General features: G+C 67.3%; 111 protein-coding genes, 3 tRNA genes and 3 pseudogenes (2 of these 117 cut by a window edge). 61 read left to right on the forward strand and 56 right to left on the reverse strand.

Translation table 11 applies throughout. The features are described 5' to 3' along the window. From recF to AC5Y2S_RS04350, 8 genes are all read left to right on the forward strand, one after another. A protein-coding gene (recF, locus tag AC5Y2S_RS04315; RefSeq protein ID WP_499954013.1) for a DNA replication/repair protein RecF crosses the window boundary here: on the forward strand, positions 1–1,037 show its 3' portion. It extends 121 nt beyond the left edge of the window; the window shows 1,037 of its 1,158 coding nt (coding positions 122–1,158); its start codon lies off the left edge, out of view; it ends in the stop codon at positions 1,035–1,037. Continuing rightward, positions 1,034–1,597: a DUF721 family protein gene (locus tag AC5Y2S_RS04320; protein WP_499954015.1), complete on the forward strand. Its 564-nt coding sequence runs from the start codon at positions 1,034–1,036 to the stop codon at positions 1,595–1,597. The genes recF and AC5Y2S_RS04320 overlap by 4 nt, the downstream gene beginning before the upstream one ends. A gap of 254 nt (positions 1,598–1,851) precedes the next feature. Beyond that, positions 1,852–3,885, forward strand: a complete 2,034-nt coding sequence (gyrB, locus tag AC5Y2S_RS04325) for a DNA topoisomerase (ATP-hydrolyzing) subunit B (protein WP_499905450.1) — start codon at positions 1,852–1,854, stop codon at positions 3,883–3,885. A 32-nt stretch (positions 3,886–3,917) separates the two neighbouring features. Next, positions 3,918–6,434: a DNA gyrase subunit A gene (gene gyrA / locus AC5Y2S_RS04330; RefSeq protein ID WP_499954017.1), complete on the forward strand. Its 2,517-nt coding sequence runs from the start codon at positions 3,918–3,920 to the stop codon at positions 6,432–6,434. A gap of 190 nt (positions 6,435–6,624) precedes the next feature. Further along, the gene (locus tag AC5Y2S_RS04335) at positions 6,625–7,509 is read left to right on the forward strand and encodes a DUF3566 domain-containing protein (RefSeq protein ID WP_499954019.1); all 885 of its coding nucleotides are present in this window, start codon (positions 6,625–6,627) and stop codon (positions 7,507–7,509) included. 70 nt (positions 7,510–7,579) lie between these two features. Continuing rightward, positions 7,580–7,653, forward strand: a tRNA-Ile gene (locus tag AC5Y2S_RS04340). 151 nt (positions 7,654–7,804) lie between these two features. After that, a tRNA-Ala gene (locus AC5Y2S_RS04345) sits at positions 7,805–7,877 on the forward strand. Between the two features lie 182 nt (positions 7,878–8,059). Continuing rightward, positions 8,060–9,331, forward strand: coding sequence for a PE family protein (locus AC5Y2S_RS04350; RefSeq protein ID WP_499954021.1), 1,272 nt, complete (start codon positions 8,060–8,062; stop codon positions 9,329–9,331). A 17-nt stretch (positions 9,332–9,348) separates the two neighbouring features. Here the strand turns inward: AC5Y2S_RS04350 and AC5Y2S_RS04355 are convergent, their stop codons facing one another. Then, positions 9,349–9,567 carry a hypothetical protein gene (locus AC5Y2S_RS04355; RefSeq protein WP_499954022.1) on the reverse strand — a complete coding sequence of 73 codons (219 nt, stop codon included), beginning with the start codon at positions 9,565–9,567 and terminating at the stop codon, positions 9,349–9,351. A gap of 11 nt (positions 9,568–9,578) precedes the next feature. Further along, on the reverse strand, positions 9,579–10,127 hold the full coding sequence (locus tag AC5Y2S_RS04360; RefSeq protein WP_499954024.1) for a TetR/AcrR family transcriptional regulator: 549 nt from the start codon (positions 10,125–10,127) through the stop codon (positions 9,579–9,581). Between the two features lie 195 nt (positions 10,128–10,322). On the opposite strand from AC5Y2S_RS04360, the gene AC5Y2S_RS04365 reads away from it, so the two are divergent. After that, positions 10,323–11,537: a cytochrome P450 gene (locus AC5Y2S_RS04365; RefSeq protein WP_499954026.1), complete on the forward strand. Its 1,215-nt coding sequence runs from the start codon at positions 10,323–10,325 to the stop codon at positions 11,535–11,537. Here the strand turns inward: AC5Y2S_RS04365 and cwsA are convergent, their stop codons facing one another. Continuing rightward, positions 11,538–11,993: a cell wall synthesis protein CwsA gene (gene cwsA, locus AC5Y2S_RS04370; protein ID WP_499954028.1), complete on the reverse strand. Its 456-nt coding sequence runs from the start codon at positions 11,991–11,993 to the stop codon at positions 11,538–11,540. It lies immediately after the preceding gene. 117 nt (positions 11,994–12,110) lie between these two features. Here cwsA and AC5Y2S_RS04375 point away from each other — a divergent pair, with 117 nt between their 5' ends. Next, the gene (locus AC5Y2S_RS04375; RefSeq protein WP_066941158.1) at positions 12,111–12,659 is read left to right on the forward strand and encodes a peptidylprolyl isomerase; all 549 of its coding nucleotides are present in this window, start codon (positions 12,111–12,113) and stop codon (positions 12,657–12,659) included. Between the two features lie 13 nt (positions 12,660–12,672). Here the strand turns inward: AC5Y2S_RS04375 and AC5Y2S_RS04380 are convergent, their stop codons facing one another. Next, positions 12,673–13,098, reverse strand: coding sequence for a PH domain-containing protein (locus AC5Y2S_RS04380; RefSeq protein WP_499954030.1), 426 nt, complete (start codon positions 13,096–13,098; stop codon positions 12,673–12,675). Positions 13,099–13,253: 155 nt separating this feature from the next. Beyond that, positions 13,254–13,535, reverse strand: a complete 282-nt coding sequence (gene crgA / locus AC5Y2S_RS04385) for a cell division protein CrgA (protein ID WP_066917062.1) — start codon at positions 13,533–13,535, stop codon at positions 13,254–13,256. A gap of 121 nt (positions 13,536–13,656) precedes the next feature. Between crgA and AC5Y2S_RS04390 the strand changes: the two genes are divergently transcribed. Then, entirely contained in the window at positions 13,657–14,400 is a 744-nt protein-coding gene (locus AC5Y2S_RS04390; RefSeq protein ID WP_499954032.1) for a DUF881 domain-containing protein, read from the forward strand. A gap of 21 nt (positions 14,401–14,421) precedes the next feature. After that, complete coding sequence (locus tag AC5Y2S_RS04395) at positions 14,422–15,120, forward strand: aminodeoxychorismate/anthranilate synthase component II (protein WP_499954034.1); 699 nt, start codon at positions 14,422–14,424, stop codon at positions 15,118–15,120. Here AC5Y2S_RS04395 and pknB read toward each other — a convergent pair. The 7 genes from pknB to AC5Y2S_RS04430 form a co-directional block, all read right to left on the reverse strand. Next, entirely contained in the window at positions 15,098–16,972 is a 1,875-nt protein-coding gene (gene pknB, locus AC5Y2S_RS04400) for a Stk1 family PASTA domain-containing Ser/Thr kinase (protein ID WP_499954036.1), read from the reverse strand. The two genes, AC5Y2S_RS04395 and pknB, sit on opposite strands and share 23 nt — an antisense overlap. Further along, a complete protein-coding gene (locus tag AC5Y2S_RS04405; protein ID WP_499954038.1) occupies positions 16,969–18,291 on the reverse strand; it encodes a serine/threonine-protein kinase in 1,323 nt (440 codons plus the stop codon). Before AC5Y2S_RS04405 ends, pknB begins: the two co-directional genes overlap by 4 nt. Next, entirely contained in the window at positions 18,288–19,763 is a 1,476-nt protein-coding gene (gene pbpA / locus AC5Y2S_RS04410; RefSeq protein ID WP_499954040.1) for a D,D-transpeptidase PbpA, read from the reverse strand. Before pbpA ends, AC5Y2S_RS04405 begins: the two co-directional genes overlap by 4 nt. Next, positions 19,760–21,169 carry an FtsW/RodA/SpoVE family cell cycle protein gene (locus AC5Y2S_RS04415; RefSeq protein WP_499954042.1) on the reverse strand — a complete coding sequence of 470 codons (1,410 nt, stop codon included), beginning with the start codon at positions 21,167–21,169 and terminating at the stop codon, positions 19,760–19,762. Before AC5Y2S_RS04415 ends, pbpA begins: the two co-directional genes overlap by 4 nt. Beyond that, positions 21,166–22,674 (reverse strand): PP2C family protein-serine/threonine phosphatase, encoded by a 1,509-nt coding sequence (locus AC5Y2S_RS04420; RefSeq protein WP_499954043.1) that lies wholly within the window; start codon positions 22,672–22,674, stop codon positions 21,166–21,168. The genes AC5Y2S_RS04415 and AC5Y2S_RS04420 overlap by 4 nt, the downstream gene beginning before the upstream one ends. Then, positions 22,671–23,138 carry an FHA domain-containing protein FhaB/FipA gene (locus tag AC5Y2S_RS04425; RefSeq protein ID WP_067007303.1) on the reverse strand — a complete coding sequence of 156 codons (468 nt, stop codon included), beginning with the start codon at positions 23,136–23,138 and terminating at the stop codon, positions 22,671–22,673. Before AC5Y2S_RS04425 ends, AC5Y2S_RS04420 begins: the two co-directional genes overlap by 4 nt. 127 nt (positions 23,139–23,265) lie before the next feature. Beyond that, positions 23,266–24,984: an FHA domain-containing protein gene (locus tag AC5Y2S_RS04430; RefSeq protein WP_499954045.1), complete on the reverse strand. Its 1,719-nt coding sequence runs from the start codon at positions 24,982–24,984 to the stop codon at positions 23,266–23,268. 253 nt (positions 24,985–25,237) lie between these two features. On the opposite strand from AC5Y2S_RS04430, the gene AC5Y2S_RS04435 reads away from it, so the two are divergent. Further along, positions 25,238–25,323, forward strand: a tRNA-Leu gene (locus AC5Y2S_RS04435). Positions 25,324–25,389: 66 nt separating this feature from the next. Here the strand turns inward: AC5Y2S_RS04435 and AC5Y2S_RS04440 are convergent. Continuing rightward, the gene (locus AC5Y2S_RS04440; protein ID WP_499954046.1) at positions 25,390–25,878 is read right to left on the reverse strand and encodes a glutathione peroxidase; all 489 of its coding nucleotides are present in this window, start codon (positions 25,876–25,878) and stop codon (positions 25,390–25,392) included. Between the two features lie 21 nt (positions 25,879–25,899). Next, complete coding sequence (locus tag AC5Y2S_RS04445; RefSeq protein ID WP_499954048.1) at positions 25,900–26,253, reverse strand: VOC family protein; 354 nt, start codon at positions 26,251–26,253, stop codon at positions 25,900–25,902. Between the two features lie 38 nt (positions 26,254–26,291). Here AC5Y2S_RS04445 and AC5Y2S_RS04450 point away from each other — a divergent pair, with 38 nt between their 5' ends. Further along, a complete protein-coding gene (locus AC5Y2S_RS04450; protein WP_499954050.1) occupies positions 26,292–26,561 on the forward strand; it encodes a YdeI/OmpD-associated family protein in 270 nt (89 codons plus the stop codon). Here the strand turns inward: AC5Y2S_RS04450 and AC5Y2S_RS04455 are convergent. From AC5Y2S_RS04455 to AC5Y2S_RS04470, 4 genes are all read right to left on the reverse strand, one after another. Continuing rightward, positions 26,558–26,875 (reverse strand): GNAT family N-acetyltransferase, encoded by a 318-nt coding sequence (locus tag AC5Y2S_RS04455; protein ID WP_499954052.1) that lies wholly within the window; start codon positions 26,873–26,875, stop codon positions 26,558–26,560. The genes AC5Y2S_RS04450 and AC5Y2S_RS04455 overlap by 4 nt on opposite strands. Then, positions 26,872–27,843: a pirin family protein gene (locus AC5Y2S_RS04460; protein ID WP_499954054.1), complete on the reverse strand. Its 972-nt coding sequence runs from the start codon at positions 27,841–27,843 to the stop codon at positions 26,872–26,874. Before AC5Y2S_RS04460 ends, AC5Y2S_RS04455 begins: the two co-directional genes overlap by 4 nt. A gap of 28 nt (positions 27,844–27,871) precedes the next feature. Beyond that, positions 27,872–29,254, reverse strand: a complete 1,383-nt coding sequence (locus AC5Y2S_RS04465) for an acyl-CoA dehydrogenase family protein (RefSeq protein ID WP_499954056.1) — start codon at positions 29,252–29,254, stop codon at positions 27,872–27,874. A 71-nt stretch (positions 29,255–29,325) separates the two neighbouring features. After that, the gene (locus AC5Y2S_RS04470) at positions 29,326–29,742 is read right to left on the reverse strand and encodes a WhiB family transcriptional regulator (RefSeq protein ID WP_499905487.1); all 417 of its coding nucleotides are present in this window, start codon (positions 29,740–29,742) and stop codon (positions 29,326–29,328) included. A gap of 146 nt (positions 29,743–29,888) precedes the next feature. On the opposite strand from AC5Y2S_RS04470, the gene AC5Y2S_RS04475 reads away from it, so the two are divergent. From AC5Y2S_RS04475 to AC5Y2S_RS04500, 6 genes are all read left to right on the forward strand, one after another. Continuing rightward, the gene (locus AC5Y2S_RS04475) at positions 29,889–30,653 is read left to right on the forward strand and encodes a helix-turn-helix domain-containing protein (RefSeq protein WP_499954058.1); all 765 of its coding nucleotides are present in this window, start codon (positions 29,889–29,891) and stop codon (positions 30,651–30,653) included. Next, positions 30,650–31,459 carry a C40 family peptidase gene (locus tag AC5Y2S_RS04480; protein ID WP_499954060.1) on the forward strand — a complete coding sequence of 270 codons (810 nt, stop codon included), beginning with the start codon at positions 30,650–30,652 and terminating at the stop codon, positions 31,457–31,459. Before AC5Y2S_RS04475 ends, AC5Y2S_RS04480 begins: the two co-directional genes overlap by 4 nt. 18 nt (positions 31,460–31,477) lie before the next feature. Then, positions 31,478–31,840: a DUF4226 domain-containing protein gene (locus AC5Y2S_RS04485; protein ID WP_499954062.1), complete on the forward strand. Its 363-nt coding sequence runs from the start codon at positions 31,478–31,480 to the stop codon at positions 31,838–31,840. Positions 31,841–31,943: 103 nt separating this feature from the next. Next, a complete protein-coding gene (locus AC5Y2S_RS04490) occupies positions 31,944–33,332 on the forward strand; it encodes a DUF4226 domain-containing protein (RefSeq protein WP_499954064.1) in 1,389 nt (462 codons plus the stop codon). A gap of 52 nt (positions 33,333–33,384) precedes the next feature. Beyond that, the gene (locus AC5Y2S_RS04495; protein ID WP_499905497.1) at positions 33,385–33,702 is read left to right on the forward strand and encodes an ESX-1 secretion-associated protein; all 318 of its coding nucleotides are present in this window, start codon (positions 33,385–33,387) and stop codon (positions 33,700–33,702) included. Beyond that, positions 33,699–34,010 carry a DUF2694 family protein gene (locus AC5Y2S_RS04500; protein ID WP_067007347.1) on the forward strand — a complete coding sequence of 104 codons (312 nt, stop codon included), beginning with the start codon at positions 33,699–33,701 and terminating at the stop codon, positions 34,008–34,010. The genes AC5Y2S_RS04495 and AC5Y2S_RS04500 overlap by 4 nt, the downstream gene beginning before the upstream one ends. Positions 34,011–34,032: 22 nt before the next feature. Here the strand turns inward: AC5Y2S_RS04500 and AC5Y2S_RS04505 are convergent, their stop codons facing one another. After that, a complete protein-coding gene (locus AC5Y2S_RS04505) occupies positions 34,033–34,176 on the reverse strand; it encodes a hypothetical protein (RefSeq protein WP_169924623.1) in 144 nt (47 codons plus the stop codon). 82 nt (positions 34,177–34,258) lie between these two features. Between AC5Y2S_RS04505 and AC5Y2S_RS04510 the strand changes: the two genes are divergently transcribed. Continuing rightward, positions 34,259–35,494, forward strand: a complete 1,236-nt coding sequence (locus AC5Y2S_RS04510) for a DUF5631 domain-containing protein (protein WP_499954066.1) — start codon at positions 34,259–34,261, stop codon at positions 35,492–35,494. Between the two features lie 4 nt (positions 35,495–35,498). Here the strand turns inward: AC5Y2S_RS04510 and AC5Y2S_RS04515 are convergent, their stop codons facing one another. Together AC5Y2S_RS04515 and AC5Y2S_RS04520 are read right to left on the reverse strand one after the other, a co-directional pair. Then, positions 35,499–36,254, reverse strand: a complete 756-nt coding sequence (locus tag AC5Y2S_RS04515; protein WP_499954378.1) for a TIGR03084 family metal-binding protein — start codon at positions 36,252–36,254, stop codon at positions 35,499–35,501. A 27-nt stretch (positions 36,255–36,281) separates the two neighbouring features. Next, entirely contained in the window at positions 36,282–37,574 is a 1,293-nt protein-coding gene (locus AC5Y2S_RS04520) for an MFS transporter (protein WP_499954068.1), read from the reverse strand. Positions 37,575–37,697: 123 nt separating this feature from the next. Between AC5Y2S_RS04520 and AC5Y2S_RS04525 the strand changes: the two genes are divergently transcribed. Beyond that, complete coding sequence (locus AC5Y2S_RS04525; RefSeq protein WP_066941215.1) at positions 37,698–38,300, forward strand: YqgE/AlgH family protein; 603 nt, start codon at positions 37,698–37,700, stop codon at positions 38,298–38,300. Here the strand turns inward: AC5Y2S_RS04525 and AC5Y2S_RS04530 are convergent. The 3 genes from AC5Y2S_RS04530 to AC5Y2S_RS04540 all read right to left on the reverse strand — a co-directional run bounded on the left by AC5Y2S_RS04530 (position 38,297) and on the right by AC5Y2S_RS04540 (position 40,801). Further along, positions 38,297–39,292 (reverse strand): bile acid:sodium symporter family protein, encoded by a 996-nt coding sequence (locus AC5Y2S_RS04530; protein ID WP_499954380.1) that lies wholly within the window; start codon positions 39,290–39,292, stop codon positions 38,297–38,299. The genes AC5Y2S_RS04525 and AC5Y2S_RS04530 overlap by 4 nt on opposite strands. A 25-nt stretch (positions 39,293–39,317) precedes the next feature. After that, entirely contained in the window at positions 39,318–39,659 is a 342-nt protein-coding gene (locus AC5Y2S_RS04535) for a hypothetical protein (RefSeq protein WP_499954070.1), read from the reverse strand. A 68-nt stretch (positions 39,660–39,727) separates the two neighbouring features. Further along, positions 39,728–40,801, reverse strand: a complete 1,074-nt coding sequence (locus tag AC5Y2S_RS04540) for an LpqN/LpqT family lipoprotein (RefSeq protein ID WP_499954072.1) — start codon at positions 40,799–40,801, stop codon at positions 39,728–39,730. 184 nt (positions 40,802–40,985) lie between these two features. Between AC5Y2S_RS04540 and leuS the strand changes: the two genes are divergently transcribed. Continuing rightward, positions 40,986–43,886, forward strand: coding sequence for a leucine--tRNA ligase (gene leuS, locus AC5Y2S_RS04545; RefSeq protein ID WP_499954074.1), 2,901 nt, complete (start codon positions 40,986–40,988; stop codon positions 43,884–43,886). Positions 43,887–43,895: 9 nt separating this feature from the next. Here the strand turns inward: leuS and AC5Y2S_RS04550 are convergent, their stop codons facing one another. The 10 genes from AC5Y2S_RS04550 to AC5Y2S_RS04595 all read right to left on the reverse strand — a co-directional run bounded on the left by AC5Y2S_RS04550 (position 43,896) and on the right by AC5Y2S_RS04595 (position 53,381). Continuing rightward, the gene (locus tag AC5Y2S_RS04550; protein WP_499954076.1) at positions 43,896–44,567 is read right to left on the reverse strand and encodes an SDR family oxidoreductase; all 672 of its coding nucleotides are present in this window, start codon (positions 44,565–44,567) and stop codon (positions 43,896–43,898) included. Positions 44,568–44,625: 58 nt separating this feature from the next. Then, entirely contained in the window at positions 44,626–45,123 is a 498-nt protein-coding gene (locus AC5Y2S_RS04555) for a MarR family winged helix-turn-helix transcriptional regulator (protein ID WP_068111922.1), read from the reverse strand. A 66-nt stretch (positions 45,124–45,189) separates the two neighbouring features. Further along, positions 45,190–45,939 (reverse strand): amino acid ABC transporter ATP-binding protein, encoded by a 750-nt coding sequence (locus AC5Y2S_RS04560; RefSeq protein ID WP_499954078.1) that lies wholly within the window; start codon positions 45,937–45,939, stop codon positions 45,190–45,192. Next, on the reverse strand, positions 45,936–47,741 hold the full coding sequence (locus AC5Y2S_RS04565; RefSeq protein WP_499954080.1) for an ABC transporter substrate-binding protein/permease: 1,806 nt from the start codon (positions 47,739–47,741) through the stop codon (positions 45,936–45,938). The genes AC5Y2S_RS04560 and AC5Y2S_RS04565 overlap by 4 nt, the downstream gene beginning before the upstream one ends. Positions 47,742–47,791: 50 nt before the next feature. Next, positions 47,792–48,532 (reverse strand): GntR family transcriptional regulator, encoded by a 741-nt coding sequence (locus AC5Y2S_RS04570; RefSeq protein WP_499954082.1) that lies wholly within the window; start codon positions 48,530–48,532, stop codon positions 47,792–47,794. 133 nt (positions 48,533–48,665) lie between these two features. Further along, on the reverse strand, positions 48,666–49,460 hold the full coding sequence (locus tag AC5Y2S_RS04575) for an LLM class F420-dependent oxidoreductase (protein WP_499954084.1): 795 nt from the start codon (positions 49,458–49,460) through the stop codon (positions 48,666–48,668). 16 nt (positions 49,461–49,476) lie between these two features. Next, positions 49,477–50,403, reverse strand: a complete 927-nt coding sequence (locus tag AC5Y2S_RS04580; RefSeq protein WP_499954086.1) for an Rv0045c family esterase — start codon at positions 50,401–50,403, stop codon at positions 49,477–49,479. Positions 50,404–50,634: 231 nt separating this feature from the next. After that, complete coding sequence (locus tag AC5Y2S_RS04585) at positions 50,635–51,741, reverse strand: inositol-3-phosphate synthase (protein WP_499878300.1); 1,107 nt, start codon at positions 51,739–51,741, stop codon at positions 50,635–50,637. Positions 51,742–51,808: 67 nt separating this feature from the next. Then, positions 51,809–52,351, reverse strand: coding sequence for a PadR family transcriptional regulator (locus AC5Y2S_RS04590; RefSeq protein ID WP_499905517.1), 543 nt, complete (start codon positions 52,349–52,351; stop codon positions 51,809–51,811). Between the two features lie 148 nt (positions 52,352–52,499). After that, entirely contained in the window at positions 52,500–53,381 is an 882-nt protein-coding gene (locus AC5Y2S_RS04595; RefSeq protein ID WP_499954088.1) for a DUF1707 SHOCT-like domain-containing protein, read from the reverse strand. Between the two features lie 125 nt (positions 53,382–53,506). Here AC5Y2S_RS04595 and AC5Y2S_RS04600 point away from each other — a divergent pair, with 125 nt between their 5' ends. The 12 genes and pseudogenes from AC5Y2S_RS04600 (at position 53,507) to AC5Y2S_RS04655 (ending at position 66,451) form a co-directional block, all read left to right on the forward strand. Beyond that, positions 53,507–53,932, forward strand: coding sequence for a DUF5318 family protein (locus AC5Y2S_RS04600; protein WP_068178901.1), 426 nt, complete (start codon positions 53,507–53,509; stop codon positions 53,930–53,932). Then, positions 53,925–56,522 carry a transglycosylase domain-containing protein gene (locus AC5Y2S_RS04605; RefSeq protein WP_499954090.1) on the forward strand — a complete coding sequence of 866 codons (2,598 nt, stop codon included), beginning with the start codon at positions 53,925–53,927 and terminating at the stop codon, positions 56,520–56,522. The genes AC5Y2S_RS04600 and AC5Y2S_RS04605 overlap by 8 nt, the downstream gene beginning before the upstream one ends. Then, positions 56,519–58,205 (forward strand): annotated as a pseudogene (locus AC5Y2S_RS04610) (glycosyltransferase family 87 protein); the annotation flags it as partial. The gene AC5Y2S_RS04605 and the pseudogene AC5Y2S_RS04610, both read left to right, overlap by 4 nt. Continuing rightward, positions 58,162–58,803, forward strand: a complete 642-nt coding sequence (locus tag AC5Y2S_RS04615; RefSeq protein WP_499954092.1) for a DJ-1/PfpI family protein — start codon at positions 58,162–58,164, stop codon at positions 58,801–58,803. The pseudogene AC5Y2S_RS04610 and the gene AC5Y2S_RS04615, both read left to right, overlap by 44 nt. Positions 58,804–58,930: 127 nt before the next feature. Then, positions 58,931–59,221, forward strand: a complete 291-nt coding sequence (gene rpsF / locus AC5Y2S_RS04620) for a 30S ribosomal protein S6 (protein WP_044509152.1) — start codon at positions 58,931–58,933, stop codon at positions 59,219–59,221. Between the two features lie 98 nt (positions 59,222–59,319). Further along, a complete protein-coding gene (locus AC5Y2S_RS04625) occupies positions 59,320–59,841 on the forward strand; it encodes a single-stranded DNA-binding protein (RefSeq protein ID WP_499954094.1) in 522 nt (173 codons plus the stop codon). 42 nt (positions 59,842–59,883) lie between these two features. Beyond that, on the forward strand, positions 59,884–60,138 hold the full coding sequence (rpsR, locus tag AC5Y2S_RS04630; protein ID WP_499954096.1) for a 30S ribosomal protein S18: 255 nt from the start codon (positions 59,884–59,886) through the stop codon (positions 60,136–60,138). A gap of 33 nt (positions 60,139–60,171) precedes the next feature. Then, complete coding sequence (gene rplI, locus AC5Y2S_RS04635) at positions 60,172–60,630, forward strand: 50S ribosomal protein L9 (protein WP_499954098.1); 459 nt, start codon at positions 60,172–60,174, stop codon at positions 60,628–60,630. A gap of 532 nt (positions 60,631–61,162) precedes the next feature. Beyond that, positions 61,163–64,249, forward strand: coding sequence for a replicative DNA helicase (locus AC5Y2S_RS04640; protein ID WP_499954100.1), 3,087 nt, complete (start codon positions 61,163–61,165; stop codon positions 64,247–64,249). A 279-nt stretch (positions 64,250–64,528) separates the two neighbouring features. After that, positions 64,529–65,827, forward strand: a complete 1,299-nt coding sequence (locus AC5Y2S_RS04645; protein ID WP_499954102.1) for a DUF2786 domain-containing protein — start codon at positions 64,529–64,531, stop codon at positions 65,825–65,827. Between the two features lie 79 nt (positions 65,828–65,906). Then, entirely contained in the window at positions 65,907–66,158 is a 252-nt protein-coding gene (locus tag AC5Y2S_RS04650; RefSeq protein ID WP_499954104.1) for a type II toxin-antitoxin system ParD family antitoxin, read from the forward strand. Next, positions 66,155–66,451, forward strand: a complete 297-nt coding sequence (locus AC5Y2S_RS04655; protein WP_499954106.1) for a type II toxin-antitoxin system RelE/ParE family toxin — start codon at positions 66,155–66,157, stop codon at positions 66,449–66,451. Before AC5Y2S_RS04650 ends, AC5Y2S_RS04655 begins: the two co-directional genes overlap by 4 nt. 296 nt (positions 66,452–66,747) lie before the next feature. On the opposite strand, the gene AC5Y2S_RS04660 is transcribed toward AC5Y2S_RS04655, so the two are convergent. Beyond that, the gene (locus AC5Y2S_RS04660) at positions 66,748–66,963 is read right to left on the reverse strand and encodes a hypothetical protein (RefSeq protein WP_499954108.1); all 216 of its coding nucleotides are present in this window, start codon (positions 66,961–66,963) and stop codon (positions 66,748–66,750) included. Positions 66,964–67,612: 649 nt separating this feature from the next. On the opposite strand from AC5Y2S_RS04660, the gene AC5Y2S_RS04665 reads away from it, so the two are divergent. Next, positions 67,613–67,795, forward strand: a complete 183-nt coding sequence (locus tag AC5Y2S_RS04665; RefSeq protein WP_499954110.1) for a hypothetical protein — start codon at positions 67,613–67,615, stop codon at positions 67,793–67,795. A gap of 337 nt (positions 67,796–68,132) precedes the next feature. Beyond that, complete coding sequence (locus tag AC5Y2S_RS04670) at positions 68,133–68,762, forward strand: TetR/AcrR family transcriptional regulator (protein ID WP_499954112.1); 630 nt, start codon at positions 68,133–68,135, stop codon at positions 68,760–68,762. A gap of 30 nt (positions 68,763–68,792) precedes the next feature. Here the strand turns inward: AC5Y2S_RS04670 and AC5Y2S_RS04675 are convergent, their stop codons facing one another. After that, positions 68,793–69,692 carry an alpha/beta fold hydrolase gene (locus tag AC5Y2S_RS04675; RefSeq protein ID WP_499954382.1) on the reverse strand — a complete coding sequence of 300 codons (900 nt, stop codon included), beginning with the start codon at positions 69,690–69,692 and terminating at the stop codon, positions 68,793–68,795. A gap of 203 nt (positions 69,693–69,895) precedes the next feature. Between AC5Y2S_RS04675 and AC5Y2S_RS04680 the strand changes: the two genes are divergently transcribed. Continuing rightward, positions 69,896–70,324, forward strand: coding sequence for a hypothetical protein (locus AC5Y2S_RS04680; RefSeq protein ID WP_499954114.1), 429 nt, complete (start codon positions 69,896–69,898; stop codon positions 70,322–70,324). A 6-nt stretch (positions 70,325–70,330) separates the two neighbouring features. On the opposite strand, the gene AC5Y2S_RS04685 is transcribed toward AC5Y2S_RS04680, so the two are convergent. Together AC5Y2S_RS04685 and AC5Y2S_RS04690 are read right to left on the reverse strand one after the other, a co-directional pair. Further along, positions 70,331–71,128, reverse strand: coding sequence for a hypothetical protein (locus AC5Y2S_RS04685; RefSeq protein ID WP_499954116.1), 798 nt, complete (start codon positions 71,126–71,128; stop codon positions 70,331–70,333). A gap of 1 nt (position 71,129) precedes the next feature. After that, on the reverse strand, positions 71,130–72,362 hold the full coding sequence (locus AC5Y2S_RS04690; protein ID WP_499954118.1) for an aromatic ring-hydroxylating oxygenase subunit alpha: 1,233 nt from the start codon (positions 72,360–72,362) through the stop codon (positions 71,130–71,132). A 53-nt stretch (positions 72,363–72,415) separates the two neighbouring features. On the opposite strand from AC5Y2S_RS04690, the gene AC5Y2S_RS04695 reads away from it, so the two are divergent. Next, entirely contained in the window at positions 72,416–73,054 is a 639-nt protein-coding gene (locus AC5Y2S_RS04695) for a TetR/AcrR family transcriptional regulator (protein WP_499954120.1), read from the forward strand. Here AC5Y2S_RS04695 and AC5Y2S_RS04700 read toward each other — a convergent pair. Together AC5Y2S_RS04700 and AC5Y2S_RS04705 are read right to left on the reverse strand one after the other, a co-directional pair. Beyond that, a complete protein-coding gene (locus tag AC5Y2S_RS04700; RefSeq protein ID WP_499954122.1) occupies positions 73,035–74,492 on the reverse strand; it encodes a phospholipase D-like domain-containing protein in 1,458 nt (485 codons plus the stop codon). The genes AC5Y2S_RS04695 and AC5Y2S_RS04700 overlap by 20 nt on opposite strands. A gap of 276 nt (positions 74,493–74,768) precedes the next feature. Next, positions 74,769–74,936: a hypothetical protein gene (locus AC5Y2S_RS04705; RefSeq protein ID WP_499954124.1), complete on the reverse strand. Its 168-nt coding sequence runs from the start codon at positions 74,934–74,936 to the stop codon at positions 74,769–74,771. Positions 74,937–75,102: 166 nt separating this feature from the next. Here AC5Y2S_RS04705 and AC5Y2S_RS04710 point away from each other — a divergent pair, with 166 nt between their 5' ends. Further along, on the forward strand, positions 75,103–76,170 hold the full coding sequence (locus AC5Y2S_RS04710; protein ID WP_499954126.1) for a GGDEF domain-containing protein: 1,068 nt from the start codon (positions 75,103–75,105) through the stop codon (positions 76,168–76,170). A 158-nt stretch (positions 76,171–76,328) separates the two neighbouring features. After that, a complete protein-coding gene (gene trhA, locus AC5Y2S_RS04715) occupies positions 76,329–76,988 on the forward strand; it encodes a PAQR family membrane homeostasis protein TrhA (protein ID WP_499954384.1) in 660 nt (219 codons plus the stop codon). 7 nt (positions 76,989–76,995) lie between these two features. On the opposite strand, the gene AC5Y2S_RS04720 is transcribed toward trhA, so the two are convergent. Then, entirely contained in the window at positions 76,996–77,853 is an 858-nt protein-coding gene (locus AC5Y2S_RS04720) for an LLM class F420-dependent oxidoreductase (protein WP_499954128.1), read from the reverse strand. 263 nt (positions 77,854–78,116) lie between these two features. Between AC5Y2S_RS04720 and AC5Y2S_RS04725 the strand changes: the two genes are divergently transcribed. The 5 genes from AC5Y2S_RS04725 (at position 78,117) to AC5Y2S_RS04745 (ending at position 82,170) form a co-directional block, all read left to right on the forward strand. Continuing rightward, positions 78,117–79,094, forward strand: a complete 978-nt coding sequence (locus tag AC5Y2S_RS04725; RefSeq protein ID WP_499954130.1) for a metal-dependent hydrolase — start codon at positions 78,117–78,119, stop codon at positions 79,092–79,094. Further along, on the forward strand, positions 79,091–79,279 hold the full coding sequence (locus AC5Y2S_RS04730) for a ferredoxin (RefSeq protein WP_499905567.1): 189 nt from the start codon (positions 79,091–79,093) through the stop codon (positions 79,277–79,279). Before AC5Y2S_RS04725 ends, AC5Y2S_RS04730 begins: the two co-directional genes overlap by 4 nt. 4 nt (positions 79,280–79,283) lie before the next feature. Further along, entirely contained in the window at positions 79,284–80,492 is a 1,209-nt protein-coding gene (locus tag AC5Y2S_RS04735) for an NAD(P)/FAD-dependent oxidoreductase (protein WP_499954132.1), read from the forward strand. Between the two features lie 123 nt (positions 80,493–80,615). Further along, positions 80,616–81,692 carry a GGDEF domain-containing protein gene (locus tag AC5Y2S_RS04740; RefSeq protein WP_499954134.1) on the forward strand — a complete coding sequence of 359 codons (1,077 nt, stop codon included), beginning with the start codon at positions 80,616–80,618 and terminating at the stop codon, positions 81,690–81,692. Between the two features lie 55 nt (positions 81,693–81,747). After that, positions 81,748–82,170 carry a nitroreductase family deazaflavin-dependent oxidoreductase gene (locus AC5Y2S_RS04745; RefSeq protein ID WP_499954136.1) on the forward strand — a complete coding sequence of 141 codons (423 nt, stop codon included), beginning with the start codon at positions 81,748–81,750 and terminating at the stop codon, positions 82,168–82,170. Between the two features lie 12 nt (positions 82,171–82,182). Here AC5Y2S_RS04745 and AC5Y2S_RS04750 read toward each other — a convergent pair whose 3' ends face one another. Further along, positions 82,183–83,541 carry a WS/DGAT/MGAT family O-acyltransferase gene (locus tag AC5Y2S_RS04750; protein ID WP_499954138.1) on the reverse strand — a complete coding sequence of 453 codons (1,359 nt, stop codon included), beginning with the start codon at positions 83,539–83,541 and terminating at the stop codon, positions 82,183–82,185. A 221-nt stretch (positions 83,542–83,762) separates the two neighbouring features. On the opposite strand from AC5Y2S_RS04750, the gene AC5Y2S_RS04755 reads away from it, so the two are divergent. Both AC5Y2S_RS04755 and AC5Y2S_RS04760 read left to right on the forward strand, forming a co-directional pair. Then, a complete protein-coding gene (locus AC5Y2S_RS04755; RefSeq protein WP_499905574.1) occupies positions 83,763–84,647 on the forward strand; it encodes a cyclopropane mycolic acid synthase family methyltransferase in 885 nt (294 codons plus the stop codon). A 143-nt stretch (positions 84,648–84,790) separates the two neighbouring features. Then, positions 84,791–85,309 (forward strand): hypothetical protein, encoded by a 519-nt coding sequence (locus tag AC5Y2S_RS04760; RefSeq protein WP_499954139.1) that lies wholly within the window; start codon positions 84,791–84,793, stop codon positions 85,307–85,309. 17 nt (positions 85,310–85,326) lie between these two features. Here the strand turns inward: AC5Y2S_RS04760 and AC5Y2S_RS04765 are convergent, their stop codons facing one another. Together AC5Y2S_RS04765 and AC5Y2S_RS04770 are read right to left on the reverse strand one after the other, a co-directional pair. Further along, a complete protein-coding gene (locus AC5Y2S_RS04765) occupies positions 85,327–86,220 on the reverse strand; it encodes an SCO6745 family protein (protein ID WP_499954140.1) in 894 nt (297 codons plus the stop codon). Between the two features lie 2 nt (positions 86,221–86,222). Beyond that, on the reverse strand, positions 86,223–86,798 hold the full coding sequence (locus tag AC5Y2S_RS04770) for a hemerythrin domain-containing protein (RefSeq protein WP_499954141.1): 576 nt from the start codon (positions 86,796–86,798) through the stop codon (positions 86,223–86,225). A gap of 90 nt (positions 86,799–86,888) precedes the next feature. On the opposite strand from AC5Y2S_RS04770, the gene AC5Y2S_RS04775 reads away from it, so the two are divergent. Then, a complete protein-coding gene (locus AC5Y2S_RS04775; protein WP_499954143.1) occupies positions 86,889–87,608 on the forward strand; it encodes an NUDIX hydrolase in 720 nt (239 codons plus the stop codon). A 277-nt stretch (positions 87,609–87,885) separates the two neighbouring features. On the opposite strand, the gene AC5Y2S_RS04780 is transcribed toward AC5Y2S_RS04775, so the two are convergent. Then, on the reverse strand, positions 87,886–88,170 hold the full coding sequence (locus AC5Y2S_RS04780) for a hypothetical protein (protein WP_499954145.1): 285 nt from the start codon (positions 88,168–88,170) through the stop codon (positions 87,886–87,888). Positions 88,171–88,414: 244 nt separating this feature from the next. Here AC5Y2S_RS04780 and AC5Y2S_RS04785 point away from each other — a divergent pair, with 244 nt between their 5' ends. Beyond that, complete coding sequence (locus AC5Y2S_RS04785) at positions 88,415–91,417, forward strand: aminotransferase class I/II-fold pyridoxal phosphate-dependent enzyme (RefSeq protein WP_499954147.1); 3,003 nt, start codon at positions 88,415–88,417, stop codon at positions 91,415–91,417. Positions 91,418–91,419: 2 nt separating this feature from the next. Here the strand turns inward: AC5Y2S_RS04785 and AC5Y2S_RS04790 are convergent, their stop codons facing one another. Further along, positions 91,420–91,989 carry a PadR family transcriptional regulator gene (locus tag AC5Y2S_RS04790; RefSeq protein WP_499954149.1) on the reverse strand — a complete coding sequence of 190 codons (570 nt, stop codon included), beginning with the start codon at positions 91,987–91,989 and terminating at the stop codon, positions 91,420–91,422. Positions 91,990–92,108: 119 nt separating this feature from the next. On the opposite strand from AC5Y2S_RS04790, the gene AC5Y2S_RS04795 reads away from it, so the two are divergent. The 3 genes from AC5Y2S_RS04795 (at position 92,109) to AC5Y2S_RS04805 (ending at position 94,386) form a co-directional block, all read left to right on the forward strand. Then, positions 92,109–92,546, forward strand: coding sequence for a nuclear transport factor 2 family protein (locus AC5Y2S_RS04795; RefSeq protein ID WP_499954151.1), 438 nt, complete (start codon positions 92,109–92,111; stop codon positions 92,544–92,546). A 6-nt stretch (positions 92,547–92,552) separates the two neighbouring features. Next, complete coding sequence (locus tag AC5Y2S_RS04800) at positions 92,553–93,590, forward strand: LLM class F420-dependent oxidoreductase (protein WP_499954153.1); 1,038 nt, start codon at positions 92,553–92,555, stop codon at positions 93,588–93,590. Positions 93,591–93,759: 169 nt separating this feature from the next. Next, positions 93,760–94,386, forward strand: a complete 627-nt coding sequence (locus AC5Y2S_RS04805; protein ID WP_499954155.1) for a hypothetical protein — start codon at positions 93,760–93,762, stop codon at positions 94,384–94,386. A 5-nt stretch (positions 94,387–94,391) separates the two neighbouring features. Here the strand turns inward: AC5Y2S_RS04805 and AC5Y2S_RS04810 are convergent, their stop codons facing one another. Beyond that, positions 94,392–95,588 (reverse strand): MFS transporter, encoded by a 1,197-nt coding sequence (locus AC5Y2S_RS04810; RefSeq protein ID WP_499954386.1) that lies wholly within the window; start codon positions 95,586–95,588, stop codon positions 94,392–94,394. Positions 95,589–95,784: 196 nt separating this feature from the next. On the opposite strand from AC5Y2S_RS04810, the gene AC5Y2S_RS04815 reads away from it, so the two are divergent. Beyond that, positions 95,785–96,066: a hypothetical protein gene (locus tag AC5Y2S_RS04815; protein WP_499905590.1), complete on the forward strand. Its 282-nt coding sequence runs from the start codon at positions 95,785–95,787 to the stop codon at positions 96,064–96,066. A gap of 85 nt (positions 96,067–96,151) precedes the next feature. Here the strand turns inward: AC5Y2S_RS04815 and AC5Y2S_RS04820 are convergent, their stop codons facing one another. The 3 genes from AC5Y2S_RS04820 to AC5Y2S_RS04830 are packed head-to-tail and all read right to left on the reverse strand — an operon-like array spanning position 96,152 to position 99,246. After that, positions 96,152–97,369, reverse strand: coding sequence for a GNAT family N-acetyltransferase (locus AC5Y2S_RS04820; protein WP_499954157.1), 1,218 nt, complete (start codon positions 97,367–97,369; stop codon positions 96,152–96,154). Between the two features lie 26 nt (positions 97,370–97,395). Next, positions 97,396–98,607, reverse strand: coding sequence for an acyl-CoA dehydrogenase family protein (locus AC5Y2S_RS04825; protein WP_499954159.1), 1,212 nt, complete (start codon positions 98,605–98,607; stop codon positions 97,396–97,398). Between the two features lie 27 nt (positions 98,608–98,634). After that, on the reverse strand, positions 98,635–99,246 hold the full coding sequence (locus AC5Y2S_RS04830; RefSeq protein WP_499954161.1) for a TetR/AcrR family transcriptional regulator: 612 nt from the start codon (positions 99,244–99,246) through the stop codon (positions 98,635–98,637). A gap of 348 nt (positions 99,247–99,594) precedes the next feature. Between AC5Y2S_RS04830 and AC5Y2S_RS04835 the strand changes: the two genes are divergently transcribed. The 4 genes and pseudogenes from AC5Y2S_RS04835 to AC5Y2S_RS04850 form a co-directional block, all read left to right on the forward strand. Continuing rightward, entirely contained in the window at positions 99,595–101,181 is a 1,587-nt protein-coding gene (locus AC5Y2S_RS04835) for a SulP family inorganic anion transporter (protein ID WP_499954163.1), read from the forward strand. Between the two features lie 158 nt (positions 101,182–101,339). Further along, on the forward strand, positions 101,340–102,668 hold the full coding sequence (locus AC5Y2S_RS04840; protein WP_499954388.1) for a sensor histidine kinase: 1,329 nt from the start codon (positions 101,340–101,342) through the stop codon (positions 102,666–102,668). A gap of 4 nt (positions 102,669–102,672) precedes the next feature. Next, a complete protein-coding gene (locus AC5Y2S_RS04845) occupies positions 102,673–103,071 on the forward strand; it encodes a VOC family protein (protein WP_499954165.1) in 399 nt (132 codons plus the stop codon). A 91-nt stretch (positions 103,072–103,162) separates the two neighbouring features. Further along, positions 103,163–103,317, forward strand: a pseudogene (locus AC5Y2S_RS04850) (deazaflavin-dependent nitroreductase); the annotation flags it as partial. 28 nt (positions 103,318–103,345) lie between these two features. On the opposite strand, the gene tnpB reads toward AC5Y2S_RS04850, so the two are convergent. Both tnpB and AC5Y2S_RS04860 read right to left on the reverse strand, forming a co-directional pair. Then, complete coding sequence (gene tnpB, locus AC5Y2S_RS04855; RefSeq protein ID WP_499954167.1) at positions 103,346–104,728, reverse strand: IS607 family element RNA-guided endonuclease TnpB; 1,383 nt, start codon at positions 104,726–104,728, stop codon at positions 103,346–103,348. Position 104,729: 1 nt separating this feature from the next. Then, entirely contained in the window at positions 104,730–105,317 is a 588-nt protein-coding gene (locus AC5Y2S_RS04860; RefSeq protein ID WP_499954169.1) for an IS607 family transposase, read from the reverse strand. 73 nt (positions 105,318–105,390) lie between these two features. Here AC5Y2S_RS04860 and AC5Y2S_RS04865 point away from each other — a divergent pair. Continuing rightward, a pseudogene (locus tag AC5Y2S_RS04865) lies at positions 105,391–105,672 on the forward strand (deazaflavin-dependent nitroreductase); the annotation flags it as partial. Here the strand turns inward: AC5Y2S_RS04865 and AC5Y2S_RS04870 are convergent. Together AC5Y2S_RS04870 and AC5Y2S_RS04875 are read right to left on the reverse strand one after the other, a co-directional pair. Next, entirely contained in the window at positions 105,570–108,467 is a 2,898-nt protein-coding gene (locus AC5Y2S_RS04870; RefSeq protein ID WP_499954390.1) for an MMPL/RND family transporter, read from the reverse strand. The pseudogene AC5Y2S_RS04865 and the gene AC5Y2S_RS04870 overlap by 103 nt on opposite strands. After that, positions 108,460–108,837, reverse strand: coding sequence for a hypothetical protein (locus AC5Y2S_RS04875; RefSeq protein ID WP_499954171.1), 378 nt, complete (start codon positions 108,835–108,837; stop codon positions 108,460–108,462). The genes AC5Y2S_RS04870 and AC5Y2S_RS04875 overlap by 8 nt, the downstream gene beginning before the upstream one ends. Before the next feature lie 133 nt (positions 108,838–108,970). Between AC5Y2S_RS04875 and AC5Y2S_RS04880 the strand changes: the two genes are divergently transcribed. Beyond that, entirely contained in the window at positions 108,971–110,179 is a 1,209-nt protein-coding gene (locus AC5Y2S_RS04880; RefSeq protein WP_499954173.1) for a sensor histidine kinase, read from the forward strand. After that, positions 110,176–110,850 (forward strand): response regulator transcription factor, encoded by a 675-nt coding sequence (locus AC5Y2S_RS04885; RefSeq protein WP_499954392.1) that lies wholly within the window; start codon positions 110,176–110,178, stop codon positions 110,848–110,850. The genes AC5Y2S_RS04880 and AC5Y2S_RS04885 overlap by 4 nt, the downstream gene beginning before the upstream one ends. 52 nt (positions 110,851–110,902) lie before the next feature. Here AC5Y2S_RS04885 and AC5Y2S_RS04890 read toward each other — a convergent pair whose 3' ends face one another. Both AC5Y2S_RS04890 and AC5Y2S_RS04895 read right to left on the reverse strand, forming a co-directional pair. Next, positions 110,903–111,283, reverse strand: a complete 381-nt coding sequence (locus AC5Y2S_RS04890) for a hypothetical protein (protein ID WP_231985103.1) — start codon at positions 111,281–111,283, stop codon at positions 110,903–110,905. Positions 111,284–111,348: 65 nt separating this feature from the next. Beyond that, positions 111,349–111,933, reverse strand: the end of a protein-coding gene (locus tag AC5Y2S_RS04895) for an aromatic ring-hydroxylating oxygenase subunit alpha (RefSeq protein WP_499954175.1). 750 nt of this gene lie beyond the right edge of the window; the window shows 585 of its 1,335 coding nt (coding positions 751–1,335); its start codon lies off the right edge, out of view; it ends in the stop codon at positions 111,349–111,351.

Genomic DNA, 111,933 nt, shown 5'->3' on the forward strand with positions numbered 1-111,933 from the left:
AGGCCCTGTGGTATTCGACAACATTGGGTTCACACCGGGTCGGAACTGATGCGCCGTTGATCCGGGCGGGCGCGGACCGCGCGGTGGTTTCGACGATCGTCGTGAACGACGGCCGGGAATGCGCGATCGATCTGGAGATCGCCGCGGGCCGAGCCAACAAGGCGCGGCTGAATCGCTCGCCGGTTCGTAGCACGCGCGAGGTTGTCGGCGTGTTGCACGCGGTGCTCTTCGCGCCCGAAGACTTGGCGTTGGTGCGGGGCGACCCGGCGGATCGGCGGCGCTACCTTGACGATTTGGCCACGGTCCGCCGGCCGGCGGTTGCCGGCATACGCGCCGATTACGACAAGGTCTTGCGGCAACGCACCGCACTGTTGAAATCGCTTTCCGGTGCCCGGTATCGGGGCGACCGCAGCGCCTTGGACACCCTGGACGTGTGGGACAGTCGGCTCGCCGAGCATGGCGCCCAATTGATGTCCGCCCGTATCGATTTGGTCAATGAGCTGGCACCGGAGGTGGAAAAGGCCTACCAGTTGCTGGCACCGGGATCGCGCCCCGCGTCGGTTGCCTATCGGCCGAGCCTCGACGCCCGCGGCCCGGCGGACTTCGAGGGCAGCGACCGCGAATTCCTGGAGGCTGCGTTGCTGGCCGCCTTGTCCGCGCGGCGTGACGCGGAATTGGAGCGCGGAATGTGCCTGGTCGGCCCGCACCGCGACGACTTGGAGCTGAGGCTCGGCGACCAACCCGCCAAAGGCTTTGCCAGTCACGGTGAATCGTGGTCGTTCGCCGTCGCGCTGCGGTTGGCGGCGTACGAGTTGCTGCGCGCGGACGGCGGCGAGCCGGTGCTGTTGCTCGATGACGTGTTCGCCGAACTCGATGCCACCCGTCGCCGGGCCTTGGCGGCGGTGGCCGAGTCAGCCGAGCAGGTTTTGGTCACCGCGGCGGTGCTGGAAGACATTCCGGCGGACTGGGATGCTAGGCGGGTGCATATCGATCTGCGCGACGATGACGCGGGCCGGGTCTCGGCGGTGCGGGCATGACCGACGCGACCGACGCGGACGACAAGAACGAGGTCGACAGACTGGGCGGGCTGACCGGGATCGACCTGGTGCGCCGCACCCTCGAGGAGGCTCGGGCGGCGGCCCGGGCGCAGGGAAAGGACGCCGGGCGCGGGAGGGCGATGCCGTCGGCGCCGCGCCGGGTGGCGGGACAGCGACGCAGCTGGTCGGGTCCGGGTCCGGACGTTCGCGATCCGCAGCCGCTGGGCCGGCTGGCGCGCGACCTCGCGAAAAAACGCGGCTGGTCGGCGCACGTCGCCGAAGGCACGGTGCTGGGACACTGGTCGTCGGTGGTGGGACAGCAGATCGCCGACCATGCCACGCCGACCGCGCTCAACGAGGGTGTGCTCAGCGTGACGGCGGAATCGACGGCGTGGGCCACCCAGCTGCGGATGATCCAGGCGCAACTTTTGGCCAAGATCGCCGCGGCGGTTGGCAACGGTGTGGTGACGTCGCTGAAAATCAGCGGACCCACGGCGCCCTCGTGGCGTAAGGGGCCCCGCCACATCGCCGGGCGGGGGCCGCGGGACACGTACGGCTGAGGCGTTGCGAGACGAAACCGGCCCCCAGTCGGGCGTTTATCCACAGGCGCCTCAGATCCGCCAGAACGAAAGAGACCCCTATCAGGGACGTCGGGACGCGGCGCGAATAAAGAAAACGTGCGCACGGCGCAGTTAGCTGGGTAGAAACGCGCCCAGAGAATGGGTGCCAGGGCCCGATCACGGTAGAGTGGTGGCATGCGTCTGCTGCGGTGACCGGACCGCCCGCATGAAACCCCAAGGAGAGCATTCCGACCGTGGCTGCCCAGAAGAAGAAGGCACAAGACGAATACGGCGCGTCAGCGATCACCGTGCTCGAAGGGCTCGAGGCCGTCCGCAAACGCCCCGGCATGTACATCGGGTCCACCGGTGAGCGGGGTCTGCACCACCTCATCTGGGAGGTGGTCGACAACTCCGTGGACGAGGCGATGGCCGGTTACGCCACCAAGGTCGATGTGCGGCTCCTGGATGACGGCAGCGTGGAGGTTACCGACGACGGGCGCGGCATTCCGGTGGCGATGCACGCCACCGGCGCCCCCACCGTCGACGTGGTGATGACCCAGCTGCACGCCGGCGGCAAGTTCGGCGGCGAGAACAGCGGCTATACCGTCAGCGGTGGGCTGCACGGTGTCGGTGTGTCGGTGGTCAACGCGCTGTCCACCCGGCTGGAAGTCAACATCAAACGCGACGGGCACGAGTGGTTCCAGTACTACGACCGCGCGGTGCCCGGCACCCTCAAACAGGGCGAGGCCACCAAGAAAACGGGAACCACCATCAGGTTCTGGGCGGACCCGGACATCTTCGAAACCCTCGAGTACGACTTCGAGACCGTCGCGCGCCGCCTGCAGGAGATGGCGTTCCTGAATAAGGGTCTGACGATCAACCTCACCGACGAGCGGGTGGAGCAGGACGAGGTCGTCGATGAGGTGGTCAGCGATACGGCCGACGCGCCCAAGTCGGCGCAAGAGAAGGCGGCGGAATCGACCGCGCCGCACAAGGTCAAGCACCGCACCTTCCACTACCCCGGCGGCCTTGTCGACTTCGTCAAGCACATCAACCGCACGAAAAGCCCGATCCAGCAGAGCGTCATCGACTTCGACGGCAAGGGCGCCGGCCATGAGGTCGAAATCGCCATGCAGTGGAACGGCGGCTACTCGGAGTCGGTGCATACGTTCGCCAACACGATCAATACCCACGAGGGCGGCACCCATGAGGAGGGCTTCCGCAGCGCGTTGACGTCGGTGGTGAACAAATACGCCAAAGACAAGAAGCTGCTGAAGGAAAAGGACGCCAACCTCACCGGCGACGACATCCGGGAAGGCCTGGCGGCGGTCATTTCCGTCAAGGTCGCCGAACCGCAGTTCGAGGGTCAGACCAAGACCAAGTTGGGCAACACCGAGGTGAAGTCGTTCGTGCAGAAGGTGTGCAACGAACAACTGACGCACTGGTTCGAAGCGAATCCCTCCGAAGCGAAAACCGTTGTGAACAAAGCGGTGTCGTCGGCGCAGGCGCGCATCGCGGCCCGTAAAGCGCGGGAACTGGTGCGCCGCAAGAGCGCCACCGACCTCGGCGGACTGCCCGGCAAGCTCGCCGACTGCCGCTCCACCGACCCGCGCAAGTCCGAACTCTATGTGGTGGAGGGAGATTCGGCGGGCGGCTCGGCCAAGAGCGGCCGGGACTCGATGTTCCAGGCCATCCTTCCGCTGCGCGGCAAGATCATCAACGTCGAGAAGGCGCGCATCGACCGGGTGCTGAAAAACACCGAGGTTCAGGCGATCATCACCGCGCTTGGCACCGGCATCCACGACGAGTTCGACATCACCAAGCTGCGTTATCACAAGATCGTGTTGATGGCCGACGCCGACGTTGACGGCCAACACATTTCGACGCTGTTGTTGACGTTGTTGTTCCGTTTCATGCGGCCGCTGATCGAGAACGGCCACGTGTTTTTGGCACAGCCGCCGCTGTACAAGTTGAAGTGGCAGCGCAGCGATCCCGAATTCGCCTACTCCGACCGCGAGCGCGACGGCCTGCTCGAGGCCGGGCTGAAAGCTGGCAAGAAGATCAACAAGGAAGACGGCATTCAGCGCTACAAGGGTCTGGGTGAGATGGACGCCAAGGAGTTGTGGGAAACCACGATGGACCCAAACGTGCGGGTGCTGCGCCAGATCACCCTCGATGACGCCGCGGCCGCCGACGAATTGTTCTCCATTCTGATGGGCGAGGACGTCGACGCGCGCCGGAGTTTCATCACCCGCAACGCCAAAGACGTCCGCTTCCTTGATGTCTGATTCGATTTCGCACGAACTAACCCGAGGATCACATGACTGACACCACGCTGCCACCCGGTGGCGAAGCCGGCGACCGGATCGAACCCGTCGACATTCAGCAAGAGATGCAGCGCAGCTACATCGACTACGCGATGAGCGTGATCGTGGGCCGCGCGCTACCGGAAGTGCGCGACGGCCTCAAGCCGGTGCACCGCCGAGTGCTGTACGCGATGTTCGATTCCGGGTTCCGGCCGGACCGCGGACACGCGAAATCCGCACGCTCCGTTGCCGAGACGATGGGCAACTATCACCCGCACGGCGACTCGTCGATCTACGACACCCTGGTGCGGATGGCGCAGCCGTGGTCGCTGCGGTATCCGCTGGTCGACGGACAGGGCAACTTCGGTTCGCCGGGCAACGATCCGCCAGCGGCCATGAGATATACCGAAGCGCGGCTGACCCCGCTCGCGATGGAGATGCTGCGCGAAATCGATGAGGAGACAGTCGATTTCATCCCCAACTATGACGGCCGGGTGCAGGAACCGACGGTGCTGCCCAGCCGGTTCCCCAACCTGCTGGCCAACGGTTCGGGTGGCATCGCGGTCGGCATGGCGACCAACATCCCGCCGCACAACCTGCGCGAGCTCGCCGAGGCGGTGTTCTGGTGCCTGGAGAACCACGAGGCCGACGAGGAAGCGACGCTGGCCGCGTGCATGGAGCGCGTCAAGGGACCCGACTTCCCCACCGCCGGATTGATCGTCGGCAGCCAGGGCATCTCCGACGCGTACAAGACCGGCCGCGGGTCCATCCGGATGCGCGGCGTGGTCGAGGTCGAAGAGGCCAGGGGCCGAACGTCTTTGGTGATCACCGAGTTGCCCTATCAGGTCAACCACGACAACTTCATCACCTCGATCGCCGAGCAGGTCCGCGACGGCAGGCTCGCCGGCATCTCCAACGTCGAGGACCAGGGCAGCGACCGGGTCGGCGTGCGCATCGTCGTCGAGATCAAGCGCGACGCGGTGGCCAAGGTGGTGCTCAACAACCTCTACAAGCACACCCAGCTGCAGACCAGCTTCGGCGCGAACATGCTGTCGATCGTCGACGGGGTGCCGCGCACCCTGCGGCTCGACCAGATGATCCGCCACTACGTCGCGCACCAACTCGACGTCATCGTCCGCCGCACCACCTACCGGCTGCGCAAGGCCAACGAACGCGCCCACATTCTGCGCGGTCTGGTCAAGGCGCTGGACGCGCTCGACGAGGTGATCGCCCTGATCCGCGCGTCGGAGACCGTCGACATCGCCCGCGCCGGCCTGATCGAGCTGCTCGACATCGACGAGATCCAGGCCCAGGCGATCCTGGACATGCAGCTGCGGCGCCTGGCGGCCCTGGAGCGCCAGCGCATCATCGACGACCTGGCCAAGATCGAGGCCGAGATCGCCGACCTGGAAGACATCCTGGCCAAGCCGGAGCGGCAGCGCGGGATCGTGCGCGACGAACTCAAGGAGATCGTCGACAAGTACGGCGACGACCGTCGCACCCGGATCGTGGCGGCCGACGGAGAAGTCAGCGACGAGGACCTGATCGCCCGCGAGGACGTCGTCGTCACGATCACCGAAACGGGTTATGCCAAGCGCACCAAGACCGACCTGTACCGCAGCCAGAAGCGCGGCGGCAAGGGTGTGCAGGGCGCCGGGCTCAAGCAGGACGACATCGTGGCGCACTTTTTCGTGTCCTCGACGCACGACTGGATCCTGTTCTTCACCACGCAGGGCCGGGTGTATCGGGCCAAGGCCTACGAACTGCCTGAGGCCTCCCGCACGGCGCGCGGGCAGCACGTGGCCAACCTGCTGGCCTTCCAGCCGGAGGAGCGCATCGCGCAGGTCATCCAGATCCGCAGCTACGAGGACGCGCCGTATCTGGTGCTGGCCACCCGCAACGGCCTGGTGAAGAAGACGAAGCTCACCGACTTCGACTCCAACCGTTCGGGCGGGATCGTGGCGATCAACCTGCGCGACAGCGACGAGCTGGTCGGCGCGGTGCTGTGTTCGTCCGAGGAGGACCTGCTGCTGGTGTCGGCCAACGGGCAGTCCATCCGGTTTTCGGCGACCGACGAGGCCCTGCGCCCGATGGGCCGTGCCACCTCGGGCGTGCAGGGCATGCGGTTCAACGCCGACGATTACCTGTTGTCGCTGAACGTGGTCCGCGAAGGCACCTACCTCCTGGTCGCCACGTCCGGCGGTTACGCCAAGCGGACCGCGATCGAGGAGTACCCGGTGCAGGGCCGCGGCGGCAAGGGCGTCCTGACGGTGATGTACGACCGTCGGCGCGGCCGGCTGGTCGGCGCGCTGATCGTCGACGAGGACAGCGAGCTCTACGCGATCACCTCCGGAGGGGGCGTGATCCGCACGGCGGCGCGCCAGGTCCGTAAGGCTGGACGGCAGACCAAGGGCGTCCGGCTGATGAACCTGGGCGAGGACAACACGCTGTTGGCCATCGCGCGCAACGCCGAGGAGGCCGCCGACGAGGTCGTCGGGGACGCCGACGAGGGCGAGGACGCTCAGAGCTAGGCAGGTAACGATGCGGGTAAGCGGGGGTCCGCTCAAGCGCCGCGGCAACTAGACTCGGCCCGACGGGCGATGCGGACCCAGCGGAGGTCCTCTCAACGGGCCTCTCGAACGGCGGAGGTGGAGCCGGGCAATAGACTCGGCCCGACCAGACATAATGCGACTGCCACCGCAGAAGATCTAAGGAGTCGGGGTGACCTCACCGAACGAGCCGGGCGCCCCCAAACAGGGCGACGGCCTGAATGGGGACGGCGCGGCCGAGCGTGCCGGTGTGCACCGCGCGGCGCCGGCGCAGACCGGCCGGGCGCCTGATGCCGGTGAGTCGCCACCACGGCCGCGCGCCGCCCGGCCATCCGCCCCGACGCATCGCGAGCCCGAACCACACGCAGAGCCGCGGCCGCCCGCGGCTCCCACCAGTGCCGATGCCCGGCTCAACCGCTTCATCTCCGGCGGGTCCGCGCCCGGGGCCGGCGCACCCCCGCGCGGGAAGCCATACGAGTTCGACCCCGCGCCGCCACGCGGCGACGGCCCGCCCGCCGAGGCCTACGCCAGCGAGTTGCCCGATCTGTCCGGGCCCCTTCCGCGATCGCCGCAGCGCAAGCCCGCCCCGGAGCGCAGCGCGGATACGCCGAGCCTCTCGGTCTCCGCCAGGTCCACGAATGCCGACGCCAACGAAGGCCGCGAAAACCGGGTTCAGGTCTCGCGGCGAACCCGCGGTCCCGTTCGGGCCAGCATGCAGATCCGGCGGATCGATCCCTGGAGCACGCTGAAGGTGTCCCTGCTGCTCTCGGTGGCGCTGTTCTTCGTGTGGATGATCGCGGTGGCGTTCCTGTACCTCGTGCTCGGCGGCATGGGCGTGTGGGCCAAGCTGAACAGCAACGTCGGCGACCTGTTGAACAACACCAGCGGCAGCAGCGGCGAATTGGTATCCAGCGGCACGATCTTCGGCGGCGCGGTGCTGATCGGCTTGGTCAACATCGTCCTGCTGACCGCGATGGCCACCATCGCCGCGTTCGTCTACAACCTGGCGACCGATCTGATCGGCGGCATTGAAGTCACATTGGCGGACCGCGACTAGTGCCGATCACGCGGTTTTGGGGGTCCGGCGACGATTGCGGTAATCTCGTCGCTCGGCCGTACGCGAGTGCGGGCCTGTAGCTCAGGCGGTTAGAGCGCTTCGCTGATAACGAAGAGGTCGGAGGTTCGAGTCCTCCCAGGCCCACAACCATGTGCCCGTCCAGACGTTGCGTAAGGCTTGCATTGCCACTGGCGCTGGTCGCTATAGCGGCGGTGGCGGTGCGGGCACGACGCGGGGTCGAGGTCTGGCACGTGGCCGTGGCCGATCCGGCAGATCAACCATGCAGCCACGATGAGGGGCCTTAGCTCAGTTGGTAGAGCACCGCCTTTGCAAGGCGGGTGTCAGGGGTTCGATTCCCCTAGGCTCCACAACCCACGCGTCGCCGCCGGCGATCACCCGGCCGGCGGTGCGTCTGTCTCGCGCTACGGCGATTGTCCGGAATTTCCAGTGGACTCGTAGGTGCGTGGATACGCTTTGCGTATGCCGGGGGGCTCGACGATCTAGCTGACATGGCCGACCGCCGGGCCGCAGCGTTGATCGGAGGCGGGGAATGTCATTTGTCATCGCAATTCCTGACGAGATTGCTTCAGCCGCAACGGATTTTGCAGAAATCGGTGCCACAGTCAGCGCGGCCAATGCGGCCGCATGGACCCCGACCGCAGAGGTCCTGTCGGCCGGTGCCGATGAGGTGTCGGCCGCGATTGCGTCGCTGTTTGGCGAGTACGGGCAGGCCTATCAGGGCGTCGGCGCCCGGGCGGCGGCGTTGCATGAGCAGTTGGTGCAGGCATTGAGCGCGGGCGCGGCCGCGTATGCCGGCGCCGAGGCGGCCAACGTGTCGCCATTACAGACCGCCGTGCAGGACCTGCTCGACGTGATCAACACTCCCACCGAATTGCTGCTGCAGCGACCGCTGATTGGCAATGGCACCAACGGGGCGCCCGGGACGGGACAGAACGGCGGCGCCGGCGGCATCCTGTGGGGCAATGGCGGCAACGGTGGGTCTGGCGCCGGCGGCCAAAACGGCGGCACCGGCGGGGCCGCGGGCCTCTTCGGCAACGGCGGTGTGGGTGGCGCCGGCGGGACCGTCAACGTGGCAGGAGGCACCGGCGGCACCGGGGGTGCGGGCGGCACCGGTGGCCTCCTTTATGGCAATGGCGGCGCGGGTGGGATCGGTGGGGTAAACGAGTTTGTCAACGGCAACGCCGGCAACGGCGGCATTGGCGGTAACGCGATCGGATTGTTCGGCGCCGGCGGCGGCGGAGGGGCCGGCGGTATATCCAACGATGGCGTTAACCCCGGTGGGGTCGCTGGCAGCGGCGGTAGCGGCGGCCACGGTGGCCTGCTCTTCGGGGTGGGTGGCGACGGCGGCGACGCCGGATTCGGCCGGGTTGGCAACGTGGGCGGTTCAGGCGGAGCCGGCGGATTGCTGTGGGGCGATGGCGGCGACGGTGGTGATGGCTCCCTGGGTCTTGCCGGCGGCGCCGGCGGCAACGCCGGGGTGATCGGAAACGGCGGTGCCGGAGGAACGGGCGGCGGCCTCTTTAGCGCGGCGGGAAGCGGCGGCCCCGGCGGTGCAGGGGGCAGCGGTGGGCTCCTGATCGGCAACGGCGGTCACGGTGGCACCGGCGGGCAGGCGATATTCGGCACTCCTGGCGCTGGGGGCGCGGGCGGCAACGCGGTGGGGCTGTTCGGCAACGGCGGGGACGGCGGCGAAGGCGGCGCGGCGGGTACATTCCCCGGCGGTCCCGGTGGTGCCGGCGGCAACGGCGGGATCATCTTGGGAGCGGCGGGAACCGACGGAGCGACCGGGGCGCATTTATAGGGCGGCAAGAGCGCTGCCTAGAGGTCCGCACCTTCGGCCAAGTAGGTGACTCGGTACCAACGCCCAAAGGGCGTCAGCCGCGTGTCGTAGTCATCGGTGGCGGTCACCGACTCCAAGCGGACGTCCGTCAGATGCGGATTATGAACGCGGACATGGTCTTCGAGCGCCGCCTCCAGCGCGTCGCCAGCGAGATTTGCGTCCGCGAGGGCCCTGCCCTCGTACCTCGTCCAAGTCACGACTCACATCCTTACTGGGTCACCGGGGGGCCGAGGAAGCGTTGAATCAGGGCGCGTTCGGCGGCCGGGTCTTTGACGGGCCAGCACCACAGCGCCAGGAAGATGCGGATCAGCCACTGCGCCGCGAGCGGGTCGTCGTTGTCGGGGCCGAGCATTTCGGCGGCCAAGCTGGTGACGGTGGGTGAGTTGACGACCCATTCGCTGACGGGGTTCGCATGGATCGACTGCATGAGCTGGGCCAGCGGATCCGACCGCAGCCGTTGGAGCGCGATGATCGTCGCGGTCACGACGCGATCGGGGCCCCGAAGGTCCTTGATGGCTTCCCGCGTGGCGTCGACGATGCGGGCGGCTTGGATGGCGACGACGGCATCGCGGATGGCCGTCTTGCCCCCGGCGTGCCGGTAGATCGTCGCTGGCGAGCAATGCACTTTGGCCGCCAAGGCTTCGATCGTGAAGCCCTCGTATCCCTTGCGCGAGATGAGATCGGCGGCCGCGGCGAAAATCCGTTCGGTGGCCGCACCGCGGCGATCGCGTCCCACCAGCCAGTCGTCGCGCGCCATCTACCCATGCTCCAACACATCGCGGCCCGCAGAAATACTTCTCTCACGGTGAGAATTTTCCATGCAGATTTCTCAGGCTAATGCGCTGCTGGCGGAGGGTGGGCGCGGTCAGCCCCGGCCGGCGCCGGGCGCAGGCGCCCCTCAACATCGTCCTGGCCCGTTGACGCCGCAGGTCGCCCCGTCGAGCCTTTACGTATGCCCGTCCTGGACAAACCGATCGAGCTCCTCGGCGCCGAGGCCCTACAAGATCCGTACTCGCTGTATGAGCGCATGCGTGGCGAAGCTCCGGTGCAGCGCATCGGCGAGTCCGTCTTCTACGCCGTATGCGGCTGGGACGCGGTGCAGGAGGCGGTCGAGCGCGTGGACGACTTCTCGTCAAACCTCACCGCCACCCTGGTTTTCCAGGAGGACGGCACCGTTACTCCGTTCGACATGGGGCCGGCGGGAGGCGCCGCCCACGCGCTGGCCACCGCCGACGATCCGGCGCACGCGGCGCATCGCAAGATCCTGTTGCCGCATTTGTCGGCCAAGCGGGTGCGCATCATCGAGGAGTTCGCCGCCGCCACCGCCGACCGGTTGTGGGAGCAGAGCCTCGACAACGGCCAGATCGAATGGATGAGCGCCATCGCCAACCGGCTGCCGATGATGGTGGTCGCCCGGCTGCTGGGGTTGCCGGAGGACGACGTCGACAAACTCATTCGACTCGGCTACGCCACCACCACGCTGCTCGACGGGATCGTCACCTCTGAACAACTCGAAGGGGCGTTCGCGGCTGCGCTGGAACTGTCCGGGTATGTCACGGAACATTTCGAAAAGGCCAGCGACAGCGGTGAATTCGGCCTGATCGCCGACCTGGCGGCACGCTGTGCGTCAGGCGAACTCGACCAATTACCGGCAATGGGCATCATGATGACGCTCTTCAGCGCCGCCGGAGAATCGACGGCGTCGCTGCTGGGCAGCGCCGCGTGGATTCTCGCCGATCGTCCCGCGATCCAGCGGCGGCTCCGCGAAAAGCCGGAGCTGCTAAGCGCTTTCATCGAGGAGACGTTGCGCCTCGAGTCGCCGTTCCGCGGCCATTACCGGCACGTGTGGCGCGACACCACGCTGGCCGGGGTCGAGGTACCGGCCGATTCCCATTTGCTGCTGATGTGGGGAGCGGCCAACCGCGATCCGGCGCACTTCGACGCGCCGAACGAATTCCGCCTCGATCGCGCCGGCGCCAAGGGCCATCTGGCATTCGGCAAGGGCGTGCACTTTTGCGTGGGCGCCGCACTGGCCCGCCTCGAAGCCCAGATCGTCTTGCGCAAACTATTGGAGCGCACCGACTGGATCGACGCGATCGACGTCGGCGACTGGCTGCCCAGCATCCTGGTCCGGCGCCGCAAAAGCCTGCGGTTGGCCGTCAGCTGATTACGGACGCGGCTGCACGTCCACGCTCGGCGGCAGGGGAGACGGCTCCTCGGCGGCACGCATCGAGCGCCGCACGACGCTGAACACGACCGCGCCGCCGGCCACGACCACGACGGCGGCCCCGGCGATCACCCAAGGCCGCGGCCTGCGGCGCCGGGCTCGGCGCGCCTCCTGCAGCGCCTGGGGCAGGCCCGAGACCACCTCTTGGGCGGCGGCCAGCTCTCCCCCGCGAGCGGGAGGTGCCCCCAGCGCGAGTGTCTCTTGGGCCGCGGCGATTTCGCGCGCGAGCCGACCCTCGCGGTAACGGCGACGAAGACCCGAAGCGGTCGACTGCGCGCCGTGGACACTCAGCCCGACGACACCGCGGGTGACATCGACCGGTCCCACCGCCGAGTAGGTCAGCCCGCGGGCCAATCGCTCCCGCGGGGTCAGCCGGGTTTCCGTCTTCGCGCTCATCTGCCGCCCTTCTGTCCGCTCGTGGGATGCCTCATCAGACTTCCATCGATGGGCCACGCCCGGCCCCGTTGTGCGCGCCCGGGGTTTCGGTACCGGGTGCGTGCGAGGCCGCGCGTAATGGCAGACTCTAGCCCCGTGACTAACAGCCCCATTCAGACCGCCACCGCAACGCTGCACACCAACCGCGGAGACATCAAGGTTGCCCTGTTCGGAAACCACGCGCCCAAGACCGTCGCCAACTTCGTCGGCCTGGCACAGGGCACCAAGGAGTACTCCACCCAGAACGCCTCGGGTGGCCCGTCGGGCCCGTTCTACGACGGTGCGGTCTTTCACAGAGTGATCAGGGGCTTCATGATCCAGGGCGGCGACCCGACCGGTACCGGACGCGGTGGTCCGGGCTACAAGTTCGCCGACGAGTTCCACCCCGAGCTGCAGTTCGACAAGCCCTACCTGCTGGCAATGGCGAACGCGGGCCCGGGTACCAACGGTTCGCAGTTCTTCATCACAGTCGCCCAGACGCCGCATTTGAACCGGCGCCACACGATCTTCGGCGAAGTGACCGACCCCGATTCGCAAAAGGTGGTCGACGCGATCGCGACGACCGCCACCGACGGCAACGACCGCCCGACCGAGGCCGTCGTCATCGAGTCGATAACGATCTCCTAAGGGCAGCGCCCGCTCAGCGCCGGTTACCACCCGCGTAGCCGGCGTCCGTCAGCGCGTCGAGCACCTTCAACGGGTCGGTCCCGAGGTCCCAGCGGGACAAGATCACCAGCCCGCCGTTGACCGTTTCGACCTCGAGCAACCGGACGGTGCGCGCGTGACGGCGGAACTCGGTGATCCGGATGATCTTGATATCGGAGTGCCGCAATACCTGCGTCCGGAACCAGCCGCGCAGCGCCAGGCCGCCCGGGATAATTGCCAGCTTCGGGCGCGCACGCCACGTCATGCCCGCAAACAAGATCAACCCCGCCGCGGCAATCCCGGTCAGAATGCGGCCGGGCGGGTCTGTGACCAGGGTCACACAAGCGATAGCCATCAAAACCCCGACGGCCCCGCAACCTGCGATTCCGGCCGCAGGCGGCGCCCATTCTGTTTGCTGCATGGGCCGCCTAACCCCTCCCACCACTGCCAACGCGCTTATCCACAAGCGCTATCAACAGTGGGGATAAATCACACGCGTGTGATTGGTTGGTCTCGACGTTGCTGAGCCAGTTACAGCAACACCCCAAGATGAATTCATTACCTCGATGGGGTTGGTCAGTGCCAGCGCATCGTGAGCAACAACCCGGTGATCATGAAAGCGAACGCGATGGCGTAGTTCCACGGGCCGAGTTGCGCCATCCAGTTCAGAGCGGCCGGCGCCTGGCTTCCGACCGCGGCCAATTGGAACACCATCAGCCAGACCAGCCCGATCAACATGAGGCCGACAAACAGACAAACGAACCACACGCTGGACGGTCCGACCTTCACTTTCACCGGTGTGCGGCTGACCGCGCTGACGGTGAAGTCGTTCTTCTTACGGACCTTCGACTTGGGCATTTGAATACCTCGGCATTACCTGAACAACGGGACGGGATGCGACGATAACGATGGCAGCTGCACGCATAGCTCGGCTACGAGACTAACTCACCTGGCATGGGGACCAGGAAATGGAGACTCGATGATTGACACGCGCCGCTCACCATGGCGCTTCGGGGTCCCGCTGGTGTGCGTGCTGGCCGGGTTGCTGCTCGCCGCCACGCACGGGGTGTCCGGCGGCGCCGAGATCCGCCGCAGCGATGCACCGCGCTTGGTCGACCTGGTGCGCGAGGCGCAGTCGTCGGTCGATCGGCTCCGGGCCCAGCGCGACGAGCTGGCCAACAAGATCGACTCCGCTCACGGCCGGTCGACGGACACCGCGCTCAAGGCGATGCTGCGACGTTCCGCGGAGCTGGCCGGCGAGGCGGGACTGGACCCGGTGCACGGGCCGGGTCTGGTCGTGACCCTCCAGGACGCACAGCGCGACGCCAACGGCCGCTTCCCCCGCGACGCATCACCCGACGACCTGGTCGTGCACCAGCAGGACATCCAGGCCGTCCTGAACGCGTTGTGGAGCGCCGGCGCGGAGGCGATCCAGATGCAAGACCAGCGGATCATCGCGACCTCGGTGCCGCGCTGCGTGGGTAACACGCTGCTGCTCAACGGCCGCACCTACAGCCCGCCCTACACGATCACCGCGATCGGCGACGCGGCGGCCATGCAGGCCGCCCTGGCCGCCGCTCCCCTGGTCACCCTCTATAAGCAGTACGTGGTCCGGTTCGGCCTCGGCTATCGCGAAGAGGTCAAGTCCGACGTGCGGATTGCCGGCCATTCCGAACCGGTCCGGACGCACTTCGCGCAGCCGGCGGGCCCGGTGGGCTACTGAACCGGACGGTACCCTGACACGATGCGGATCCTGGTCGTCGACAACTACGACAGCTTCGTGTTCAACCTGGTGCAGTACCTCGGCCAGCTTGGCGTCGAGGCCGACGTCTGGCGCAACGACGACGCCCGCCTCTCCGACCAGACGGCCGTTGCGGCGCAGTTCGACGGCGTGCTGCTCAGCCCGGGACCGGGTACCCCGGAACGCGCGGGCGCGTCGATCGGCCTGGTTCGCGCGTGCGCCGAGCAGCGCACCCCGCTGCTGGGGGTCTGCCTCGGACATCAGGCGATCGGCGTCGCTTTCGGTGCCACCGTGGACCGCGCGCCGGAGTTGTTGCACGGCAAGACGAGCAACGTATTTCACACCAATGTTGGTGTGCTGCAGGGGCTTCCGGATCCGTTCACGGCGACCCGGTACCACTCGCTGACGATCCTGCCCGAATCGCTGCCCGCGGTGCTGGAGGTGACGGCCCGCACCCGCAGCGGCGTGATCATGGGTGTGCGCCACACCGAGTTGCCGATCCACGGTGTCCAGTTCCATCCGGAGTCGATCCTCACCGAGGGCGGGCACCGCATGCTGGCGAACTGGCTTGGCTACTGCGGCTGGACGCACGACGACATGCTGGTGCGCCGCCTGGAAAACGAGGTTCGGGCCGCGGTCCGGCCCTATTTCCCGGACGCGGAGAACAACCCGCCGGCGGCTACTGGCCGAACTTCAGCGTGATGATCCCGTCCCGATTGCACCCGGCCCCGGCCGGCGGGTTCTGGTAGACGACCCGGTGCGACTGGGCCCCGCCGGCGTCGACGTCGGGCCCCTTGTCCAGCCCCCCCGTCCAGCCCAGCGCGCGCAACCGCGGTTCGGCGTCCGTCCAGAACATGCCGGTCAGGTCGGGCATCAGGAACTGGTTGCCCTTGGACACCTGAATCTCGATGATCGAGTCCACCGGAACCATCTGGCCCTTGGGCGGATTCGTGCCGATCACCTCACCGGCCGGCCGGGGGCTGTCCACCTGCGCCTGGGTGACTTTCGTGAAGCCATAGACCGTCAGGTTCTTCTGCGCGACGTCGACGGTCTGACCGGCGACGTCGGGGACCTGCTTGTTCTCCGGCCCGGAGCCGACGATGACGGTGATCACGTTCGTGATCGCCGACGTCTGGTTGGCCGGCGGGTTGGTCCCGATGACCTTGCCCAGCAGCTCGGGGGTCGACGGGGAGTTCGCCTGCTTGAACTTGCTGAATCCGGCGGACTTCAGCTTGCTGACCGCGTCGCCGTAGCTCAGCGAGGAGACGTCGGGGACCTCGCGCTGCTCGGGGCCGGTGGACACGTTGATGGTGATCTCGTCGCCGGCGCTCACCGACGCGTTGGCGGCGGGGTCGGTGCCGATGACGTGGTCGGGCGGAACCGTCGAGTCGGGCTTCTGCAGGGTGCGCGTCTTGAAGCCCCGGTTTTGCAGTGCGGCAATGGCATCGGCGGACACCTGCCCGCGCATGTCGGGCACCTGGACATCACGGGTGCTGCCACCGAACGTGTTGAAGGCGATGACCACGACGATGGTCAGCACCGCCAGCACGGCGACCGCGACGACCCAGCGGCCGATGGAACCGCCGCGATCGCGGTCGGTGTCGTCGAGGGCCTGGCGCGGCAGCGGGTCGGTGCGCGGCCCGTGACCGGGGCCCGTCGAGGACAGGAACGAGCTGCGCTCGGCGTCGGTGAACACCTTGGGCGCCTCGGGTGGCTCACCGTTGTGCACCCGCACCAAGTCGGCGCGCATCTCCGCCGCCGTCTGATAGCGGTTCTCCGGGTTCTTGGCCAGCGCCTTGAGCACGACCGCGTCAAGGTCGGCGGAGATGCCCTCGTGCCGCTTCGACGGCGGCACCGGATCCTCGCGGACATGCTGGTACGCGACCGCGACGGGTGAGTCACCCGTGAAAGGCGGTTCGCCGGTGAGGATTTCGTAGAGGACGCAGCCTAGCGAATAGACATCCGAGCGGGCGTCGACGGACTCCCCGCGGGCCTGTTCGGGTGACAGATATTGGGCAGTCCCGATCACGGCCGCGGTCTGGGTGACGCTGTTGCCGCTGTCGGCGATGGCACGCGCGATGCCGAAGTCCATCACCTTCACCGCGTTGGTGCTGCTGATCATGATGTTCGCCGGCTTGACGTCGCGGTGGATGATGCCGTTCTGGTGGCTGAAGTTCAGCGCCTGACAGGCGTCGGCGATGATCTCGATGGCGCGCCGGGGCGGCAGCGGGCCGTCGGTGTGCACGATGTCGCGCAGGGTGACGCCGTCGACGTACTCCATCACGATGTAGGGCAGCGGGCCGGTGGGTGTTTCCGCCTCACCGGTGTCGTACACCGCGACGATGGACGGGTGGTTCAGCGCCGCGGCGTTTTGCGCCTCACGCCGGAAGCGCAGGTAGAAACTGGGATCACGGGCCAGATCGGCGCGCAGCACCTTCACCGCGACGTCGCGGTGCAAGCGGACGTCGCGGGCCAGATGAACTTCAGACATGCCCCCGAAACCGAGGATCTCGCCGAGCTCATAACGGTCGGACAGGTGCTGCGGGGTGGTCATTGTGGTGTCTCATCAAGGGCCGGCAATGTGCTGGGTCCAGAGGGGGGAACCCAGTCATGTCCATGCGGCCTGCTCTGAAGTCCAGGATTACCTATGGTCCGGGGATCCGTCCAATCCAGGCGTAGACGCGGCGCGGATCCGCTGGGCGTCTTGCTCGCCGGGGGCGCCGTCGCCGGTGGCGTTCCGGTGTCGGTGACCGTCGGGGGCGCCGGCTGCTGGTTTTCGGTGCGGGAGTTGATGACGATGATCACCGCGATCAAGATGGCCAGCGCCCCCAGCACGCCGGCGGCCCACAGCAGCGCGCGCTGACCCGACGAGAACGTGCGCCGCGCCGGGGGCCGTGAACGCCCGGTCGACGGCCCGGAGCGACGGGGCGCCGCGGCGCGGCTGGGCCCGACGGCGGCGGACCGGGTGTGCGGGCTCGACGGAATGGCGGCCGGCGAGGCGCGGCCGGGGGGCGGTGACTGGCTCGGCCGCGGCGGACGGCGACCGGCCCGGACGGCGGCGACGGCGTCGGCGAACGGTCCCCCGCTGCGGTAGCGCATCTGGGGGTTCTTGACGAGGGTGATCTCGATGAGTTCCCGCACGTTGGGCGGCAGCTCGGCGGGCAGCGGCGGCGGAGGCTCCTTGATGTGCTTCATCGCCACCGTCAGCGCGCCGTCGCCGGTGAACGGGCGCTTGCCCGAAACCACCTCGTAGCCAACGACTCCCAGCGAGTAGACGTCGCTGGCGGGGGTCGCGTCGTGGCCCAGCGCCTGCTCGGGCGCGATGTATTGGGCGGTGCCCATCACCATCCCGGTCTGGGTCACCGGGGCCGCGTCGACCGCCTTGGCGATACCGAAGTCTGTGATCTTCACCTGGCCGGTCGGGGTGATCAAGATGTTGCCCGGCTTGACGTCGCGGTGCACCAGGCCGGCGGCGTGCGCGACCTGAAGGGCGCGGCCGGTCTGCTCGAGCATGTCGAGCGCGTGCCGTAACGACAGCCGTCCGGTGCGTTTGAGAACCGAGTTCAGCGGCTCGCCGTTGACCAGCTCCATCACCAGGTAGGCGGTGCGGCCCTCCCCGTCCAGCTGGCTCTCGCCGTAGTCGTGGACCTGGGCGATTCCGGGGTGATTCAGCATCGCCGTGGTGCGCGCCTCGGCGCGGAACCGTTCGATGAACTCGGGGTCCTGGGAGAACTCCTGCTTGAGTACCTTGACCGCGACGCGCCGGCCCAGCCGGCTGTCGACCGCCTCCCACACCTGGCCCATGCCACCGGTGGCGATGAGGCGCTGCAGGCGGTACCGGCCAGACAGCGTCACACCAACTCGCGGGCTCATGGTCCTCCCTGTAGCGCGGCCTCGATCACCGCCCGGCCGATCGGTGCGGCGAGCGCGCCTCCGGTCGCGGACAGGCGGTCGCCGCCGTTCTCCACCAGCACCGCCACGGCAACCTTCGGCGTCTTCGCGGGCGCGAACGCGATGTACCACGCGTGCGGCGGAGTGTTACGCGGGTCGGTGCCATGCTCAGCGGTACCCGTCTTGGATGCAATCTGCACGCCGGGAATCGCCCCTTTCTGCTGTGCGACCTTCTCGGCGCCGACCATCAGCTCTGTTAGCTTAGCGGCGACCTGCGGCGACACCGCGCGGCGCTGTTGATACGGCGCGGTGGTGCTGATGTTGGAAAGGTCCGGTCCCTTGAGGCTATCGATCAGGTAGGGCTGCATCGTCACCCCGCCGTTCGCGATGGTCGCGGCGATCTCTGCGTTCTCGAGGGGCGTGAGCGCGACGTCCTTCTGGCCGATGCTGGACATCCCGAGCGCGGCGGCGTCGGGAATGATGCCGATGGTGGATTCGGCGACCTGAAGAGGAATGACGCCGGGCGTGGCGTCCAGCCCGAAGGAGTGCGCCATGCTGCGCAGCGCGTCGGCCCCGGTGAGGATGCCCAGCTGGACGAACGCGGTGTTGCAGGACAGCGCGAACGCCTGGCTGAGCGACACGGTCGGCTCGTTGCCGCACGGGGTGCCGCCGTAGTTCTCCAGGGTGGCGGTGCTGCCGGGCAGCGGAATTGACGACGCCGCGGTCAGCTGCTCGGTTTCCGTCGCCCCGGCCTGCAACGCCGCCGCGGTGGTGACGACCTTGAACGTCGAACCCGGTGGGTAGGTCTCGGAGATGGCGCGATTGGTCATCGGGTTCTCGGGGTCGTCACGAAGCCGCTGCCACGCCTGCGATTGCACCTGGGAATCGTGCGACGCCAGCAGGTTGGGGTCATAGGACGGCGAGGACACCATGGCCAGAATCTTGCCGGTGGACGGCTCCAGCGCGACGACGGCGCCCTTGCACGGCCCGCCGCAGCCCTGTTGCATGGCATTCCAACCCGCTTGCTGGACCCGCGGAACGATGGTGGTGTCGACGCTGCCGCCCCGCGGGTCGCGACCGGTGAAGAAGTCGGCCAACCGGCGCCCGAACAGCCGCTCGTCGGACCCGTTCAGCACCGGATCCTCGGTTCGTTCCAGGCCCGTGCTGGAGTAGCGCAGCGAGTAGAAGCCGGTGACGGGCGCGTACACCGCGGGGTCGGGATACACCCGCAGGAAACGGAAGCGGCTGTCGGTGGCCACGGAGTACGCCAGCAGCTGGCTGCCCGCGATGATCTGGCCGCGTTGCCGCGAATACTCGTCGAGCAGCACTCGCTGGTTGCGCGGGTCGGCACGCAGCCCGTCGGCGGCGAAGACCTGCGTCATCGTGGCGTTGAGCAGCAGCAGCACGACCAACGCCATCACGGTCACCGAGATCCGGCGGAGAGAGGCGTTCATACCCGCTCGATCACCTCGGTGCCGGCCGCCGCGATCGGCGACGCGTTGCGGGCGCGGGTACGCAGGGGTCGTCGGGCGCTGTGCGAGATGCGCGCCAGGATCGCCAGCAGGATGTAGTTCGCCAACAGCGACGACCCGCCGTAGGACATCCACGGTGTGGTCAGCCCGGTCAGCGGAATCAGCCGCGTCACGCCGCCGACGACGATGAACAGCTGGATGGCCAGCGTCGACGCCAAACCCGCGGCCAGCAGCTTGCCGAAGCTTTCGCGCGTCGCGATCGCGGTGCGCAGGCCGCGGACGATGACGATCGTGTACAGCATGAGCAGGGCCGCCAGGCCCACGAGTCCGAGCTCCTCGCCGAACGCGGCCATGATGAAGTCCGTCGACGCCGCCGGCACCGTGTCGGGTTGGCCGTTACCCAGCCCGGTGCCGAAGATGCCGCCGGTGGCAAAGCTGAACATCGCCTGCACGAGCTGATAGCCGCTGCCGTCGGGATCGGAGAACGGGTCCCACCACATCTGTACCCGGACGCGGACGTGCGCGAACAGGAAGTACGCGACAACGCTCGCCGCGGCGAAGAGCACCAGTCCGATGACGACCCAACTGAGGCGCTGGGTCGCGAGATAGACCACCACCAGAAACGATGCGTAGAGCAATAGCGAAGTGCCGAGGTCTTTTTCGAAAACCATCACGCCGATCGAGATCACCCAGGCCGCCAGCAGCGGCGCGAGGTCGCGTGGCCGGGGCAGGGTCAGTCCCATGAAATGCTTGCCGACGCTGGTGAACAGACCCCGCTTGGCGATCAGCACCGCCGAGAAGAAGATCAGCAGCAGGATCTTGGAAAACTCGGCTGGCTGAATTGAGAAGCCGGGCAAGCGAATCCAGATCTTGGCGCCGCTCTGTTCGGACAGGGACGCCGGTAGCACCGCGGGAATCGCCAAGAAGATCAGGCCCGCCGCCCCGCAGATGTAGCCGTAGCGGGCGAGCTGCCGATGGTCCTTCAAGAACGTGATCACCAAAGCGAAGGCGGCCACGCCGACCACGGTCCATAGCAGCTGTTGGGTGGCGCTGGGGTGCCGGCGCCCACTCAACTCGTTGTTGACGAGGTCGAGCCGGTGAATCATCACCAGGCCAAGCCCGTTGAGCAGAGCCACAATTGGCAGCAGCAGCGGGTCGGTGTAGGGGGCGAAGCGACGGATGGCCAAGTGCGCGCTGCCGAACATGACCAGGAAGATGAGCCCGTAAGTCACCAGGTTCCAGTGCAGGTCGCGATCCTGGTTTGCCTGGACGATGAGCAGCGCGGCAACGGTGATCAGCCCGGCGAAGCACAACAACAGCAGTTCGGCGTTGCGCCGAGTGGGCAGCGGAGGGGTGACCGCGACCGGCTGGAGTTGTTGTGTGGTCATGCCACCGCCCGGCAGTCGATGCCCGGCTTAGGTGGAGGCGGCGGGAGTGCGGTCACCGTCTGGGAAGTGGTGGGCGACGTGGTCGCGGGCGCGGTGCTGGCGGGGACGCTGGTCGAGGTGGCGCCGGTGGGCGGGGTGCCGCTCGAAGTGGTAGGGGGCGCAGTGGGATTCGGCTCTGTGGTGGTGCCCGTGGTCGTCGGGGCCTGCGGTCCCGGCGGCGAGGTGGCGCGGGGCGGCGGGCAGGGTGGTAGCAGGGAGCCGGCCGACAACTCACGCAACTGTCCGATGGCGTTATCCAGGGTTCCGGCCGGCAAACCGGCCTGAACCTGCGCGCGTTCCGGCGGGCGCAAATCCTGCAGTTGCATGAGGCGGCAGTCCAAATGACCGCCGCTCTGACCGAAACTGATCAACGACAGCTCGTTGCGGGCGTTGAGACAGCCGATCAAATAGGGCTCGTGCAGGGACATGCCCAGCAGCGATCCTTGGATGCCCCGCAGGATCGACACCATGCCGTTGTATTCGGCGACGTAGTAGTTGCTGCGGATGATGGCCCGGCCGATGCCCAGGCCCGCAAGGATCAGCAGCACCATAAGCGTGACGACGATGGCCATCCGTCGTCGTGACCATCGTTGGCGCCGCGCCGGTTCCTCCTGTGCCGGAACGCGTTTGGCGACCTCGTCGCGCGGCCTGATGGCCGACGCGCGCCCGGCGGAGGTGTTCGGCAGGGTGGTCAGCTGGTCGTCGTCACCGGATACCGCGCCGGCCAGAATCGGCTGGGTTTGTCCGTAGTCGTAGTCGACGACGTCGGCGACCACCACGGTGACGTTGTCCGGTCCGCCGCCCCGCAGCGCCAATTCGATCAGGCGGTAAGCACTTTCGGCAACGTCGGGGATCTGCAGTGCCTCGTGGATGGTCTCGTCGCTGACCGGGTCGGACAGTCCGTCGGAGCACAGCAGGTAGCGATCGCCGGCGCGCGCCTCGCGCATGGTCAGCGTGGGCTCGACCTCGTGGCCCGTCAGCGCCCGCATGATCAGCGATCGCTGGGGGTGGCTGTGGGCCTCTTCCCGGGTGATGCGCCCCTCGTCGACCAGGGTTTGCACGAACGTGTCGTCCTTGGTGATCTGGACCAGCTCGCCGTCGCGCATCAGGTAGCCACGCGAGTCGCCGATGTGCACCAGCCCAATCCGGTTGCCGTCAAACAGAATTGCGGTAAGTGTGGTGCCCATCCCCTCGAGGTCGGGTTCCATCTCGACCTGCGCGGCGATCGCCGCATTGCCCGATCGCACCGCGGAGTCGAGCTTGGCCAGCAGGTCGCCGCCGGGCTCGTCGTCATCGAGGTGGGCCAGCGCGGCGATCACCAGCTGCGAGGCCACCTCACCGGCCGCGTGACCGCCCATGCCGTCGGCCAGGGCCAGCAGCCGGGCTCCGGCGTAGACAGAATCTTCGTTGTTGGCGCGTACCAGGCCGCGGTCGCTGCGGGCGGCATATCGCAGGACCAGGCTCACGGGCGCAACTCAATCGCCGTTTTGCCGATCCGAATCGGCGTTCCGATGGGAACCCTTACCGCAGTCGTCACCTTCGCCCTGTCAAGGTAAGTGCCGTTGGTCGATCCTAGATCCTCGACGTACCATTCGGAGCCGCGCTGAGACAGCCGGGCGTGCCGCGTCGAGGCGTAGTCGTCGGTGAGCACCAGGGTGGAGTCGTCAGCGCGGCCGATCAACACCGGCTGCCCGCTCAGAGTGATACGAGCCCCCATCAAGGCCCCCTCGGTCACCACCAGATAGCGTGCGGCGGTGCGGCGCTGGCGTGCGGGCAACAGGGTGCCGCGCAACGCCAAACCGCGACGCACCATGACAGCCCCCGTCGGCGCGTAGATGTCGGTCCGCAGGATCCGCAACACGGACCAGATGAATACCCATAACAACATTAAAAATCCGGCACGCGTCAGCTGCAGTACTAGTCCCTGCATCTGGCGTCCTTTCCGTCCTGGCGCCGCACCCCTCGTCGCGCCCGTGACACCGAGCACATCAGCAACGTCACGATACTTGGGCGGCCGTCGCCGGGGGGCGAAGCACGCAGCTTTGAGCCCGGTGCGTCTAGTGGATGCGAACGATGATCTCCGAGTGGCCCAGACGGATGACGTCGCCGTCGGCCAGCTGCCACTCCTGTACCGGCGCGTTGTTGACGGTGGTGCCGTTCGTCGAGTTGAGGTCGGACAGGAGCGCGACCTGCCCGTCCCAGCGGATCTCCAGGTGGCGCCGCGACACCCCGGTGTCCGGCAACCGGAACTGGGCGTCCTGGCCGCGGCCGATGATGTTGGAGCCCTCGCGCAGCTGGTAGGTCCGGCCGCTGCCGTCGTCGAGCTGCAGGGTCACGGCCGTGCCGGCGGCCCCATAGCCGCCCTGGCCGTAACCGCCGTAGCCCGCGCCCGCCGGCTGCCCGTAGTCCGCCGCGCCGTAGTCGGCCGGCTGGCCGTACTCCGGGGCCTGGCCGTACTCGTAGTCGCGGTGTTGCGTCTCGGGGTATCCGCCGCCCTGCGGTGCATAGCCACCGCCCGGAACGCTCTCGGCGTATTGGGTGTAGTCGCCCGCGCCGTACTCCTGCTGACCGCCGTATCCCCCGCCCTGCTGGTAGCCCTGCTCGTATCCGCCGCCCTGGTCGGGATAGGCCGGGCGCTGCTGCTCGGGCGCGCCCTGCGGGGCCGGCGGCGCATAGCCGCCCTCCTCCGGACGAGCGGGGCCGCGACCGTATTCGCCGTACCCACCTCCGTAGCCCTGCTGGCCACCGCCGGGCTGGCCGCCGCCGGGCGGGCCGTAGCCGCCACCCTGGCGGTAGCCCTGGTCGTAGCCTTGCCCGCCGTAGCCGCCGCCGGGGGCGGGCGGACGCTGCTCGTACGACGGCGGGTAGCCGCCGCCCTGCCCTTGGTCGGGGTAGCCGGCCTGACCTTGGTAGCCGCCCTGCTCGGGGTAGCCCCCCTGCGCGGGGTAGCCGCCCTGCTCGGGGTGGTAGCCACCGCGCTGTTCTTGGTAGCCGCCCTGCTCGGGGTAGCCGCCTGCTGGCGGGTAGCCGCCCTGCTCCGGATAGCCGGCTTGCTCGGGGTAGCCGCCGCGCTGGTCTTGGTAGCCGCCCGGTGGGGGGTAGCCGCCCTGCTCCGGCGGACGGGGCGGCGGGTATCCGCCCTGCGGCGGGTAGCCACCCTGCTCGGGTGGATAGCCACCACGCGGATCGGGTCCGCCCTGCGGCTCCGGGCCGCGCTGCTCGTCCTGCGGGCGCCCATAGCGGTCGTCGTAGTACTCGTCGCCGGGCCGCCCCTGCCCCTGACCACCGCGGTAGCTCGAATTGTCAGTCATTGCTGCTACTCCTCGTTCTGCGCCGAACGCGTGAATTGATTGTGGCCGGGGCGGATGGATGACGGTCGGGCGGGGCTCGACATCAGGATTGACAGCACCGCGGGTGCGGTACTGACCGGTATGCAGGCTCGACGACTGCTCGAACCGGACGACCACATCACCATACGTTTGCCACCCCTGTTCATAGATATAGTCGGCCAAGTACCTCGCGAAAGCGCTCGACGTGGGATTCCGGTCGGCGCCGACCTTCGCAAAGTCGTGCATACCGAGGGTAATGATGTATTCGTTGGGGGCCAAAAGACGATCGCCCTGAAGCGCGCGGACACCGCCCTCGGCTTCCCGGCGCAGTAGCGCTTCAACCTCTTGCGGGACGATCGATCCGCCGAACACGCGGGCGAACGCGTTGTCCACGGTCGCCTCGAGCTTGCGCTCGATGCGTTGCACGAGCCCCCGTTGGCTACTCATGTTTCAGCGCTCGCCCGCTGCTGTCGTGGTGTGTCGCGGGCGCGAGGCAAACGGGCCGCCCGCGTGTTGTATCACCCCCGCATGGTATCGGGACACCGGCAGGCCGCGGCACCGTGGGAATTCCGAGAATCGAATACGTCCAGCTCAGAGCCGTGTGGCGGGGCGGTCGGCAGATGGGAACGACGGCCCGGGACCGCGGCGGCGATTGGGGCGCACGGCTATTAAAGTGATATGGTCCATCGGTTGATTTCCCGGGCGAGTGGCGGAATGGCAGACGCGCTGGCTTCAGGTGCCAGTGTCCTTCGGGACGTGGGGGTTCAAGTCCCCCTTCGCCCACCAAGAGTGGTTAGAGAAAGGTCACGAACTCGAAAGAGGGCGTGACCTTTGCGTTTTGGTCGGCGCCGACTAGCGCGACAGCACGGCCTCGATGGCGTCGAGCACCTCGGGCGCGTCGGGTTCCGTGCGGGGACGGAACCGATTGACGACCTCGCCGTCGGGGGCGAGGAGAAACTTCTCGAAGTTCCACTGAATGTCGCCCGCCGAGCCGTCGGAATCGACGGCCTTGGTCAGCTCGGCGTACAGCGGATGGCGGTCCTCGCCGTTGACGTCGGTCTTGGCGAGCAGGGGGAAGGTCACCCCGTACGTCGTCGAGCAGAACTCCTGGATCTCTTCGGCGCTGCCCGGCTCCTGGCCCATGAACTGGTTGCACGGGACGCCGACCACGGTCAGGCCACGGCCGCGGTAGTCCCGGGCCAGCTTCTCCAACGCGGTGTACTGCGGAGTCAGCCCACACTTGGAGGCTACGTTCACGATTAGCGTTGCGCTGCCGGACAATTCGGCCAGGGTGGTGGGCTTGCCGTCGAGCGTCGTCAGGGCGATGTCGTTGAGGGTCACACCGACGACGCTAACACTCGTTCAGCGGGCCAGCGGGCTGTAGAAGACCAGGCCGTTGCCCTTGTTGTCGTAGACCACGGCGCGCCGCTCGTGGGCGTCGTCATACGGGCCCTTCACGATGCCGCCGCCGCTGGCCTCGACGGCCTTCGCCGCGGCGTCGACGTCGGCGGTCTTGATGCCGACGACCACCTGCCCGGGGATGGGATGGTCGACGGCGGTTGCCAGCGCCAGGGTGACGGCCCCGCCGTCCAGGGCGGCGAAGTGGGCTCCGTCGCGGAACTTCACCGGCATCCCCAGGGTCTCGCTGTAGAACCGAATCGATTCGTCAAGGTCGTCGGTCGACAAGACGATCATCCGCACTTCGTGATCGCTCATGGGTGCCTCCTGTAGCCGGGTCGCCTTACCCTAGCCCCGTGAGCAGCAAGCGAGTACCGGGCGGCGTGGTGCACACGCTGCCGGCAGACCTGCGTGCGGCGCTGAGCGCCAACGCCACCGCGCTGGCGGCCTGGAAGGACATCACCCCGTTGGCGCGCAACGAGTTCATCTGCTGGGTCGAGGACGCCAAACAGGAGGCGACCCGCAAGCGCCGCATTCGCCGAACCCAGGAGGAATTGGAGGAAGGGATGCGCCGGCCGTGCTGCTGGCCCGGCTGCAAGCACCGGGAGCGGACCGGCCGCGCTTAACCCCGCACGTCGGGCGTGACGGGATCGGTGATGTCGTCGTATTCGGGATGCTTCTTGAGCACCGTGACGACCATGGAACACACCGGGACTATGCGCTTGCCGTCGGCCCGCGCGCCCCGCAGCGCTTCCTCGACGAGGATGGTCGCCAGGCCGCGCCCGCCGTATGCGGGGTCGATCTCGGTGTGGTGGAAGACGCGCTGATCGCCGCGGTCGGCGAAGTCGGCCAGGCCGACGGTCTTGCCGTCGACGGCAATGGTGTACCGACCCTCCTCGGCGGTGACGGTGGTTGGTGCGCCGGTCTTGTCGGCGGTCATGTGTTCTCCTTTCCTTGCGGTATCGGTCTGGGCCGCAACCGAGCGCTCGGCAGCGGCGGGGCCGGTAGTCGGGCGACCGAACCCCGGTAGCTGGTGACGGCGCCGAACCGGTCGTCGGCGTCCTGCCAGAGCCGGCGGTAGCCCACGATGTCGTCGTGACTGCGCCCGACGAAGTTCCACCACATCACGAGCTCTTCGGTGAACGGCGTCCCGCCCAGCAGCATCACCCGCGCCGGCCGGTCGCCCGGATTGCGTAGCCGCAACGACGAATTGCCCGCGCTTTGGTATCCGAGGTCGGCGACGGCCAGGGTGGTCTCGCCCATCGCGACGGGCCCGAGATCGCACAGCACGCCGAGTTCGAACGCCGGGTCGACGTCGATGTCCAGTTCCGCGCCGGGCCGCAGATCGATCTGTGCGCCGACGAGTGGGCTGAACGTGTGCACCGGCGACCGGCCACCGGCCAGCTCCCCGAGAAAGACGCGTGCCGTCGCGCCGGGCAGCGCCACGGGCGCGGGCGCATAGTGCGCGAAATCGCGGCCGGTGTCGCGGTCCGATCCCGGGAGCGCCACCCACAGCTGCACCCCATGCAATGCGGCGTTCGAATCGATCGACACCTCGGAATGGCAAATGCCCGCGCCCGCCGTCATCAGATTCAGCTCGCCGGGCCGGACCACGGCATGCACGCCGGCGCTGTCGCGGTGCTCCACTTTCCCGCTGAATAACCAACTGACGGTTTGCAATCCGGTGTGCGGGTGCGGCGGGACGTCCATGCGTGCGCGCACCGGGCCGTAGTGGTCGATGAAACACCACGCCCCGATCAGCGAGCGTTGTCGTTGCGGCAGCGTGCGGTGCACCGGGATCCCTCTCGGCCCGCCCAGCGGAACCTCGCGCGGAGACAGCAGCTCGGCGCCGAGCACCCGTGAGGCGCCGCAGGCGACTTCGGCGGGTGCGGTCTCGAGGTTGCTCACCGGCCCGACGCTACGCCCATTCGGGGCCTCACCGGCCAGGCGGCCGCAGCACCTTCATGGCCAGCCGCATGACGGGTTCGGGGACGCGATCCTGCATGGACAGCGCGGTCTCGGCAGCGCGAGATCGCAGCGGGGTGCCGCGGCCGAAGATCCGGTTCAGCGGTCCCCCGGTCGGTTGGATCACCACATGCAGCGGCGGGGTGCCCACGGCGGCGCCCAGCGCGTTGGAGATGACCATCCGCTGAATCTCGCTGGTGCCCTCAAAGATGGTGTACAGCTTGGCATCCCGATACCATTTTTCCACCGGGTGGTCGGTGATGTAGCCCCAGCCGCCCATCGTCTGGATCGCGCGTTCGGTGGCCTTGACGGCGACCTCGCTGGCGGCGAGTTTCGACATCGAGCCCTCGCCGCGCTCGAAGGGCACCCCGTTGACCGCCATCCAGGAGGCGCGCCAGGTCAACAGCCGGGCGGCGTCGATCTGGGTGGCCAGTTCCGCCAGCGGAAAGGCGATGCCCTGGTTGTCTATGATCGGGCCGCCGAAAGCTTCGCGCTCGGTGGCGTATGCGGTCGCGTACTCCAATGCGGCGCGGGCGATCCCGATCGCCTGCGCGGCCACCATCGGGCGGGTCTGCTCGAAGGTGCCCAGCGTCGCCGAGCCGGACTGTTTTCCGCCGGCCACCACCTCGCGCGCCTTCGCGAGCTTGTGTTCCAGCTTCTCTTCTCCCCCAAGCAAATTGGCTCCCGGCACGCGCACGCCTTCGAACAGCAGCTCGGCGGTGTGGGACGCCCGGCAGCCCAGCTTGTCGAGTTTTCGCACCAACTTCAGCCCCGGCGTCCCGCCCGGAACGACGAACAACGCCTGCCCGCGATGCCCGAGTTCCTCGTCGACGACGGCGTTCACCACGTGCACGTTCGCGATGCCGCCGTTGCCGATCCACATCTTGTGGCCGTCGATGATCCAGTCGTCACCGTCGCGGCGCGCCCGGGTGCGCAGGTTGCGCACGTCGCTGCCGCCCTCGGGTTCGGAGATCGCCAAGGCGGCGAGCTTGATGTCGCCCGGCGTGCCGAAGCACTCGGGCGCCCAATCCAGCATCTGCTCGGGAGACGCGGCCTGGCCGATCGCCGACAGCGCGAGCGCCGGCATGACGATCGCCAAACCGATTCCGGCGCAGCCCCAAAAGAGCTCCTCCATGAACATCGGCAGCGAGATACCCGTCGGGTCACCGATCAGGTCGCGGTAGAACAGCGGGCTGTAGAAACCGCGCTGGGCCGCCTCCTCCAGCACCGGCCACGGAAACTCCTGGCGCTGGTCGTAGTGGAGCGCCACCGGGCGGATGACTTCCTCGGCGAACTCGTGGGTGCGCCGGGCCAGATCGTGTTGTGCGGCCGTCGGTGTCAGGTCGAATGTCATGGATCCGCCTTCGGGTCGGCAGACTCGGTCGTGCCAAGCCCGACTACCCCGTCGGCGGCGTCAGCAAACTGTCACGCGGCCGAACGGGGTCCCACTTGCGCGATCGGCAGGTGCAACACCACCGCCGCGGCGGGCATCGCATCGTGCTCGTGACGCGCGAGCAGGGCCGCGTTCTCGGGCAGCTGCCGCGAGTTGATTTCGCCGGCGGCGATCCGGCGCAGGACGTCGTGCGCCCGGGCCAGCTGTTCGCGCTTCCGGTACTGGCCGCCGGGCAGCTTGACGCCGGCCCAGACGCCGTACTCCTCGCGGTGCGCGATGGCGTGCTGGGCGCAGCGGCGTTGCTGGGCCAGCGGGCAGCGGCGCAGGCACTGGATCCTCGCCTCGGTCGCGGAGCGCTCGTAGGCGCGCGCCTTTGCCGCGCCGTCACCACCGTCGTCGTCGGGGTAGCCGAACCACAATTCCGGGTTGGCTGCGCAGGGGTGTCCCATGGCCGGTCTCCTTGGGTCAGTAATGAAACGTAGGCAAAAGCGTATACACGTTCAGGCGGACTGCGCAAGAGAAACGTGACAAAAACGTATACACGCTGGACCGTCGGGTGCCATGTGTAATATCCGGCCTATGGCCGGAGCCTGCGGTGAGCCGTGAATCGGCCGGTGCCGCGATCCGCGCGTTGCGCGAGTCACGCGACTGGTCGCTGGCAGAACTCGCCGCCGCGACCGGCGTCAGCATCATGGGCCTCAGTTTTCTCGAACGCGGCGCCCGCAAGCCGCACAAAAGCACAGTTCAGAAGGTAGAAAACGGGCTGGGCCTGCCGCCGGGCACCTACTCGCGCCTGCTGGTAGCCGCCGATCCGGACGCCGAGTTGGCCCGGCTGATGGCCGCGCAGCCGGTCGACGCGAGGTCCGCGACGCCCGCCGGCGCGGTGGTCGTCGACCGCCATAGCGACACGGAAGTGCTGGAAGGCTACGCCGAAGCCCAACTCGACGCCCTCAAATCCGTCATCGATCGGCTGCCGGCGACGACATCAAACGAATATGAGACGTATATTCTGTCTGTGATCGCTCAGTGCGTGAAGGCGGAGATGCTGGCGGCCAGTTCGTGGCGCGTGGCGGTCAACGCCGGCGCCGATCCGACGGGGCGGCTCATGGAACACCTGCAGGCACTCGAGGCGACGCGCACCGCCCTGCTGAAGCGGATGCCCGCCAGCCTGAGCGCCCGGTTCGATCGGGCGTGCCTGGCGTCGTCGCTGCCGGAGGCCGTGATCGCGGCCCTGGTCGGCGTCGGCACCGACGACATGTGGGACATCCGCAACCTGGGAGTGATCCCCCCGGGGGCCCTCCCCCGCGTGCGCGCCTTCGTCGAGGCGGTCGAGGCGCCCGGCCGCGAGGAGACACCGTGAACGAAATCGAGGTGTTGAGCCGCGCGCACGGACTGTTCGCCGGCGAAACGCGCCAGCCGACGCTGGACGCCCGCACCGAGCATTACCGCGAAACTTTGATTCGCGCCGCCGACCTGAATCACGTTGTGGCACAAGGCGGTTACCAATTAGCTGCGGAACGCGGCCGGCAACGGCTGCTGTCGGCGGCCCGAGCGGACACCGCGGTCGCCGCCGTCATCGCCGCCGCACACCGGGATCGGGCCCGGGCCGGCGCGCTGACCAAATCCGTCGTCGACGAGGCCCGCGCCGACGCCGCGGTCACCCCGACGACGCCGATGGCCCAGCGCGAGGCGATGCGCCGCAGCGTCGCGCGGCTGCGCGCGCAGCGGGCCCATGTCCTGTCGGCCCACATGAACGCGCGACGGCACTCCTCGTCGCTGCGCGCGTTGCGTTACCGGTTGACGCACCATCGCGGGCCCGGGGCGACGAGCGGCCGCGCGGCGCTCGCGGTGCGTGCGGCGTTGTCGCGGCTGGGGCGCCCGTATGTCTGGGGCGCGACGGGGCCCCACCAGTTCGACTGTTCCGGGTTGGTCCAGTGGTCCTACGCCCAGGCCGGCATTCACCTGGGCCGCACCACCTATCAGCAGATCGACGACGGGATCCCGGTCTCCCGCTCGCAGGTCCGCCCCGGCGATCTCGTCTTCCCCCACGCCGGACACGTGCAGATGGCCATCGGCAACAATCTGGTCGTCGAAGCGCCCTACTCGGGCGCATCGGTGCGCATCAGCCCACTGGGCAGCAACATCGCGATTCGCCGCCCGCTATGACACGAAAAGGTTGAATCGATGTCGGAACCATCCGGACCTTCGATGAGCGCCATCCAGGCGCGGCAGTCGGCGCTGGCCCGCCAGCACGGCACCGCCGCCGACGCCGACCGCGTGCTGACGGAAGTCCTTGCCAGCGCCCATGCCGCGACCCGCGAAAGCCTCAGGCGACTCGACGCCATCGCCGACGAGATCGACCGCGCCGCCACCGGCCGCTCGCACCTTGCCGTCGATACCCCGATGGGCGCGCGCGAATTCCGTCGCTTCCTTGCGGACAAGCAGCGCGAGATCGCGACGGTTATTGCCGATGCTCGCGAATTCGGCCGCGCGAAAAGGGCTGTGCTGGATGGCTTGCGCGCCCAGTACGTCGTCCCTGCGGGCTAGCCCAATCGCGCGTCTATCCGTTCGTGCACAGGCGCGCCGGGGTGAATTGTCGACGGGAACATGCCTGGGTACTGTCGCCCGGCATGGAGGGGCCGCGACACCGATGTCGACGTATGACGACCTGATCAACACGCTCAAATCCGTCCGGGACCGCACGGGCGACCCGAACGCGTGGCAGGCGGGCTTGGCGCCGAACGAGGTGACGGCGGTGATCACCCCCACCACGCGGCCCGAACAACTCGAGGCGATCGTGCGCAAGATCCGCCAACAACATTCGGATATCTTCGGCCCCACGCCCGAATCCGACCGCGAACAGGGCGAGGCCGCCGAAGCCATGGCCGGCGCCGAAGCCGCGCTGGCGCACCAGAATTCGACGAGCTCCCAGCTCGACATGCAGGTGATCACCGCGATCTTGAACGCACACCTGAAGTCCGTCGAGGGCAGGGAAGCCTTGTCGAAGCTGCAGCGAGAGACCGAAGCCGCGGTCCTTACCCGGTCGGATCTCGATACTCCGGCGGGGGCGCGGGATTTTCAGCGATTCCTCATCGGCAAGCTCAAGGACATCCGGGCGGTCGTCCTGAACGCGAGTCTCGACGACACGTCGAAATCGGCGCTGATGGCCGCGTGGACATCGCTCTACGACGCCTCCAAGAACGGCGCCGAGGATCGGCCGCCCGCGGCCGCCGTCCCGGTCGCCGCACCCGCCGACGGCACAACCCAACAGCCGGTCGACGACGTGGAGGCCGGGTGGGATCCCTTGCTGGATCCGGTGTTGACGGACGCCCCCGGCCCACCCCCAGGCGATCCCCCGGTGCCGACCCCGGCTGGGGGCGGCGCGGCTCCGCCGGCACCGGCGGCCCCGGTGCTGCCGCCCATTCCGAGTCTCGGCGCGGGAGCGCTGCCAGGCCTCGGCGGCCTGGGTGGTCTACCGCTGTCGGGCCTGGACGAGGCCGGGCGAACCGACCCCTTGCTGCGTGGCGCGGGCGACGAGCGCTTGGTCGGGTCGCACGATTCGGCAGCGGAGGGTCGCGACGTAGCCGAGGACGCGGCCCACGAAGAGGACGCCTCGGTCGACCAGCCCGATCCGCCCGCGGCGGGCCCGACGACGGTGACGCTGCCCGACGGCGACACGGTGACGGCCGCCAGCCCCCAGTTGGCCGCGGCGATCAAAGCCGCCGTCGGCGGGACGGCCATCGCGGATGCCTTCCACCAGCAGGGAATTACCATCCCGCCGCCCGGAACGACGGTCACCGACCCCATCGACCCGCCGCAAGCGGCACCCGGCGATATCGGCATCCTCACCGATCGCCACGCGCTTGCGCTGGGTCACGAGAAGGCCCTTCTCGACGGGCAGATTCAGCGCATCGCCTCCGTGAACGGGCCGAGCTTTCTAGGCTGGGAGCATCCACCGGCGGCGACCGCGCCCGCTGCCCCGCCGGCTGAGCCGCATACACCCACACCCACCGGGCCGGCGGGCACGTCGACCGCATGAGAATAGTGATCTCGCCGGGCTTACCCGGCGGCGCAGGAAGAGGAGACAACAGATGTCCGAGCCAATCCGTGTGGTGCCCGCGCACTTACGCGAAGCCGCCGCGCATCACCAGGAGACCTCCGACTACTTGCGCACCGTTCCGTCGTCGCACGCGGCTATCCAGGAGAGCCTGGACTCGCTGGGGCCCATCTTCGGTGAACTCCGCGACGCCGGGCGCGATCTGCTCGAGCTCCGACGTCAGTGCTACGAACAGCAAGCCGACGACCACGCCGATATGGCCGAAAAATTGGTCATCTCGGCGACCGCGTGGGAACAGCACGAGCAAGACGCGGCACGAGATTTCGGCGGCCTCATCGACGGCGGTCGATGACGGACGCCAATCCAGCCTTCGACACGGTCCACCCGAGCGGGCACATCCTGGTCCGCTCCTGCCGCGGCGGGTATATGCACAGCGTCGCGCTGAGCGAAGAGGCGATGGAAACCGACGCCGAGACGCTTGCCCAGGGCATCCTGTTGACGGCTGACGTGTCCTGCCTCAAGGCTTTACTCGAAGTCCGCAACGAAATCCTTGCGGCAGGCCATACCCCGTCGATGGAGGTCCCCACCCCGCACGATCTCGATGCGGCCATCGAGAAGCTGTTGGCGCACAAGCTGCGCCGACGTGACGGCGCCCGCTAGGCCGCTCAAACCGCGCGACGCCCTAAAGCAGCCACCTCTTCGCGCTGTCGGGATCGGGTGCGATGTCCGTCGGCGGCTCTATGGGGTTGGGGCCGAACAACTCTCGGGCGCGCGCCAGCAGGGCGCGCACCTCGTCTAGTTGCTGCTGCAGCGCAGAATCAGCCATGTCCCCACGCTACCCAGGCCATCGCAGCTGCACAATTCACTTGCTGAATGGACGCACCCATGGATCCCGGTAGGCTTGGCCAGTGGCGATCTTCGGTCGGATGACGGCGCGCCAGCGCCTCCGGAGAGCTACCCGGGAATCGCTCACGATTCCCGCCTTCAGCTCTCCTGTGGATTGCACCCCATGGGTGACAGGTGGGCTTTGGCCTGCCGAGCTGTCCCCGGCGACCGACGAAACCGGCACTCTCGCAAAGCATCTGAAGGACGACCTGCAGCGGATTACCCGAAGCGCCAACGACGAGTTGCGGACCATAAAGCTGGCGGGAATGGCCGATTTCGCCCGCCAGGCGGAGGAAGCCAGGGTCATCGACGAGGCGCGGGCGCGCGCCGCGCGCCGCGTCGAGTCGACGATTCGGCAGCTGCACGCGGTGCGGGCCGAGGCGCCCGCCGAACGCGAACGCCCGCGGGATGCCGAAAGCCTCAACGGCGCCGATCTGGAGAAGACGCAGATCGTCCCGGCCCTCGCGGACGCGGACGCCCCGGAAGCGAGCGCCGCGGTGGCCGCCGAAGGGGAGACACCCGAAACCGCCGAGGGTCGGCACCGAGCCTCCGGCGACGACGACGGCGAGGCGCCTCCCGCGCCGCCGCCCGAAGCCACGCAGCCCCCGGAAGTTCCAGCGGCCCCGGTCACCGCGGCCGCACGCGAATCCGACGACGAGCGGCTGCGGCGGCTCCTCGCGTTCGTGGTGCATCAGGAGCCGCGCCTGAATTGGGCGGTCGGTGATCGTCACGACGGCACCACCGTGTTGGTCACCGACTTTGCCCACGGCTGGATACCGCCGGGCATCGCGATCCCGCAGGGCGTGCGGTTGCTGGAACCGGAGCGACGCACCGGCAAGGTTTCCGCCCTCCTGGGCGAGACCGAGCAGGCAGTCACCTACGCGCCGGGCGACTCCTTGGGCCGGCTGGACGACTTCGCCGAGACGAAGGCGTCGGCGCAGCCCCGCGAGCTGCCCGCGGTCGACGATCTCGGATGGGAGCTGAGCCAGGCCACACATTGGCGGGACGGATTGCCGCGGATGGTGCACACCTTGGCCAGGGCCGCCGCCGCCGGAACCGGGGTCGTGGAGGAAGAAATCGACTTGCTGCGAGTGCATCTCGACACCGCGCGCTATCAGCTCCTGATTCAGTACCCGGACGTCGATCCCGCGCTCTTCCTCAACTGCTTGTTGCTGGCCGCCACCGAAGCCGCCGCGACCGGAGACCCGGTGGCGGCGAACTATCACCTCGCCTGGTTTCAGAAACTCAGCGCGCCGTAACGGCTTACCGACCCGGGCCGGGCGGGCCGGCGAAGGCCTGCGCGATCCCCAGCCACCGCTGCGCGTCGGGACCGTGCGCCACGATGTCGAGCGCCCCCAACGGGCGACGCTGGGTCACCAGGAAGCAGAAGTCCTCGGCGGAGCCGGTGACGCGCTGGGCGGCGTCTGGCGGACCCCAGGACCAGGTGTCGCCGCCGGGCCCGCGCAGCTCGACGAGGAACGGTTCCGTCGGCGGCGTCAGGTTGTTGACGGCAAACGCGTAATCGCGGGTGCGCACCCCGATGTGCGCGATCGAGCGCAGCCGCTCCGTGGCGGTCCGCTTGACGCCGAGCGCGTCGGCAACGTCGAGTCCGTGCGCCCACGTCTCCATCAACCGGGCGGTGGCCATCGACGCCGCGCTCATCGGTGGCCCGAACCACGGCAGCTTGCGACCGTCGGGCACCGTCAGCAGGGTGTCGTGCAGCCGAGCGCGCGTCGCCCGCCAGTCGGTGAGCAGCTCGGCCGGTGCCAGGGCGGCAAGTTCCTCGGCACCCGCGTCGACGAACCCGGTGGGATCGGCCGAGGCGGCCTCGAGCACGGCGGCGAAGCCGGCCTCGTCGGTGGCCGCGGTCAGCGCGACCCGGTCGGTCCACAACAGGTGCCCGATCTGGTGGGCGATGGTCCAGCCCGGCGCGGGCGTCGGATCGGCCCAGCGGTCCGCCGCAAGCGGCGCCACCAACGCGTCGAGGTCGTCGCTTTCGGCACGCAGGTCGGCCACCATCGGCTCGGCAGCGGTCACGTATGTACCTTAACGACTGTCCGCCGGCAGGCCGCGACGGCCGATGACGGCGTGCATGGCGAGCCCGATCAGGTACAGCACCGAGCCGAACAGCACGAACCCCGGCGCGTGCCCGTCGTCGGGAATCAGCGTCGCGGACACCGTGATCGAGACGATGAACGCCACCCAGAACAGCGCGTCCTGCACCGCGAACACGTGTCCACGAAGCGCGTCGTCGACGTCCATCTGCATCGCGGAGTCGGCGCAGAGCTTGACCACCTGACCGGCCAGGCCGAGGAAAAATCCACACACCACCATCACCGGAAGCCGCAGCCCGGCGCCCGGGATCTGGATCACCGCGGCCGCCACCAGCGCGCCGTTGGCCGTGGCGTAGCGCCCCCAGCGGCGCACCACCGACGGCGTCAACACGTTGGCCAGGAACGCCCCCAGGCCGGCCGCTGCGAAGAACAGCAACGCGATGCCCAGGCCCCCGGTCGCCGGGCGAGGACCGGGCAAATGGTGGACGAGCACCAGCATCACCAGCGAATTGATGCCGATCACCATGCGATGCGCGGCCAGGCCGGACAGGGTGGCCGCGACCGTCGGGCGCTGCAGGACCGTCCGCGCGCCGTGCAGCCAGCCGGTGATCACCGCGTAGACGGCCGATCCGTGGATCGCGCGTTTGGTGTCGTCCGGGCCCAGCACCCGCGAGCCGAACCGCAACGTCAAAAGCAACGCAATCGAAACCGGAATCGCGGTGATGAAGATGATCGCCGAGGCGCCCTCGTCGCCGGCGCCGACGAAAAAGCGGGGCACCAGCATGAAGTTGGCGCCGAGGAACGCCGCGAAGGCACCGGACGCGGTGGCCACCGAGTTCATGGTGACCACCTGCTCCCGCGGTACCACGTGGGGCAGGGACGCCGAGAGCCCGGACGCGACGAACCGGGCCAGGCCGTTGGCGACCAGCGCGCCGATCAGCAGCGGTATGTCGCCGGCCCGCAGCGCCAGGATGGTGCCGATGCAGGCGATGAGGATCAGGCGGCCCACGGTGCCACCGACCAGCACCAGCCGCCGATCCCAGCGGTCCATCAGCGCGCCGGCGAACGGCCCCAGCAGGGAGTAGGGCAAGAACAGCACCGTGAACGCGCGCGCGATGGCCATCGGGTCGGCGGCGCGATCCGGGTTGAACAGCAGCGCCCCGGCCAGGCCGGCCTGGAACAGGCCATCGCCGAACTGGCTCGCTACGCGCACCTGGAGCAGCCGCCAGAAGTTCGGCAAACCACGCACCGACCGCCATAGGTCGACGAATGCGGGTGACTGCATCCGGGATTGAATCACAGAACCGACTTCCGCGGGTGGGGTTGGGCGCCATCGCCAACAGTACAAATATGTATCGGCCGCGCTCGATTGCACCGGCCGACGTTACGAAGGTGCGATGATGGTCTGATGCCGCCAGAAGATCCGGAGGACTACATAGCACCCGCCGCGCAGCGGGTGCGTGCCGGCACTTTGCTGCTGGCCAACACCGATCTTCTCGAGCCGACGTTTCGGCGCAGCGTGATCTATATCGTCGAGCACAACGACGGCGGCACACTGGGTGTCGTGCTCAACCGGTCTAGCGAGACCGCGGTGTACAACGTGCTGCCGCAATGGGCCAAGCTGTCGGCCAAACCCAAGACCATGTTCATCGGCGGGCCGGTCAAGCGTGACGCGGCCCTTTGTCTGGCGGCGCTTCGGATCGGCGCCGACCCGCAGGGCGTGCCGGGCCTGCGGCATGTGGATGGCCGCATAGTGATGGTCGATCTGGACGCCGAGCCGGACCTGATCGCCCCGCTGCTCGAGGGCGTACGGATCTTCGCCGGATACTCCGGCTGGACCATCGGTCAGCTCGAGGGCGAGATCGAGCGCGACGACTGGATTGTGTTGTCCGCGTTGCCATCTGACGTTCTTGCCGGGCCCAGGGCCGATCTGTGGGGGCAGGTGCTGCGCCGGCAGCCGCTGCCGCTGTCCCTGCTTGCCACCCACCCGATCGACGTCAGCCGAAACTAGTACCCCTCCCCTGCCTTGGCGGCCACTTCGGCGTCCCGCCCGAGCCGGCTGGCGATTACCGCACAGACCACCAGCTGGATCTGGTGAAAGATCATCAACGGCAACATGGTCAAACCCACTGTGGCAGCTGGGAAAAGCACCAGCGCCATCGGAAGCCCCGACGCCAGGCTCTTTTTCGACCCGCAGAACAGCAGGACGATCGCGTCACCGCGGTCGAGCCTTGCCAGCCGGCCGATGACGGTGGTGACGCCGAGCACCAGCGCCAGCAGTACGCCGGCGACGACGGTGACCGAGATCAGTCGCCACACGTTCACGCTGACCCAGATCCCCTTGACGACGCCCATCGAGAAGGCGGTGTAGACCACCAGCAGGATGGATCCGCGATCCACCACCTTCAGCGCCGCCGCGTACCGCGCGATGAGCCCGCCGACCCATGGGCGCGCCAGCTGGCCGGCCGCGAACGGCAGCAGCAGCTGGACCATGATGTCGCGGATCGCGGTGGCGTCGACCCGAGGCGCGCCGGTGGTCGTCATCAACAGCACCACCAGCAGGGGCGTCAGCACCACGCCGAGGATGTTGGACAGCGACGCGCTGACGATGGCGGCCGAGACGGGGCCCCGTGCGATCGAGGTGAACGCGATGGACGATTGCACCGTCGACGGGACGAGGCATAGAAACAGCAGGCCGTTGTACAGGTCGATGGTCAGCACCGAGGGCACCAAGGCTCGGGCGGCCAATCCCAGCATCGGGAAGATGACGAACGTCGTGGCAAGCACCAGCAGGTGCAGCCGCCACTGCCGGACACCGCGCCAGGCCTGCTCGGGGGACAACCGGGCGCCGTAGAGGAAGAACAGCAGCGCGATCGCCGCTTTCGCCGCGGCGGACACGGCGTCGGCGGCCTCGCCGTGCGCGGGGAGGAGGGCGGCCAACGCAACGGTCGCCGCCAGGGCCAGCAGGAAGAAATCGATCGGCAGCGCAGACAGCCGTTTCAGCATGACGGCTCGAGCGGTAAGGGCGTCAGCGGCAGGACTGCGTGCAGACGGCGCAGCTGCCGGCGCAGTCGGGCGCCGCGGCTTCACTGCGAAGCGCGAAGCGCGCGCTTTGCCACGACCCGGTGGCAAGCGTCCCCAGGGCGCCGGCGACGCAGATGATCAACACCACCAAAGCCGTGCCGGGGGAGGCGGCCAGCGCCACCACGCCGCCTGCGGCGAACATCACAGCCGCCGCCAACTGGGGCGGGGCCATGGCGCGCAACGCCAGCTGAGTGCCGTTGGCGGTCTGGTTGTTCGAAAGCGACCAGGTCCCGAACCCGGCGGAGGCCACCGCCGCACACAAGCACACCACGCCCGCGATCAACATGGCCTCACAATACGAGTCCGGGCTCCGACTCGCGCGCCGGGCTCCGGCAGCGTTCGCTTCGTGGCTGGTTAACGCCCTTGCAGGAAGGAGAAGTTCGGCAGCGGGGGCAAACCCGGCACCATGGTCAACAAGTTGGGCCGGGGGGCGGCCAGCTGGCTGGGCGGGACGGGCTGCGAGGGAAGCCCGACCGGCGCCGCTCCGACCGGCTGGGGGGGAAGCCCGGCCGGGGCCGCACCGGCTGCTTGCGAGGGAATGCCGACCGGGGCTGCAGCGGTCCCCGGCCCGGGTACGGGGGCGGTGGTTGCGGGCACGGTCACCCGGAAGCCGTTGATGATCGCGTCGGTCGCCGGCGCGTCCGCGACGGCCACCGCGCGGTCGGTGGTCACCGACAGCGACACCAGGTATTTGTCATGTCCAGACGTCGCGATGACGTGGCGGCGTGACGTGTTGAGCAGCATGTCGCCGTCGCGGTAGGTGCCCTCGATGATCGACGATGGGAAGCCGCCGAAGTCGACCATGGAGGCGTTCGTGGTCTGCCACAGGGGCAGTTGCTGACTGTCGACGAAGCCGTGGGTGATGGCCTCTTTAGGATCGAAGTTACCGACCAGCTTGTACACCACCACCTGCGCGTTCGAGGTGTAGATGCTGGTCCCCTGTCGGTCGGCGATCACCGCGAACGCGTCAGGAACGTTGGGATCGGGCACCTGGGTCCAGCGGGTGGGCAGCGGCAGCGTGATGTCGAGCGCCTTGAAGCCCTGGGGTTTTTGCGCCTCGAGCTTGACGCCCTTGGACTGCAGGAAGTCACGCAGCGTGCCCGAGATGCCGGGGGTCTGGGCCGGGGGGAGCGGCGCGCCCGGCGCGACCGCCGCGGGTGCGGGCGACACCGGCGCGACTGCCGGGGTCGGGGCCACCGGATTTGCCGCCGGGGGAGCGGCCAGCAACCGGTTGCCGGGGATCTGTGCGGGGGCGGCCGTGATGTTCTGCGGCGCCGGCGTCACGACGGCGGGGGCGGGCGGCGGCGCGGGCAGCGCGGGCAGTGCGGGATCAGCCGCAGCGGTCGCGCCCGCGAACGCCGTGACGCCGATCGCGCCGGCGGCCAGACCTCCTGCGAATACCCGCAATGTACGGGCGATGTGAATCATCTGCGTCGATCCTTCCCATGGCCCGGGTCCCAGCACCCGTCGTAGAGGCTGACTGTAACCAGAGGTCAAACGCGCTGGATAGCGTCGAAATCGACCTGGGATGAAGCTCTGATCGGCGCGCAACGCAACCGAGACCAACCTGTGGCCCGCCGGCCCGGCCGCGGCTCCCTTATACCCTGTTCAGGTGACCGAATCCCCGACCACCGCGCCCGGAGGCACCCCCGCGGGCGCGCCGGACTCCGATGCGCCGCCGTTTCGCTACACCGCGGCGCTGGCGTGCCGCGTCGAGAGCGCCTGGCAGGAGAACTGGGCGAAGCTCGGCACGTTCAACGTGGCCAACCCCGTCGGTGATCTGGCTCCGACCGACGGACGCCCGCTGCCCGCCGACAAGTTGTTCGTGCAGGACATGTTCCCGTACCCGTCCGGCGACGGACTGCACGTCGGGCACCCGCTCGGCTACATCGCCACCGACGTCTACGCCCGGTATTTCCGGATGACCGGCCATAACGTCCTGCACGCGTTGGGCTTTGACGCGTTCGGGCTGCCCGCCGAGCAGTACGCGGTGCAAACCGGAACCCACCCGCGCACCAGGACCGAGGCCAACGTCGTCAATTTCCGGCGCCAGCTGGGCCGGCTGGGCCTGGGCCACGACAGCCGGCGCAGCTTCTCGACTACCGACACCGAGTTCTACAAGTGGACGCAGTGGATCTTCCTGCAGATCTACAACGCCTGGTTCGACACTGCCGCCAACAAGGCGCGACCGATCGCCGAGTTGATCGCCGAGTTCGATTCCGGCGCAAGGTGTCTCGATGACGGGCGGGACTGGGCCGCGCTGACGGCGGGGGAGCGGGCCGACGTGATCGACGGCCACCGGCTGGTCTACCGGGCCGACTCGATGGTGAACTGGTGCCCGGGACTGGGCACGGTGCTGGCCAACGAAGAGGTCACCTCCGACGGGCGCAGCGACCGCGGCAACTTCCCGGTATTCCGCAAACGGCTGCGGCAGTGGATGATGCGCATCACCGCCTACGCCGACCGGTTGCTCGACGATCTCGATGTGCTGGACTGGCCGGATCAGGTAAAAACAATGCAGCGCAACTGGATTGGCCGCTCGACCGGAGCCCAGGCGCTGTTCTCGGCGATTACCCGCGATGGCTCGGCGGTCGAGATCGAGGTGTTCACCACCCGACCCGACACGTTGTTCGGTGCGACGTACCTGGTGCTGGCGCCCGAGCACGAGCTGGTCGACGAACTGGTCGCCGCCGCGTGGCCCGACGGCACCGACCCCCGGTGGACGTATGGTGCCGCCGCGCCGGCCGAGGCGGTCGCCGCCTACCGCCGCGCGATCGCCGCCAAGTCGGACCTCGAACGCCAGGAGAACAGGGAGAAGACCGGGGTCTTCCTCGGCAGCTACGCGACCAATCCGGTCAACGGAAAGCCCGTGCCGATCTTCGTCGCCGACTACGTGCTGGCCGGCTACGGCACCGGGGCGATCATGGCGGTGCCCGGGCATGACCAGCGCGACTGGGACTTCGCCCACGAGTTGGGCCTGCCGATCGTGGAAGTCATTGCCGGCGGCGACATTTCGCAGGCCGCGCACGCCGGCGACGGTGTGCTGGTCAACTCCGGCTACCTCGACGGCATGGACGTGGCCGCGGCCAAGGAGGCGATCACCGCTCGCCTGGAGGCCGACGGCCGCGGCCGGGCGCGCATCGAATTCAAGCTGCGCGACTGGCTTTTCGCCCGGCAGCGGTACTGGGGTGAGCCGTTCCCCATCGTCTACGACAGCGACGGACGACCGCACGCGCTCGACGAGGCAGCGCTGCCGGTCGAGCTGCCCGACGTGCCGGACTACTCGCCGGTGTTGTTCGACCCGGACGACGCCGACAGTGAGCCGTCGCCGCCCTTGGGCAAGGCGACCGACTGGGTGCACGTCGAGCTCGACCTGGGCGACGGCCTGAGGCCTTACACCCGCGACACCAACGTGATGCCGCAGTGGGCCGGCAGCTCCTGGTACGAGCTGCGCTACACCGACCCGCACAACTCGGAACGCTTCTGCGCCAAGGAGAACGAGGCCTACTGGATGGGCCCGCGCCCGGCCCAGCACGGCCCGGACGATCCCGGCGGGGTCGATCTGTACATCGGGGGGGCCGAACACGCGGTGTTGCACCTGCTGTATGCGCGGTTCTGGCACAAGGTGCTATACGATCTGGGCCACGTCAGCTCGCGCGAGCCGTACCGCCGCCTGATCAACCAGGGCTATATCCAGGCCTTCGCGTACACCGACTCCCGCGGGACGTATGTGCCTGCGGAGCAGGTCGTCGAACGCGGCGGCGGATTCTTCTATCCGGGACCCGACGGCGAGGTCGAGGTCGCCCAGGAATTCGGGAAGATCGGTAAGAGCCTGAAGAATTCGATATCGCCGGACGAGATCTGCGACGAATACGGCGCGGACACGTTGCGGGTGTACGAGATGTCGATGGGTCCATTGGAGGCGTCCCGGCCGTGGGCCACCAAGGACGTCGTCGGCGCGCACCGCTTCCTGCAGCGGGTGTGGCGCTTGGTGGTCGACGAGCACACCGGCGAGGCCCGGGTGGCCGACGACACCGGCCTGGACACCGACACCCTGCGGTCGCTGCACCGCACCATCGCCGGCGTGTCCGAAGACTATGCGGGCCTTCGCAATAACACCGCGGCGGCCAAGCTGATCGAGTACACCAACCACCTCACCAAAGAGCACCGTGGGTTGGTGCCGCGTGCCGCGGTCGAGCCGCTGGTGTTGATGCTGGCGCCGCTGGCGCCGCACATGGCCGAGGAACTCTGGTCGCGGCTGGGTCACACCGCCTCGTTGGCGCACGGGCCCTTCCCCGAGGCCGACCCGACCTACCTCGTCGAGGACACCGTCGAGTACCCGGTGCAGGTGAACGGCAAGGTGCGCGGACGGGTGGTGGTGGCCGCCGACGCCGATGACGACACGCTGAAAGCCGCTGCCATGAGCGACGAGAAGGTGCAGGCGTTCCTGGCCGGCGCCGCCCCGCGAAAGGTGATCGTGGTTCCCGGTCGGCTGGTCAATCTGGTCGTCTAGCTGCGCCGGTCAGTGTTTGCGCGGCCGCAGCACCACTTCGTGGACGTGACCGTCGGGCGGCGTGGCCACGGCATTGGCGACCGTCGCCGCGACCGTTTCGGGCCGCAGGAAGTTCGCCGGGTCGTACTGGTCGCCTTCGAATGCGACGAGTTCCCGTTGCATGGCGCTGTCGGTGCGGCCGGGATAGATCGTGGTCACGCGCAGATCCGGCTCGTCGGCGCGCAGCGAGTCGGCGAAGGCCCGCAACGCGAACTTGCTGGCCGAGTACGAGGCCATGCCCGGTGAAACATTGCGCCCCGCACCGGAGTTGATGAACACCACCTGTCCCCGGGCCCGCCGCAGCGCGGGCAGCAGGGCCAGCGTCAGGTCGACCACCCCGAAGACGTTCACGGCGAAGGTGGCGCGCCACTCGTCGACGTTGGACTCGGCGACGTGGCCGGGGATGGACACCCCCGCGTTGTGCACCAACACGTCGAGTTCGTCGACGATTTCGCAGCTGGCCTCGATCTCGTCGGGGTCGGTCAGATCGAGCGGAAAGGTGGTGGCTCCAAGCCGCTCCGCGACGGCGTCGAGTCGGTCGGAGGACCTGCCCGCCAGCAGCAGGGTGTGGGTGGACGACAGAGCCGCGGCGATCGCGGAACCGATACCGCCGCTCGCGCCGGTGATGAGTGCGGTGGGCATGACCACAGTCTATGGAACTATGCTAGCGCTTACTAATCCCCTTGGGGGGCAGCCACTTTCAGGCCTGCTTGCGCGCCGGAGGCTCCCCGGCGGGAGGCGATTCGCCGCAGCCGAGGCGTTCCAGCGGCGCCAGCGCCCTTGCCAGGGTGTTGAGGTCGGATTCGGGCAGCTGACTGAGCATCGCCGCGAGGGCGGCGTGCCGGTTGGCCAGCGATTCGCCATGCACGGCGCGTCCCCGCGGCGTGATATCGACGAGCACCGCCCGCAGGTCGGAGGGGTCGCGCGAGCGTTTCACCAGCCCGATCTTCTCCAGCCGGCGGATCGCCACCGTCGTGGTCGGGGTGCGCACCCGTTCGTGCGCGGCCAGGTCGGTCATCCGGATGGGGCCCTGATCGAGCAGCGTGATCAGGATGGAAAGCTGCGCCAGCGTCAGGTCGCCGGCCACGACCCCGCTTGGGTCGCCGCGGCGCAGAATCGAAAACAATTTGGACAGCGCGCGGTGCAAACCTTCCGCAAGCTCCGTCACCTCGGGTGCGGTGGATTCGCTGTCCGCCATAAGTCGGCAGTCTAACCCGATATGCGTGGCGTACAAGGGAGCTATTCCGGACCGGTTACCGACATTTCAAAGCACTTGGGACAAGAACCTCTGTAGGCGCTCCGTCTTGGCGGCCGCGAATATCTGCTCCGGCGGCCCGCATTCCAGAACCTTGCCGCGATCCATGAAAACAACGGTGTCGGATGCCGACCGGGCGAAGCCCATTTCGTGGGTGACGACGATCATCGTCATGCCGTCGGCGCCGAGATCGGCGATGAGTTGCAGAATCCCCTTGACCATTTCGGGATCAAGGGCCGAGGTCGCCTCGTCGAAGAACATCACCTGCGGGGCCATGGCCAGCGCGCGGGCGATAGCGACCCGTTGTTGTTGGCCACCGGACAGCATGCCGGGGCGGGCATCGGCCTTGTGCTTCAGGCCAACTCGGTCCAGCTGGGCGAGCGCGAGGTCCCGAGCGGCGTCCGCGGAGAGCCGCCGCAGCTTGCGGGGCGCCAGCGCAACGTTTTTCAAAACGGACAGGTGCGGGAACAGATTGAAGTGCTGGAAGACCATACCGATGCGCTGGCGGAGCTCGTTGGGATCGTCGCGCAACACCGACCGGCCGTCCAGCAGGATGTCGCCGCTGTCGGGCTCGTTCAGCCGATTCAGGGTGCGCAACAGCGTCGACTTGCCGGAACCGGACGGTCCGATGACGGCGACCGTCGTGCCCGCGGGGGCCTCGAGATCGACGCCGCGCAGCACCAGGTTTCCGCCGAGCGTTTGGTGAATGTCTTTGGCCGCCAACGATACTGGCGGGCGTCCCGCGGTGTGGGCCGTCACGTGATCTCCTGGCTCAACGGCGTTGCGAGCACATGGTCGTGGCCTTCGGGCTCACCGGCGGCGCGGCCACGGCGGAGCCGGCCGTCGATGTAGTTCACCAAATGCGTTAACGGGATGGTCAATATCAGGTAGAAGAGACCGGCCGCCACCAACGGCGACAGGCTGCCGGTCTGCGCGTTGAGGTCTCGGCCCACCTGGAATAGCTCACGCTGTTGAGCGACCAGGCCGAGGAAGTACACCAGCGCGGAGGCCTTCAACAACCCGATGGCCTGGTTGACGAGCGCCGGCAGCACCCGCCGGATGCCCTGCGGCACTACCACCAGACGCATCGCGGCCGCATAGCTGAACCCGAGCGCGCGGGAGGCTTCCAGTTGGCCGGGGTCGACGCTTTGAATGCCCGCGCGCAGGATCTCGCCGATGTAGGCGGCGGCCATCAATCCCAACGCGGCGATCCCCAACGGGTATGGATTCTTATGCGTCAGCCCGCCGACCAACGGCCCGATTCCCATCCCGATGATCAGGATGATCACCACTTCGGGAAGACCGCGGAAAATGTCGGTGTAGATCCGCGCCGGCCAGCGCAGCCAGCGTGAATGCGAGATTCCGGCCATTGCCAGCAGCATCCCGAGTACCAGGCCGATGACGAGGGCGCTGTTGGTCAGGATCATCGTGTTGGGCAGCCCGACGGTGAGCAGCACCGGGATCGCCTGCCGGTACAGATCCCAGTCGAGGAACGACTCACGCAACTGGTCTAACGGCGACATCGGCGCGGCGGGGCCCACCGGCTCGCGATGGTGGCGCGCGGCGATCGCGGCGAAGTCCGGCAGGTGCGGGGCCGGGGCCGCTTTGGACCCGGGTTTCCAGCCGGGCGGCATGGTCCGCGGCACCCACTGGCAGTACAGGTTCGCCCAGGTGCCGTCGGCGATGACGGCGTCCAGCCCCGAATTCAGCGCATCGATCAACGGCTGGTTGTCCTTGGCAACCGCAAAGGCCACGAAACTGCCCCGGCTGAAGGTGTTCGCCACGACCACCGCCGGGTCGCTCGGCCGAATTATGGTCGATGCCAGCGTCCCCGGCGCCACCCAGGCATCTAGCTGGCGGGTCTTGAGATTGGCGTACAGGGTGGCGAAGCCGGGAAACTTCACGGGCTGTAGGTGCAAGTGCTCGACGACGTACGACTCCTCGACGGTGCCCTGGACCACGCCGATGCGCTGGCCGGCCGCGAGGTCGCCGAACGCGTGGATCGGCGAGCCGGGCGGGACGACGAGCGAGTAGAAGCCGAAGTCGTAGCCGTTGGTAAACGAAACCGTGCGACGGCGCGCGCCGGTGGCCTTAACCGATGCCGAGCCGACGTCGAAGCGCCGGGAAGCCACCTGGGCGAGCAGCGCGGAGAAGTCCGTGCTGACAAAGCGCACTTGGAGGCCCAGCTTGGCGGCGATGGCGCGCAACAGCTGATTGTCGAAGCCGCTGAAATCGCCGGTGGGATTGATGCAGATGTTGGGCGGGGCGTCCGACAGCGTGCCGACCGTCAGGACGCCCGGTGCCCCCAGCCCCAACGCGCCGGTGTCCACCGAGCCGAGCGGTTGGACGGTGGCCGTGGTCGCCCGGTCGTCGTCGTCCGTGGACGGGTGCTCGGTCAGATCCTTCGGCAATACGCGAGCGCTGTCCAGGCCGGCTGGCGCGCATTGATTCCAGTCGGCGGCGGCGGGTGCGGCCAGTGTCAGGCCGCAGACAATCAGCATTGTCGTGGCCAGTGCGAAGAGCTTTCGGCACATGGGACGCCGGTCCAGGCGCAAACTCATCACGGCTACCGTATCGGCACACTGGGCAACATGGCGCGCCGAAAAGAGATCTACAGCGCGATCGACGGCTCGTCCTCGGCGGCCTCCGCGCCGGCCAGTACCCGAAGCGGGCCCGCAACGACTTGGCCGATATCATCCGGCGCGGAGAACACCCTGCGGCGGAACAGCTCGGTGAGCATGGTCTGCGCCATCAGGTTGGACCGGCCGACGCACGCGGCCCGCGCGCCCTCCGGGTCGCGCCGATGTATTGCGGAGGTCTCGTCTTCGTAGAACGGCAACATGTCGTCGCGGCTGCACTGGTAGGTCATCCAGAAGACGCGGGGGATGAGGTCTTGTGAAGCGCGGATCGTGGCGTGCAGCCGCGGCCCCGCGTATTCGTCGTTGATCGTGCGCCGGTATTCCCCGGTGAGGTCCGAAAAGGCGCGGGATTCCTTAGCGGAGCGAAGCGAGCGCATCAGCGCGTCGAGTTGTCCCAGGATCCGGGGCGTGGGGTTGGTGGCCGCGCGCGCCGAGGCAATGCCGTTGAGCAGGCCGTCGAGTTCGTGGTGTTCGAGGACGGTGGCTTCGTCAAACCGCTCGACGAAGGCGCCCCGGTGATAGCGGGTGGACACGATGCCGTCGTGTTCCAGTTGTACGAGGGCCTCTTGAATCGGCACTCGGCTGACCCCTAGCCCGACCGCAATCTCGTTGCGATCGACGCGGTCGCCGCTGCGAAGTTTCCCCGTCAGAACCAGGTTGAGAATGTGCGAAACAACCTGGTCCTTTTCTTTGACCCCGTATTTTTTTGGCATCCGTTTCTTGAGTGCCTTTCCAACCGGTTCGGTCCACCTAGCGCAGAGAGTTTCTCATGTCTTGGCGCGGCGTTCACCTCTTTGGGGGATGAATCGGAGGCAAAACGGGCAACGAATTTTCAGGCCGTAGCCCTTAACGTCCATCGCGCCACTTGCATAACGCCTCCGCCGCGCTCAGATCGTAATCGGGGCCGTCGCACCCGACGGTCAGCATCGTGACGCCGAGGTTCACCAGCGCCTCGGCGTTGGCGACGAGGCCGCCGCCGTAAACGTCCCCGTTGACCGCGGCAGACCGTTCGATCGCGGCCGGAGCCCGGCCGACGCCGGCGCAGTGCCGCTCCAGCACGGCGGACTTGGCCGGCAGCTCGTCGGCGGAGCTGAAGCTGTGCCAGACATCGGCGTACTCGGCCACCAGCCGCAGGGTCTTGCGTTCACCCCCGCCCCCGATGAGCACGGGGATGTCGCGGGTCGGCGCCGGGTTCAGCTTGGCCAGCCGCTCCTTGATCCGCGGCAGCGCGGCCGCCAGGTCGTCGAGGCGGCTGCCGGCGGTGCCGAATTCGTAGCCGTACTCGTCGTAATCCTTTTGCTTCCAGCCGGAACCGATGCCCAGGACGAGTCGCCCCGCGGATATGTGGTCGACGGTGCGGGCCATGTCGGCCAGCAATTCGGGATTGCGATAGGAGTTGCACGTCACCAGCGCACCGATTTGGATGCGCGACGTCTGTTCGGCCCAGGCCCCGAGCATCGTCCAGCATTCGAAATGCGGTCCGTCGGGATCGCCGTAGAGGGGGAAGAAGTGGTCCCAGTTGAAGGCGATGTCGACGCCGATGTCTTCGCAGCGGCGAACCGCGTCGCGAAGCTGGCCGTACTGCGGGGCGTGCTGCGGCTGCAATTGCACGCCGATACGAACGGGACGGTCGGAAGTCATAGCACCCACCGTAGGCTCAGCTCGCGTCGAGCACCCCGCGCAGGACCTCGATCAGCGCGCGAGGTTGGTCGCTCTGCACCGAATGGCCCGAATTGTCGACGACGTGTGCCGCGCGGAAATTGCTTGCGCGCCTGCCTAATTCGGCCGCGTCCTCGTCGGTGACGAAGCCCGACGAGCCGCCGCGGATCAGGGTGACGGGTGCCGACAGGCCGTCGACGTCGTCCCACAGGCCGGTGAAGTCGGGGAAGACGCGGATGGCGTCGTAGCGCCAGGACCAGTTGCCGTTGTCGAGCCGGCGGGAATTGTGGAACACGCCGCGGCGCAGCGCCTGGACCTCTCGGTGCGGTGCCGCCGCGACGGTCAGGTCCAGCATGGCCTGGAAGCTGGGGAACTCCCGCTCACCGTGCATCAGCGCCACCGTGCCTTGCTGCTCCTTGGTCAGCTCGGAGTGGCGTTGCAACGCCGACGGGGTGACGTCGATCAGGACGAGTTCGTTGACGAGTTCGGGCGCCACCGCGGCCAGCCGGACCGCGGTCAGCCCGCCCAGCGACATGCCGACGACGAGGTCGGCGCTCGCGGCGTGCTCGCGCAGCGCCGGCACCAGGGCGTCGGCGTTCAGCTGCGGGGAGTAGTCGCCGTCCTCGCGCCACGCCGAATGTCCGTGCCCGGGCAGATCGACGGCGAGCGCCGGCTCGCCGAGGCCGACGATCACGGTGTCCCAGGTGTGCGCGTTTTGCCCGCCGCCGTGCAAGAAGACAATCCGCGGAGGACGGTCCAATGAGGGGGCGCCCCAGCGCAGCGCGCTGATCCTGCGTTCCGCGGCGCCCGACTCGACCCGCTTCACGTCGGGCAGTGGACCGGGAACGCCGGCCTGCTCAGCGTTTTCGGAAAGCAGCGAGAACTCCGACAGTTCCGCCAGTCGGTCCTCAGATATCTCGGTCACGATCTAAAGACACTACTTTGGGCCGCCCGGCGTGCGTCCAGGGTCTTGCGCGTGCATTCAGGACTTTGCGCGTGCCGTCAGGTCGCGGATTTCTCGGATTTTCCGCCGTCAGCTCACACCGAAAGCCCTCACTGCACACCGGTCGCCGTCGGCGCACACGTGAACGCCGCCGAAAACCGGTGTGCGGTGAGGTCGCTAACGCGACCCCACCGCACACCGGTGCAAGGAGAGTTACCCCTCGATGATGAACTCTTCGAGCTGCGCCCGCGCGACGTCGTCGGGCAGCTGTTGCGGCGGGCTCTTCATCAGGTAGGCCGACGCCGGCACCACCGGGCCGCCGATGCCGCGGTCCTTGGCGATCTTGGCCGCCCGCACCGCGTCGATGATGACCCCGGCCGAGTTCGGCGAGTCCCACACCTCGAGTTTGTACTCCAGGTTCAGCGGCACGTCGCCGAACGCGCGGCCCTCCAGCCGCACGTATGCCCACTTGCGGTCGTCGAGCCAGCCCACGTGGTCGGACGGCCCGATGTGCACGTCCTTGGTCTTGAACTCGCGCTGCAGGTTCGAGGTGACCGCCTGCGTCTTGGAGATCTTCTTGGACTCCAGCCGCTCGCGCTCCAGCATGTTGAGGAAGTCCATGTTGCCGCCGACGTTGAGCTGCATGGTGCGGTCCAGCTGCACGCCTCGGTCCTCGAACAGCTTGGCCATCACGCGGTGGGTGATGGTGGCGCCGACCTGACTCTTGATGTCGTCGCCGACGATCGGGACGCCCGCGTCCGCAAACTTCTTGGCCCACACCGGGTCCGAGGCGATGAACACCGGCAACGCGTTGACGAACGCCACGCCCGCGTCGATCGCGCACTGCGCGTAGAACTTGTCGGCCTCCTCGGAGCCCACCGGCAGGTAGGACACCAGCACGTCGACGTTGTTCTCCTTGAGCACCTTGACCACGTCGACCGGCTCGGCGTCGGACAGCTCGATGGTGTCGGCGTAGTACTTGCCGATGCCGTCGAGGGTCGGACCGCGTTGCACCGTCACGTTGGTGGGCGGCACGTCGGCGATCTTGATGGTGTTGTTCTCCGACGCGAAGATCGCCTCAGACAGGTCGAACCCGACCTTCTTGGCGTCCACGTCGAACGCGGCCACGAACTTCACGTCGCGGACGTGGTACTGGCCGAACTTCACATGCATCAGGCCGGGCACCGTGTGGGTCTCGTCGGCGTCGAGGTAATACTGCACGCCCTGAACCAGCGACGAGGCACAGTTTCCGACGCCGACGATGGCGACTCGTACCTCTGTCGACGCCTCGGGCGCCCCGAACGGCTTGTGGTCACTCATAGGGCGTTCTCCTAACTTCAATCACTTCTGTCTTAGGTGTTCTCGTTGCCGGTTTCGTGCAGGGGTTTCACGTCTGTTCGGTGAGGCCTGGCATCGCCCGCTCCGCCGCGATGAGCTCGTTGAGCCACTTGACCTCGCGCTCGCTGGACTCGAGCCCGAGCTGGTGCAGTTGGCGGGTGTAGCGGTCGAACGAGTTGCTCGCCCGCGCCACCGCTTCGCGAAGACCTTCGCGGCGCTCCTCCACCTGGCGGCGACGGCCTTCCAGGATGCGCATCCGCGCCTCCGCCGGCGTCCGGTTGAAGAACGCCAGGTGGACCCCGAAGCCGTCGTCGGTGTAGTTGTGCGGGCCGGTGTCCGCTACCAGCTCACCGAAGCGTTGCCGGCCCGCGTCGGTCAGTTGGTAGACCCGACGCGCCCGCCGAACCGGGGTGCCGGCAGGCGCGGCGTCCTCGGCTATCAGCCCTTCGACCTGCATGCGCCGCAGGGCCGGGTATAGCGATCCGTACGAAAACGCCCGGAACGCGCCGAGCAGGCCGGTCAACCGTTTGCGTAGTTCATACCCATGCATGGGCGATTCGATCAGGAGGCCCAGGATGGCGAGCTCAAGCATCGATACACCCCCTCGAGATGGCTAGGTATGGCTGGTTGCTTTGACAGACTTAACGGTCCGACGCCTCGCGTCATCGTATCGTCTCGATATATTTGCCACAACACTACCTGTCGTTGGTGCGCTATTCGTCACAGCACCGAGGTGACCGCTATGACGGCAGATTGACCCGTTTAATCGTGCCGTCACCTGCGAAGACGATGTATCCGCCGCCGTAGTCGCCCGACACGTACACCGACAGCGAGAGTGAACCCGGGGTGGTGGGGTCCGTCGCCGGCTCGATCACCAGATACGTGGTTTTGACGTCGGCCCTCTTCATGCGGAGGCTGTCCGGGGCCCCTCGCACGAGGCCGACGGTGGCCACGATGTCGAACTTGGAGAGGTCGACCGCGACGGGACCGTCGGTGGCGGTCTTCGCCGAGCTGGTCGGGTCTCCCCACCCGCCGCGGTAGTCGTAGGCCAGCATGCGGCGGTCGTCGGCGGGGTCGGGACGGTCGAGCACCGCATACGTCGGGTAGATCACCAGCCGGAATCCCATGGCGTCGCCGAACCGTTTGCGGGTTTGCTCCATCAGGCCGGTGAGCCCGCCGACCGATAACAGCTCCGTGGGCGGAGTCAGCACCACCGGGCCGACACCGTCGGGCTTGGCTCCGGGATCCGTCGTGAAATCCAGCGGCGAGCTGGTGTTGCCGTAGAGGCCCCAGCCGATGCCGACGCCCAGCAGCACCGCCACGACGAAGGCGGCCGCCAGCGCGCCCCACCCGCCGAACGTCGGCAGCTTCCACGACGCGCGGCCCGGCGAGTGCAAACCGGCGCTGTCGGCCTGCAGGTCTTCCACCAAGGCCCGCAGATCGCCGAGGGTGATCGCGTTGGTCGCCGCGCTGACGCGTTCCCGGTGCTCTTGATCGGATATCTCGCCGTCGTTCAGGGCGTTGTCGAGAATCTGGCAGGCGTCCTGCCGGTCGCTGTCCTTGGCGCGGGTCGTCGATGTCGCCGCGCCGCGGAGCGGTGTTATCCCGAGCAATTTCGCCACGCCGATGATCGTAGAAGTCGCGTTCGGATTCGGCACCGCACGCCGACGCACGATCGCCGCGGCTCGAGCCCGCAACGGCCTCGGTTGCGTATCGGCGGTGCGGGGGGCCACGTACTCTGGTCAGCGTGCGACTGCAGCGACAAGTGGTGGACTACGCGCTTCGGCGGCGATCCCTGCTCGCCGAGGTTTATTCGGGCCGCACCGGTGTATCCGAGGTCTGTGATGCCAACCCGTATCTGCTGCGCGCCGCGAAATTTCACGGGAAACAGAGCCAGGTGATGTGCCCTATCTGCCGAAAGGAGCAGCTGACCCTGGTCTCGTGGGTGTTCGGCGACCACCTCGGCGCGGTGTCGGGTTCGGCGCGCACCGCCGAAGAGCTGGTGCTGCTGGCGACCCGCTTCCCGGAGTTTTCCGTCCACGTGGTCGAGGTGTGCCGAACCTGCAGCTGGAACCACCTGGTGAAGTCGTACGTGATGGGTGCGGCCCGGCCCCCCAAAGGCACCGGCGGCACCCGGACGGCGCGCAACGGCGCCCGCACGGCCATTGAGTAACGAAGGGCGCCACGACCAGTCGCCCAGTGACCTGAACGAATCGGCGACTGAGCGCGTGGGCAAGCACGCGAGCACCGACCGGCCGGAAAACCCTGACCCGGACCGGCGCGACCCGCCCCCGGGGGCCGGTCGCCGCCGCCCGGTTCCGCCCGATGACCGGTTGACCACGATCCTGCCGCCCGTCGTCGACGACCGCGCCCTCCGGCGGGCCGACCCGATCCAAGAGGTGAAGGCCGCGCTGGATCGCCCCGCGTCCGCGCCCCTGCAAAGCGACCCGCTCGAAGAGGTCAAGGCCGCGATGGACGGACGGGCGACCGCGAAGCCTCCGCGCCGCGACGAGCCGATGCCCGGGCGCCGCCCACCCGATGGGCCCCCACCCCCGCCGCCGCCCGGGCGGCCCGGTGGGCCCGGCCGACCCGGCGACAGAGCCCCCAGGCCGGGGGTGGACTGGAGCTGGACCCAGCAGATCAACTGGTTGTGGGTGCGACGCGCGGCCTACATTTCCGTGGCGGCGATGGTGCTGCTGCCGATCGTCACCTTCGCCATGGCGTACTTCATTGTCGACGTCCCCAAGCCCGGCAATATCCGCACCAACCAGGTCTCGACCATCCTGGCGAGCGACGGCTCTCAGATCGCCAAAATCATTCCGCCCGAAGGGAACCGGGTCGACGTCAACATCAACCAGGTGCCGGTGCATGTGCGCCAGGCGGTGATCGCGGCCGAAGACCGAAACTTCTATTCCAACCCGGGTATTTCGTTCACCGGGTTCGCGCGCGCGGTCAACAACGACCTGTTCGGCGGCGACCTGCAGGGCGGCTCGACGATCACCCAGCAGTACGTGAAGAACGCGCTCGTCGGTTCGGCGCAGCACGGGTTCAGCGGGCTGATGCGCAAGGCCAAGGAATTGGTCATCGCCACCAAGATGTCGGGGGAGTGGTCCAAAGACGATGTCTTGCAGGCCTATCTGAACATCATCTACTTCGGCCGGGGCGCCTACGGCATTTCGGCCGCGGCCAAGGCCTATTTCGACAAGCCGGTGGACCAGCTCACCCTCTCCGAGGGGGCGCTGTTGGCGGCGCTGATCCGGCGGCCCTCCTCTCTCGACCCGGCCGTCGACCCGAAGGGCGCCGCGGAGCGATGGAACTGGGTGCTCGACGGCATGGTGGAAACCAAGGCGCTGTCACCGAGTGACCGTGCGGCACAGGTATTTCCGGCGACACTGCCGCCCGACCAAGCGCGGGCGCAGAACCAGACCACCGGTCCCAACGGGCTGATCGAGCGCCAGGTGACCAAGGAGCTGATGGAGCTCTTCAACATCGACGAGCAGACCCTGAACACCCAAGGGCTGCAGGTCACCACGACGATCGACCCGAAGGCCCAGCAGGCCGCGGAGAAGGCGGTGTCGAAATACCTTGACGGGCAGGACCCCGACATGCGGTCCGCGGCCGTGTCGGTCGACCCGCACACGGGCGCGATACGCGCGTACTACGGCGGTTCGGACGCCAACGGTTTCGACTTTGCCCAGGCCGGGCTGCAGACCGGATCGTCGTTCAAGGTGTTCGCTCTGGTTGCGGCGCTGCAACAAGGCATCGGCCTGGGCTACCAGGTCGACAGTTCCCCGCTCACCGTCGACGGGATCAAGATCACCAACGTCGACGGCGAGAGCTGTGGGACCTGCAATATCGCCGAGGCGCTGAAGCTTTCGCTCAATACCGCCTATTACCGGCTGATGCTCAAGCTCAAGGGCGGACCGCAGGCCGTCGCCGACGCCGCACACCAGGCGGGCGTCGCGACCAGCTTCCCCGGTGTCGCGCATACGCTGTCGGAGGACGGCAAGGGTGGACCGCCCAACAACGGAATCGTGCTGGGCCAGTACCAAACCCGGCCCATCGACATGGCCTCGGCGTACGCCACGCTGGCCGCGTCCGGCGTCTACCACCGGCCGCACCTGGTGCAAAAGGTCGTCAACGCCGAGGGCCAGGTGCTGTTCGACGCCGGCAATTCGGACAACAACAACGGCGAGAACCGCATCGAGAAGGGCGTCGCCGACAACGTCACCGCCGCGATGGCCCCGATCGCCGGTTACTCGCGCGGCCACAACTTGTCCGGTGGACGGCCGTCGGCCGCCAAAACCGGCACGGTGCAGCTGGGTGACACGCAGGCGAACAAGGATGCCTGGATGGTCGGATACACGCCGTCGCTGTCGACCGCGGTGTGGGTGGGCACCGTGCAGGACAACGTGCCGCTGGTGACGGCCTCGGGCGCAGAGGTGTACGGTTCCGGGCTGCCGTCGGACATTTGGAAGGCGACGATGGACGGCGCCCTGAAGGGTACCCCTAACGAGACCTTCCCCAAGCCGAGCGAGATCGGTGGCTACGCAGGCGTTCCCGCCGCGCCGCCGCCGCCGGCGCCGCCCGCGGTGACCGTCATCCAACCGACCATCGAGGTGGCGCCCGGGATCACCATCCCGGTCGGTCCGCCGACGACGATCACCAACGCGCCGCCGCCGCCCGGAGGCACGCAACCGGGCGGGCCCCAGCCCCCCGGTGTCCCGCCGGGCGGCCCGCAAGCGCCCCCGCCGTCGCCGTGACCGGCGCGCGGCAGCAGGACAAAACCATCGCACCGCGGCCCCTGGCGGCCGACCTCCGCAGCGCAGACAACCGCGATTGCCCCAGCCGCACCGACGTTTTGGGTGCGGCGCTGGCCGATGTCGTCGGGGGGCCGGTGGGCCGGCACGCGCTGATCGGCCGCACGCGGGTGATGACGCCGGTGCGGGTCATGTTCTTGATCGCGCTGGTGTTCCTGGCGCTCGGCTGGTCGACCAAGGCGGCGTGCCTGCAGAGCACCGGCTCCGGGACCGGCGATCAGCGGGTCGCCAATTGGGAGAACCAACGCGCCTATTACGAGTTGTGTTACTCCGACACGGTGCCGCTTTACGGCGCGGAGTTGTTGAGCCAGGGCAAGTTTCCGTACAAGTCGAGTTGGATCGAGACCGACGGCAGCGGCGCGCCGCAAACGCGCTATGACGGCCGGCCCGCGGTGCGCTACATGGAATATCCGGTGCTGACCGGCGTCTACCAGTACGTGTCGATGGCGGTGGCCAAGACCTACACCGCGCTGAGCAAGGTCGCCCCCCTGCCGGTGGTGGCCGAGGTGGTGATGTTCTTCGATATCGCGGCGTTCGGCCTGGCGCTGGCCTGGCTGGCGACCGTATGGGCGACCGCGGGCCTGTCCGGTCGCCGCATCTGGGACGCCGCCCTGGTGGCCGCCTCGCCGTTGGTGATCTTTCAGATATTCACCAACTTCGACGCTCTGGCAACGGCTTTCGCGATGGGTGGGCTGTTGGCGTGGGCGCGCCGCAAACCGGTGTTGGCCGGTGTGCTCATCGGGTTGGGCGCCGCGGCCAAGCTCTATCCGCTGCTGTTTCTGGGCCCGATGCTGGTGCTGGGTGTCCGGACCGGTCGCCTCGGCGCCCTGGCACGCACGGCGGGGACGGCCGTGGCGACCTGGGTGCTGGTGAATCTGCCTGTGCTGGTGCTCTTTCCGCGCGGCTGGTCCGAGTTCTTCCGGCTCAACACGCGACGCGGCGACGACATGGACTCGCTGTACAACGTGGTGAAATCGTTCACCGGCTGGCGCGGATTCGATCCACGGCTCGGATTCTGGCAGCCGCCGACCGTTTTGAACGCGGTCGTCGCGGCGTCGTTCGCGCTGTGTTGTGCCGCGATCGCGTATGTCGCGCTCACCGCCCCGCGACGCCCACGGCTGGCGCAGCTGATCTTTCTGGTGGTGGCGGTCTTCCTGCTGACCAACAAGGTGTGGAGCCCCCAGTTCTCGCTGTGGCTGGTGCCGTTGGCGGTCCTGGCGCTGCCGCATCGCCGAATCCTGCTGGCATGGATGACGATTGACGCGCTGGTATGGGTGCCGCGGATGTACTACCTGTACGGCAACCCGAACCGCGGGCTGCCCGAGCAGTTCTTCACCACGACGGTATTGCTGCGCGACATCGCGGTCGTGGCGCTCTGTGCGCTTGTCCTGCGGCAGATCTACCGGCCCGAGGAGGACCTGGTGCGCTGGGGCGGTCGCGTCGACGATCCATCGGGTGGGACCTTCGATCGCGCCTCCGACGCCCCACCCGGGTGGTTGCCCGACCGGCTGCGTCCGCCGGGGCTGCGGCGCCCGGCGGTGGCGGCGCCCGAAGCTGAAGCCGAGGCGGCGGGAGTGGCGCCGTGACGCTGGTCGCGATTCCGTTGTTCCCGCGGTTCACCGCGCTGGACGCCGTGGGTCCCTACGAAGTGCTGCAGCGCATTCCGTCCATCGACGTGGTGTTCGTGGGGCACCGCCGCGGCGAGGTGCGCACCGAAAACGGCATGCTCGGCGTCGCCTGCGACGCGGCCTTCGACGAAGTCGGCGCCCCCGACGTGGTGGTGGTGCCCGGCGGCATCGGGACCCGCCAGCTGATCCACGACGACGCCATCCGGGCTTGGCTGCGATCGGTGCATCCCAACACCACGTTCACCACCTCGGTGTGCACCGGGGCGCTGTTGCTGGCCGCCGCCGGCCTGCTCGACGGGCTCACCGCGACGACCCATTTCAGCGCTGCGGATTTGTTGAACGAGTTGGGCGCACGCTATGTGGCCAAACGAGTTGTCGAGCACCTGCCGCAGCGAATCATCACCGCCGCCGGGGTGTCCAGCGGTATCGACATGGCCCTGCGGTTGGTCGAGCTGCTCGTCGACCGGGAGGCCGCGCAGGCCGCTCAGCTGTTGATCGAATACGACCCTCAGCCGCCGTTCGATTCCGGGGCGCTCGCCAAGGCCGACGACGCGACGCGGGCCAGGGCGAAGGAATACTCCGAACGCCGCAAGTGAGTCACCTGCCGGACGATTTTTCGGGCGGGCCCCGCGTCCGGTACCCTGGGGCGGTTGCCGACGCAGGCGACCCTCCTGCCGCGGACCGACCGCGGCCGTACAGACCAGAGGAGGTGGTGAGGTTTCCATGCGTCCATACGAAATCATGGTCATTCTTGACCCCACGCTCGACGAACGCACCGTTGCCCCGTCCTTGGAGACGTTCCTCAACGTCGTCCGCAAGGATGGCGGGACCGTCGACAAGGTCGACATCTGGGGCAAGCGCCGCTTGGCCTACGAGATCGCCAAGCACGCCGAGGGCATTTATGTCGTCGTCGACCTGAAGGCCGAGCCGGCGACGGTGTCCGAGCTCGACCGCCAGCTCAGCCTCAACGAGTCGGTGTTGCGCACCAAGGTGATGCGCACCGACAAGCACTGACTGCCGAGTGTCGTCGGAGCTGCGTACGCTCAGCGGGAACACACTGATGTCTATCCCCCGTCCAAAGGCGACGAGCAGGGTGCAACGAGGAGGAACCTGTGGCTGGTGACACCACTATCACCGTTGTCGGCAACCTGACCGCCGACCCCGAACTGCGGTTCACTCCCTCGGGTGCCGCCGTCGCGAACTTCACCGTGGCGTCGACGCCGCGGATCTACGACCGGCAGAGCGGGGAATGGAAGGACGGCGAGGCGCTGTTCCTGCGGTGCAACATCTGGCGGGAGGCTGCCGAGAACGTCGCGGAAAGCCTCACTCGTGGTTCCAGGGTGATCGTCACCGGCCGGCTCAAGCAGCGTTCGTTCGAGACCCGTGAGGGCGAGAAGCGCACCGTCTTCGAGGTCGAGGTCGACGAGATCGGCCCCTCGCTTCGGTACGCCACCGCCAAGGTCAACAAGGCCAGCCGCAGCGGCGGCGGGGGCGGTGGCTTCGGCGGGGGCGGCGGCGCTCGCCCGGCGGCGGCCCCGGCGGCCCAGCCGAGTGGCGGGTCGGGGGACGACCCGTGGGGCAGCGCCCCGGCCTCGGGGTCCTTCGGCGGCGGCGACGACGAGCCACCCTTCTAAATCAAAACTTCAGACCAGCAACAAAAGGAAAGAAAGACAGAGATGGCCAAGTCCACCAAGCGGCGCCCGGCTCCGGAAAAGCCGATCAAGGCGCGCAAATGCGTCTTCTGCTCCAAAAAGGGTCAAGCGATCGACTACAAGGACACCACGCTGTTGCGCACCTACATCAGCGAGCGCGGCAAGATCCGCGCGCGCCGCGTAACCGGGAACTGCGTTCAGCACCAGCGCGACATCGCCATCGCGGTGAAGAACGCGCGCGAGGTGGCCCTGCTGCCCTTCACCTCCTCGACGCGGTAGCCGCCGAGAGCCAACCGAAAGTACGAAAGAACAATGAAGCTGATTCTGACGGCTGACGTCGACCACCTCGGGACCGTCGGCGACGCGGTCGAGGTCAAGGACGGGTACGGCCGCAACTTCCTGCTCCCGCGCGGCTTGGCGATCGTGGCCTCGCGCGGCGCGCAGAAGCAGGCCGACGAGATTCGCCGCGCCCGCGAGACCAAGACCGTGCGCGACCTCGAGCACGCCAACGAGATCAAATCGGCGATCGACGCGCTGGGCCCCGTCACGCTGCCGGTGAAGGCCGCGGGCGACACGGGCAAGCTGTTCGGTTCGGTGACCGCCGGTGCCATCGTCGCGGCCATCAAGAAGGCCGGCGGACCCAACCTCGACAAGCGGGTCGTGCGGCTGCCCAAGACGCACATCAAGGCCGTCGGCACGTATGCGGTCTCGGTGCACCTGCACCCCGAGATCGACGCCGACGTCGCGCTCGACGTCGTGGCGGATAGCTAACTAAGTAGCGTTTGCTCCCTTCCGGAAGGCGGCCGTGCATCGGCCGCCTTCGGGCGTTTGGCGCCTGCGCGCGCTTCGGCGCAGCATTCTGAGGCCGCCGGGTTTGCTCGGCTGGCGAACTCTTTCAGGGGTGCCGCCGAGCACACCTCTTAACCACCTGGTAACTCGGCGAAAATATGGCCGAAAGACAACACGCCCGACGCAGTAACCTGCGACGACACGCCGTAGAGATTCTTGTCCACACCAAACGGGACGAGTTGTACGACCCTTATCAGCAGTGATGTCCCAGTGTCTCGAATTAATCCACAGGTTCTCCACACCCCGCTCAACACAGGTGTCGAAGGATATGCACACACGATGCACAGTGTTATGAACAACGGCCCCTTTAAGTACTGGCCAGCAACGTTTACGGTCGTCCCGGCGCGATGCGATACGGGTTCATCTGGTCGTTGGGTGTCGGCGCCTTGACTTAAGCTCTGAACGCCGGTTCGAATATATGTTCGGGTACTCGTGCTAGGGGAGGTGAGAGTCCGTGGCGGTCGTCGATGACCTCGCGCCAGGCATGGGCTCACCGCCCCCCAACGAAGAGTTTGGTCGTCAGCCGCCGCAGGATCTGGCCGCGGAGCAGTCGGTGCTGGGCGGCATGCTGCTCAGCAAGGACGCCATCGCCGACGTGCTGGAGCGGCTGCGGCCCGGCGACTTCTACCGCCCCGCGCACCAGAACGTCTACGACGCGATCCTGGACCTCTACGGGCGCGGGGAGCCCGCCGACGCGGTGACGGTGGCCGCCGAACTGGACCGGCGCGGCATGCTGCGCCGCATCGGCGGCGCGCCGTATCTGCACACGCTGATCTCGACGGTGCCGACGGCGGCCAATGCGGGCTACTACGCCGGCATCGTCGCGGAGAAGGCGCTGCTGCGCCGGCTGGTGGAGGCCGGGACGCGCGTCGTGCAATACGGCTATGCGGGCGCCGAGGGTGCCGACGTGGCCGAGATAGTCGACCGCGCGCAGGCCGAGATCTACGACGTGGCCGACCGCCGGATGTCCGAGGACTTCGTTCCCCTCGAGGACCTGCTGCAGCCGACGATGGACGAGATCGACGCGATCGCGTCCAGCGGCGGGGTGTCGCGCGGCGTGCTGACCGGTTTCACCGAGCTCGACGAGGTGACCAACGGCCTGCATCCCGGACAGATGATCATCGTGGCGGCCCGACCCGGCGTGGGTAAGGCGCTGGCACTGGATACGCCGCTGCCGACGCCGGCCGGCTGGACCACGATGGGTGACGTCGCGGTCGGCGATGAGTTGCTCGACGCCGACGGGCGGCCGACGCGGGTGGTCGCCGCTACCGAAGTCATGCTGGGACGGCCCTGCTACGAGGTTGAGTTTTCCGACGGGACCGTGATCGTCGCCGACGCCGCGCACCAATGGCCGACAACTCGTGGCATCCGGACATCCGCTCAGTTGCGGTCCGGCTGGGACACGATTGCCGCGGCCGGGGCGACGCCGCGCTGCAGCTCCCTTGGAACTACGACGGCCTTATTGGCTCCAGTACTGCAGATCGACTCGGTGCGCCGCGTGGAGACCGTGCCGGTGCGCTGCGTCCAGGTGGACAACGCCGCGAGCCTGTATCTGGCCGGCCCAGGGATGGTGCCGACGCACAACTCCACGCTGGGTCTGGACTTCATGCGGTCGTGTTCGATCAAGCACCGGCTGGCCAGCGTCATCTTCTCGCTGGAGATGAGCAAGTCCGAGATCGTGATGCGGCTGCTGTCGGCGGAGGCCAAAATCAAGCTGGCCGACATGCGTTCGGGCCGCATGAGCGACGACGACTGGACGCGTCTGGCGCGCCGGATGAGCGAAATCAGCGAGGCGCCACTGTATATCGACGACTCGCCCAACCTGACCATGATGGAGATCCGGGCCAAGGCGCGCCGCCTGCGGCAGAAGGCGGACCTGCGGCTGGTCGTGATCGACTACATGCAGTTGATGACGTCGGGCAAGAAGCACGAGTCGCGCCAGGTGGAAGTCTCCGAATTCTCAAGACACCTCAAGCTTTTGGCGAAAGAGCTCGGGGTTCCGGTGGTGGCGATCAGTCAGCTGAACCGCGGTCCCGAGCAACGCACCGACAAGAAGCCGATGCTGTCCGACCTCCGCGAGTCGGGCTGTCTGACCGCGTCGACGCGGATTCTGCGCGCCGACACGGGCGCCGAGGTCACGTTTGGCGAGCTGATGCGGACGGGCGAGCGTCCGCTGGTGTGGTCGCTGGACGAGCAGCTGCGCATGGTCGCGCGCCCCATGACCAATGTCTTCCCGAGTGGACGCAAGGAGGTGTTCCGGCTCCGGCTGGCCTCGGGCCGGGAGGTCGAGGCCACCGGCAACCACCCGTTCATGAAGCTCGACGGCTGGACTCCGTTGGAGCAGCTCAAGGTCGGCGATCGCATTGCCGCGCCCCGGCGCGTTCCCGAACCAGTCAACACGCAGCGGATGGATGACCGCGAGGTCATGCTGCTCGCCCACATGATCGGCGACGGGTCATGCGTGAAGCGCCAGCCGATGCGCTACGCATCGGTCGACGAGGCGAACCTCGCCGCGGTGACGATCTCGGCCGCGCACTTCGGCGTGAAGGCGGTTCGCGACGACTACCCGGCGGCTCGCGTGACCACGCTGCGGTTGCCGTCGCCGCAGCGACTGGCACGCGGCCGACGTAACCCCATTGCTGCATGGCTCGATGGACTGGGCCTGTTCGGCAAGCGCAGTTACCAAAAGTTCGTGCCGGAGGCCGTATTTCGTGCGCCCAACGATCAGGTGGCGTTGTTCCTGAGGCACCTCTGGGCAACCGACGGCTCCGTTCGATGGGACGCCAAGGTTGGGCAGGCGCGGATTTACTACGCGTCGACCAGTCGACGTCTCGTAGATGATGTCGCCCAGCTGCTGCTCCGCGTTGGCGTCTTCGCGAGGATCAAGCATGCGCCGAAGCTCGGTTACCGTGACTCATGGCACGTACTTATCTATGGGGCCGAGAATCAGCTGCGGTTCGTCAATCACGTCGGCGTCCACGGCGCGAAAGCGGTAGCAGCACAAGACGTGCGGCGTCATCTCGAAACGATCGTGCGGAACACGAACCTGGACACCGTCCCGAAAGACGTGTGGGACCGTGTCCGAGAGGTACTGACCGCCAAGCAGATCACGCACCGGCAGTTCGCGTCGGCGATGGGTAGTCAGTTCTGCGGCTCCACGATGTGGAAGCGCTCGCCGAGTAGGTCCAGGCTGCATCGTGCGGCGATCGTGCTCGATGACCGGGAGATCCACGCGCTTGCAACCACCGACGTCTACTGGGACACGGTCGTCGAGATCACGAGTCTAGGCGAAGAGGACGTCTACGACGGAACCGTAAGCGACACACATAATTTCGTCGCCAATGGCATCGGCGTACACAACTCGCTCGAACAAGATGCCGACGTTGTCATCCTGCTGCACCGGCCGGATGCGTTCGAGCGTGACGACCCGCGCGGGGGAGAGGCGGATTTCATTCTCGCCAAACACCGCAACGGACCGACCAAGACGGTTACAGTCGCGCACCAACTGCACTTGTCGCGTTTCGCCAACATGGCGAGGTGAGCTCAGGCAGCGACGCCGCCAAGCCGACGCACCGGTCACATTGCTTCACTGATTCCGGAGCGACCAGCCCGCGTCATGAACTCGACTGGATCCGTACACGTCCGAGGTGCTATCGCCTATCAAGGCGCTGCGGATCAAGGTCAAGGGGTCATACCGCTCATGCAGGGCGAGCTGAGCAGGTGGCTAGTCATCAGGGTCCGCGCGGCGAAAGTTCCTCATGGAGGGCGCCTGCGGCGCGTCTGTCGCGATGCGTCACACCCTTTCGCAAGAATCCGGTACATGAGCAGACGCAATCGCGAGAAGCGTACGGCCAAACGCCGGAATCGGCACCGGGCGTCCACCGAGCATAAGCGCATCGGCTTCGACCCCGGGCCGGACCGGGTGCTGCTTCTTGAACGCCTCGTCGTGGCGTTGAGTACGGCCGCTTCGTGTTCCGACGAACACGCGCCCCGGCACGCCGGCGAACTGCTCGAGGAGTACCGAGCCGTCCCGCGAGCGCTCGATGTTGCCGCGGACCTTGCCATGAACGAGGCCATCAGAGCGGCATGGGAGCATGGCTGGTTGCCGTCCGATCTGCACGAGATCGCACGCCGCAAGCTCCAGGCAGCCGAGGTCCGCTACCTCGATGAGGCCATCGTGCGTGAGTCTCGCCAGTATTCGGTCGCGACATTGCATCCGAATTGGCGTGCCGATATCGCCGCACTTTCGGCCACCGTCGATGTCCGTGCACAAACGCCACAGATGCGGCGCTGGGCGGTATCCAACGCTGACGACCAGCGCGCGGCGCTGACCGTTGTCCTGAAGCTGTTGAATTTCCTCGGCAGACTTCCCGTGCTAGAAGCGATTCTGCCGCTGCCCGGGGCGCATCGGTACATGCCAACGGTGAGCGGCATCGATGAGAAGGCCCTCGCCAAGGTGCGCGCTCTGCTGGCGAAGGCGGAAGCCACCGAGTTTCCCGACGAGGCGGAGGCCCTTTCGGCCAAGGCTCAAGACCTGATGAGTCGATACTCGCTACAAGAAGCGCTGACGCACCACGACCGCGGCCAGGTGCCGGTGGCGGCTGCGCGCCGGATCTGGATTGAGAACCCCTATGCCGCCGCCAAGACAGCGCTGGTACAAACGGTGAGCCAGGCCAATCGTTGTCGCGCAGTCTGGGCGGAGCGTCTTGGATTCGTTACCGTCGTCGGCTGCGAAACCGATCTCGCTCTCGTCGAGTTGCTCACCACATCGCTGCTCGTCCAAGCCAACAGAGCCATGCTTGGTGCCGGGCGCCGCCAGAGCAGCAATAGGCACGTACGAACTAGGTCATTCCGCCAATCGTTTCTCGTCGCATACGCCCAGCGCATTGGGGAACGTCTCGACAGCGCCAACGCATCAGTCACAGCAGAGGTTAAGCAAGACGGCCGTCTACTTCCCGTGCTGGCGGCCAACAGTCGGGCGGCCGACGAACTTACTGATCGACTGTTCCCCTGGACGACACCTCGCTCGGTATCAGTGTCCGACGCCGCCGGCTGGGGTGCCGGGCGCGCAGCGGCGGACATGGCCCTGCTAGACACGCGGGATGCGATCGCCGGCTAGGGGCGGACGCGGCGTACTTGTCGAACCGGCGTCTAGGCGAGCTCCCTCCGGCGATACCAATAGTTGGTATCCTCCATGTGTGGGTAGAAACACCTCATTCAGCCTGGATGACCATCACCAAGCCTTCATCGAGCAAGAGGTCGCCTCAGGCCGTTACCGGTCGGCCAGCGATGTCGTGCGTTCTGCTCTTCGGTTGCTCGAGGATCGTGAGACCCGGTTGCGCGCACTGCGTCAGGCACTTGTCACTGGCGAACAAAGCGGCGAATCGCGACCATTCGACTTCGATGAGTTCGTTGCCCGCAAGCGAGGCGGAAACCCTCGCCGCCGATGAGCCGGTTTGTACTTTCACCTGCCGCGCGTGCGGACTTGGAAAATATCTGGGAGTACACCTGTGAGCGCTGGGATGACGATCAAGCCGAAGAATACGTGCGTGAATTCCAGCGTGCGATCGACCGGGTCGTGGACAATCCGATGATCGGACGGGCCTGCGACGAAGTCCGACCCGGATACCGGAAGCACGCGGTCGGGTCGCACACGCTCTACTACCGGATCGCCCGCGGCGACGTGATCGATGTGGTGCGCATATTGCACCAACGGATGGATGTCGATCGACACCTCGATTGACGCGAGTAACGAGCTGACACCTCGCGGTGCTTGCGGGCGGCTACGTTGTGGCCCAGGAGTTTTCGTACGATGACATATCTGTGGTCCGTACACGCGAACGGGTGCGATCGTTCCAGTTACCGTCGAGGCCGAATCAAATTTCAAAACCGCGTGGTTATAGGATCCGCCACGAAGATGAGAAAGCGCACCCGCCATTTCGCTGAGAACTTCACAAATGTGCAGCTAGCTATAGCTAGAGGCATCGCAATCCGCCACGGACTTTGGGAACTTACTGCTAATGCGGCGGCAGTCAGCCTTTAGAGGCTGCCGCGTGCGGCGAGCCAGACGCTTGCGAACTGAAGGTGCACGCCGTCGAAGATGAGGCCGCTTTCGGTGTCGCGCAGGCGGCCCAGGGACGACTTCTCCGCAATCGCCACCGCCTGCGTCGGCCGTATCACCCCGGTGAGCGCGAAGGCACCCGCGATCGCGAAAAGCACTTCGCGCCGGCCGAGCCCCTTGTCCGGGCGATCCATCCGCTCGAGATCCCCTTCGCTGAACAACGATCGCCGGGGCCGGAAACCGCGCAGCCAATTTTATCCCGCGGCCGCCCGCCTCGGCGGCTCCGAACATCAACTCGCGGACCTAGTGCACATAGGTCCCGCCGGCACTTTCCGGTCGACATCGGCCTTCTGGATCCGTACCGATGTTGGGATCGGTAGCAGCGGGGGCGGGGTCTGCTTATCCCGTGACCGGTCTATCAGGGCCGAACAATACCGGGAGCACGATCACGTGGTCGTCTGCCGGCGGGGGCGGGCCGAGTCGAATCGAAAGGAGCACGGGCAATGATGCGAATTGCTGGCGGATTGGCTGCGGCAGTGGTGGTGGCCGGTGGTTTAGGTGTGTCGGGTTTGGGCGCGGGTATAGCCCAGGCCGATCCGCTACCGCCACACACGTGGTGTCCAGGTAATTCCATGGTGTACTCGAGTTTCGACCCGTCAACGGGACCAGGGGTTGCCTATCAGTGGGACATGAATGTCTGCCACACGTGGTACTGGGTTAAGAGCGGTGGCAACGTTCCATACAAGGGTCAGCTACCGAGCAGTGTTTGGGACGGACCAAATCCGCCGAATCGTTCGTGCGGCGCCTGCGGCACTTGGTGAGCGGCTGGCTCAACCATCCTTGGTGATTGGGCGACCTGTTCTGGGCACGCCCGCCGATGTCGCCCGCACCATCGGGGATTACGTGGAAGCCGGGGTCAGTTGGGTGCTTCCAGTCGACTACATGCCGCTGATGCTTGCACCCGACGAGCTGCCGTTGGCGCTGGGTCGCAGCATCGAAGTGTGCCGCCTCCTCAAGATGATGTGAACACGTCAACCATAGATTCGGAACAAGATGTCGTTCGGCCCGTCGAGCAGGGAGCGACCGAATATTGTTTGATACCCAAGGGAAGACCGCCAAAGCCGGCCGACTGACGGCCCGTCGTGCATGAGCCTCGCACACCGCCGCAAGTGAAGTGGTTCGCGGCACTCCGTGCCCTGTTCGCCGTGTTCGCTGTCGCAGGGTTCGCGAAACGCCCGAATCGAGGTAGCATGTTCTGAGTCCGGCCGTCTCATATATCTGACGGGCCTGCCCAAGGCTCCAGGATGGCGGTGTCAGCGTTTCCTGGCGCCGTGATTGCGCAACGCATCGAGGAGGTTGTGCAATGCCACCACGCAAGACGATTGCCGATGACTTGACGCCGGCTACCCCGGATTTACCGCGGCGCCGGGGCCGACCGCGGTCCGAGATCGACCTGGATGCCGTCGCCGATGCCGTCGCTGGTCTGTTTCTCGACGGTGGCACGGCGGCGGTCTCGATCGTCAACGCGGCGCAGAGACTTGATGTGTCGCGCGCGACGCTCTACCGAACAGTGTCGACTAAGCAAGACCTGGTCGGAATACTTTTTGAACGCACGACCCGGCTGCAGAGCGAATTGCTCTCGGCGGTGGCCGACGCCGAACTTCCAGTGCGCGACAAACTGATTCGACTGATCGAAGTCCAGGTCGAGGCGGCGGTACACATGCGCGGTTACATGCCGGTGTTCTTCGGCGGCACCGGACTGCCGGCCGATGTGTTCGATCGCTGGCGCTCGTGGAGTCGCGAGTACGAGGCGACGTGGACCCGATGCGTTGAGCAGGCTATCCAAGACGGCGTGCTCGTGAGCTCGGACCCGGCCATGGCGACACGTCTGATCTTGGGCATGTGCATTTGGGTGTCGCGCTGGTACCGGCCGGACCAGGGCATCAGCACTTCGGATATTGCTCGGTCCGTGGTTCGGCTGTTGCTTCCCTAGCCCGGCGTGCAACCGGGTTGAACGCCGCGGTTAGGTGATCGACCAGAATTCAAGCAGGGTGCGCAGCGTCGAGACGAGGGGGAGCGGTTGGTCGAGCATCGGGTGATGGCCGGCCTCGGCCAATTCGACGAACGGCCCGCGCAGCTGCAGCATGGAGCGGATTCGTTCGCCCATGGCGGGCGGCACCAATCCGGCCTCGCAACGCACATAGCCCAAGCGGCAACGCATCTCGGCCATCATGGTCTCCAGCGACTCCTCGTCCGAGGCCGTCGACTCGAGGACCTGATCGCCGAAGATCGCCCGGTCGAACTTCCAAGTCCACCCTCCGCCGGTCTTCCGCACCGACTCGGCCGCAATGTGCTGCCGGACGTAGGGGAGGATCACTTGCTGCGAGGGAACCGCCGTAAAACGTTCCAGGATTTCGTTTTTGGTCCGATACAACCTGTGGGTGCGGTTGCGTAACCGCGCCTCCTCCGGCGAACGCTCCCACAGCGGCGAGTCGATCACAATCATGCTATTGATTTGGTCGCCGCAACTCATCGCCGCCGTCGCCGCGATCCAGCCCCCCATGCTGTGGCCGACGATGGTCGGTCGTCCCGAGGCTCCGGCGACCGTCGACACCTGCATCACTTCGTTTGCCCAGGTTTGCAGGTCGTAGCTGCTGCGCGTGCCACTGTCCCCGTGCCCAGACAGATCCGGCGCGATCACGCGATGCGTGCGGGACAAGAACGGCGCGATGTGGTCCCACCAACCAGAGTGGGCCGCGCCGCCGTGGACGAGCACCACCGTGGGTTGGTCCGCGGCGCCCCAGGCGCGCAGGTGAATGCGGCAACCGTCGACTTCGACGTCACAATGGTCCGGTCGTTGGTTCAGCGCGGCGGTGAACCAAGGCGGTGGTTCCGCCGCCGCCTGGCGCGAGCGGGAAAACAGGCGTCAACCTCCGTGTTCATCTGAAGGCAGCTCCGTGGACGCCCTACTTTAGCCGCAGTTTGTCGCGAGCTGGTGAGGGCCGAAGCCCCGCGACCGCATAAATCGAGTAGCCCACTACTCGTGCCCAGCGGGGTCGGAACCGCCACGCTGTTGATGGAAACCGCGACCGACCAGCGAATTGTGAACCCAGAAAGCCAATTTCTATGATCGCAGCGACTGCCACCCACCGGACGTTCCCCGACTACTGCTGTGACCTCGTCGGTGACGGCGTCTCCATCGACTACTGCCTCACCGCGCCGCCCATCCCCGGTCGGCCACCCTACGTCCTCAGCTATGAACACGGTCAGCGCACGTTCAACTTCGAGCGCGAACAGATCCGTAGTACGTTCGTCGCCGACCTGGGTTGGTGCCTGAGCGTGACGACTCACGAATTCGGCGATTCCGGTTCGGTCACCGCAACGATCCTCTTCCCCACGGTGGTTATCCCCACGGGGGAAGCGGACATCCCGGTGCACACCATGCTGGTCACCACCACCCATGAGATTCCCGCTGTGCCAACGCTGCCCGGCCAGCGCGATCACTACCGGATCACCGCCCTCACCGGTCGCGCCCAAAAGCTGCGGCGCTACTGAGCAGGGCTACCGTCCGCGCGTGAGCTCGGCCAGGGTCTGCGAACGCGCCGTCACCGCCCGAACGGACGCGACGGCGCCGTCGGCGACTCGGGCGATGCCGGCGACGTGCAGCGTGGCGGTCTTTCCGATGTGCGCTTCGGCAGCGGCTCCCAGGCCACCTCGGTACGGACCCCGGATCGTGATGTGGAAGGGAACATCGGCGCCCGCGGAGAAGAGATCGTTGACCACCACCTCGCGGGCATCGAGCACCGCCTGGTACGTCGCCCCGGTGCGCGCGTCGTCGATGTCGTGTGCGGGCGCGGCGGCAAGGCCGGCCCCCTCGAGCCACGCGCGCACGGTGCGCTCGGCAGCGGGATTTGCGGGTACCGGCTCGGTCGTCGTCCACGGATCGAGGTGTGGCGGCATCAATGGGTGCGGGTGGCCGCTCGTCATCTGTGCCTGCATTGCGAAATAATCCTGCTCGACGTAGTTCTCCGTCAGGCGGTGGCCGTTCCACTTGTACAGGCCGATGCCGCGCCAGCAGGCGAGCGCGCGCGCTCTTCCGGTCGGCATGGCCGCGTGCTCACTGAAGTGCATGCACAGCCGATCACCATTGAGCACGAACTCGTGCACCACGATGCCCAAACCCGGTGCGGCGTTGAAGATCTTGCGAACGGCGTCGGCGTAGGTGGTCGAACGGACGAGCGACAAGCCGTTGATGTGGACGACGTAGTCGGGCTCCATGATTTCGGGACACACGGATTGATCATGCGAGTTCGTGTAGTCGATGCAGTACCTGCGCATCAGCGCGACGAACGGATGCACGTCAGTCCTGCACGAACGGCGCGAGCACCTGCGGGACGCGGAGGGATTCGGGAACGGAATCGACGCCGATCGTTCGGTCGATCGCCTCGTGCAGGTAGTAGATGCGCCGTTCCTGATAGCCGAGCCGCAGTGATTCGAGGGTGCCGGCATCGAGCGAACGCTGCTGGCCGGGCAGGACGTCGAGATCCTCGAACAGCACCCGAGACAATGCGGCGATCACCATCGCGTTCGTGTCCCGGTTCGCGTCATGGTCCACGCCCAGCGACGAACACCAGTGGACGTTGTACGCCGACGTCGACGGACCGGTGGGCCAGTTGGTGATCAGGAAGACGAACCCGGTCCCGGCGAACACGATGCTCAGGTTCGGGAACACGTGATAGGAGAACGTTCCGCGGAACGGCAGATCACCGAGGCTGGGGAAAACGCTTGGGAACGGGGACAGCGCCTCGCCGTCGACGCCGTCGCGGTAGGGGACGAGCATGCGGGAGTGGCCGTTCGGTAGCAACTGGATGGCGGTCCCCGATTGTTGCAGCGTTCGGGCCGCCGTCGTCCGGTGCACGTAATTGACGTGGTAGCTCTCGAGATTCGCGTCGACCGGAAGCTTCCAGTTGACCGGGACGTGGCGAACGGTGCGATCCACCAGATGCAGGCGTCCGTCCAGTCCGGCGAAGTCGCTGAGGTCGTCACCGACGGGGGCGAGGAAGTCGGACAACGGCCGTGCGTCCGCGTCAAGGTTGATGAATACCAGCGGACCCCAGGAGGCACACCGCACCTCTGCCAGGGCGTGACAGTCACGGTCGAGGTCGGAGAAGTTCAGCGCCTCCGGGTGCCCGGCCAGCTTTCCGTCCAGCGAGTACGTCCAGGCGTGGAAGGGACAGGTGAGCCGGCGGCCGACATTCCCCTGCGGCTCTTCGACGAGCGCGGCGCCGCGATGGCGGCAGGTGTTGTAGAACGCGCGGACGACGTCGTCCCCGCCGCGAACGAGCATCACCGGGCCGTCGAGCTGGTCGAGCAGCAGGTAATCACCCGCGTTCCGCAGTTGGTCGGCGTGCGCGACGAACAACCACGAGCGGGAAAAGACCGCTGCGGCTTCGAGCTTGGCGAACCCGGGATCCGAATATCGCGCGCCGGGTACGGGCGGAAGCACCGGGAATTCCGGAGGGTACGCGCGCCGCGCCGCTTCCGCCCGCGAACACTCCAATACCGCGTCCATCACGTGAGAGCCGATGCCCATGGTCACCTCGTCTCCGGCCTGCCGCCGACCCCTCCTGTGAGATAGTTTTATGAATGGGCACTCATTTTGCAAGGAAACAGCGGCCGGCCCCGGCGCGCCGATCCCGGGGACGCCCACCCAACTCCGACGGGCAGATCACCACCCGGCGACTGCTCGAGGCGGCCGCGGCGGTATGCGTTGAACGGGGATTCGAAGGCAGCACCCTGCCGCTGATCGCCGAGAGGGCCGGGGTGTCACCGACCGCGGTCTACAACCACTTCCCCAACCGGGAGGAATTGCTGTACGCCGCGGCGGTGCGTGCCCTTGAGCAGATCACCGCCGTCGCGCTGCGGAACGGTCGCGGCGAACGCCCACTGCACGCGATCGCCATGGCTTATCTGCAGCCCGGGATGCGCCAGAACCGCCGACTCATCGCCGAGCTGCACCTCGCCAGCCGCCGCGACGCGCGGTTGGCGTCCCTGATCGGCCAGTGGCATCACGAGTACGCCGACCGATTCGTCGGGGCGCTCTCCGGCACCGATGCGAACCCAAAGGCCACCACCAAAGCCGTCTTTCTGCTACTCCTCGGGCTATGTCACTTCGACGACGTGTCGGCGATCCGGGTGCCGCGCGCGGCGGTCGCCGAACGAATCGAGCGCCTGATTGATGTGCTCGTCCCTGAAGGGCCGACGGTCAGCGGGACAGCTTCGTAATCAACCGCCGCATACTGCCGGTCAGGGAACGCGGAACGTGGTCCGGATCCATCAGGTCGCTCTCGGCCAGCGCATTGTCCTCGCCGGCCACGGTCCGCCCGGTAAACCGCCGCAATGTCTTGCCTTGCCCACGCAGCGTGTCGACGGCCCCCAGGAAGGACCCACCCTGCTTGATCGTCCGCTCGAACTCGTCGACGGAAACGCCCAGATGCTCACACACGAGTTGTTGTCGCACCCCTTCGATCGCTCGCCGGATGTGTTCGTGTGCTTCGGCATTCGGGTCCGCTTCGACGACGAGGTCGCACTCGCTGTCGAAGCCCATCGACCGGTTGTTGAAGTTCGACGAGCCGACGCGCAACAGCCAATCGTCGACGACCAATACCTTCGAATGAATGTAGATCTGCGAGCCGCCGTCGGTCACCGCCCAATAGACGCCCAGGCGCCGGTGTTCGTCTGCCGCCCAGAGCTCTTGGATGAGCCGGTGGCGTGCGCTGTCCATCGTTTCGCGCTCGAGGCGGTTCAGGCCCCGGCGTGGAAGGACGATGACGACCTCCGGACCGTCGTGCTCCTTGAGCCGAGCGGCCAGCGCCTCGATCACCTGTCGGGCCGCCAGGTACTGGTTCTCCAGATAGATGGTGTGACGCGCCGCCGCAATCGCCGCGAGGTTGAGCGCTTCCACCTCGCGAACCTCGTCGCGCTCACCGAATGTGGGCAACGTGCGGGCGATCCCGACCTCGACATCGCGCAAAATCGGCCGCAAGCCGCCGGGCCAGACGGGGCGCGCCGACTCGATCGGGGCCAGCGACTCCTCGGTTGCGTTCCGCCACCTTTCCCGGGCGACCTCGGCGAGGGCGAGCGCTGCGGCGCCGTCCACCGCGGCCGCGACCTCGTGTCGAGGACCGTACCTGCGGCCGAGCGCGCGGCGAAACCGGTTGTTGTGCTTGTGTTCCGGGGTGTCCCAGCGATCCAGGGTGAGGTCGATGCCGCCGCAGAACGCCAGGACGTCGTCGATGATCACGATCTTCTGGTGATGGACGGCGCCGGTCGGCCGGGCCCCGTCGATGGCCAGGCGCAATCGGCTGCTGCTGAGCCGATTCACGACTGACACCGGCGTGACGCCGTACCACAGGCCGTCGAAAACCGGCAGCAGGCGCAGGTTGGATTTCAGCACCTGAATCTCAAGGGCCGGTCGTCGCCAGAGCAGCCAGTACAGAAAGGCGCCCAGCTGGTTGGGGCCGGCGAGCTTCTTTCCTCCTCGTTCGAACGCCGTCCTGGCGTCGAAGTCCCAGCCGATCAACATGATTCGATGGTTGGCGCGCAGCATCGCCGCCTTCACCTGCCGAAAATAGTCTGCGGCGTCGATGATGCAGGCCAGCTGGTCGGCGCGCTCCACCCGCCAGCAGGTCTGGCTGGCGATGGGCAAGGAGTCATCCCGCATACGCGGCCTGTCTACCACATGAGTGCCCGGTCGCCCGGCGACCGTTGCCCGCCTGCGTACGGTGGACCCACGCGTCGCAGCGCGTTCCCACCTCCGCTGTGTCGTCGAGGGCGACTACGCGCGAATCGACACCGTTGTCATCGCGCACCGAAACCAAGACGACAGGCTCGTCAGCGAAGTCTTGCGGTTGGCCGGGGGCACGGTGATCGAAGGGCACGGAACGTATCTCGTTTCTGCGTGACCACGAATCGGTCCCGTTCGATCAATTGCACGGGACTACCGCGTGCTCTCGTCGGGAAGGTCGTCTCGGGACTGATGCAGACCCGGCCCGTTCGGGTCATCTCGTTGATGCTCCAGTTTCTCCTGGAGCTTCCGCTGCTCCTCGGTCGCTTTCCTCGCGTCTTCGGGCGCGGGCGGCGGGTCGATGTTGACTTGCTGATCCACGCGGGATCTCCTTCGCTTCGATGGCTGATCCTGTGAGGATCGCCGCACCGGTGGGATCCCAAACCGACGGGCCGTCGGCGGCGGCGACCGATAGCATGAGCTGCTACTTGTCCCACCGCTGCCGAGCAGTACGGGACCCGACGCTTGGCCGGAGGTTCGCTCACCGATGTCACGGCTCAAAGCGTGGTGGAGCCAGCCCGATCATTACGAGTGGACCACCGCGTTCCTGCGTCAACGGGGGATGATGCGGCCGGCGCGGATGATTTTGGTCGTTGTCGCAGGATCGTCCGCATTCGTGCCGCTGACCGTGTTGCCGAGCCAGGACAACCCCACCCTCGTCGAGGTGATCACCGGCGGGGTTGCCGTCGCGTTCACCCTCGCTGTGACCGTGATGTGGCTGGTGCACTGGCCCACCCGTCGGCAGTCGCAAGTCGGAGTGGCCCTGGGCGCCCTATTTGTCGGCGGGTGGAGCCTCGTGCAGCCCACCGGGGCGCTTGCCGCGCTGGCGTGCACGGCCATGGCCGTGCCCGGCGGTTACATCGCGTTCTTCCACGGCCCCAAGCTCTTACTCTTCAACAGCTCGGTGGCGCTCGGCGTTACGGTCACGGCGGTGCTGCGGTTGGCTCATGAGGCCAACATTGCCACGGCGGCCTCCGCCCTCTGGATAAATACCTTTCTCAACTTGTCGGTGCCCCTGGGCATTTGGGGCATGTCGCGCGCCATGGGGACGTACGTTCAGCGCTCGGAAGAGGATGCGCTCACCGGACTGCTGAACCGGCGGGCGTTCACCGATGCGGTCGGTCACCGGTTGGCGCATCCACCGCCGGCGCACACCCACCTGGCGGTCGTGATGGTCGATCTGGACCACTTCAAACGAATCAACGACACCCACGGACACCTCGCCGGCGACCGAGCCCTGCGGGCCGTGGCCGGTCTGCTGCGCGAGAACGCTCCCGCCGACGCGGTCATCTGTCGCGCCGGCGGCGAGGAGTTCTTGGTCGCGCTGACCACCGTCGCCGCGGAGGTCACCCCACTGGCCACGCGATTCTGCAACGCGCTCGCCGGGCTTTTCCCGAAGGTCACCGCCAGCGTCGGCATCGCCAGCGCCGAGCTACGGCTGCTGACCGGTGACATCGCACGAACCGTCGAGGAGCTCATCCGGATCGCCGATGACGCGATGTATGCCGCCAAGCGCCGTGGCGGAGACCAGGTCCACCAGGGCGTGATGGCTTAGCCACGGTCGTCGATAGCCGTTCGCGCACACGCTACTCACAGATTGCACGTAGCGGGCGCCCAGGTTGCGGCGAAATCATCGAACCAGGCCCGCTGGCGAGGGGAGCGACGTTGACCATTCGGACGGATGTCGCCTTGCAGCCCAAGCCTTTCGGACCGATGCCCATTGCCGACGGTGTCGTGACCAAGCCGCGGCTGCGCGGTTGGATCCACCAGTACTGCGCCTTCGCGGCCGTCATTGCGGGCGCGCCGTTGGTGGCGGTCTCGTGGGCCGAGGCATCCAAGCGGGCGGGTCACTCGACGCTGACCTACGTCCTGGCGATCGTGGCGATGTTCGCCGTCAGCGCCGTTTATCACCGCGTGCACTGGGAGTCGGCGGTCATCAGGAACTGGATGAGGCGGCTCGATCACTCGATGATCTTCGTGCTGATCGCCGGCACCTACACCCCCTTCGCCAGGCTCGCCATGCCCCGGGGGACCGGCTACGTGGTGCTGGCGATCGTCTGGGGTGGCGCGATCGCGGGAATCGCGTTGACCCTGTTTTGGCCGACGGCCCCGCGCTGGCTCGGCGTGGCGCTGTACCTGCTGTTGGGCTGGGTGGCCGTCGCCTACACCGGGTTGATCCTGCGCAACGCCGGCGTCGCCGCGACCGTATTGCTGGTCGTGGGCGGCGCGCTGTACAGCGTGGGCGCGCTGTTCTACGGACTGCGCTGGCCGGACCCATGGCCGACGACGTTCGGCTATCACGAGGTCTTTCACGCCTGCACCGCGCTCGCGGCGATCTGCCAGTACATCGCCATCTGGTTCGTGGTCTTCTAAAACGCGGCTACCTCAGATCGGCGGCGACCCTCTCCAACGCGCCGAGGTGGTCGTCGACCGTCGCCAGGCCGGCCTTCATGGTGTTCACCGACACGTGCGTGGCCCCGGCGGCCCTCCAGGCGGCGATGTCGTTGGCAATCTTCTCGGGCTCGCCGGTCCAGCTGACCCGGCCCTCCATCCCGAGGGCGTCGGCGTCGCGGCCGGCAGCCGTCGCCGCGCGCCGCACCTGATCACGCGCGTAATTGAGGCCGGGTCCCGGCTCCATCATCGGGAACCAGCCGTCGCTCAGCCGTCCGGCGCGTTCGTAGGCGCGGTCGGATGCCGCACCGAACCAGACCGGGATGGGGCGCTGAGTCGGCAGTGGGGCCAGGCCCGCCCCGGTCACGGTGTGGTACTTGCCGTTGAACGTCACCGACCGTTCGGTCCACAGCTTGCGCATCAGCTCGACCTGTTCCTCGGAACGCCGGCCGCGATTGGTGAACGATTCGCCGAGCGCCTCGTATTCGACGTCGTTCCAGCCCAACCCGATACCGAGCCGGAACCTCCCATTGGTGAGCAGGTCAACCTCGGCGGCCTGCTTGGCCACCAACACCGATTGGCGTTGCGGCAAGATGATGACACCGGTGACCAGTTCGAGCGAGGTCACCGCGGCCAGGTAGCCGAACATCACGAACGGCTCGTGAAACGTGTCGTCGATGTCGTAGTAGCCCTGCCAGCCCGGGTGCACCGCCGGATCGGCGCCGACGACGTGGTCGTAGGCGAGGATGTGCGTGTAGCCCAGTTCCTCGACGCGCTGCCCATACGCGCGCACCGCCGCGGGGTCTCCACCGAGCTCGGTTTGCGGGAACACGACTCCGACGCGCATGGCCCGTTCAACCGTGCCGCGGCGCGGTTGCTTCCCGATCGGGATCACGCCTCGGTCGGCTCTGCCTCGGTAAACACTCGTTCACAGCGAACTGCCAGGGAACCCGGTACCGCCGGTACGCATGATGCCGGGAGCGGGTGGGTACCCGGCCGGTTGAACGGTCGCTAAGCGGCGACCTGCGTTCCGCCCTTGGATCGACCGCTCTCTCGAAATACGAAGGGGAAGCCGACGACGCACGACCCGTCGGCGGGAGGAGCAAACCGATGCCAGAGGTCCAACTACACCATGAGGGACATCCGAAGTACCGCCGGATGGTTCGTTTCGACTGGTCGGAAACGCCGCTGCACTGGGTGCCCGACGATCCGTTCTCGACCCACATGATCAACGTCCTGCACCTGCTGCTGCCCGAGGGCGAGCGGCACTTCATCAAGGCCGTGCTCGAAGCGTCGTCGCTGGTCGATGACCCGGAGCTGGAGGCGGCCATCAAACCGTTCATCCAGCAGGAGTCCTGGCACGCCTGGGCGCACCAGGTGGTCCTCGACCACCTCGCCGAACAGGGCATCGACACAAAGCCGTACACGGACCGGCTCGGGCGATTGCTGTCGATAACGCTGGGCGATGCCCCCAAGTGGTTTCCGCCGGCAATGAAACGGTGGTGGCTGTATCGACGGCTGGCCGACGTGGCGGCGCTGGAGCATTACACGGCGATGCTGGGCCAGTGGGTGCTGACCAACCGCGGCCTGGACTACGCGAATGCCGACCCCATGATGCTCGACCTGCTGCGCTGGCACGGCGCCGAAGAGGTCGAGCACCGCGCGCTGGTCTACGACGTCTTCCAGCACGTCAGCGGCAACTACTGGATCAGGGCGTTCTCGATGTTTTTCACGACGCCGCTGTTCATCGCCTGGTGGGTCGCGGGAGCCCGCTACCTGATGGCCCAGGACCCGACCATCGACCAAAAGTGGCGGTGGCGGGACTGGCTCTCGGCCGCCCGCGAGTACAAGTTGCCCGGCCCGTGGAAGCTGATGGTCACGACGCCCGTGCGGTACCTGCGGCCCAGCCACCATCCGAACGACGAGGGGTCCACGCAAATGGCGGTCGACTACCTCAACTACTCGCCCGTGGCCAAAGCCGCGCGCGAGCGGGCGCGGTCCCAGGGAAAGTCACCCGACCAGTCGCAAGGGATCGAGACTTCCCGCAATGGGTCAGGCAACGCGTCGGGAAAGGTTGACGTCCGATGAAGGTCTCGGTGGATCTCGACACCTGCGATGGCAACGGCGTGTGCATGAGCATCTGCCACGAGGTGTTCGACGTGCAAGAAGACGGACTCCACGTGCTCCAGGCGGAGCCGTCGGAGGAGTTGCGCCAGCAGTTGATCGGCGCCGAGGTGTCTTGCCCGACGCAGGCGATCACGGTGAAGGAGTGAGCCCATGCCGAGCCGTCAGCTAAAGGAGGTTGTCGTCGTCGGTGCCGGCGTGGCGGGGACCCGCGCGGCCGAGACCCTGCGACAGGATGGCTACGACGGTGCCCTGACCATCGTGGGCGCCGAGCGGCACGCCCCGTATCACCGGCCGCCGCTCTCGAAGAAACTGCTCACCGGCACGGTGCATCGCGCCGGTGTCGACCTGGCCCCCCAATTCGAATTGGATGCGCGCGTGCTGCGGGGCGCGTCGGCGACCAAGCTGGACCTGGCGTCGCGCACCGTCCACCTGCGCGACGAAAACCGCGATCTGGCACTGCAATTCGATGGACTGGTGATCGCCAGTGGTGCGACACCACGCGAATGGCCGGGTGGCCCGGTCCCCGACGGGGTACTGATGCTCCGCACGGTCGACGATTGCCTGGCGATCCGGGAAAGGCTCGGCTCGCGACCGCGGGTCGTCGTGGTCGGAGGCGGGTTCATCGGCGCCGAAGTGGCCGCGAGTTGCCGCTCGGCGGGACTGGATGTGGTTCTCATCGAGAAGGCCACCAGCCCGCTGCTGGCCGCGTTGGGCAAGGAACTCGCCCCGCGCTGGGCCGAACTGCACCGCCAGCATGGCGTGGAGTTGCGGGTCGACGTGGGCGTCGACGCGTTCACCGGTAACGGACACGTGGAGGCGGTTCGCCTCAGCGATGGCTCACAGATTCCGGCCGATCTCGTGATCGTCGGGCTGGGCGTCACTCCCACCACCGACTGGCTGGCCGGCTCGGGACTGCACCTGGACGACGGGGTGCTGTGCGACGCGACGGGCGCCGCCGAAGGCGCCGACGCCACGGTGGTGGCCGCCGGCGATGTTGCGCGCTGGTGGCACCCGCTCTACGGACGGCACCTGCGCACCGAACACTGGGACGACGCCGGACGGCAGGGCGCGGCGGCGGCTCGCACGCTGCTGGCGGGGTCCGACGGGGCGGAAGCCCATGACGAGGTGCCGTATTTCTGGTCCGATCAATATGACGTGAAGGTCCAGATGCTCGGTGTCCCAACGGATTACGATGCCATCGAAATCGTCGAGGGCTATCCCGACGGATGGGAGTTCGTCGCCGCGTATGGGCGCGACGGCCGCACCGTCGCGGTGCTGGGAACGATCCCCGACCGGGTCTATGCGTACCGCGACGCGATTGCCAAACGCGCCGGGTTTCCGCCCGCGTGCCCGGATTAGCCTCGATGAGGTAATCGGCTCCGCGGTTTAGCGGAATTTGCACTTCGTCGCGGTTGGTCTTTAATTCTTCCGTGGCAAACAATCGTCCGATTTGATTGCGGCGTAAACAATGGAATCGCCGCAGTGAAGCAAGCCGATCAGTATGAATGGGTCACCGCCTATTTGAAGGGCCGTGGCCGTCAGGGCATGTGGCAGCGGGCGACATGCGCTTTCACCGCGTCCCAGGCGGCGCTGCCGCTGCTCATGCTGTGGAGCCCGACCGGACCCGTCAACGCGACGTCGCGGGCGGCGTCCGTCGTCATATCGGCATTGGGATTCGCCGGCGCGACCCTGTGGCTGGTGCACTGGCCCACCCGACGGGAGTCGATCCTTTTCTCCGTCGGCGCGATGGCGGCCATCGCCGTGACCTGTTTGGGTTTGTCGAACTCCTACACGGGGTTGATGGGCTGCACCACGTTTGCGATGCTCGGCGGTTTCATCGCCTACTTCCATGACGGCTATTACGTGATCGTCAACTTTGTCGTGGCGACCGTGTCCGCGGTGAGCCTGGCATTGCGATTCATCTTGGCCACCGGTGACGTCGCGCTGATAAGCGCGGGGCTGATTAGCGTGATGGCCCTCAACATAGGCGTGCCATTCGGAATCCGGTCGCTGGTCCATACGCTGCGAACCGACCTTCGGAGTTCCGACCGTGATTCGCTGACGGGCTTGCACAATCGGCGTTCTTTCTACGACGCGGTGTATGAACTGATGGCGAGTTGCGGGCGATCCGCGGGAGAGTTCCTGGTGATCGCGGTGATCGACCTGGACAACTTCAAGAAGCTCAACGACACCCGGGGGCACGCCGTGGGCGATCAGGCCTTGGTCGCGGTCGGCGCGGCGCTGCAAGAGAACTGCAGCCCCTCGGCGGTGATCGGCCGCGTCGGCGGCGAGGAATTCGTCATCGTCGACACCGACATCACACCGAACCCCGTGTGGATGGCCGAACGACTTCGCCGGGCGATAGCCGAGCTACCCTTCCCGATCACCGCCAGCATCGGCACCTCGGGCGTCGCGCTCGACGCCTCGTCGGCCGTAGCCGATGCCCAGCTCATCATCGATCTCATCGGCACTTCCGACGCCGCCATGTACGAAGCGAAGCGCGCCGGCGGAAACCGGGTGCGCCACTACCCGGCGCCGGTGCCTCCGATCGGTAGGTAGCCGACGACGCGCTGTGCTGGGAATGGATACGCGGTGCCGCCGTGTTGAGAGGGCCATGACCGACCGGATTGAGCTGAGCCCCAGGGACTGGGTGCGCGAGCAGACCGAGCGAATCCTGCAGCAGGGCACGACCGACGGGGTCGAGATCCTCGACCGCCCCGTCGTCCTGGTCACGGTCACGGGGGCCAAGTCCGGCAAGCAGCGGTACGTGCCGTTGATGCGCGTCGAAAAGGACGGCCGCTACGCGATGGTGGCGTCGCAAGGCGGCGCACCCACTCACCCATCGTGGTATTTCAACGTCAAGGCCAATCCGGCGGTGACGGTGCAGGACGGCGAGAAGGTCGCCGCCCTGACCGCGCGCGAGTTGGAAGGGCCTGAGCGGGAGCAGTGGTGGCGGTTGGCGGTGGAGGCCTTTCCCCCTTATGCCGACTACCAGGAGAAGACGGCAAGGCAGATCCCGGTATTCGTTCTGGAATAGCCTCGGCAATGGTCACGCGCCGAAGGCGCGCTCCAGGTCCTTCAGCGACGTCTCCAAGTGGCCGAGCAGCCGCTGCAGGTGCGGGACGCTGCGGCGGCATCCGACGAGGCCGAAGTCGAGATTCTCGGCGTTGTTGGTCACGGTGATGTTGACCGCCTGCCCGTCGAGCGGGATCGACAGCGGGTAGTTGCCGTCCAACCGGGCGCCGCGCCAGTACACCGGTTCCGACGGGCCGGCCGATACGTTCGAGATGACGACGTTGAACGGGGGCGAGGCGGTGGAGAGGTACCCGGGAATCAGCCCGAAGAACAGCCCCCCGATATTGAACGCCGAGAGGGCAAGCTGTTGCACGGGTGGCAATTGCCGGAACACCTCCTTGGTGTCGCGGATCGACGAGCTGATGATCTCCAGCCGCCTCGCCGGGTCGTCGAGGTCGGTCGCCAGATTGCACAGGAACGTCCCGACCATGTTGCCGCCGCGCTCGTCACCCTCCTTGCGCAGGTTGACCGGCACCATCGCTGTCAACGGGTCACCCGGCAGGGCGTTCTGCTCGAGCAGATAGGCGCGTAGCGCCCCCGAGGACATGGCCAGCACCACGTCGTTGACGGTCACCCCGGCCGCGGACTTCACCGCCTTGATGCGGTCCAGCGACCAGGACTGGGCGGCCACCCGCCGGGCACCGCCGATCCGGACGTTGAACATGCTGCGTGGCGCACGGAACGGGAGGGTCAGTTGCTGTTCGAGCAGCGCCGCGCGCGCGAGCCGCACCGTGGACGGCGCCAGCGCGAACGCCGACCCCGCGGTTCGGCCGACGCGCTCGAGCAGCGACGGCTGCTTCCTCGGCTCCCTGCGCCGGCGTGGGCCCAGAGTCCACGGCACCCGCAGCTCGTCGTCATCCGGGTCGGGGCTGAAGGCGCGTTGCACCAGCCGCAGCGCCGAAATGCCGTCCATGAGGGAGTGGTGGTACTTGGTGTAGACCGCGTAGCGCCCGTCCTCCAGACCCTCGATCAGGTGCGCTTCCCAAAGTGGACGGTGCCGGTCGAGCAGGCTGCCGTGCAGCCGGGACGCCAACTCCAGCAAGTCACGGACCCGTCCCGGCTCCGGTAGGGCCGACCGGCGGAGGTGGTAATCGAGCTCGACGTCCCGGTCGAACGACCACGCGACATTGGTGATGCCGCCGAGGAAGGCCGGGTGCTTACGGAACGTCGGTTGGACGTCCGTGCACTCGAGCATCGCCTGATAGGACTCGCGGACGAAGTGCGGCCCGGCGTCCTCGGGCGGCACGAAGAGCTGCAACGATCCCACGTGCATCGGATGTTCGCGCGACTCGCCGATCAGGAACAGCGCATCCGTCGGCGATATCGGTTCCATGGTTGGCCTCCCCATTCGGTGCCATTCGGCACAGCTCCTCACCTCCAATTAGCCCGAGCGGGCATCGCCCACACCTGGAAAACTCCGCGTCCCGATTCCTGCAGGTAGGGCCGTCAATTCGTGGAGTCGCCATCCGGGCGGATAGACTGCTACGCCGGAAACTCGAGCGGCTGAGATCACACGCCGCCGGGCCCAATAAATCCATGTCCGGGGGAAGTGCCATGCCTGAAGACCAGACCGAAGCTGCCGGCTTGGAGCCGCACTTCGAGGACGTGCAGGCGCACTACGACCTGTCCGACGAGTTCTTCGAGCTTTTCCTGGACCCGACGCGCACTTACAGCTGCGCATATTTCGAGCGCGATGACATGACCCTCGAAGAGGCGCAGATCGCCAAGGTCGACCTCTCGCTCGGCAAGCTCGGATTGCAGCCGGGCATGACGCTGCTCGACATCGGCTGCGGGTGGGGCACCACGATCGTTCGCGGGCTCGAGCGCTACGACGTCAACGTCGTGGGGCTGACGCTCAGCCGCAATCAGCAGGCGCACGTGCAGCGGCGTCTCGACCAGCACCCCTCCGCGCGGAGCAAGCGCGTGCTGCTGCGGGGCTGGGAGCAGTTCGACGAGAAGGTGGACCGCATCGTGTCGATCGGCGCCTTCGAGCACTTCGGGCGCGACCGCTACAGCGACTTCTTCAAGATGGCCTACGAGGCGCTGCCCTCCGACGGCGTGATGCTGCTGCACACCATCATCAAGCCCAGCGACGAGGAGTTCGCCGAGCGCGGACTGCCCATCACCATGACCAAGATCCGGTTCATGAAATTCATCATGGACGAGATCTTCCCGGGCGGGGACCTGCCACAAGCCAAGGGCGTCGTCGAGCACGCCGAGCGGGCCGGCTTCGCCGTCGAGCGCGTTCAGCAGCTGCGCCTGCATTACGCTCGCACCCTCGACACCTGGGCGACCACGCTCGAGTCGCGCCGCGACGAGGCCATCGCGGTTCAGTCGGAAGAGGTCTACGACCGGTACATGAAGTACCTCACCGGCTGCGCCGACCTGTTCCGCGACGGCTACACCGACGTCGCGCAATTCACCCTTGTCAAGGGCTGACCCCGGCCCTGGCCGGTTTTCGGATCCGGCCGCGCCTTGGCGGCGCGGTTTATCGGCGCACCCCTGCGGGTAACACCACGAGCAACGACCTGATGCGGTAGGGGCCGAGGTTGCTTGGCATAAAACCGCAGGAAGGACCGACCGTGGACGGCAAGCGCAGCGTGACCGAGGTTCCGGAGCAAAGTACGTCAGGCACGGGACGCCGCGCGCTTCGCGGGCTGTCCGGCGTCGCGGCGGCATGTGAGATGGTGTCCGCTTCGGTGCTGTGCGCGGCGAGCTTGGCGGTGCTGCTCGCCTACGTCGAGCCCGACAAGCCGTCGGTTGAGGCGACGCTGGGGCCGCCGCCGGCCGCCCATCCGGTGCGGCAGGAGGGGACCGTCATCGCCACGTCTGCGGACACGGTGACCGCCCGCAGTCCCAACGGCTACACCCAGACCTACCGCGTCACCCCGAACACCACCGTCATTTCCCGCGCCGGCGGCCAACTCGTCACCGGCGCTTCACATTTCGCCATCAACGACCAAGTGGAGATCGTCGGGACGATCGAAGCCGGCACCGTGCTGGCCACCGCCGTCTCCGACCACGGCACGTCCAACGGTGACGGACCGCCGATGGATCACATTGCGGCCCAACCGATCAGCGGCCCGGACGGCAGCACCTGAGCCCGCGGGTCTTCTCGCTATCGATTGCCTAAATGCGCGCCGCCATCGTCTAATTCGTCGCGACGCAGGGCCATCGGGGTCTTGGCGGGGATGTCCCCGCCGGCGATCACCGCGCGGGTGATGCGCGTGAGCGCCCGAAACAACGTTTCCACCTCTTCGTCGCTGAGGGCATCGAGCGCAGACAGGGCCAGCGCGTCGGTCCTCGATTCGATGTGGTCCTTCAATTCCCGACCGGCCGCGGTCACCGTGCCGTCGTCGTTGAGCAATCCACGTTCGACGAGCCGTTGCTCATGGTGGCGCCATGCCGCCTCGTCGTAATCACGGGTGCGGGCGATGTAGTCACGCTCGACTCGACCGGCCGCTGCGTGCAGCACATTGGACTCCCGGCCGGACACACCGGCGGCCGCCAGCGCCGCCACATGCCCGTCGCCGCGCTGCTCACGGAGCAGCGTCGCGGCGTGCCACAGTGCGGCCAGCGGTTCGTCCGGCCACGGCAGCGCCAGGTTCGCGGCGAACAGCGGTCGCCCATCGAGCGGGGCTCCGCGCGCCGCTCTGCCCGCCAACTCGCCTGCCACGGCAACGTTTTCATCCGCTTCGACGCCGTAGCGGCGCAGGGCCGCGACCGCCGATTCCTGGCGGGCGCGTAACGCGGCCTCGGGACCGGCGATGTCCCATGCCGTGGGTAGCGCCTTCGCGACGCGCTCTGGGGCGAAGTTGTAGAAGATCGCGGTCACCACCTCCCACGGCACCATGCCCAGCGGCGCCGATCGGGCGGCGAAGTAACCCATCCAGAAGCCTCGGTAGCCCAGTCCATCCAGCGCCGCCCGCGCCTCGGGCGCGAAGTAGGTCACCGCATGCACCGGCTCGAATCGATCGAAGAAGCGCCGCGCCAGCTCGGGTTCTCTGCGCACTTTCATTTGCCTTTGAGGCTGCCGATACGAAGCGAAAAGTCGGTGCGTTTGGGTGGCGACTCGTCCTCGACCGTCCCGACGTAGATTTCGGGGTCGCGGTCGACGATCCGCAATCCCTCGGTGGTCGGATGCTCGGCCATGAAGTCGCTGTACTGCCGCCCGAGCGCGTCGCGCAGGCCGATCGGGGCGTTGCGGCGGAAGTCCGGCAATCCGTCCCGTTCCTCTTCGCCCATGTGGTCGTCGTTGGCCGACCGGGTGCGGCCGACCGCCGCCCACCACTGTTCCGTCCCGATTTGAGCCGCGTCGGCGTCGCGCACTCCGTCGCGAATGTCGTTGTGATCGCCGATGGCGTCGAGCGTCTCGCCTTCGGGGTCATGGGTGCCGCGTTTCAACAGCTGTGGGTAGAAGATCTTCTCCTCGATATAGGCGTGCACGTCGAGCTTGTCGGCGAGCGGGCGCCACACCCGCTCGAGCGCCGCGTTGTTGACCGGTGCCTGCAGCCGCAGCGCGTCCAGCCTGGCGAACTGCTGACGGAACCACTCATGATCGGCGACGATCAACTCGGTGATATCAGCCATCTGACTCCTCGCCTTCACCCGCTAAGCCCTGCGAGTCATCGTGTTCCATGCCGAACCATAGATCAACCGGCCGCTGCTTAGGCTCGAGCAGTGACGATCTCCTATGACGAAGCCCTGCGCGAGCGGATCCGCTCACACTTGGCCGCCCATGACCGGCGCACGGTCACCGACCCGACGAAGCGGCACGCGGCCGTCGCGGTGGTCTTGGTCAACTCGGAGGCCGGGGAGGACAGGGTAGATCCGGCGCCGCTGGACGACTGGATCGCCGCGGGCCCGGCTCTGGAGACCGACCTCGACGGACGCATGGTCGACGTGTCCGGGGGTGCCGCTTTCCTGCTGTGCCGCAGGGCATCTCGCCTCAGTTCTCATGCCGCGCAGTGGGCGCTGCCCGGTGGCCGGGTCGACCCGGGTGAAACGGCCGTCGATGCGGCGTTGCGGGAATTGCGCGAGGAGGTTGGCATCGAGCTGCGCGAATCGGCCGTGGTGGGTTTACTCGACGACTACCCGACTCGGTCGGGCTACGTGATCACCCCGGTGGTGATCTGGGGAGGGGGACGACTCGACCCCCGGCCGGCGCCCGACGAGGTGCTGGCGGTGTACCGGGTGGGCCTGCACCAACTGCAGCGTGACGATTCGCCCCGGTTCATCAGCATTCCCGAGAGCCCGCGACCGGTCGTGCAAATTCCGTTGGGGAACGACCTGATTCACGCGCCGACCGGCGCCGTGCTGCTGCAGCTGCGGTGGCTGGGCCTGGAAGGTCGCGACGACCCGGTCGACGAGTTGGAACAGCCGGTGTTCGCCTGGAAATAGGCGCCAGCGCCTTGTGCCAGCTAGCCGGTGATTCGGTCGATTCCCGAATGGGTATGTCCCTCTGAGGTTGTGGGGCGAGTGCGGGGGTGACGATTCTGATGGCGGTGGAACGTGGACGTGCGCGATGCCCGCGGTGCGCGGCGTGGGCCGAGTACCAATTTCTTGAGCTCGCCGACAACAAGCTCGAGTACGAGGTGCGATGCGCCGCCTGCGGTCACCTCCACTCCGAGGTGACGCTCGTGTGCACGGCCGCCACGGCGGCTGCCTAACGGTTCGGTCAGCCGTCCGAGTGCGGTGTCGGACTTTGGCCCGATTCCCATTTCGCCGCGAGGGACCTCTTGACCGGCGTGCCGGGCGCGAGGTCGATCTCGAACGTTTCGCCGGCGCCCTCGAGCGTGACGAGATGGCGGCCGTCGGCGAAGTCTTTGAACACCACCTTGTACGGCTGTTCGCCGGCGCCGCGGTCGACGCCGATGACGTCGCCGGGCGTGACGTCCTCGATTCGGTCGTTACCGGTAGCTTCAGACGCTGCGTCGTCGAAGCCGGCCTCCCCCGTGGCCATTGCGCGCCTCCTCAGGTCGTCTGAATTGACGCCTGAGGCCTACCCGTTGGGCCGCGCGCCTAAAACAGATGGCGGAGTCGGTAGACGTGCGTGGTCGAAAAGTCCGTAACCGTTGTCTCCGGGTGCTGTCACTCGACGGACGCGCAGTGTTTGCCTGCAGGCAACCGGCGGGCGGGCTCGGTCTGCAAACCTTGACCGACGCTCCGGGACGGAGAAGTCGCCATACCTCTTGAGAAGGGCGACCATGACGGAACACTTGCGCGCTTACAACAGTCTCTGGCAGGTCCGCAGCGACTCGTGGTGCCGATTGGAGGAGGCCGCCGATCGGCTCACCCGCCCGACTACCGAGGGCGCGCTCAAGACGAAGTGCATCAACACCTGCCAGGAATTGCTCACGCGGCTAAGCACTCTCGAGCCCTACTGGGCTTATCCCGGGTCGCCGCAATTCGCGCGAGTGCAAAGGCTTTTCGCGGCGGGCAGCTATGACAAGTTCGCGCAGGCACTGGTGCAGATCAACCGCGCGCTGACCACGGAGTCGTACCGCACGGGCGATGTGGAGAACGCCGGAACCGACGACCTCGACATGTTCCCGTCCGATCCGCGCCAGCTCGTCGAACATCAGCCGGCGAGCCAGCGCGACCGTCCCTATTTCGAGGTGCTCGTCGTCGAGAAGATGACAGAGGACCAGGAACGGGCGCTGCGCAACGAGGTCCGCAAATGGCGGCGCCCCGATGACGAATTCGTCTACGAACTGGTGGTCGTGTCCAGCGGAGACGAGGCGCTCATCGCGGCCCGGCTGAACGTCAACCTGCAGGCGGTGGTGATCCGGCGGCGCTTCTCACACCAGTCAACCCGGGACCTGTCGGCCCTGGCGGAGTTCGTCGACACCGGAGTGTCGCACGAGCTGGCGGATCACCAGTCACCCGAGGAACGCGCGCAGATCCTCGCGGTGTCCCTGGCGAAGTTGCGGCCCGAGCTCGACCTGTACCTCATGACCGAGATAGAGGTGGAGGACATCGCGGGCCGGCTGGGCCAGTACTTCCGCCGGGTGTTTCACGCTCGGGAAGGCATGCTCGAGCTGCACCTGTCGATCCTGCAGGGGGTGGCGGCGCGCTACCGCACCCCGTTCTTCAGCGCGCTCAAGCAGTACAGCCACCGGCCCACGGGTGTCTTTCACGCCCTGCCGATTTCGCAGGGCAAGTCGATCGTCAACTCGCACTGGATCAGGGACATGGTGGGCTTTTACGGCCTGGACGTGTTCATGGCCGAGACCTCGGCTACGTGTGGCGGTCTGGACTCGCTGCTCGAGCCGACCGGCCCGCTGCGCGAGTCCCAGCAGCTCGCGGCGCAGGCGTACGGGTCGCGCCACACCTACTTCGTCACCAACGGAACCTCGACGGCGAACAAGATCGTCACGCAGGCGTTGGTGGCGCCCGGCGACATCGTGCTGCTGGACCGCAACTGCCACCAGTCCCATCACTACGGGATGATGCTTGCCGGCGCGAATGTCGTTTACCTCGAGGCTTATCCGCTCAACGACTACTCGATGTACGGCGCGGTTCCGCTGCGCGAGATCAAGTCGAAACTGCTGGCCCTGAAGCGCGCCGGCAAGCTCGACCGGGTCAAGATGATGTCGCTGACGAACTGCACCTTCGACGGGATCGTCTACGACGTCGAGCGGGTCATGGAGGAGTGCCTGGCCATCAAGTCCGACCTCGTATTCCTATGGGACGAGGCATGGTTCGCGTTCGCCCGGTTCCACCCCGTGTATCGGACGCGCACCGCCATGGCGGCGGCGCGGGCGCTGCGGGAGCGGCTGGCCGACCCCGACTATAAGCGCCGCTTCGAGGAGTCCCTGGCGACGGACGCGCCCAGCGACGACGACCTGCTGGAGCGCCGCCTCATTCCGGACCCGGCGCGGGCCCGGGTGCGGGTGTACGCCACCCAATCGACGCACAAGACGCTGACCGCGCTGCGACAGGGATCGATGATCCACGTCTTCGACCAGGACTATGACCAGAAGGTGGCGGAGCCGTTCCACGAGGCCTACATGGCGCACACCTCCACCTCGCCCAACTACCAGATCCTCGCGTCGCTGGATCTCGGCCGCCGGCAGGTGGCGCTGGAAGGTGTGGAACTGGTGCAGCGGCAGATCGAAAACGCGATGCAGCTGCGCGACGCGATCGACAACCACCCCCTGCTCAGCAAGTACATGCGGTGCTTGCGGACCTCCGATTTGATCCCCGAGGACTTCCGGCCGTCGGCCATCGCCCAGCCCCTGCGTTCCGGCTTGCGCAACATGATGGCCGCCTGGGATCAGGACGAGTTCGTCCTCGATCCGTCGCGGATCACATTGTTCATCGGCCCCACCGGATACGACGGAGACACCTTCAAGCGCCAGCAGCTGATGGACCGCTACGGGATCCAGATCAACAAGACGTCGCGCAACAGCGTGCTGTTCATGACCAATATCGGCACCACGCGCAGCTCGGTGGCGTTCCTGGTGGAAGTGCTCGTCAACATCGCCCGCGAGTTGGACCAGGACATCTCCGAGATGAGCCTCGGCGAGCGCGAGCACTTCGCGAAGGCCGTCTATCGGCTCACCGAAATGTCTTTGCCGCTGCCCGATTTCAGCGGATTCCACCCGGCGTTTCTGGACCACAGCGGCAGCGAGCCGACACCGGAAGGCGATGTCCGCCGGGCGTTCTATCTCTCCTACGACGACACCAACTGCGAATACCTCAGCGGCGAGCAGATCGACGAACGCTTGGACGCGGGAGTCGGCATCGTGTCGGCGACCTACGTGACGCCGTACCCGCCAGGGTTTCCGGTCCTGGTGCCCGGCCAGGTCTTCAGCCGGGAGATCCTGCAGTTCATGCGCGATCTCGACACCCCCGAAATCCATGGCTACCTACCGAACTTCGGCTATCGCGTCTACACCGAGAAGGCCATCGAAATGGTCAGCGAGTCCGTCGGGCTGGCGCACAACGGTCACCGGCCTTCCCGTCGGAAGGCCGCGCCGGCGCCGTCGAAACCGCCGAAAAAGAAGTCGGCCAAGCACGGGGGGCCCAACGGCGACGGGAACGTTCCCGAGGTAGGGCTCGAGGAGCTGGTCGGTGCGCAGCAGCCCGGCGACGCGCTAACCGCGGGCCCGCCGCCGGCCGAGGGCAATGTCCCAGAGGTCGGTGTGGACGAACTTGTCGGTGCGCAGCAGCCCGGCGACACCGTGCAGGCTGAGAACGGCTAGCCTCATCGGTCGGATGCGGCGGGTAGGCGCCGTTCGATGATCGCCACGGCGCGTTCGCCCCAGCGAATGTTCTCCTGTTCGAACGAGATTCCACGCAGCAACGTCAGGTAGGGGCCCACCCGTTCCGCCTGGGCCAGGTATTCGGCCTCGCTGCGGCCGTCGAGCATGCGGGCCCGCGTCCGTTCGTAGCGTTGCAATTTGGTCTTTGCCCATTGCACACGTTGCACCATGAAGTCGCGGACGGCCTGCGCGTCGCCGGCGTCGACGGCCATGACCTTGACCGCGAGCTCGTCGCGGATCGCGGAAGGCTTGGGCGCCCGCGCGGTGAACTGCCGGATTGCTTCGTGGCCCGCCTCGGTCAGGGAGAACATGCGCTTGTTGGGCCGCCGATCTTGCTGCACGACGCGTGCCTGGATGAGCCCCTGCTCGGCGAGCCGGTCGAGTTCTCGATACAGCTGCTGCGGGGTGGCCATCCAGAAGTTGGCCACCGAGGCGTCGAAGCCCTTGGCCAGGTCGTACCCGGAGGCCTCGCCCTCGAGGAGCGCGGCCAACACCGCATCGCGCAGGGACACGCCTGACAGTGTAACGATGCGAATAATCAACAAAGTGACTAATCGCACATCGACAGACAGCCCGGCAGGCCCTAGCGTCGAGCAGGCCTATTCAACAAATTGACTATCCGAGGTGCCGCGTGAATTCAAAGCATCCCTTTCGTAAGGCGGTCGAGGAGCGCGACGAGGCGGCCATTCAGGCGATGCTGGCCGACACCGTGGTGTTCACCAGCCCGGTGGCGTTCAAGCCCTACGTCGGCAAGCCCATAACGGCGGCGATTCTGCGCGGTGTGCTGCGGATCTTCGAGGACTTCCACTATGTTCGTGAAATCGCCGACGGCAACGGGCGCGACCACGCGCTCGTGTTCGAGACCGGGATTGCCGGGGTGCCGGGCGTGAAGGTCACCGGTTGCGACTTCCTCCACTTCAACGAAGACGGGCTGATCGACGAGTTCATGGTGATGGTGCGGCCGCTGTCGGGAGCGAAGGCCCTGTCCGAGGCGATGGGCGCGCAGTTCGATCGGATCCAGCAAGAGGCCGTCGAACTGGCCAACCAGTTCGCGACGGCGCAGGGGTAGCGGATCGTGCGGATCGGATTGGGGATCAACTACGCCGGCGGGTTCAAGGAGGTCGCCGCGGAAGTGGCCGACCTGGAGCGCGCAGGACTGGACATTGTCTTTGTCCCCGAAGCGTATTCGTTCGACGCGGTCAGCGCGCTGGGCTATCTGGCGGCCAGCACCGAACGGGTTGAGCTGGCGTCGGGGATCCTGCAGCTCTACACGCGGACGCCCACGCTGACCGCGATGACCGCGGCGGGCCTCGACTACGTCTCGGACGGCCGGTTCACGCTGGGGCTGGGCGCCTCCGGCCCTCAGGTCATCGAGGGTTTCCACGGTGTGCCATACGACGCCCCGATTGCGCGCACCCGCGAAGTCATCGAGATCTGTCGCCAGGTGTGGCGGCGCGAGACCCTGCAACACAGCGGCAAGTACTACACGATCCCGCTGCCCCACGGGCAGGGTAGCGGATTAGGGAAGCCGCTGAAGCTCATCAACAAGCCTGTCCGAGAGCGCATCCCGATCCTGGTCGCCGCGCTGGGACCCAAGAACGTCGAGCTGGCCGCCGAAATCGCCGAGGGCTGGCAACCGATTTTTTATCTGCCCGAGAAGGCGCGCGACGTGTGGGGAGAGGCGCTGGCCGCCGGCCAGGCCAAGCGCGACCCGTCGTTGGGTCAACTCGACGTGTACGCCGGACCGGCCCTGGCCATCGGCGAAAACGTCGAGCCACTGCGCGAATTCGTCAAACCGCACCTGGCGCTCTACATCGGGGGGATGGGCGCCAAGGGCAAGAACTTCTATCACACCCTCGCCACCAAGTACGGTTACGGCCCCCAAGCGGACCGGATCCAAGAGCTCTACCTGGCCGGCGACAAGGACGCCGCGGCGAAGGTGGTGCCCGACGACCTCGTGCGGGACGTCAACTTGATCGGTACGCGCGAGTTCGTCAAGGAACGCCTCGCGGCGTTCCGTGAGGCGGGCGTAACCACGCTGAACGTCGCGCCGATGGCGGGCACACCCCGGGAGCGGATCCAGCTGATCGAGACGCTGCGCGGACTGCTCTAACCGCAAACGCTCGTCACGTCGCGACCTGCCAGGGCTTCGCTTGCCATAGCATGTGTCCTATCGCGTCGGCGAAGCGCAGGGAGCGAGCAAAATGGACCTCGACCGAATCACCCACCCGCTGAGGTTGGCCAGAGGATCGCATTGGCCCGGATCGGGCAAAGGCTGTGCAATGAACGTGATTTCATACATCAACGGCGACGAGCGGATCACCGACTTCCCGGCGACCTCGGCCCGGCCACTGGCCGCCTTCGTCCAGTCGTGCAACGACCTGCTTGCCGGGCCCGACGGCTATCTGTCGCCCGACGACAGCCTGCTGGTGCTCGAGTTGGGGTGGCTGACGGTCGGCACCGCCGACGTCGCCGACACGGTCGTGCACCCGTGGGTGGCCAAGCTGTTGGTCAGCCCCCCGTGGGGCGTGATTCGATACGCCGGCGACGCGGCGGCCAGCGCCATCACCGACATCGCCGAACTGCATCGCCGGCTCGCCCCGGGCGCGATGCCGCCGATCGCCGAATGGGACGGCGCCGCCCGTGCCGCGCGCGCGGTAACTACCACGCCCGTGACCGCCGAGAGGTATGCGGTGCGGGCCGCCTGTCAGTCCATAGCGTTCGTTGAGGCCGACGACTGGGACACGCTGGATGCCGTGGCCGGCAATGCGCTCAAGGCGCACAGACTGGCGAACGCGGACGGTGGAGCCGCCCGCATCGTGGAGGTCACCCGCAACGCAATTCGTTCGTGGCGGCGGTTAGCCGGGTTGAGCGTTGTCGACGCGCGACCCAAAGTCGTTGCGGCGTAATTGAATCAACCCTGGCGATGGCGATCCCGTCGCAGCCGCACCGCGCGACTCACCGCCGTCGCCAACGCCAACGCCGACATGACGGCCAGGATCGTCGCCGAGACCGCGGACCCGGCGGTGGCCAATACCAGTGGCAGGCCGAAGCCGACGTACGTCAGCACGTAGAAGACGCCGACCAACGCGCCGCGCAGTCGCTGGGGCGCCGCGGCTTCCAGATCGATCAAGCCCTCGCGCAAGCACAGGCCGGACGCGCATCCCAGGATCAGGAACAGCGGCAGGCCCAGCGCCACCGACATGGTGGGCGGGGCCACCGCGGTCGCCGCGTAGCCGAGCGCGGCCAGCACCGCGCCGGCGGTGCCGGCGTGTGGTCCCCAGCGAAGCGCGCGGGCCAGAATCTGGATGAGCCCGCTGACGCCGTTGACTATCAGCGTGGCGGTTCCCGCGGCCATCGGAGCCGCGAGCCCGGTGTGCACGCGGCTGGGAATGGTGATGAATCCCAAAGTCGCCGAGGCGAACACCCATGGCGCGAGCGGCATGGCCCAACTCAGTGCCCACGCGGTTCCCCGCCGCGCCCCCACCGGCGGCTCCCAGCGTTGCCAGGTCGCCCGCGCCGTCTCGTCACCGCTCCGCACCGCCAAGACCGAAAGAATCATCGCCGCTACGACAAGGGCGGCGGCGAGACCGAACGACACCCGGACGCCGAGTTGGCCGGCCCGCGCGATCAAGCCCGCAGCGAATGGGCCGACCGCGAACCCGGCGAGCAACACCGCACCAGCCGCGGCCGCACCGGCGGGACCCCTCAGATCGGAGGCCCATGCGGTGCAGGAGCTCATCAAGAGGCCGACACCGAGGCCGACGACGAACCGTCCCGCCAGCAAGACGTCGGGCTGCTGCGAGACCAGCATCGCCAACGTGCCCACCAGAGCGGTCGTGGAGCCCGCCAGCGCCACCGATTGGCGCCCGAGCGCATCCGAGGCGCGCCCGCCGAAAAGCAGTCCGGGCAACAGTCCCAGCGCGTAGATCCCGAATATGGCGTCCAGGCGGGCGGTGCCGAGGTGTTGACGGTCGCTGATCGACGGCATCAACGCGACGAAGTGGTTGGCGACCCATCCCGTCGACAACAACAGCGCCAGCACGCTGGCGAACACCGCCCGATTCCCGCCGGCTTCCACCTTGGTCGGCGTCGGTTGCGTCCCGCGCATGATGCCGGTCGACGCATTCGACATGACTGTTGCCCTCCCCGGGGTCTGTGCGCGGACGCCAATAAGACGCAGCGGCCTGAGCAGGTATTCCCGCTTCGGCACAAGCAAACACACGGCCCCTCAGCGCAAATCGCAGCGAGGTTTGAAACCGGTCGGTTTGGTGAACAGACAGCACAACGCGGATCAAGGAGGGCAAATGATCAAGCAAACCGCAGCGGCCGCGATCGCGTTGGCCGCGCTGCTGTCCGGCGCGTGTTCGGCCTCGCAGATCGTCAACACGGGTGGCGACACGAAGTGCAAGGACTTCACCGGGCAGGACGAAAAGAAGCAGAGCGACGAAGTCAGCAAGATGCTCAAGGACAAGAACGGGACTGATCCGACCAATGCCGAGATCACCGCGACCCGGCTCTCCGCGCTGACCTACTGCCAAACCCTCGGCAAGCCGGACACGAAGATCTCCGAGGCGCCACACGGCTGACGTCACGGCGGCGCAACTAGCCTTCGGGGCGTAATTTAGTGCGCTGCCGTCGATTTCGACGAAGAGCGCGTAAGGACGATCATCGCTAGAAGTAGAACCCTGCGTACGGTGCGTCCGGTACCGCGAACAGCCGATCGGCGCGGCCGAGCGTCGCCGGATCGTCGGCGCGGGCCAGCCCGGCGACGGCCAGGCCGTGCCAGGTCGCGCCGCCGAGTAGCGCCGCACCCAGCGCTTCGACGCCGGCGTGCAGCTGGGCGGGCCGGTCCGTCGGTTCGGCGCCGTCCGCGCTGACGGTGAACCTGGCCGTATTGTCCGGCAGGAGCGGGTCGTCGATCGCGATGGTCACCGCCCCGTCCCCGGCGTATCCCCGTGCCGCCAACGCCTTTCGCGCGTCGACGACGCGCAACCACGTTTCGTCGTGCACCGCGCTCACCCGCGCGGCCCGCCGATCGACGAGCAGCCAGGGCAGCGGATCGTCGACGGGCAGCATCCAGAACACCACGCGGTCAATGAGATCGAGCCCGAGCAGGAATCGCAGCAGCCCGACGTAGGCCTGGATGGTGGGCGCGAAGAAGTCCTCGACCGCGATGGTGCGTTGGTCGCTGACGAACCAATTCTCGGTGTCGATGGGGCGGTAGCGAGCGAACCCGGACTCGGACCCCGGTGCACCGTGCACCGCGACATACGCCGGTCCCTGTGATGACTCGGCACGCATCCGCACGCCCCGCCACCACACTTGCGGGCGGTCGATGGTTCCCGGGCGGGACGGACGGTTCTCGGCGTAGATCCGGGGCAGGACGTCCCAGGCTTCGCCCAGCTCCAGCAGTCGCACCGGACCGCCGGCGCCGACGTCCGGACGCAGGGCCGCCCGCGCGGTCTGGACCTCCACGGTCTGCGCTGAACTCGCCACACCGTAGCCGTACCGCTCGTAGATGGTCGCCTCTGAGGCGCGCAGTGTCGCGACCGTCTCACCCCGCTCGGCGATGTCGCGCAACTGATGGCGCATCAGGTCCGTCGCGATGCCCTGTCGCGTGAACGACGGCAGCACCCCGATGTGGGTCACGGCGGCATGGCCCACGATCGCCCCGCCGGGAAGCGTCAGCCCGCTCGTCACCGCGTCGGCGGTGCCGACGAGTTGCCCTCCGACGAAAGCGCCGATCGTGCGCCCCGGATCGAGCAGCTCGGTGATCTGGCCGGGGGCCAGATTAGCCAGCGGGGGAAACCCGACCATGGCGGCGCGAAACACGTTGATCGCGGCGACGAGATCGTCCTCGCCGTCGAGGACACGGATGTCGGTGGTCATCCCGACATCATGTCCCAGCCGCCGGGCTATCGAATCTGCAGCCCGGTCAGCGCCCGCGAGATGACCAGGCGCTGAATCTCGCTCGTTCCCTCGAAGATGGTGAAGATCTTGGCGTCGCGGTGCATCCGCTCGACGGGGTAGTCGCGGGTGTAGCCGTTGCCACCCAGGATCTGGATGGCCTCGTCGGTGACGTAGACCGCGGTCTCGCTGGCGACCAGCTTGGCCATGGAGCCCTCCGCCGAGTCGAAGCTCTGGTTGTTGCGTGCCATCCAGCCGGCCCGCCACACCAGCATCCGCGCCGCGTCGATGCGGCTCTTCATGTCCGCCAGCTTGAACGCGATCGCCTGGAACTCGCCGATCTTGTGACCGAATTGCTCGCGCTGGCAGGCGTATTCGAGGGCGTATTCATACGCGGCCCGGGCCACCCCGACGGCCATCGCGCCGACCGTGGGCCGGGTGCGCTCGAAGGTCTTCATCGCGGCCTGCCCGCGCGACGAGGCCCCGGCCTTGACCCGGGCGATGCGCTCCTCGAACTTCTCCCGTCCGCCGAGAATCGTGTCCTCGGGCAGCCGGACGTTGTCCAGCACCACCTCGGCGGTGTGCGACGCACGGATCCCGTGCTTCTTGAACTTCTGGCCCTGCGTCAGGCCGTGGGTGTCCGGCGGGATGACGAAGGTGGCCTGGCCGCGGGTGCCGAGCTCGGGATAGACCGAGGCCACCACGATGTGCACGTTGGCGATGCCCCCGTTGGTCGCCCATGTCTTGGTGCCGTTGAGGACCCATTCGCCGGCCGGCTCATCGTAGCGTGCGCGGGTGCGGATGGCGCCGACGTCGGATCCCGCGTCGGGCTCCGAGGAACAGAACGCGCCGAGTTTGGGCTCCTCGGGCGTACCGAACATCTCGGGAAGCCAGCGGCCCAGCTGTTCGGGAGTTCCGTTGCCCGCCAACGCCGCCGCGGCCAAGCCGGTACCCAGGATGGACAGCGCGATGCCGGCGTCACCCCAAAACATCTCCTCGAACGTGGTGAGAAAGCCCAGGCCCGTCGGCTCGGCCGCCTGCTGTGCGAAGAAGTCCGGGGAGTACAGTCCGACCTTCGCGGCCTCCTGGATCACGGGCCACGGGGTTTCCTCCCGCTCGTCCCATTCCGACGCGGCGGGGCGGATCACTTCGGCCGCAAACTTGTGCACCCAATCGCGCACCTCGATCACGTCGTCGCTCAATTGCAGTGAGAATGTCACGGGTTTGCTCCTGAAATAGGTTGGTGGTCAGTCGTTCTTGGGCCTGCGATATTGCTTGAGGACGCTGAGCGTCTGGTCCACCCACGCCTCGATGTAGCGGTCTTCGGCGATATTGCCCGGCAGGCGTCCGGTCAGCGCCTGCAGCGTCGCGGCGTAGGACAACGCCCCGATCGCCACGGCCGCTGTCGCCGCGGGATCGGGTATCTCGTTGCGGCCGGCGCGATTCAACGCGGCAAGTTCGTCGGTGAACCGCTGATAGGCGTTGTCGGTGATGACTTGCCAGGTCTTCTCGTCGAGATCGCCGAGCGCGTCGGGCTCGCGAAGCATGACCTTGAGTAGGTCCTCGCTCTGTTTGAGGTTGCTCCAGATCAGCTGGCCCGCGGTGCGCACCGCCTGTTCCACACTGGCCGGCTCTCCGGCGTCGTACTGCTCCCGGGCGGCCACGATGCTGTCGATCCGGTGCGCTACGGCGGCCTCCAGCAGCTCGCGCTTGGAGCCGAAGTGCTTGTAGAGCGCGCCCGACCCCGGCGCCAGGCCCGACGCCCGCTGGATGTCGGCGACCGACGTCGCGGCGTAGCCCTTGTCGGCAAACAGCCTCAGCGCTTCGCCCAACAGCCGGTCACGTCCGGAAGGTTGCACGGTGAGAGAGTACTCACTCACCGCGGGCGAAACCAAGTCGGTGTTACGCAGTTCACAGGCCGTTCGGTGAGGCGCTGGTACGGCCGCCGAACGCCGGGCGGAGGGCCAATGGGCGCCGCCACTTTCAGCGGTGCAAATGCGTGGCAAAGATTTGGGTTCGATATGCACCCGGCCCGTCGGGTTGCCCGCGACCGTCCGTCTTAATTACCTTTCCCGACAGGGGCCGGGAAATATCAGCCGAGCGACAAAGCCCCGGCGCCGTGTAAATGGCGGAACGCCAAGGGGTTACGGACACATCCGTGCCACAGATGCGCAACAACATGGCAATACGTAATGAGAAAGCGAGCGATGCAGCAATTCGGAATACCCCGAAAGAACACGGCCGATCCCGGGCCGGCGTCACGAAACGAGCGGCTGCGCTCCATGATTCGCAGCGACCTGCCGGCGTCGCTGGTGGTGTTCCTGGTCGCGCTCCCGTTGTCTCTCGGGATCGCAATCGCATCGAACGCTCCAGTGCTCGCCGGCCTGATCGCCGCGATAGTCGGGGGGATCGTCGCCGGATGCATCGGGGGATCGCCGCTGCAGGTGAGCGGTCCCGCCGCCGGGCTCACCGTCATCGTGGCCGACCTGGTGTCCGAATTCGGTTGGGCGGTCACATGTTTGATCACCGTCACCGCCGGCGTCCTGCAGGTCCTGCTGGGCATGAGCCGCGTCGCGCGCTCGGCCCTGGCGATCTCACCCGTCGTCGTGCACGCCATGCTGGCCGGAATCGGAATAACCATCGCACTTCAACAGGTCCACGTGTTGTTGGGCGGAAAGTCCAAGAGCACCGCCTGGCAGAACGTTATCGGTCTTCCGGTCCAAGTAATCGGCGCGCACAAACCGGGCGTGGTCCTGGGCGTGCTGGTGGTGCTGATTCTGGTCGGCTGGCGGTGGGCTCCCGCCAAAGTCGCCCGCATACCCGGCGCGCTCGTCGCGATCGTTGCCGTGACGGTGATTTCGCTGGTCTTCCCGTTCGAGGTGCCCCGGATCGAACTCGAGGGATCCGTGTTGGACGCGCTGCGGCTGCCGGAACTCCCCGACGGCAACTGGGGCGCAGTCGCGGTGGGCGTCCTGACGGTCGCGCTTGTCACCAGCGTTCAGAGCCTGCTGACCGCGGTGTCCATCGACAGAATGCACACCGGAACGCGGACCGACTTCGATCGCGAGCTGATCGGACAGGGCGCCGCCAACATCGTGTCGGGCGCGATCGGTGGCCTGCCCATCAGCGGCGTCATCGTGCGCAGCGCGGCTAATGTCAACGCGGGCGCGAAATCCCGGGCCTCGTCGATCATGCACGGCGTGTGGATCCTGCTGTTCACGCTGCCCTTCGCGGAGCTGGTGGAACAGATTCCGACCGCCGCGCTCGCGGGCCTGCTGATCGTCGTCGGAATTCAGCTTCTCAAGCCGGCCCATATCAAGACCGCGCAGCGCACCGGAGATCTCGCCGTCTATGTCGTCACCGCGGTCGCGGTGGTCTTCCTCAATCTCCTGCACGGCGTCATGATCGGCCTCGCGGTGGCTGTCGCGCTGACCGGCTGGCGGGTGATCCGGGCCAGGGTCGAGGCCGCGCGGGTGGGTGATGAATGGAAAGTCGAGGTCGGGGGCGCGTGTACCTTTCTCGCCCTGCCCAGGCTGACCCGGGTGCTGGCGTCGGTGCCTCAAGGCGCGACGGTGACCGTCCACGTCGTCGCCAACTACCTCGATCACGCCGCGCACCAGGCGATTAGCGACTGGCTGCGACACCACCGACGCAACGGCGGCGCGGTGCAGATCCACGGCATGAGCGAGCCGGACGGAACCGGCCCGACTGACGGTGCGGCCGCCAACGTCGAACGCGGCGGTGCCCAGCTGACCTTGGTCCACACCAAGACGGCAACCTCCGAGGTGAGCTGACCGCCGCGCCAACCTCAAACGTCGCGCCTATATCCTGAGCTCGTTGGCCAAGCCGGGCGAAGACGGAAGGCAAGATGTCACGAGAACTTCGGCCGCTGCCGCGGACGGTATGAGTGATGGCGACCGATACGTCCGCGCCTCACGGTCTGCGGTTGCCGATGAAGGTGCTGTCACTGCGCACCATCGTCATCGTCGCCGCGCTGTCGGTGATCACGCTCGTCGTCCTGTTGGGCGCCTGGGTGTGGATCGGCGTCACCAACGACCAGTACAGCCAACTCGACCGCCGGCTGGATTCGGTGAGCAGTTTGGGCGACATCAACACCCTGATCAACAGCGGACAGCTCGCCACGCCCGACCGGCCCACACCGGACGGCAACCTGGTGCGCACCGCGCGCATCGCCGGTGTGACGGTCTCCGTCCCGGGCAATATCGTTCTGCCGCAACTGCCGAACGGATACGCCAACACCACCATCGGTGGCGTGCAATACCGCGTGCGTACCTTCAGCGCGGGTCCCGCCTCGATCGCGCTCGCCGCCCCGCTGGCCGAGGCCCAGCACCGGATCAACGAGCTGCACCTACGGGTTTTGCTGATCTGCGGCATCGTCATCGGTGGCACGATCCTCGTCGGCTGGGTGATTTCGTTGATCATGGTCAATCCGTTCCTGCTGCTGGCGCAGCAGGCCCGCGCCATCAACGCTCAATCCAGCCCGGACGAGGTGCAGGTTCGCGGCGTGCGTGAGGCCGTCGAAATCGCCGAAGCGGTCGAAGGAATGCTGGCCCGCATCGGAAACGAGCAGCAGCGCACCAAGGCGGCGCTCGAGTCGGCCCGCGACTTCGCCGCCGTCGCGTCGCACGAGCTGCGCACCCCGCTGACCGCCATGCGCACCAACCTGGAAGTGTTGTCCACCTTGGAAATACCGCGGGAACAACGCCAAGAGGTGATCGGTGACGTCATCCGCACCCAGAGCCGAATCGAAGCGACGCTGACGGCGCTGGAACGCCTGGCGCAGGGCGAGCTGACCACCGTCGACGATTTTGTGCCGTTCGACATCACCGAGCTGCTGGATCGCGCCGCGCACGACGCCCTCCGCATTTATCCGGGCGTGCAGGTGTCGCTGGTGCCGTCGCCCACGGTGTTGATGGTGGGGCTGCCCACCGGGCTTCGGCTGGTAATCGACAACGCCATCGCCAATGCCGTCAAGCACGGCGGCGCCACCGAAATCCGCCTCTACGTAACCAGTTCCGGCGAGGGCGTGGAAATCGCCATCGACGACAACGGCACCGGGGTGCCCGAGTCCGAACGCACCGCGGTCTTCGAACGCTTCTCCCGCGGGTCTACCGCTTCCCGTTCGGGGTCGGGGCTCGGGCTGGCCCTCGTCGCCCAGCAGGCCGAATTGCACGGCGGGAGCGCGTCGCTGCACTCCAGCCCGTTGGGCGGCACCCGCCTGCTGCTCCGACTGGCCGGTGACGGGCGCGGGCCGGCGTGATGCGATGCTAGGCCACCTCGGCGTCAACGTTCCGGATCTGCCGGCCGCGAAGCGCTACTACGACGCGCTGATGCCCCTGGTCGAATTCGAGCCCTTCCTTGCAGGCGACGACGAATTCGCCTATAGGCCCGCCGGTAACAAGCCCGGCACCTACCTGTTCTTCTACCCATCGGGCCAACCGGGTGAGTACTCCGCGGAGCGGACCGGTCTGCAGCACCTGGCGTTCATGGTGCCGCGCCGATCATTGGTGCAGGCCGTGCACGACCACGTCGTTCGGGTGGGCGGCACGGTCGTTCATCCCCCGCGGCATTTCCCGCAGTACGCCGGCCATTATTACGCCACCTTTTGGCACGACCCGTTCGGCCTCAGACTTGAGGCCGTCTGCCACCACGACCGCGACTGAGCCAGGCCCGGCATCAGGCATATTGACATAGATCAGGCAGGTTGATATCACTTAGGCCACAAGGATTCGCCGCCGATTGACCGGGGGAGCCATGCCTGATCCCAAACCACCAGCCTGGCTCAAGGCGATGAACAAAGTCATGATGTGGATGCAGAAACTCGGCATCGTCGCCGGGCCGGTGCGGGTGCTTACCGTGCCCGGCCGCAAATCGGGGCAACCGCGGAGCGCACGCCGGTCACACCTTTCACCGTTGCAAGTGAGTGATCTTTAGTGGTCACGCGACTTGCACCCCGTCTCGGGGTTGTTCGGCAGCCTTGCGGCTGCGTCCCTTCCGCGCTTCATCGCCACCAGCCCGGCTCAGCCGGGTCTTATGGTCGGCTCCACGCTTGACGGCGGCCCCAACTGGGCCGACGACGCTAGATGTTTCCTCGTAGCGTGCGAGGTTGATCGCGGCGTTGTCATCACGCTGATGCGCTGGTGCCGAACACGTATCGCATTGCCAGTGTTCGGCCCAACCGATGTCCTGAACCTGCCCGCAACGGTGGCAAGCCTTGCTCGACGGGAACCACCGGTCGGCGACCACCAGCTGTGATCCGTACCAACCGGTCTTGTAGGACAGGTGACGCCGGGCAGCGCCCAGCGCCGAGTCCGACAGCCCACGCCGCCGGGCGCGAGCCCCGGTCAGCCCTTTCTGCCGGAGCATCCCGGCCGCGTCCAAACCTTCCACTACGATCCGGCCGTGAGTTTTGGCCAATCGTGTTGTCAGGACGTGCAAATGATGGGCGCGGACATCGTTGACCCGGCGATGCAGCCGGGACAGTTCAGTTGTGCGTTCCCGGTAGCGTCGAGAACCTTTCACACAGCGTGAGCGGGCACGCGATACATGCCGCAACTCGCGCAACGCGGTTTCCAACGGGCGCGGGTTGGCGACATGTTCGATCACAGTACCGGCGGCGGTGGCCACGGTCGCCAAGCGCCGTACCCCAACATCCACACCGACCCGTGAATCCGGCTGCGCCACACAGGGCTTCTGAGGCCGTTTAACCAGTACCCGCGCGCTTGCATCGAGCCGAGTGCCGTTGCGGCGCACTGTGATCGCCAACACCCGCGCCCGGTCTTTGTCGATGAGCCGCTCAATCCGGCGGGTGTTCTCGTGCGTGCGGACGTTGCCGATGACCGGCAGCGTGAGATGCCGCCGATCGGGCTCGACACGCATCGCACCCGTGGTGAACGACACGCGATCCTGGTCGCGGCCCTTCTTCTTGAACCGTGGGAAACCCACCCGCTTACCAGCACGATTGCCAGCGCGGCTCTGCTGCCAGTTCCAGTACGCGTCGACCGCACCATCGATGCCGTCGGAATAGGCCTCTTTCGAGCATTCAGGCCACCACACCACACCGGTCTCAGCGTTGACGCACACGTCGTCCTTGACGGTGTTCCAGCGTTTCCGCAGCACCCGCAGCGATGGCTTCGCAGTCTCGACGCCGGTCTCACGCCACGCTTGGATATCGGCTTTCAGGGTGGCGACGGCCCAGTTGTACGCCTTACGGCGAGCACCGAAATGCCGCGCCAACGCGTGGGCCTGCTCGGCGGTCGGGTCAAGCGTGAACCGGAACGCCTGAACCGTCCAGCCCTTAGGAACCTCGAACTTCGCCACCTCAGGCCGCCTGGCGGTCCGCGCCGTCAGCAGCAGCGGCGACGGCACACTTAGCACGGTTGGCAGCAGCGCGTTTGCCGTAGAGCCGAGCACACATACCGGTCAGGATCTCGGTGATGTCTCGCACCAGATCGTGGTCAACCTCTGCGGTATCGACTACGACCAGTTCGCGGCCTTGGGCGGCCAGGGCACCCTGGATGTACTCAGAGCCGAACCGGCAGAACCGATCCCGGTGCTCCACCACGATCCGGTCCACAGACGGATCACGGAGCAGCGCCAGGAATTTGCGGCGGTGCCCGTTCAACGCCGAACCCACCTCGGTGACAACCTTGTCGACGGAGATCTGCTCGCCCGTGGCCCACGCGGTCACCCGCGCCACCTGCCGATCCAGATCAGCTTTCTGATCGGCTGACGACATCCGCGCATATACCGCGGTCCGCGACCTCCGATCAGTCGAAGCGGACGGATCGTCAACGAGAATAAGCCGACCTACCCGCCGCGCCGGTACCGGCAACAGCCCCGCTCGAAACCAGCGATACGCAGTCACCCGCGCGACACCGTTGCGCTCAGCCCACACCGCCAGATTCATATCCCTGTTCCTACAGCACACCACCGACAACTACCGACCACTCAACACACAACAGCTGGTCACCCTGCACGACGGCCGCTACATCGTCGGATATCCAGACGCGGACTGGGTGCTCAACGCCCGCGCCGCGAGCACCGGGACCATCATGCGGGGCCGCAGGCCCGAGCGTGTGGCCTTCGCGGAGCTGTCCGCGGAGCAAGCCCGGCCGGTGCTGCGCGCTTTTCCCGACAAGGTGCCGCGTGGCGTCGGATTCTATAAACGCTCGGGGCTGGTGGCACGGGGAACCGCCGACGAGTTCGAGGCACTTGCCGGCCGATGCGCGGTGTTCCGGCTCGACGCCTTACCGGCATCCTGACGCCTGGGCACCGAGGCCGGCCAGAAGAACCACCTGCCCAGCAGCGCGACGATGGACGGCACGACGAGCGCCCGCACCACCAGGGTGTCCATCATCAGCCCGACCGCGATGGTCGTGCCGATCTGGGCGATGCTGAGCACGCTGCTGCCCAGCAACGCGAGCATGGTGAGCCCGAAGACAATCCCGGCCGTGGTCACCACCCCGCCGGTGCCGCCGAACGCGCGAACGATGCCCGTTCTGATTCCTGCCGTCGCCTCGTGCTTGATGCGAAGCGCCAGTAGCAGGTTGTAGTCCGCGCCGACGGCGATCAGCGCGATGAAGGCGATGGGCGCGACGGCCCAGTGCAGCTCGTGATGAAGCAGCCGCTGCCAGATCAGCGCGCTTATGCCCAACGCCGATGCGTAGGAGGCGACGACGGTGCCGACGACGACCAGCCCGGCCACCGGACTGCGCAGCATCGCCGTGACGATCAGGAAGATGAGCACCAGGGCCGCACCGATCAGCAGTGCGCTGTCGCGGGCGACGAAACGCTCCAGGTCGGCGGTCACGGGGCCGACACCCGCCAGGTCGACTCCCGTCGGGGTCAGCGTTCCCTCCTTGGTGGCCTCCTTGACCGCGGTGCGCACCTGCTCCGCCCGCGTGGCGCCCTCGGCGCCCCATTCGTTGCCGTCGCCGTAGACCAGCAGGTAGGTCGCGCGACCGTCGGCGGAAATCAGCTGGTGCAGCACCTCGACATACCGCGGGTCGCTCAGCGCACGTTGCGGCAGGTAGAAACCGGATGCGGCGCTGCCCTGGAATTGGGTGGCGATCTCGGCCAGGTAGTCGGTCAACTGGTGCAACTGCGGCCCGATCGTCTCGCTCAGGCCCAGCAACTCGCGGGTGGCCGAACGCGCCTGTCCCAGTGCGTCTTTCATCGAAACAACGGTTTGCGGTAGGTCCGACATGGCCGCCGCGGCGGCGCTCGACCCCCTGGTCAGCTTGGCAGCGCCATCGCCGAGCCGCGTCGATGTCTGCACCAGGCTGTCGACAGGCCGGATAACACGATCCACCGTCGAGCAGACCGGGTTGGCATCGCAGCCCGGCGTCCGCGCGACGAAATCCCGCAGCGGGTCCAGGTAGCCCGACACCGCCGTGACGGTCCGTTGCACGCCGTCCATGCCGCCGCGCATGTCGTCGGCGGCCGCGGACATGTCGGCCAGTCCCGCGCTGCCGCCACGCAACCCACCGCCGAGCCGGTCCACAGCGGTTTGGGTCTGCGCGAGAGCGTTGTCGAGTTCGGAGACCCGGTTCAGTCGCTGGGTCAGTGAATCGATCGTGTCCCCGAGCTGGCGGCCGAGCACTCCGGTCTGATACGTCAACGTGGCCTGATCCGGCACGCTGCCGTCGGGGCGGCTCGCGGACTGCACCATGCGCACACCCGGGATCGCCATGACCTGCCGCGAGATCCGCTCGACGGCGATCAGCCCCGCCGGGGTGCGCAGGTCGTGGTCGGACTGGATGGTGACGACGTCGGGCAGCAGCGAATTCGACGGGAAGTGCCGATCGCTGGCCGCGTAGCCGCGGCTGGATTCGGCGGCGGACGGGGTGGCGGCCGGTTCGTTCCAGCCGACCCGCATGTCCGCCAGCGGCAGCGCCGCCAGCAGTGTCAAGCCGCCCGCGGTGACCAGGACGGGACCCGGCCAGCGCGCCACCGCGGCACCCACGCGCCGCCAGCGGCGCGACGTCGTCGAGGGTCGCGGTTCGAGAAACCCGCGGCGCAGCGCCAGCCCCATGAGCGCCGGCGTCAGCGTAAGCGCCGCGGCCATGGTGACCAGAATCCCAATGGCGCAGGGTATCCCGGCGCTGCGGAACATCCCCACCTTGGCGAAGCCAAGGCATCCCAGCGCAACAGACACCGTCAGCGCCGATCCGATCACCACCGGCGCGACGGCGCGGTAGGCCTCGAGCAGCGCCTGCGCCGGGGCGACGTCGCGGCGTCGCCCCTCGTGGTAGCGGCCGATGAGGAATATCGCGTAGTCGGTTCCGGCGCCCAGCGTCATCGCCGCCATGAGCGCCGCCGAGAATAGCGATACCTCAACGACATTCGCTTGCCCAAACGCCGCGGCAACGGCACGGCCCAGGGCCAGCGCGATGCCGACCGAGGCCAGCGGAATCGCCGCGGCGATCGGCGATCGGTACACCAACAGCAGCAGCAGCAGGATGACGCCGACCGTGGCGGCGGTGATCGTGAGCATTTGTCGGTCGATCGCGGAGAATTCGTCGACGATGGTGGCGCCGGGACCCGTGACGAGCACACGCAGGCCGGGCGGCGCGGACAGTCGGGCTACCTCGCCGCGCACCGAATTCACCGAGTCGCGGGCCGCCGAGGTGCCGAGCATTCCGGCGAGCCGCACCATCAGGCTGACCGCGCGCCCGTCGGAGCTCTCGGCGCCGGCGGCCGTGGCGGGCTGAGACCACAGGTCGGTCACCGCATTCACGTGGCCACGATCGGAGGAGAGGGCCGCGGTCAGCGCGTCATAGAATTGGCGGTCGCGCGGCGTGAGGCGCTGATCGCGTTCCAGCACAACGTAAACGAAATTGTTGCTCGGCTTTTGGCCGAATAGCTGCGCGGCGCGGGACGCGGCGACGGAGCTCGGGGCGTCGGCGGGCATGAACGTGCGGGCATGGGTGTCCACGACTCGCTCCAACTGTGGGACGGCGAGATTGGCGGCGGCCGCCGCCAGGACCCATAGGCCGACGACCAGGATCGCGTATCGGCCGGTCAGGCGCGAGAGAATTCCCGTTCCGTCAAGCAACGGTCTGCGCATCGCCCGGTCCGCCCAACAACTCCATCACCCGCCGCTCGTCCCCGGCCAGGGAGCGCAGCCGCAGCGACCGCCGCGACGCGATCTCCAGCAGGGCGTGCAGCCCGGGCTCGGCGGCCGCGAGGTCGGCTTTCACCCGCTCGGCCGCCACGCCGTCGTGCGCCGCCTGATCCAGCTTGGCGACGAGCATCGTCATCCAGCGCTGTCGCAGCGACAGCAGTAGCCCCTCCTGGCCACCGAAGAGCCGGGACACCTCGGACGAACGATCGGCCAGCGCGAGTGCCGCGTCGGGATCGGTCTCGGCGGCCTTGATCACGTTGGCCATGAAGGCCATCCGGTCGTGCAGCAGTGTCCATGTCATGCCTCGACGCTATGAGCGCTGCCAGCCGCCGCGCGTCGTGCCGAGGTCCGGTCTTTGCCTCCTACCACGGGTGGAGACGGATGCCGACCTCGGCATGATGTGACGAGGAGCCGGGCTCTTCTACGATTGGACAATGTTGCGCGCCGCAGCCGATCACTCGCGGGAACTGTTGCGCCGACGCCGTGAGCAGATGCCCGTCGGCATCACGTGGACGTCGATGATCGCCGTCGATGTCTCCCTTGTGCTCGGCGGGGTGGTCGCGATCCTGCAGCGCCCGGCCGCCGATTTGCCTGTCGCGCTCGCCGCGTTCGCATTGGCTCTCTCGCCAGAGGTTCCGTTCTTGGTGTTCAACATGAAGCTCAGCCCCGCGCTGCTGTGGCTGACCTGGTCGACGGCCGCCGCCATGATGCTGTTCGCCACCTCGACACCCGTTCATGGCGATTTCGCGCCGGCGGGAGCGGTCCTGGCGGTCTTGTGCGTCGCGACATTGGCCTCGGTTGCCGCCGGCATTCTGGCAGCCGCGTCGGCGGCGGCGCTGCTCCTCGCCGCCTCCTCGCTGCACCGCCTCGATGACGTGGCGCTGTACGTGGGCTTTGTCGCGGTGGGATGGCTGCTCGGCTACATCATGCGCACGCAACGGCTGCTGTTGGCCGAGCAGATCGAGGCGCAGAAGCTGTTGGCCGAGCACGCCGCGGCCGACGAGCGACGGCGCATCGCGCGCGAAGTGCACGACGTCATCGCCCATTCGCTCAGCGTCACCTTGTTGCACGTGACCGGCGCGCGGCGGGGGCTGCAGCAGGATCGCGACGTCGACGACGCCGTCGAGGCCCTCGAACAGGCCGAGCGGCTGGGCCGGCAGGCGATGGCCGACATCCGCCGGACCGTCGGGCTTCTCGACGATTCACCCATGAAGGTTGCGCCCGAACCCGGCATCGACGACGTCGCGGTGCTCGTCGCGGACTTCCAGCGGGCCGGACTGGCCGTGACGCTGTGCGTCGAAGGGGCCACCGATCGCGCGTCGGCCGCGGTGGGCCACGCGCTGTACCGCATCGCCCAGGAATCGCTGGCCAACATCGCCAAACACGCGCCGGAATCAAAATCGACTGTGGCCCTGAGTGTTTCGGAGGCTTCGACAAGCCTTGTCGTCGACAATCGCCTGCCGGCCGCGGTGGCCGCGGCCCCCTGCGCGGAAGGGCGCGGTGTGAGCGGCATGCGCCAGCGCGTCGAGTTGCTGGGCGGGGCGATCGACGTCGGCCCGACCCGCGACGGGTGGGCGGTGCGCGCCGAGATCCCCCTCGACGGCGGCGACACCGGCTGGCGGCCGCCGTGGTGCAAGTTGTGATCCCCGATATCGCCGAATCGGCCGAGATCGCCGTGCTGCTGGTGGACGACCAGGACTTGGTGCGTTCCGGGTTGCGCCGGATCCTGCGCCGCAAGGACGGATTCAACGTGGTTGCCGAATGCGCCGACGGGGACGAGGTGCCCGCCGCCGTGGCCGAGCACCGACCCGACGTCGTCGTAATGGACCTGCGGATGCGACGGGTGGACGGCATCGAGGCGACGCGACGGCTGGCCGGGGGCCCGCCGGTGCTCGCGTTGACCACATTCAACGAGGACGACCTGCTGTCCGGGGCGCTGCGCGCCGGCGCCGCCGGGTTCGTGCTCAAGGACTCGTCGGCCGAGGAATTGATCCGCGCTGTGCGGACGGTCGCCAGGGGAGACAGCTACCTGGATCCCGCGGTCACCGCGCGCGTACTCACCACTTACCGCAAGGCCGCCCCCGGCACCTGCGAAAAACGGGGCAACGAGGTCGCCCAGCTCACCACCCGCGAGTTGGACGTGCTGACGCTGATCGGAAAAGGCATGTCCAACAGCGAAATCGCCGACGAACTCTGCATCTCCGGTGTCACGGTCAAGAGCCACATCGGCCGGATCTTCGGGAAGCTCGACCTGCGGGACCGCGCCGCGGCGATCGTCTACGCCTACGACAACGGGATCGTCGCGCCGCGCTGAAACGTCAATAGGTACGGTGACCGAGCCCGCGAACGTGCGGCGAACCGCACGGTCACATAGGGGTGGCCTGCTGGGCCAGGTTCAGCAAGACGTAGGCGATGCAGAAAAGGAAGTTGAGTACGACCAGGACCAGGCCCATGAAAAGCAGCGAACGGGTCCCCTGCCGCTTGAGGCGCTTGACCCGCGCGCCGCGGGCCTCACGATTGAGCTGCATCGCGATCAGCGCGAAATTGACATCCGTGACTTCGTCGTCCGCGACGGGCACACCGGCCACCATCTGGCGCAGGCGTTCGGGGGCGGTGTGAACCCCGACGCGCTCGAAGCGGTGACACAGCCGTCGTGCCCGCCTGCGGCCGAGTGCCTGACATCGCATCTGTACCTGATGCATGAGTTGCCGCCGTTCGTAGCCCCAGGCATCGGACGGAACCGTCACAAGCCGGGAGTCTAACCCGCAAATACCCGGTTTCGGGAGGTCTAAGCCAATCCCGTCGGCACCTTTTAACCGCCGGTCATCCGCTCGGATTCGGGCAGGTCCAGGTAGCGCTCGAGGTTGCGATGCATGTTGATGACGCGCCGTTCTTCGCTGGAGAGCGCCAAGTGGGTGAACCCGGGCTGGTGCAGGCCGCGCTGTAGGCCCGCGAGCAGCTGGATGTCCTGGGTGAGCACCAGGCCCGGTTCGGCCTCCCCGGCGGTGGTCCGCACGTCTGCCGGCTTGCTGCGCGGCGCGCCCGGCGCCATTCGGGTCATCAGGAAGATGACCATTTCGCCGCGATCCGGATCGGCGCCGGGCCGCGAGCACATGACGGTCAGGTGGTCGGCGTTGGCGAGCAGCGTCATGTTGGGAAACACGTTGTACTGGTGCAGCCGGGTGACCCGGTCGGTGTCGGCCCACGAGAGGTCCACCCCACGGCTGGCCGCGAAGGCCCGCGTGGCCTCCGCGATCAGGTCCTGGACCGTCTGCCCCGGCCGGCGTTCGTCGGCGGGAAACGGGGTGCCCTCGGCCGCACCCATCAGCGCGCCCTGCGTGTAGACGTAGGCGTCCCACACCTCTTCGTCGCTCAACGCGCCCTCGAAGCGCGGGCT

Source organism: Mycobacterium sp. NGS69 (assembly GCF_059812165.1).

What these genes read in the sequence shown, in the direction of transcription:
- AC5Y2S_RS04320 (WP_499954015.1), top strand. Translation starts at nt 1,034, where the DNA reads ATGACCGACGCGACCGACGCGGACGACAAGAACGAGGTCGACAGACTG.
- gyrA (WP_499954017.1), top strand. Translation starts at nt 3,918, where the DNA reads ATGACTGACACCACGCTGCCACCCGGTGGCGAAGCCGGCGACCGGATC.
- AC5Y2S_RS04350 (WP_499954021.1), top strand. Translation starts at nt 8,060, where the DNA reads ATGTCATTTGTCATCGCAATTCCTGACGAGATTGCTTCAGCCGCAACG.
- AC5Y2S_RS04360 (WP_499954024.1), bottom strand. Translation starts at nt 10,127, where the DNA reads ATGGCGCGCGACGACTGGCTGGTGGGACGCGATCGCCGCGGTGCGGCC.
- AC5Y2S_RS04365 (WP_499954026.1), top strand. Translation starts at nt 10,323, where the DNA reads ATGCCCGTCCTGGACAAACCGATCGAGCTCCTCGGCGCCGAGGCCCTA.
- cwsA (WP_499954028.1), bottom strand. Translation starts at nt 11,993, where the DNA reads ATGAGCGCGAAGACGGAAACCCGGCTGACCCCGCGGGAGCGATTGGCC.
- AC5Y2S_RS04375 (WP_066941158.1), top strand. Translation starts at nt 12,111, where the DNA reads ATGGCAGACTCTAGCCCCGTGACTAACAGCCCCATTCAGACCGCCACC.
- AC5Y2S_RS04380 (WP_499954030.1), bottom strand. Translation starts at nt 13,098, where the DNA reads ATGCAGCAAACAGAATGGGCGCCGCCTGCGGCCGGAATCGCAGGTTGC.
- crgA (WP_066917062.1), bottom strand. Translation starts at nt 13,535, where the DNA reads ATGCCCAAGTCGAAGGTCCGTAAGAAGAACGACTTCACCGTCAGCGCG.
- AC5Y2S_RS04390 (WP_499954032.1), top strand. Translation starts at nt 13,657, where the DNA reads ATGATTGACACGCGCCGCTCACCATGGCGCTTCGGGGTCCCGCTGGTG.
- AC5Y2S_RS04395 (WP_499954034.1), top strand. Translation starts at nt 14,422, where the DNA reads ATGCGGATCCTGGTCGTCGACAACTACGACAGCTTCGTGTTCAACCTG.
- pknB (WP_499954036.1), bottom strand. Translation starts at nt 16,972, where the DNA reads ATGACCACCCCGCAGCACCTGTCCGACCGTTATGAGCTCGGCGAGATC.
- AC5Y2S_RS04405 (WP_499954038.1), bottom strand. Translation starts at nt 18,291, where the DNA reads ATGAGCCCGCGAGTTGGTGTGACGCTGTCTGGCCGGTACCGCCTGCAG.
- pbpA (WP_499954040.1), bottom strand. Translation starts at nt 19,763, where the DNA reads ATGAACGCCTCTCTCCGCCGGATCTCGGTGACCGTGATGGCGTTGGTC.
- AC5Y2S_RS04415 (WP_499954042.1), bottom strand. Translation starts at nt 21,169, where the DNA reads ATGACCACACAACAACTCCAGCCGGTCGCGGTCACCCCTCCGCTGCCC.
- AC5Y2S_RS04425 (WP_067007303.1), bottom strand. Translation starts at nt 23,138, where the DNA reads ATGCAGGGACTAGTACTGCAGCTGACGCGTGCCGGATTTTTAATGTTG.
- AC5Y2S_RS04430 (WP_499954045.1), bottom strand. Translation starts at nt 24,984, where the DNA reads ATGAGTAGCCAACGGGGGCTCGTGCAACGCATCGAGCGCAAGCTCGAG.
- AC5Y2S_RS04445 (WP_499954048.1), bottom strand. Translation starts at nt 26,253, where the DNA reads ATGAGCGATCACGAAGTGCGGATGATCGTCTTGTCGACCGACGACCTT.
- AC5Y2S_RS04455 (WP_499954052.1), bottom strand. Translation starts at nt 26,875, where the DNA reads ATGACCGCCGACAAGACCGGCGCACCAACCACCGTCACCGCCGAGGAG.
- AC5Y2S_RS04465 (WP_499954056.1), bottom strand. Translation starts at nt 29,254, where the DNA reads ATGACATTCGACCTGACACCGACGGCCGCACAACACGATCTGGCCCGG.
- AC5Y2S_RS04470 (WP_499905487.1), bottom strand. Translation starts at nt 29,742, where the DNA reads ATGGGACACCCCTGCGCAGCCAACCCGGAATTGTGGTTCGGCTACCCC.
- AC5Y2S_RS04485 (WP_499954062.1), top strand. Translation starts at nt 31,478, where the DNA reads ATGTCGGAACCATCCGGACCTTCGATGAGCGCCATCCAGGCGCGGCAG.
- AC5Y2S_RS04490 (WP_499954064.1), top strand. Translation starts at nt 31,944, where the DNA reads ATGTCGACGTATGACGACCTGATCAACACGCTCAAATCCGTCCGGGAC.
- AC5Y2S_RS04495 (WP_499905497.1), top strand. Translation starts at nt 33,385, where the DNA reads ATGTCCGAGCCAATCCGTGTGGTGCCCGCGCACTTACGCGAAGCCGCC.
- AC5Y2S_RS04500 (WP_067007347.1), top strand. Translation starts at nt 33,699, where the DNA reads ATGACGGACGCCAATCCAGCCTTCGACACGGTCCACCCGAGCGGGCAC.
- AC5Y2S_RS04505 (WP_169924623.1), bottom strand. Translation starts at nt 34,176, where the DNA reads ATGGCTGATTCTGCGCTGCAGCAGCAACTAGACGAGGTGCGCGCCCTG.
- AC5Y2S_RS04515 (WP_499954378.1), bottom strand. Translation starts at nt 36,254, where the DNA reads ATGGTGGCCGACCTGCGTGCCGAAAGCGACGACCTCGACGCGTTGGTG.
- AC5Y2S_RS04520 (WP_499954068.1), bottom strand. Translation starts at nt 37,574, where the DNA reads ATGCAGTCACCCGCATTCGTCGACCTATGGCGGTCGGTGCGTGGTTTG.
- AC5Y2S_RS04525 (WP_066941215.1), top strand. Translation starts at nt 37,698, where the DNA reads ATGCCGCCAGAAGATCCGGAGGACTACATAGCACCCGCCGCGCAGCGG.
- AC5Y2S_RS04535 (WP_499954070.1), bottom strand. Translation starts at nt 39,659, where the DNA reads ATGTTGATCGCGGGCGTGGTGTGCTTGTGTGCGGCGGTGGCCTCCGCC.
- AC5Y2S_RS04540 (WP_499954072.1), bottom strand. Translation starts at nt 40,801, where the DNA reads ATGATTCACATCGCCCGTACATTGCGGGTATTCGCAGGAGGTCTGGCC.
- AC5Y2S_RS04550 (WP_499954076.1), bottom strand. Translation starts at nt 44,567, where the DNA reads ATGCCCACCGCACTCATCACCGGCGCGAGCGGCGGTATCGGTTCCGCG.
- AC5Y2S_RS04555 (WP_068111922.1), bottom strand. Translation starts at nt 45,123, where the DNA reads ATGGCGGACAGCGAATCCACCGCACCCGAGGTGACGGAGCTTGCGGAA.
- AC5Y2S_RS04565 (WP_499954080.1), bottom strand. Translation starts at nt 47,741, where the DNA reads ATGAGTTTGCGCCTGGACCGGCGTCCCATGTGCCGAAAGCTCTTCGCA.
- AC5Y2S_RS04570 (WP_499954082.1), bottom strand. Translation starts at nt 48,532, where the DNA reads ATGCCAAAAAAATACGGGGTCAAAGAAAAGGACCAGGTTGTTTCGCAC.
- AC5Y2S_RS04575 (WP_499954084.1), bottom strand. Translation starts at nt 49,460, where the DNA reads ATGACTTCCGACCGTCCCGTTCGTATCGGCGTGCAATTGCAGCCGCAG.
- AC5Y2S_RS04585 (WP_499878300.1), bottom strand. Translation starts at nt 51,741, where the DNA reads ATGAGTGACCACAAGCCGTTCGGGGCGCCCGAGGCGTCGACAGAGGTA.
- AC5Y2S_RS04590 (WP_499905517.1), bottom strand. Translation starts at nt 52,351, where the DNA reads ATGCTTGAGCTCGCCATCCTGGGCCTCCTGATCGAATCGCCCATGCAT.
- rpsF (WP_044509152.1), top strand. Translation starts at nt 58,931, where the DNA reads ATGCGTCCATACGAAATCATGGTCATTCTTGACCCCACGCTCGACGAA.
- rpsR (WP_499954096.1), top strand. Translation starts at nt 59,884, where the DNA reads ATGGCCAAGTCCACCAAGCGGCGCCCGGCTCCGGAAAAGCCGATCAAG.
- rplI (WP_499954098.1), top strand. Translation starts at nt 60,172, where the DNA reads ATGAAGCTGATTCTGACGGCTGACGTCGACCACCTCGGGACCGTCGGC.
- AC5Y2S_RS04645 (WP_499954102.1), top strand. Translation starts at nt 64,529, where the DNA reads ATGAGCAGACGCAATCGCGAGAAGCGTACGGCCAAACGCCGGAATCGG.
- AC5Y2S_RS04655 (WP_499954106.1), top strand. Translation starts at nt 66,155, where the DNA reads ATGAGCCGGTTTGTACTTTCACCTGCCGCGCGTGCGGACTTGGAAAAT.
- AC5Y2S_RS04660 (WP_499954108.1), bottom strand. Translation starts at nt 66,963, where the DNA reads ATGGATCGCCCGGACAAGGGGCTCGGCCGGCGCGAAGTGCTTTTCGCG.
- AC5Y2S_RS04670 (WP_499954112.1), top strand. Translation starts at nt 68,133, where the DNA reads ATGCCACCACGCAAGACGATTGCCGATGACTTGACGCCGGCTACCCCG.
- AC5Y2S_RS04680 (WP_499954114.1), top strand. Translation starts at nt 69,896, where the DNA reads ATGATCGCAGCGACTGCCACCCACCGGACGTTCCCCGACTACTGCTGT.
- AC5Y2S_RS04690 (WP_499954118.1), bottom strand. Translation starts at nt 72,362, where the DNA reads ATGGGCATCGGCTCTCACGTGATGGACGCGGTATTGGAGTGTTCGCGG.
- AC5Y2S_RS04695 (WP_499954120.1), top strand. Translation starts at nt 72,416, where the DNA reads ATGGGCACTCATTTTGCAAGGAAACAGCGGCCGGCCCCGGCGCGCCGA.
- AC5Y2S_RS04700 (WP_499954122.1), bottom strand. Translation starts at nt 74,492, where the DNA reads ATGCGGGATGACTCCTTGCCCATCGCCAGCCAGACCTGCTGGCGGGTG.
- AC5Y2S_RS04710 (WP_499954126.1), top strand. Translation starts at nt 75,103, where the DNA reads ATGTCACGGCTCAAAGCGTGGTGGAGCCAGCCCGATCATTACGAGTGG.
- trhA (WP_499954384.1), top strand. Translation starts at nt 76,329, where the DNA reads ATGCCCATTGCCGACGGTGTCGTGACCAAGCCGCGGCTGCGCGGTTGG.
- AC5Y2S_RS04720 (WP_499954128.1), bottom strand. Translation starts at nt 77,853, where the DNA reads ATGCGCGTCGGAGTCGTGTTCCCGCAAACCGAGCTCGGTGGAGACCCC.
- AC5Y2S_RS04725 (WP_499954130.1), top strand. Translation starts at nt 78,117, where the DNA reads ATGCCAGAGGTCCAACTACACCATGAGGGACATCCGAAGTACCGCCGG.
- AC5Y2S_RS04730 (WP_499905567.1), top strand. Translation starts at nt 79,091, where the DNA reads ATGAAGGTCTCGGTGGATCTCGACACCTGCGATGGCAACGGCGTGTGC.
- AC5Y2S_RS04735 (WP_499954132.1), top strand. Translation starts at nt 79,284, where the DNA reads ATGCCGAGCCGTCAGCTAAAGGAGGTTGTCGTCGTCGGTGCCGGCGTG.
- AC5Y2S_RS04745 (WP_499954136.1), top strand. Translation starts at nt 81,748, where the DNA reads ATGACCGACCGGATTGAGCTGAGCCCCAGGGACTGGGTGCGCGAGCAG.
- AC5Y2S_RS04750 (WP_499954138.1), bottom strand. Translation starts at nt 83,541, where the DNA reads ATGGAACCGATATCGCCGACGGATGCGCTGTTCCTGATCGGCGAGTCG.
- AC5Y2S_RS04755 (WP_499905574.1), top strand. Translation starts at nt 83,763, where the DNA reads ATGCCTGAAGACCAGACCGAAGCTGCCGGCTTGGAGCCGCACTTCGAG.
- AC5Y2S_RS04770 (WP_499954141.1), bottom strand. Translation starts at nt 86,798, where the DNA reads ATGGCTGATATCACCGAGTTGATCGTCGCCGATCATGAGTGGTTCCGT.
- AC5Y2S_RS04780 (WP_499954145.1), bottom strand. Translation starts at nt 88,170, where the DNA reads ATGGCCACGGGGGAGGCCGGCTTCGACGACGCAGCGTCTGAAGCTACC.
- AC5Y2S_RS04785 (WP_499954147.1), top strand. Translation starts at nt 88,415, where the DNA reads ATGACGGAACACTTGCGCGCTTACAACAGTCTCTGGCAGGTCCGCAGC.
- AC5Y2S_RS04805 (WP_499954155.1), top strand. Translation starts at nt 93,760, where the DNA reads ATGAACGTGATTTCATACATCAACGGCGACGAGCGGATCACCGACTTC.
- AC5Y2S_RS04810 (WP_499954386.1), bottom strand. Translation starts at nt 95,588, where the DNA reads ATGCGCGGGACGCAACCGACGCCGACCAAGGTGGAAGCCGGCGGGAAT.
- AC5Y2S_RS04815 (WP_499905590.1), top strand. Translation starts at nt 95,785, where the DNA reads ATGATCAAGCAAACCGCAGCGGCCGCGATCGCGTTGGCCGCGCTGCTG.
- AC5Y2S_RS04820 (WP_499954157.1), bottom strand. Translation starts at nt 97,369, where the DNA reads ATGACCACCGACATCCGTGTCCTCGACGGCGAGGACGATCTCGTCGCC.
- AC5Y2S_RS04835 (WP_499954163.1), top strand. Translation starts at nt 99,595, where the DNA reads ATGCAGCAATTCGGAATACCCCGAAAGAACACGGCCGATCCCGGGCCG.
- AC5Y2S_RS04840 (WP_499954388.1), top strand. Translation starts at nt 101,340, where the DNA reads ATGAAGGTGCTGTCACTGCGCACCATCGTCATCGTCGCCGCGCTGTCG.
- AC5Y2S_RS04845 (WP_499954165.1), top strand. Translation starts at nt 102,673, where the DNA reads ATGCTAGGCCACCTCGGCGTCAACGTTCCGGATCTGCCGGCCGCGAAG.
- AC5Y2S_RS04860 (WP_499954169.1), bottom strand. Translation starts at nt 105,317, where the DNA reads ATGAATCTGGCGGTGTGGGCTGAGCGCAACGGTGTCGCGCGGGTGACT.
- AC5Y2S_RS04875 (WP_499954171.1), bottom strand. Translation starts at nt 108,837, where the DNA reads ATGACATGGACACTGCTGCACGACCGGATGGCCTTCATGGCCAACGTG.
- AC5Y2S_RS04880 (WP_499954173.1), top strand. Translation starts at nt 108,971, where the DNA reads ATGTTGCGCGCCGCAGCCGATCACTCGCGGGAACTGTTGCGCCGACGC.